The sequence below is a fragment of the Pasteurella sp. P03HT genome, from assembly GCF_054052285.1.
Genome location: NZ_JBSIUM010000002.1, coordinates 1 through 115,343, shown reverse-complemented (window position 1 = coordinate 115,343; position 115,343 = coordinate 1). Strand labels below are relative to the sequence as shown.

The following is a 115,343-nucleotide window of genomic DNA, read 5'->3' as shown; positions in this document are numbered from 1 at the left end:
CCTTTTCGTGCCATTGTGTCAGATCTTGATGGGACGCTATTAAATACCAATCATGTTATTGGTGACTTTACGATTGATACCTTACAAAAACTCGCGGCTAAAGGGATAGACGTGATGTTGGCAACGGGCCGTAATCATGTTGATCTATTGCCTATTTTACAAAAAGTGAATATTGAACATGCGGTCATGATTACGTCAAATGGTGCAAGAGCACAAGATTTACAAGGTAACTTATTAGTACGTAATTATTTACCTGAATCCACCGCATTTGAGATTATGAATCTACCTTTTGATCGTCAGCGTGTTTGCGTGAATACTTATCAAGGCGATGACTGGTTTATTAACGTTGATGTCCCGCAGTTACGTAAATATCATCAAGATTCAGGATTCATGTACGAAGTAGTGGATTTTGCTCAACATCATGGACGTGATACTGAGAAAGTGTTTTTTATTGGACGTGAGCCGCAGGATTTAGTCGAATTAGAACTGCATTTAAGAGCGGTTTATGGCGATTGTACTAGCATTACGTATTCTACTCCTGTTTGCTTGGAAGTGATGAATCAAAATGTTTCTAAGGCCAGTGCGTTAGAACGTGTTTTGGCCAGTCGTGATTATGATATGCAACACTGCCTTGCTTTTGGCGATGGCATGAATGATGTGCAGTTGTTAAGCCAAGTCGGGAAAGGCTGTGTAATGGAGAACGCTGATCCACGTTTGAAAGCAGCATGTCCGCATTTGGAAGTGATCGGATTGAATGCACAGGAATCCGTTGCCAATTATCTTCGTCATCTATTTGACCTTTGAGGAATTGATAATCTCCAGTGAGATCGTTGTGCGATGAATCTATTACAAAATTGTCTACTCATTAGTCTTGGTGCAGCATTGGGGGCACTGTGTCGATATGGATTGAGTATATTGCTCAATCCGTTGTTGGCGTGTTTCTCGGTAGGGACGTTAGTCGCCAATTATCTTGGCTGTTTACTCATTGGAGTGGCATTAGCCGTGTTTTGGCAATTCCCCACCTTGTCACCCGAATGGCGTTTATTTTTAGTCACTGGTTTTTTGGGAAGCCTGACGACCTTTTCTGCTTTCAGTGCGGAAGTGATCGAAAATGTGTTGCAACAGAAGTGGCTCGAAGCCATGGCTGTTGTATCATTACATGTGGTGGGTTGTCTCGTGTTTACCGCATTGGGTGTGTTGATTTGGCGCGGTTTTCATTAAAAAATTGATAAATTTGCTTTAAGGCCGCATCTCGAATCGGGTCACGTTCAAATAAAATTTCGTGTTTACTGTGTGCAATTTGTACGAGCTTGCCTTGTGGTAAAAGTGCAGTCAATTTTTCTAAATATTGATTATCGACAATCTTTTCTTTTTCTGACTGTAAAATTAAAACTGGAATTTCAATACGTGGCAAAATGTTTGGCAGTTTTTTAATCGCATTGAAACATAAATGCACCCAACGGAAAGTCGGTCCGCCTAAATGGATTTGTGGGTGACGGCGATTGATGCGGTTCATCCATTTCATTCTGGTACGACAGCAACTGAGATCATTTTTATCTAAATCCGCAGGTTTATATCGCCCTTTACCAAAGACATAACGTGTGCCTTGTCCGAATAACATCATCAAGTTAATGATCAGTTCATCGCGTAAGGAATGCTGTAGCGGAATGCCATAAAATGGTGCAGAAAATACAGCACGGTTTACTTGATGATCATAATTCGCCAGATAGTAAGTGCTAATCAGTGCCCCCAGTGAATGCGCGAGGAGGTGTTGACATTGATAGGAATATAACGAGGTGATTTTTGCTAATAAAATGGCTAAATCATCCGCATAAAAGCGAAACTCATCGATATAGCCTTTGTCATGATCTTTGAGTAAACGTTGTGAATATCCCTGACCACGATGGTCAAAGACTAATACATCGTATCCCTGTTGATAAAAGTCATACGCCAGCTCTGTCCATTTTAGTAAATTTTCTGCACGTCCATTTACCAAAATCATTAATTTACGTTCGGTTGGCGTATCTTGAACGAAGTGGCGATAAGTAATGCGTACCCCTTTTTTCCCTTTTACATCTTGCAGTGGGAACTGTGCAGCAAAAGGATGCAATTCAGCTAAAGCAAAGTGGGTAAAATGAGGTTCGCGTTCGATCATAGGCTACTCTAAATGAAAACTCAGCATAGATGCCATCATAGCATATTTCAACGAAACGGGGGGTGAAATATCAAGGGCGGGTAAGCGGACAGTGCATGACTGGAGAAAAAATAGAAAAAGTGCGGTCAGTTTCCACAGGCGTTTGTGACTGACCGCACGTTTGCGATGATTTAAAGTCTGACCATTAAGCCACTAATTGTTTCAAGATACGACGAAGTGGCTCTGCGGCTCCCCATAATAATTGGTCACCGACAGTGAATGCCGCTAAATATTCAGGTCCCATTTTGAGTTTGCGTAAGCGACCAACTGGGACAGAAAGGGTGCCCGTGACTTTGGTTGGTGTGAGTTCACGTAATGTGGTTTCTTTATCATTTGGAATGACTTTTACCCATTCGTTGTGGCTTGCAAGAATTTGCTCGATTTCTTCTAGCGGTAAATCTTTTTTCATTTTGATCGTGAAGGCTTGGCTGTGGCAACGCAATGCACCGATACGCACACACAAACCGTCCACTGGAATTGGGCTGTCATCTAAACCAAGAATTTTGTTGGTTTCAGCATAACCTTTCCATTCTTCTTTGGTTTGACCGTCTTCCCAAAGTTTGTCGATCCAAGGAATTAAGCTGCCCGCTAATGGCGCACCGAAGTTATCGATTGGTAAATCACCACGCATTTTTGCAGTCACTTTGCGTTCAATGTCTAAAATTGATGATGCAGGGTTTTCAAGGTCCGCTTTTACGCTCTCTTCAAGTTGACCCATTTGCACTAACAATTCACGCATATTTTTCGCACCTGCACCACTTGCCGCTTGGTAAGTTGCTACCGATACCCATTCCACTAAATCACGCTCAAATAAACCACCTAATGCCATTAACATTAAGCTCACGGTACAGTTACCGCCAACGTAAGTTTTAATGCCGTTTTTCAAGCCTTCGCTGATAACATTTTGGTTCACAGGGTCAAGCACGATAATCGCCTCTTTTTCCATACGCAGTGCAGACGCTGCGTCAATCCAATAACCGTTCCAGCCTGCTGCGCGTAATTTTGGATACACATCATTGGTATAATCACCACCTTGGCAAGTCACGATAATATCTAATTTTTGTAGTTCTGCGATATCAAATGCATCTTTCAACTCACCCGCTTCTTTGCCCGCGAATGTTGGTGCTTTTTGACCTGCTTGTGATGTGGTAAAAAAGACGGGATTGATGTTCACGAAGTCATTTTCTTCTTGCATACGATCCATTAATACGGATCCCACCATTCCACGCCAACCGATAAAACCAACGTTTTGCATAACCTGTTCCTTATATAAAAAAGTGAATAATATTGTGTTTGAATAAGGTTACTTAATTACAAGATCAGTTGGACAAAAGCAAGTGTTTTTGTTTAAAAAACAACAAAAGTTAAAAATCATGTGGTACTGCCTAATAAAACAGCAAAAGGCTTGGACGTTTTTTAGTTTTTAGAATAGAAAATGTGGTGTTGAAATAAAAAATCAGCGTACAAAGGTGAAGAGAGTGCATTGAATGATGAAAGGCGTGATCATGTTTAGCCACTTGCTTAAATCAAGCATAAAAAACTCTGCACGTTAATCAAATAACGTGCAGAGTTAGTTTTAGCTAAAATTCAGATTAAAGAATTTCTTTTGCTTTCGCCACAACGTTTTCTACGGTGAAGCCGAAGAGCTTGAATAATTGATCCGCTGGTGCTGATTCACCGAAGCTATTCATCCCCACGACGCGACCGTTAAAGCCAACATATTTGTACCAGAAGTCAGCAATCCCCGCTTCGATCGCCACACGTTTAGTCACGTTGCTTGGTAATACGCTTTCACGATATGCCGCATCTTGTTTGTCGAACACGTTTGTGCTTGGCATAGAAACAACGCGTACTTTCACGCCTTCTGCATCTAACACATCCGCTGCTTTCATCGCTAATTCGACTTCAGAACCCGTTGCGATTAAGATTAGATCTGGGCAGTCACCTTTTTCACAGCAGTTACGTAATACATAACCACCACGTGCAACATTGGCTAATTGCTCAGAAGTGCGGTCCATTTGTGCCAAGTTTTGACGAGTAAAGATTAATGCACTTGGGCCATCTTTACGTTCAACTGCCGCTTTCCACGCTACTGCAGATTCCACTTGGTCACAAGGACGCCATGTTTCAAGATTTGGAATTAAGCGTAATGCTGAAGTTTGCTCAACGGGTTGGTGTGTTGGACCGTCTTCACCAAGACCGATAGAGTCGTGGGTGTAAACGAATAATGAACGTTGTTTCATTAATGCTGCCATACGCACTGCGTTGTGTGCATATTCCATAAACATTAAGAACGTTGCACCGTAAGGAATGAAACCACCGTGTAATGCAATACCGTTCATAATGGCAGACATACCGAATTCACGTACACCGTAGTTGATGTAGTTACCGTCTGCGTTTTCAACTGCACGAATTGGTTTTGAACCTGACCATAAGGTTAAGTTTGAGCTTGCTAAGTCAGCTGAACCACCTAAAAATTCAGGTAATAATTTTGCGTAAGCTTCGATTGCATTTTGAGATGCTTTACGGCTTGCAATGCTTGCTGGGTTAGCTTGTAATTTTTCGATGAATGCTTGTGATTCTGCTGCCCAGTTTGCTGGTAATTCCGCGTTTACACGACGAGTGAACTCTGCCGCTAATTCAGGATACGCTTTCGCATAAGCTGCGAATTTTTCGCTCCACGCTTTTTCTGCTTTATCACCTTTTGCTTTTGCATCCCATTCCGCATAGATATCTGCTGGGATTTCAAATGGTGCGTGATCCCAATTTAATGCTTTACGGGTTAATGCGATTTCTTCATCACCTAATGGCGCACCGTGACAGTCGTGTGAGTTTGATTTATTTGGTGAACCGAAACCAATGATCGTTTTACAAATGATCAATGTTGGTTTGTTGGTTTCTGCTTGTGCTTTTTTCACTGCATCAATGATTTGATCTGGGTTATGACCATCAATTGCAGGAATTACGTGCCAGCCATAAGCTTCGAAGCGTTTTTGTGTATCATCAGTGAACCAACCGTCAACGTGACCATCAATAGAGATGTTGTTGTCATCGTAAAATGCGATTAATTTGCCTAAACCTAAAGTCCCCGCTAATGAACACGCTTCGTGTGAGATACCTTCCATTAAGCAACCGTCACCTAAGAATACGTAAGTATAGTGGTCAACGATGTCGTGGCCTGGGCGGTTAAATTGGTGGGCAAAGGTTTTTTCAGCAATCGCAAAACCTACAGCGTTGGTGATACCTTGACCTAAAGGACCCGTGGTAGTTTCAACACCTGGTGCATAACCATATTCAGGGTGACCTGGTGTTTTAGAATGTAATTGACGGAATTGTTTTAAATCATCAATAGACAAATCATAACCTGTTAAATGCAATAGGCTATAAATTAACATTGAACCGTGACCATTCGACAGAATGAAACGGTCGCGATCGAACCATTTTGGATTCGTTGGATTGTGTTTTAAGAAGTCACGCCATAATACTTCTGCAATATCTGCCATGCCCATTGGCGCACCAGGGTGACCAGATTTTGCTTTTTGCACTGCATCCATACTTAAAAAACGGATCGCATTTGCCAGTTCTTTACGAGTTGCCATAATGATTTACTCCTCAGTGAATTAAGACTTATAGTTACGCATTATTCTACTCTATTTTGCTTTTAAAGGATAATCAATATTTGGCACAATTGTACTGACCATATGAGATGAAAACGAGGTTATGACGTGTAGTCTGAGTCGTTTATTGTTTGATCGTTTTTGAGGTAACCCAACCTAGAGAAAAAAGAAAACCTTCAATCTGCAGCGCAAATTGAAGGTCGGTGTATTATGTCACGAGTAAGGAGTTAATGCCCTTTATGATTGGTGCTATAAAGAATTTTATCTGTGTATGCCATAGCAACCGCAGAGACTAAGAAACCTAAGTGGAGCAATAATTGCCACATCATGGTTTTTTCCTCCATATTGGCAGCATTCACAAAAGTTTGTAACAAGTGAATAGAGGAAATACTGATAATTGACATTGATAATTTCACTTTTAACACAGAGGCATTCACATGGCTTAACCATTCAGGCTCATCTGGGTGATCTTTTGTACGTAGTTTGGAGACAAAGATTTCATATCCTCCGACAATGACCATCACCAATAGATTGGCAATCATGACCACATCAATTAAATTGAGTACGGCAAGCATGATCATGTTGGCATCCATTGTTTGTAGGTTAGTCATTAATTCCCACAAGGATTTCATAAATTTATAGGCATAGATACCTTGTACAACAATTAATCCTAAGTAAATTGGGAGCTGTAACCAACGGCTAGCAAAAATAATTTGGCTGATGATATTTGGGGCATGACGTGGGCGCGACTTATAGCGCGCAGATTTGTGTTTAGTGTTAGCAGGTTGCTGTTGAGTATGTTGTTCCATGTTGTTAGATCAGAATAGAGTGAAAAGAGGGGTGAAAATTACCTGTTTTTTTCGGAAAATTCAATTTATTTTTCTGCCAGTAGATAACGGCGTGTGATCGGCTTTAGGTGTGCAATCACACGCCATGTTGTCTCAAATATTTTGCAGATCACATTGTTTTGTTTCAGTAATTTGCGTGACCGCAATCAACGAAATCAACGCATTTGCAGCAAGGTACAAGCCTACGCCAATTAAACCAAAGTTCGCATTAATTTTCATCGCGACAATGGTGGCGACACTTGCCCCTAAAATTCCAGCAAAATTGTAAGCGATGGATGCCCCAGAATAACGGACTTCTGTTGGAAATAATTCGGGCAACAACACGGCCATCGGACCAAAAGACATTCCCATAATCATGAATCCAATGGCTAAAAATGCAAATACGCTAGCAGGGGTACCTTCACTTAAAAAGATCGGTAAGGTAAGCCCAAAAATCAGTGTCGCGATGCTGACATATTGCATTAAACGACGCCGCCCAATTTTGTCAGCGTAAATGCCAGAAAAAGCAATTGAGCACCCGAAAATGACTGAGGTGATCAATAAAAAAGCAGTAAAGGTACTCGCCTGTAAGCCTAGACCCATGGGGTGCCCAGCAGCAGAAAGGGTCGTTGGGCTTTTCGCGTAGATTTGAGCAAATGCCGCCAAAATATAGAACAGCACATAACCCGCGGTCGCTAGAAAGATACTGGTCATAAAGGGCTTAAGGTGTTGAGTAAAGACCGCTTTGATTGGGAACCTGTGGGTTTTACCTTGTTTTTCTACTTCAGAAAAGACCGCACTTTCATGGATTTTAGCACGGACATACCAACCGATGATCACTAACACAGCAGAGGCAATAAATGGAATACGCCACGCCCATTCGACTAACGCATCTTGCCCAAAAATGTTCCCTACTGCGAAAAATGCGCCATTTGCTAAGAGCAAGCCAACTGGCGCCCCCAGTTGTGGAAATATACCGTACCAGGCTCGTTTTTCTGCTGGGGCATTTTCTATGGCAACTAAAGCAGCGCCGCCCCATTCTCCCCCTAAGCCAATGCCTTGACCAACACGGCAGAGACAAAGCAGCACCGTTGCCCAAATGCCAATGTCGGCATAGTTCGGTAATAAACCAATAGAGACAGTGGAAACGCCCATTAATAATAATGACGCGATCAGGGATTTTTTACGTCCAATTTTATCACCGAAGTGTCCGAATAGCATGGCACCAAAAGGACGGGCAAAAAATGCAAGTGCTAAAGTAGACAAGGAAGCAAGTTCATTGCTAACAGGATCAGCACTGTGGAAAAATTGATGGTTAAAAACCAATACCGCTGCCATGGCATAAATATAATTATCAAAATACTCAATTGCTGTGCCAACCATTGTCGCAACGGCAACTTGGCGAGGATGATTACGCATTCCCTAGCAACTCCTGAACGGTTTTTGCGATGTTGGTGGATTGTGCGATAGCGGAAATAACAGCTATGCCATTGGCGCCACGTTGACGTAGTTCACTTGCGCTTTGAGCAGTGACTCCACCAATTGCCACGATTGGCTTATCGATCCCATTTTGGCGAATCGTAGAAACGAATTCGACCCCCACAACAGGTTTGGGATCTTCTTTCGATTGGGTTGGGAAAATCGGGCCAGTGCCGAAATAATCAATAAGCGGGTTCGCTTGTGCGGCAAGCCCTTGCTCAAGGGTATTGACGGAGGTGCCGATAAAACATTTGCTATGACAAAGTGCGGCAACATCAGCGACTGCCATATCTGTTTGCCCAACGTGAATGCCGTCAGCCCCAATTTCAATCGCCAGCTGTACATCATCATTCACCACAAAAGGCACGTTATATTGACGACAAAGATCGCGACATTTCATCGCAAGTTCTTTCACTTTTGCGGGATCTTGTAAGGACTTTTTGCCTTTTTCGCGAAATTGATAACAGGTGATCCCTGCTTTTAACGCCTGTTCTAAAATCCCTAATAGATTTTCAGCAGGATCTCCCCCTGTATTCGGGCAGTCTTGTGTGCCTGCGATAAAATACAATCGCATTGCTTGTTCAATGTTGTTCATATCCATCCTTTCAAAATGTTGTGTTTTTTGACCGCACTTTTGTGCAAATGAGACTTATTTTTCCACTTTGGAATAGGCCCAATGGTTTGTCGGACCGTGTCCGTGACCAATATTTAACGGGTCACTAATTGCTGCTGTAATGAAAGCCTTCGCAGTTTTCACTGCATCAACAACAGAATTGCCTTTCGCTAATTCCGCCGCTAGACAAGCCGAGAACGTACAACCTGTACCGTGCGTATGTTTCGTTGGGAAACGAGGGCTGTCTAAGAAAAATGTTTCGGTTGGGGTGAAAATCCAGTCACGACAAACGGTACTTTGTGAATCTTCAGTGTGACCACCTTTAATCACGATATTTTTTGCGCCCATTTGTTGTAATAAGGTTGCTGCCTCAAGTGCGGTCTTATCGTCCACAATTTTAATGCCGGTTAACGCTTCCGCTTCGGGTAAGTTTGGCGTAATCACTTCTGCTATGGGCACTAAATGCTGTTTCAACGCATTCACGGCATTTTGTTGTAATAATGGTGCACCACCTTTTGCGATCATTACTGGGTCTAACACCATTTTACCAAAGTGGTATTTTTTCAATGCATTCGCCACACATTCGATAATTTCTGCTGTGCCTAACATACCGATTTTAAACGCTGAAATGTGGAAATCGTCCGCAATCGCCTTCAACTGCGCTTCAATCGTCGTTAATGGAATCGGGTGAATGTCAAATACGCCCAACGTGTTTTGTGCAGTAATTGCGGTAATTGCCGAAGTACCAAACACGCCACGCATTTGGAAGGTTTTTAAGTCCGCTTGGATACCCGCACCGCCACCGCTATCAGAGCCCGCGATGGTTAAGGCTTGTGCAATATTACTCATAAGACACTCTCGCTAATTGTGAAACTTGTTCTGGGGAAATGTTGGCTAATTGATCTAATAAGCCCACATAAAATTGTCCGTGTTGTGTATCACTTAACTGTTCAGCAGCTAATTCGCCAGCTAGGGCATAAGTGGTGCAACCTTCAACCATGGCATCAAAATATTCTTCAGGCTTAGCCACTGCTAAGAATGCGCCACAAACCGCACTTAATAAGCAACCTGATGCCGTAATTTTCGGAAATAATGGTGTGCCATTGTGAATTTGCGCGTGGCGTTTGCCGTCACTTAAATAATCCGTTGCACCGCTGATCATCGCGACACAATGATATTTTTCAGCCACAATACGTGCGATTTCTGCAACGTTCGCATTGCCTTTGCCAGCGTCCACGCCTTTCGCTTGCCAGTCCACGTCTGCAATTGTTGCTAACTCCCCCGCATTGCCACGAATTGCCGCAAACTTCACTGCTTTTAATAACGTTGCGACCGTTTGTTTACGGAAACTGGTTGCACCGACACCCACAGGATCTAACACCACTGGAATACCCACTTGGTTAGCTGTTTGTCCCGCTAACACCATCGCCGCCACTTCTTTTCCCATTAAGGTGCCGATATTAATCACCAGTGCATTGCTAATGCGTGGTACTTCGTCCATTTCTTCAATCGCAGCAGACATTAACGGCGAAGCCCCAATCGCAAGCAATCCATTTGCAGAGAAGTTAGCCGCCACTACGTTGGTGATGTTGTGGATGAGAGGGTTTTGGGATTTGATTTTTTGTAGGTATTTTGGTTTTAGCATGTTGGTTGTACTTCTGTTTTGTGATGTTTTAGTTTTATCAGTTTAGTTCTATCGGGTTTCGCACGATGTGCGACCTACTTTTTCTTTTGCATTGATTGTCACTTTTCTTTGCTTCGCCAAAGAAAAGTAACCAAAAGAAAGGCGACCCTGCTTTGCCTTGAATCCTTTGTTCTATTGAATTTGCTTTACTGAAAATTTTGAACTCGCTACGCTCAAACAGGCAAAATTTTCCTACAAATTCAACTTCACAAAGGCGGCAAAGAAGGGAGCTCAAAGTGCGTTATTCAAATATTTTTTTCTATAAAAAACACCGCACTTTTATTTCCCTTCGTAATAAAATGGGGTCCCCGTGTAAGTTGCCCGAATGAAAAAGAAATTTTTAGGAAAATAAGGTTGCGTAGCAAAGCGAAGACAACTTATTTTTCGTTTAAAAAATTTCTTTGGAATGAGGTTAAGCAACTTAGTCGGGGTGTGCTTTCTTTTTGCCTACTTTTACTTTGCACAAGCAAAGAAAAAGTAGGTCGCACATCGGGCGAAACCCGATATCGAATAAAAATTATTTCACTTCTACCGCGTAATCACTCAACGGTTTAACCACTTTCGTTAAGCCATTTTCTTTCAAAAATTCCGCCATTCTTTCATAACGGTGACCATCCAATGCTCTTGGGCGTAATGCTAAACGAGGTAAGGTATCTTTCCACGCTAAACGGTTGAGGTCGTTGTCTAATTCTTTTGGTTTGTATGCCACGAATGATTTCCACGCATCGTCAGGGTGGTTCATGGTGTAAATGGTGGCTTGCTCAAGTGCGGTTAAAAATTTGCTAATTTTCTCTTTTGGCATTGAGGTTTTGTTTGCCACTAAAATTAACTCATCATATACCGGCACACCGTTTTCTTCTGGATAGAACGCGCGACCTGGTTGTTTTTCTAATTGCATTTGGTTTAATTCAAAGTTACGGAAACCGCCGACTACAGCGTCCACTTGACCGCTAATCACAGACGGTGAAAGTGACCAGTTTACGTTCACCATTTCCACATCTTTGCCCGTCAAACCTGCTGATTTCAACATGGCTTTTAACAATGAATCTTCAAAGCCACTCACTGAATAACCAATTTTTTTGCCTTTTAAATCTGCGAGGGTTTTGATGTCGCTTTTTTCTAATACAATCAACGTGTTTAATGGAGTTGCCACTAACGTACCAACACGAGTGAGTGGTAAATCTTCCGCCACTTGGATTTGTAATTGTGGTTGGTAATCAACGGCTAAATCCGCTTTACCTGCTGCCACTAATTTTGGCGGTAGAGAAGGATCGGCAGGTTCAACAATTTCAACCTCTAAGCCGTTTTTCTCAAAATAACCTTTTTGTTGTGCCACGATAATGGCGGCGTGATCTGGGTTTACAAACCAATCGAGCAATAACGTTAATTTTTCTTTTGCCGATACAGAAAGGCTGACGCCCATTGCGAGCGCAACTGTAAGCGTATTTTTCACGAAGTTTTGCATTTATTTGTCTCCTTTTTTCTTGTTAGCTTAAATCTAATCCCATTTGCCAAAATGCAGATTCCATACGGGTTGCGGTATTAAAAATCTGTTGTAATTTGGCGATTTGTGTTTCAGTTAAACCGGCACATAACGCATCTAATGCTTCAATTGCGTTTTGTGCCGCAGTTTGAAATTCCTCACCTGAATAAGCATCAATCCACGCTTGATACGGGTTGTTTTCAGGACTTACGCCACTTTCTACGATGTGTTTTGCAATCACCGCATAACCAATAGCGCAAGGTGCGATAGCGGTATAAAGCTCTGCTAAACCACCTGTCATTCCAGCGTCTAACACATAGCGTGTGTAAGCCACGCAAGCAGCAGATTCTTCGGTGCTGAATAAGGTTTTTTCATCAATTCCCCAGCTTTCGCAGAACTGAATATGTAATTGAATTTCGTGCAACAATGCGCCAATTGCCTCGTGTGCCGTTTTCATTTGAGCAAAATTTTCGGCTTTATAAATGCCCAATGAGAGCGCTCGGTTGTATTGAAACAGGAATAAATAATCTTGTTTCAAATAATGTTGGAAGCAGGCTTTCGGCAAAGTGCCATTTGCCATTTTTTGCACAAATGGGTGGTGGACATAATCCTGCCAATATTGCCCTGCATTGTTGATAAGTTGTTGTGTTGTTGACATTGTTGTGTTCCTTCTCGATTTTTTTAGGCGTTATTTTAGGAATCTCACCCAAGGTAGCCATTTGTTCAGTAAATAATCCACGCTGAAATATAGACACAAGCTCATTAGCATTAAAACGAATAACGCCGAGAACATTAAATCCACTTGCATTCGTGCGTTAGCGTGGAGCATTAAATAACCGAGTCCCTGTGATGAACCGACCCACTCGCCGACAATCGCCCCGATGGGTGCAACGGATACCGCTATGCGTAAACCTGATGCAAAAGAAGGCAATGCAGCGGGTAATCTCACTTTAAATAACATCGAAAGTGGTGGCACTTTCATTGTTTTTGCGAGCTCTAGCCATTGATTTGGCGTGTTGCGTAAGCCGTCATAACAAGCGGCGGTAACAGGGAAATAAATAATCAGCACCGTCATGACGATTTTGGAGGCTAACCCATAGCCAAACCACAACACCAATAACGGCGCGATCGCAAAAACAGGAATGGCTTGCGAGATGACTAATAACGGTAATAAAAATGCGGATAAATGGCGTGATAAACTCAAAAGTAGAGCAGAAATAAGCCCTAATGTAACGCCTAAAAATAGTCCTAGCCCGATTTCTAATAGGGTTACTTGTGCGTGCTCCCACAATAAATCATAACGGCTAGCGAGTTGGTCGAAAACTTCGGTGGGTGGTGGCAACATATAGCGCGGAACATCAAAAAAACTGACCGCACTTTGCCATAATCCAAGCAATAATAATGAAAGTAGCGTGACTTTAAGGAGCGTTTTAATTTTCATTATTCCGCACCTTTCATCAGCTGGGCGAGTAAATGCTGCTGCAATTGCCACAAATCATCTTGCACTAATTCGCGTGGCGCTATGCCTGTGGGCGTGATTTTTTCTGAAAGTGTCGCTGGATAATTTTGTAACACATAGATTTCATCACTTAATCGAATCGCCTCTTGCGGATCGTGGGTGATCAATAAAACGGTCTTGTGTTTCAGCAACTCACAAGCGAGATTTTGCAATTGCAAACGGGTGACGGCGTCCAATGCCGAAAAAGGTTCATCCATTAAAACGATGTCCGCCTCTTGCATTAACGTGCGAGCAAGGGCGACGCGCTGTCTTTGTCCACCAGATAAATGATAACAAGCCTTGTGTTGATGCATATCCATTTTGACCGCAGCTAACAACTGCTGTGCTTTGGCTTGTGTTTCTGGTGTTTTTGAATGGGTTAAATGTTGAGCTAATTGAACGTTATCGATGACAGACAACCAAGGATACAACGCATCTTGTTGTGCCATATAACTAATTTTTTCATTATGCGGAAAGCAAATTTCCCCTTGTGTTTTCGCTTCATTCTCAAGCCCTGCAATCGCGCGCAACAAGGTGGATTTCCCCACACCAGATGCGCCCAAAATACTCGTCCACTTTCCTTTAGGTAACGCAAAATCAAACCCTAAGAACAAAGGTTCTTGGTTATAGGTCAATGTGAGTGAACGAATTTCAACCGCATTCATTGTATTAACAACAAATTAATTAGCGTTGAAATAGGAATAAGCGAGATAAGGAAGTTGAAAAAATCAAAGAAAATGAAAGTGTTCGCATAATTAGTTTCCTACGTCAGTATTAGCTGTATCAGGTTCACGGGTATCATCTCAGCCATACGTTTTATTGATACGTAAAGCACCCCGACTAAAACGCGATAAGACTACATTACTCTACTAAAAAAAGAAGATTTTTGTTAAAGAAATGTGATCTTCGTCACGTTATTAATTTATGTTATGGTTGTGGCTTGTCGATTTTTTCTTCAATTTTAACCACTTGCAAGCGTTCGACTTCTACATCATTGTGCAGTAATTCCACGTTTGGCATTGTTTTGTTGGCTTTGGCGGACAGGTCTTTGAAGCGTTCGACTTTGCCTACCAAGCCTTGTTGACCAACAAGTGCGGTGACGGTGTTGTTGTAGTGAGAGCTCACCGTAGACAGCGTGCTACCGAGCTTGCTAAGACGTTCTGCCACCACGCAAATTTGGTTGTAAATTTCCCCTGCGCGAGCACTGATTTCTTTTGCTTCTTCATTGCCTCGTTCGATACGCCACAAGTTTGCGACGGTACGTAAAATCGGCATTAATGTGGTGTGAGAAACGATAATGACGTTCTTCTCATAGCCATAATTAAACAGGCTTGGATCCATTTTCATTGCTTCAATATAAGCTGGCTCAACCGCAATAAACATAAGCACAAAATTCGGGCTACGCATTCCAATTAAGTTGCTGTAATCCTTGCGTGACAAGTCGTCAATGTGGTTTTTAATCGCTTTGATATGCTCACGCAATTTGCTTTGACGAAGCATTTCATCATCAGAATTGACCGCACTTTCATACGCCACCAACGACATTTTGCTGTCGATAATCAAATGTTTTTTATCAGGCAAATTCAAAATGAAATCAGGGTAATTGTGTTTGCCTTCGCTGTCTTTAAAATGCGCTTGTGCTTCGTAATGTTCGCCTTCAATCAAGCCCGCTGATTGCAACGCACGTGCTAATTGCACCTCACCCCAGTTACCTAAGGTTTTCTTTTCCCCTTTTAGTGCGGAAGCCAAATTATCCGCCTGTTGCGACATATTTAAGCCGATATCCAACACTTTTTTGATTTCCGCTTCTAAACCCGCATTGCCTTTTACTGACTCGGAATGGATTTCATTCACTCGTTTTTGAAAGCCTTCAATTTGCTCACGAAATGGCTTGAGTAGGCTGTCCAATGCGGTTTGGTTACTTTGGCTAAAGCTACGGCTTTTTTCTTCTAAAATGCGATTGGCTAGATTTTGAAATTCGGTGCTTAATTGTTGCTTACTTTGCTCAATATTTTGTTGCTGCTCGGCAAAGTTTTTCTCTTTTTCCGCAAGCGTGGTTTTTAGCTCAGTAAACTCTTGCGAAAGTGCGGTCAATTTTTCCACTAATTCACGATTTTCCTGCTCTTTGCGATAGAAATTGCTTTGGCTATGTTCAAGTTGCTTTTCTAAACTTTCCGCTTGTGCAGAGGCAATCCCAAAGCGTTCTTTCAGTGCGGTGATTTTTTCTGAAATTTCGTTATGGCGAGCTTGTTCTTCGTCTAATTCTTTTTGTAAGTAGCCTAATTTTTCATCACGCTCAAGCAAACGCACTTGCAACCCCTCTGCATTGGTTTGATATTTCACCACAGCTTGTTCAAGCTGGCTTTTGGCGAGTTGAGAAGCTTCAAATTTGCTTAATAATTGATTGAAATCTTCGATGGTTTTATTGAGATCTTGTTGCAATTCTTGGCTGTCACGTTTACGACGCGCGCTGATAAAAAATAACACGACACAGCAAAAAATAAGCGCGCCAATAATCAAAAGGTATTGTGATGAAGTCAATTCAGATAGCATAACGATTTTCCATAAATTTAACCGAGGGTTAAAGTATAAAGGAAAGTGGCGGATTTATCCTAACAGGTTATAATCTTTTTTATTTATCAGGTTGGATTATGTCTCATTCCCAATTTTACCTTGCTTCAAGCAGCCCACGTCGTTCACAAATTTTGCAAAATTTAGGTTTTAAATTTGACGTGTTTTGTTGCGAAATTGATGAAACTCCGTTGCCGAATGAAAAGGGGGCGGATTATGTGTTGCGTATGGCGATTGAGAAAAATCACGCGGCACGCAAAAAATGGCAACAAGAAAAATTTGCGAAAAATACACCGCACTTGCCCTGTCTTTCTGCGGATACTTCAGTGATTTTAGACGATAACATTTTAGGCAAGCCACAGAATGAGGCTGATGCAGCACAGATGCTGCGTGCGTTATCAGGCAGAGAACATCAAGTGATTACGGCAGTTTGTGTTGCCGATAATCAACAAATGAAAACGGCAGTACAAATCAGTAAAGTACACTTCAAACCCTTAACAGAGCAAGAAATTCAAGCCTATATCGCAACGGGTGAACCGATGGATAAAGCGGGTGCTTATGGTATCCAACAATTAGGCGGTGCGTTTATTGAGCATATCGACGGCAGCTTTACTGGCGTAATGGGCTTGCCTGTGTTTGAAAGCGTGGCATTATTGAAGGCGTTTGGGGTAGAATTGTTTTAATTTAACTGAGGAACACCAATCAATGAGCGAACGCCTTTTTCAACATACAAAACAAGAAGAACATTGCCCTGTTTGCAACGCCTTATTGCAAGTCAAACAGGGCAAAAAAGGCTTGTTTTTAGGTTGTAGCGCGTATCCTGATTGCGATTATTTGCGCCCTTTACAGCCACAATCTGAAAGCAAAATCCTAAAAGTGTTAGAACAGCAATGCCCCGAATGTCAGCACCCGTTGGTATTAAAACAAGGGCATTTTGGCATGTTTATTGGGTGTAGCAATTATCCAGAATGCCATTTTGTGGTCCACGATGAACCTGAGGAACAGGCGGAAGAAACCGTCCCTTGCCCTGAATGTCGAAAAGGTGAATTAGTGGCACGTCGTGGGCGGCAAGGCAAAGTATTTTATGGCTGTAATCGCTATCCTCAATGCAGATTTACGTTACCTAGCAAGCCGTATTTAGTGGCTTGTCCTGCGTGCGAAAGCCCAGTTTGTACCTTGAAAAAAGAAACGGAAACTCACCGCACTTTTCAATGTGTGAACAAAAGCTGTCGCCATATTTTTGACTCGGAAATCTAATTTAATGAATATTCAACAAATCGTCGCACAACTTAAACAAAACGAAGTGGTCGCTTACCCAACAGAAGCCGTATTTGGCTTGGGTTGTAATCCAAACAGTGAAAGTGCGGTGCAAAAATTATTAATTTTGAAACAACGGCCAATTGAAAAAGGGCTGATTTTAGTCGCCCCGAGCTTGGATTATTTACTGCCATTTATTGATACTTCAAATTTTGAAGATGAACACTGGCAACGTTTGCAAGGGCAATATGATCGCCCAACCACTTGGGTCGTGCCAGCAAAAAGCACTACGCCGAAATTTTTAACCGGACAATTCGACAGCATTGCGGTGCGTTTATGTCAGCACGATGCAGTGAAGCAACTCTGTGAGCAAGCGGGTTTTGCGTTAACTTCAACCAGTGCCAATCTCACCACTTTGCCGCCTTGCCGCACTGCGCAAGAAGTTCGCGCACAATTTGGCGATGATTTCCCTGTGTTAGATTTACCCGTTGGCAGTGCGACGAATCCGTCTGAAATTCGAGATCTTTTTACTCATCAACTGTTTAGACAAGGTTAAGCTATGGATAAATATGCGGTGTGGGGCAACCCAATTGCACAAAGTAAATCGCCACAAATTCACAAAATTTTTGCTGAGCAAACTCAACAGCAAATGGAATATGTGGCAATGCTCGGTGATGAACAAGATTTTGAACAACAATTGCGTGTCTTTTTTGATAAAGGTGCGCAAGGTTGCAACATTACTGCACCCTTTAAAGAACGTGCTTTTCAGTTAGCAGACATTCACAGCGAACGTTGTCTAACCGCTGAAGCCTGTAACACCTTGAAAAAGTTAGAAGACGGGCGTTTATATGCTGACAATACCGATGGTGCAGGCTTGGTCAGCGATTTACAACGTTTAGACTGGCTTAAACCAGAACAACGGATTTTGATTTTAGGGGCAGGCGGCGCAACAAAAGGCGTGTTATTGCCTTTATTACAAGCGAAGCAACATATTGTGTTAGCCAACCGCACCTTGAGCAAAGCAGAAGATTTAGCGCAAAAATTTGCCCAATATGGCAGCATTGAAGCTGTCGAATTAGCCAATATCCCAGTGCAAAAATTTGATTTAATCATTAATGCAACTTCTTCAGGCTTACACGGACAAACCGTCAACATCAATCCAGAAATTTTGCAAAAAGCCACCGCACTTTACGATATGCAATACGCTAAAGACAGCGACACGCCATTTATTGCCCTCTGTAAACAATCAGGCAATCACAATGTGAGTGATGGCTTCGGCATGCTCGTCGCACAAGCCGCCCACGCCTTTGAATTGTGGCGTGGGGTAATGCCAGAGTTTGAACCGTTATTGGAAGAAAAAGTACTTTAATGAGTCCTTGCTCATACAAATTAGGATAAAAAATACCGCATTCAAGTGCGGTATTTTTTAGCTTATTTATAACGCCGTTTCAATCTAATCAAGCCCTCTCCCATAAAGAGTAACATTGAGAGAATGAGGCAGATGAAGAGTGGATAGGTGGCGCTGTCGAGTTGTTCGCCAATTAAGAAAGAGACGAAGAGCATCATGATTGGTTCTGCGTAGCCGAGTAAGCCGAGTACGTTAATTGGCAATAAGCTACTGGCGAGGATGTAGGTGTTAAGTGCCACACCACTGATTAGACCTAATAATAGAAGTAACCATAAAATATTCGGATTGACTTGTTGTACTGCGCTCAGATCAACTTGTAATGCAAAGTAGATACAAACGGGTAATAACAATGTCATTTCAATGCAGAAGCCAGCAAGATCGTTTATTTTTAGGATCTTACGGGTGGCGAAATAAGTGCTGTAACCAACGCTTACTAAAAGTGCTTCCCACGAAAGTCCGCCTTTCAACAGGATATTCGAGAATACGCCAATTGCGGCAATGACGACGGCAAAGAATTTGAGGCGCGAGATATGTTCTTTGAAAATCAGTCTTCCTGTTAGCACCATGACTAAAGGCAATAATAAGTAACCAAAAGACACGCTGAGAGCGCTACCATTGTTAGGTGCCCACAAGAATAACCAAATTTGAATCCCCATCATTGCCGAATTAAACAGGAAACCGAGAATAAGCAAAGGATGTTGTTTTACTCGTTCAAAATAATGCAATAAGGCGGGTTTTTGTTTGAACAAGAAGACTGCGGTAATGACAAACGGTAAGGTAAAAATAATGCGAAAACCGAAAATATCTTCGCCACCTAGAGGCAATAACAGAGTAGAAAAATAATACAAATAACCAAATAAGACAGAAGCCGATAACGATAAAATTATCCCTTTTAACATAAACTTATTCTCAAAAATTTGCCGAAAAATACAACATTCTGCTCACTTTACTCTAAGGCTTGCCAAAATGCACGCACTAATGGTTGCGTTAAGCATTTTTTCTGGACACAAATCCCCAGCTCGAAAGGGGCGATTGGATTACTGACTTGCAAAATGGAGACCTGGCTATTCATTGGGCTATTCTTAATCACCACATCAGGTAACATCGCCACGCCACAGCCCAAAGCAACCATCGGCATAATCGCCTCGTGACCTGCCACCGTGGCGTAAATCTTTGGATGCTTGATTTTCTGTTGTTTAAACCATTGATCAATACGCTGACGAGCAGGGCCTTCCACTGGCAGAATAAAGGGGATTTGTTGCCAATCGATCGTAGGTTGTTGAAGTAATTGCATTGCAGGACAAGCAATACGAGGGGCAATCAGCGATAAACTAATCTCATCAATGTAGTGAAATTCAATGCCATTCGGTAAGTTTTTCGGACGGCCCGCCAGCGCAATATCGGCTTGCTGTGTTTGAATTTGTTGTAACGCAAGGGAGGGATCACCCGTAGTAAGCTGAATTTCTACTTTGGGATAACGTGTACGAAAACGCTCTAAGATTGTCGGTAAATGGCTATAAGCAGCCGTTACTGAACAGAATAATTTCAATTCACCAGTGAGTGCTTGTTTGGGGTTATAGCGTAATTGTTGTTTCATTTGCTGCCATTCCGCCCAACTTTGTTGTGCAAATGGAATAAATTTTTCCCCTGCTTCAGTGAGTGTTACTTGTCGATTATCACGCACGAAAAGTGGTTGCCCTAATTCTTCTTCCATGCGCTGAATTTGACGGGATAAAGTAGAAGGCGACATATGGTTTTGTGTTGCCGTTTTAGCAAAGTTTTTTGTTTCACAAAGATGGAGAAACAGTTTGAGATCGGTGAAGTTCAAAATGATATTCCTGATTTTTCTAAGTCGTTTATCGATTTCTCTCAAGCACAATTTTATAACCGTACAGTATGTTTTTGCGCTTTTTTATAAGCAAGAGAAAGTCAGTCTTCTTTGGCAAAATCTAACATTATTGTTGCAATAACTGCAATATAAAATACCAATAATATCAATTTACGCAATCATAAAAATCACTATAATCCAAATAAAGTACAAATAATATGCAAACACAAACTCAGACAACTATTCATCACAGTTAAGGAAACCGCTATGGCTAACTATTTCAATACATTAAATTTACGCCAACAATTAGACCAATTAGGTCGTTGTCGTTTTATGGACCGCAATGAATTTGCAAATGAAGCGGACTATTTAAAAGGCAAAAAAATTGTCATTGTAGGTTGTGGTGCACAAGGGCTAAACCAAGGCTTGAATATGCGTGATTCTGGTTTGGATATTAGCTATGCACTTCGTCCAGAAGCGATTTCTGAGAAACGTGCTTCATTCCAACGTGCCACTGAAAACGGTTTTAAAGTAGGGACTTATCAAGAGCTCATTCCAACGGCAGATCTCGTTGTGAACTTAACGCCAGATAAACAACACTCAAAAGTGGTGGCGGATGTGATGCCATTGATGAAACAAGGTGCGGCACTTGGTTATTCACACGGTTTGAATATTGTGGAAGTGGGTGAACAAATCCGTAAAGATATCACGGTGGTGATGGTGGCGCCGAAATGCCCAGGTACCGAAGTGCGTGAAGAATATAAACGTGGCTTTGGTGTGCCAACATTGATCGCGGTTCACCCTGAAAACGATCCAAATGGCGATGGTTTAGAAATTGCGAAAGCGTGGGCGGCAGCAACAGGTGGGCATCGCGCGGGTGTGCTTGAATCGTCATTTGTCGCAGAAGTGAAATCAGACTTAATGGGTGAGCAAACTATTCTTTGTGGGATGTTGCAAGCAGGTTCTATCGTTTGTTACGACAAGTTAGTCGCAGACGGTAAAGATCCCGCGTATGCAGGTAAATTGATCCAATACGGTTGGGAAACCATCACTGAGGCGTTAAAACAAGGTGGTATCACCTTAATGATGGATCGTTTATCCAACTCTGCAAAATTGCGAGCATTTGAACTTTCAGAACAAATTAAAGAAAAACTGAGCGCACTTTTTGAAAAGCATATGGATGACATTCTTAGCGGTGAGTTTTCCTCAACGATGATGGCAGATTGGGCAAATGGCGATGCTAACCTGTTAAAATGGCGTGAAGAAACGGGTAAAACCGCGTTTGAAAATGCACCAAAATACGAAGGTAAAATCAGCGAACAAGAATATTTTGATCACGGTGTGTTAATGGTCGCGATGGTGAAAGCGGGCGTTGAATTGGCATTTGATACCATGGTGGCGAGCGGGATTTACGAAGAGTCAGCCTATTATGAATCTTTACATGAATTGCCATTGATTGCGAATACTATTGCACGTAAACGTTTATATGAAATGAATGTGGTAATTTCTGATACTGCAGAATACGGTAACTATTTATTTGCCAATGTGGCAGCGCCAATTCTTGCTAAAGAGATTATTCCAACTTTACAAAAAGGCGATTTAGGTGAGCCAACGCCGACTGTTGAAATCGACAATATCACCTTGCGTGATGTGAATGATGCAATTCGTAACCATCCGATTGAATTGGTGGGGCAGGAGTTGCGTGGTTATATGACCGATATGAAACGCATTTCATTTAACTAAGATAAAAAAACCAGTCGAAAGGCTGGTTTTTTATTTTGTGCAGAGGTGAAAAGGATAAAAATTAACTGTTTGAGTGACGTTTTTCTTCCTGTTTTACTTCATCCCAAAGTAAGTCCATTTCGATGAGTGAACTTTGTTCAAATCCCTTATTGGCTTGTTGTAATTTTTCTTCAACCGCACGAAAACGTTGTTCAAATTTGTGATTTGCTTGGCGTAAACTTTCTTCGGGCTGGCAGCCAAGGTGACGGCTGAGGTTGACGACTGCAAATAATAAATCACCGATCTCTTCTTGAATTTTATCTTGTTGCTGTTCATTTCTTTCAAGTTCTTGTTGAACTTCGTCTAGCTCCTCTTTGACTTTTTCAATCACTTGGCGAGTCTCACTCCAATCGAAACCCACTTTAGCACAGCGCTTTTGCAATTTTTCTGCGCGAATTAGGGCAGGAAAGGCATGGGGAATATTATCTAAAATGGAAGTATACCCTTTTTCTTTGTTTTCTTGCGCTTTGACATCATTCCAATTTTGTAGTGCCTCTTGCTCATTTTCTGCACTTTTTTCACCAAATACATGAGGATGACGACGAATGATCTTTTCAGAGATGGCGTTAACGACGTCGTCAAATGTGAAATGTTTGTCTTCGGTTGCCAATTGACTAAAGAAAATAACTTGTAATAGCAGGTCACCTAATTCTTCCTTAAGATCCTGCATATTACCTTGTTGTATCGCTTCGATCACTTCATAGGTTTCTTCAGTTAGACAAGGGATCATGCTTTGATAGGTTTGTTTGAGGTCCCAAGGACACCCTCCATTTGGATCACGTAATTTTGCGATAAGCTGAACGAAGTGTTGAATTTGGTTTGTCATGTCGTGAGGCCTTTATCAAAAATCTTGAGATTTATCATAGCATAATTCTACGTTAGACGATGAAAATTGGCGCTCATAAGAAAACTTTTTTAAAACGTGATCTAGGGCATACTTTTTTTTAGGCGTGAGTGGTATGATACATTTGAATCGTTACCCCCCTAGATCAGATAAGGAGTTTATTATGTATAAACACGTATTAGTAGCAGTAGATCTTTCTGATGAAAGTGCATTTTTATTAGAAAAAGCCGCTGGCGTCGCAAGACGAAATGACGCTAAACTATCTATTATTCACGTTGATGTAAACTTTTCTGATCTGTACACAGGATTGATTGATGTGAATATGGCATCCATGCAAGATCGTATCTCGACAGAAACGCAACAAACCTTGATGCAATTAGCGGATAACGCCAGCTATCCTGTCACTGAAAAATTAAGTGGAAGTGGTGATTTAGGTCAAGTATTAGCTGATGCAATTGAAAAATACGATATTGATTTACTTGTGACTGGTCATCACCAAGACTTTTGGAGTAAACTAATGTCTTCGACCCGTCAGGTGATGAATAACATTTCTGTAGATATGTTAGTTGTACCATTACGTGATGAATAAGTCGTTTTATTGACAAGTTAACTTTTGTAAAAAGTTTGTAAAATTTTAACCGCACTTTGATTAAGTCATTGAAGTGCGGTTGGTTTTTTTGTAGGCTTGAAGAGGCAAAAAAATCTTTATTTTTAATAGAAAAAGCCTTTTTATAAATGCCAAAAATATGCAAAAATAAGTAGACTAACTTTTAATCGTATTGTTATTCGTTATTTAAAATAATATGAAAAGCAAGGCTTATATATAAATGAAAACAACAGCAGAAATCAGACAATCTTTTCTCGATTTTTTCCATACTAAAGGACATCAAATTGTAGCAAGTAGCTCACTTGTGCCAGAAAATGATCCGACTTTATTATTTACAAATGCGGGAATGAACCAATTTAAAGACGTTTTTTTAGGTATGGATAAACGTCCTTATTCTCGTGCCACGACTGCACAACGTTGTGTGCGTGCAGGCGGTAAACACAATGATTTAGAAAATGTTGGTTATACCGCGCGCCACCATACGTTTTTTGAAATGCTCGGTAATTTTAGTTTTGGTGATTATTTCAAGAAAGATGCGATCCATTTTGGTTGGGAGTTCTTGACGTCACCTCGTTGGTTAGGTTTGCCTAAAGAAAAATTATGGGTAACCGTTTACGAAACTGACGATGAGGCTTACGACATCTGGAATCAGGAAGTGGGCGTACCCGCAGAACGCATTGTTCGCATTGGTGATAATAAAGGGGCACCTTATGCGTCCGACAACTTCTGGGCAATGGGCGATACGGGACCTTGTGGTCCTTGTACTGAGATCTTCTATGATCATGGGGATCACATTTGGGGAGGACCTCCAGGTTCACCAGAAGAGGACGGTGACCGCTATATTGAGATCTGGAATATCGTTTTCATGCAGTTTAATCGTCATATTGATGGTACAATGGAAGCGTTACCAAAACCTTCTGTTGATACAGGTATGGGGCTTGAGCGTATTAGCGCGGTATTACAGCATGTTAATTCAAACTATGAAATCGATATTTTTCAAAAACTTATCGCAAAAGTATCGGAATTAACAGGTGAAAAAGATCTTAACAATAAGTCACTCCGTGTCATTGCCGATCATATTCGCTCTTGCGCTTACTTAATTGCTGACGGTGTGATTCCATCAAATGAAGGCCGTGGTTATGTATTACGCCGCATTATTCGTCGTGCGGTGCGTCATGGTAACTTACTCGGCGCGAAAGAAGCCTTCTTCTATAAATTAGTACCAACGCTCATTGAAGTGATGGCAGAAGCTGGTACTGAAGTGAAAGAAAAACAGGCGACAGTTGAAAAATTATTGCGTTTAGAAGAAGAGCAATTTGCGCGTACCTTAGAGCGTGGCTTGGCGTTATTAGATGAAGCACTCGCTAACGTAGAAAATAACACACTATCTGGTGAAGTTGCATTCAAACTATACGACACTTATGGCTTTCCGCTCGATTTAACCGCAGATGTATGTCGTGAACGTCATATTGCGATTGATGAAGCGGGCTTTGAGCGTGAAATGGAAGCACAGCGTTTACGTGCTCAGTCTGCTAGCCAGTTTGGCATGGATTACAACACGGTAATCCGTGTAGACGGGACGACAACCTTTGAGGGATATACTGAATCTGAATCACTTGCAAAAGTGACCGCGCTTTTCTCAGAAGGCAAGTCAGTAGAACGTATTGAGGCAGGACAAAGCGCCGTTGTTGTATTAGAAAATACGCCATTTTACGCTGAATCAGGCGGTCAAATTGGTGACAGTGGTCGTTTAGAAGGGCAAGGTTTTTCATTTGATGTCAAAGATACCCAAAAATATGGACAAGTATTTGGTCATATTGGTGAGTTAGTCAGCGGTAGTTTAACCGTTGGGCAAGCGGTAAATGCGGTAGTGGACAGTGCGCGTCGTCACCAAACATCACTTAACCATTCGGCGACACACTTATTACATGCAGCATTGCGCCAAGTATTAGGGACGCATGTAGTACAAAAAGGTTCACTTGTTTCTGATGTGGCATTGCGATTTGACTTTGCGCATCCAGAAGCGATTAGCAAGGAGCAATTATTCGAAATTGAACGCCTTGTGAATCAACAAATTCGTGCAAATCACTCGATTCAAACGGATTTGATGGAATTAGATGCCGCGAAAGCAAAAGGCGCAATGGCATTGTTTGGCGAGAAATATGCAGATCACGTCCGTGTATTAACAATGGGCGATTTCTCGATTGAATTATGTGGTGGGATTCATGCGAAACGTACTGGTGATATTGGATTATTCAAAATCACAACAGAAACTGCTGTAGCTGCAGGTGTGCGCCGTATTGAAGCGATCACAGGAGAGAATGCAATTTCTTGGTTGCATCAACAGCAAGTATTGCTAACACAAAGTGCAGATTTATTGAAATCAGATGTGAGTTCGATTGTCGAGAAAATTCAACAGCTGCAAGATAAATCGAAAAAATCAGAAAAAGAGCTACAAGTGTTGAAAGAAAAAACAGCTATGCAAGCGGGTTCTGATTTTGCTAAAAATGCAATTAAAATTAATGATGTGGCTGTCATTATTCAGAAACTTGACGGCGTTGATGCAAAATCGCTACGTGTCATGGTAGATGATCTCAAGAATCAACTTGGTTCAGCAGTAATTGTTTTTGCCTCTGTTGTGGATGGCAAAGTGAATTTAATTGCTGGTGTCACAGCGGATTTAACAAGCAAAGTGAAAGCTGGTGAGCTTGTTAACCTATTAGCACAGCAAGTTGGTGGTAAAGGTGGTGGTCGACCAGATATGGCGATGGCTGGTGGTACACAAGTTGAAAATGTGGACTTAGCGTTATCTGCTGGTTCAGAGTGGTTAAAAACAAACTTGTAGTATGACACTTTCACTTAATCACGCTGTTGTCAATTTAGGCAAGAGCGTGAGATGAGTGATTTTCAAATTTAAGATAGGGATGTTGTAAGCAAATAGGAATTTTGCATAAACTATAAAAAGGTGAGGAGTTCATATGCTAATCTTAACCCGTAAAGTTGGCGAAAGCTTACTCATCGGCGATGATATTTCTATCACGATTCTCAATATACGCGGAAATCAAGTAAAAATTGGAATCAAAGCCCCTAAAGACGTCTCTGTTCATAGGGAGGAAATTTACCAACGCATTAAACAGGCATTAGATGAGCCTCAACAACCCGAGTAAAAGAATATTGAAAGATTTCAATATGCTTTAAAGTTGTTTTAGGTTGAGTTAAATGTAGATGATATCGTATATAGGTGGTAGTTTTAATAACTTTAGAAGCCTAAGAGAATCATTGTTGGTGGGGCATCTGTTTTAAGTGATTATAATTGAGCATTTGTTGTTTTATACGAATTTAGATAACTCAAAGCCGATGAAAAATAGTAATGTGTACAGTGTTTAAAAACTGCGAATACTTACTAAATAACAAGGAAAAAGAATGAAAGCAATTATCCCCGTAGCAGGTCTAGGTACACGTATGTTACCTGCAACAAAAGCGATTCCAAAAGAAATGCTCACATTGGTGGATAAGCCTCTAATTCAATATGTTGTCAATGAATGTGTGGCGGCAGGCATGAAAGAAATTGTGTTGGTCACCCATTCTTCAAAAAATGCCATTGAAAACCATTTTGATACATCATTTGAATTAGAAACCATGCTTGAGAAGCGTGTTAAACGTCAGTTGTTGGATGAAGTGCGGTCGATTTGCCCGAAAGATGTGACCATTATGCACGTTCGCCAAGGTAATGCAAAAGGTTTAGGGCATGCCGTATTGTGTGGTCGTCCATTAGTGGGGAATGAGCCTTTTGCCGTTATTTTGCCTGATGTCTTATTAGCTGATTTTTCAGCAGATCAAACACGTGAGAATTTAGCTGCAATGGTCAAACGTTTTGAACAAACGCAAGTGAGTCAAATTATGGTTGCTCCTGTTGCGCTAAAAGATGTGAGCAGTTATGGTATTGTGGATTGTGCGGGTGCAGACCTAAAAGGTGGTGAAAGTGCAAAAATCAATAGTATTGTTGAAAAACCAAGTATTGAAAAAGCGCCTTCCAATTTAGCTGTTGTGGGACGCTATGTGTTTTCTTCAACAATTTGGGATTTGCTTGAAAAAACCCCTATTGGTGTGGGAGATGAGATTCAATTAACCGATGCGATTGATATGTTAATTGAGAAAGAAACGGTAGAGGCGTTTCATATGACTGGTAAGACATTTGATTGTGGCGATAAAATTGGCTATATGCAAGCGTTTGTAGAATATGGTCTACAGCATGAGCAATTAGGTCAACCATTCAAAGCGTATTTAAAACAGTTACTTCATTCTCTGTAACATCTTTCTTTTTCTTATAAGAGGCATCCTTGTGATGCCTTTTCTTTTTCCAATAAAATGTGACAGATATCTAGCTATCTTAACGTCTAGATTGTCATTTTTCTCGTTTTTCATTAAAATACCATATCATTATTAAGCATATGCACAATAGGACAATAACATGGCAAATTGGGATGGCAAATATATTAGCCCTTACGCAGAACATGGTAAGAAAAGCGAGCAAGTCAAAAAAATAACCGTATCAATTCCGATTAAAGTATTGGAAATCTTGACTAATGAGCGTACGCGCCGACAAATTCGCAATTTGCGCCATGCGACCAACAGTGAATTGCTGTGTGAGGCCTTTTTGCATGCTTTTACTGGACAACCGTTACCAACAGATGAAGATCTGTTAAAAGAGCGTCATGATGAAATTCCTGAGGAAGCGAAGAAAAGAATGCGTGAATTGGGAATCAATCCAGAAGACTGGGAATACTAAATCACTAATGTGAATGAAGTGCGGTCAGAATCTTGTTATTTTGACCGCACTTTTTGTTATCAATTAGGCTTGATCGCCAATCAAAACGGATTCTAGTGCAATTTCAATCATATCATTGAACGTTAATTGACGTTCTTCTGCTGTAGTTTGTTCGTGAGTACGAATATGGTCAGATACAGTGCAGATCGTCAGTGCTTTTGCACCGAATTCAGCGGCAACACCATAGATGCCTGCGGCTTCCATTTCAACACCTAAAATGCCATATTTTTCCATCACATCAAACATCTCGCCATCTGGGCTGTAGAATAAGTCCGCTGAGAATAAGTTACCCACACGTACATTCACACCTTTTGCTTTCGCTGCTTGTACTGCCGCCAATGTCATATCAAAGTCTGCGATCGCTGCAAAGTCATGATCTTTAAAACGAATGCGGTTGACTTTGGAATCTGTACATGCACCTACACCGATAACGACATCACGTAGTTTGACATCCATACGGACTGCACCACAAGAACCGACACGAATGATTTTTTTCACACCATACTCTGTAATCAGTTCTTTTGTATAAATTGAGCAAGATGGAATCCCCATCCCATGCCCCATCACCGAAATTTTACGACCTTTATAAGTACCCGTGTAACCTAACATATTACGTACGTTAGTGACTTCTTTGACATCTTCTAAGAAAGTTTCAGCAATATATTTTGCACGTAGTGGATCGCCTGGCATGAGAACAACATCTGCAAATGCACCTGCTGGCGCGTTAATATGTGGAGTCATATAATTTTCCTCTTAGTTAAGTTGACGATAGCAATGTCGTTGCTTATCGGGGGGAAACGCAAGCGATTTTGCTGTAGTTTGCAACTTGTTCGCTTTCCTATTCTCTGACGAAGACTGTGTTATATAGTCTTCGTGTTGTTGAGTTCGATCACGTATGCAAACGTTTCCGTTTCCCCAAGATGACAACACCACGAACAATGTCGTGGTGTTGATTAAAAAATTCTGCTAAATGATACCGCACTTTTTAGCTTAATGCGACACCACCTAACCCGATGAATAAACCTGCGATTGTTGCACTCATTAAGTTGGCTAATGAACCTGCGATAACTGCTTTGATACCTAAGCGTGCAATATCACCACGGCGATTTGGTGCCATCCCACCTAATCCACCGATTAAGATCGCGATAGAGCTGAAGTTAGCGAAACCACATAATGCGAATGTGATAATTGCTTTGGTTTTTTCACTTAATACTGCTGGTGCTTCACCGCCTAAGTAAGCCGCGAAATCTAAGTATGCGACAAATTCATTGATCGCGAGTTTTGTACCGATCATACGACCAGCAATTTCAGCTTCGCTCCATTCAACTCCAACAACCCAAGCTAATGGTTTGAAGATCCAACCAAGAATTAACCCAAGTGATAATTCTGGCATATCAAATAAGCCACCAATACCACTTAAAATACCATTTAATAATGCGATTAATGCAACGAATGCGATTAACATTGCACCAACATTAAGTGCTAATTGCATACCTGATAATGCACCGCCTGCTGCTGCATCTAAAATATTTGCAGGTTTTTCTTCAGTGATTTGTTCTAAATCATCAGTAAATTTTTCTGTTTGAGGATAAAGAATTTTTGCAAAGAGTAAACCTGCTGGTGCAGCCATAAACGACGCCGCAATTAAGTAAGGTAAAGGTACACCTAATCCTGCATAAGCTGCCATTACTGAACCCGCGATAGACGCTAAACCACCACACATAATGGCAAATAGCTCAGATTCGGTCATTTTACTGATATAAGGTTTAACAATTAACGGTGCTTCAGTTTGACCAACGAAAATATTCGCTGCCGCGGACATCGATTCTGCTTTTGATGTGCCGAGTAATTTTTGTAAGCCTCCACCGATGATTTTGATGATCCATTGCATCACACCGATGTAGTAAAGTAGAGAGATTAAGGCTGAGAAGAATACAATTGTTGGTAAGACTTTGACGGCGAAAATAAAACCGAATTTTGATGGATCTGCTAAGCCACCAAACACAAAGTTAATCCCTTCGTTACCATAGTCAATAACTTTTTGAACGCCACGAGCCAGCCAGTTTAATGCGTCACGGCCGACAGGAACATAAAGAATTAATGCGCCAATAATAAATTGGATAGAAAGTGCACCAAACACAGTGCGGAAATTAATGGCTTTGCGATTATTAGAAAGCAAGAATGCAATGGCTAATAATACAACAATACCGAGAATACTGATTAATGTACCCATAGTTGTAAAGTCCTTTACTAAGTTAGAATAAAAAGAATGGTTGGCAATTTTACTGCGTTTTGAGGAAAAAAGCTTGTTTTATTGATTTATAAATAGTCAAATCAACTTAAATTTTCATCAAAGTGTGATATGCCTCTCAATTTAAGTGGCTATAAGATATGTTGGAATAGTATTAGTGCCGTCACGCTTTTATGTTATATGATAGCATGCAATCACCCTCTTTATTTTTATTTTGTATGCAAAAAAAGTTTCATGTTTTGCCTAAAACGCCTTGGATGGCGTCATCGTTTTGGGCTATTGAAGTAAAAACGCTGCTTGTGCTGTTGTTTTCCTTGGCTACGTTTGGTATTGGCGAAGGGCTTATTTTACTTTCTGATCTGGGGTCAGCACCTTGGACCGTGCTTTCTCAAGGGATTGCATTACAAGGCGAATTTAGTGTGGGCTGGGCTTCTTTTTTTGTCAGTTGTGCAGTGATGCTGCTGTGGATACCATTAAAATTACGTCTTGGCTTAGGGACCGTATTAAACGTTGTGGTGATTGCCTTATTTCTCGGGCTAACGGTCGATTTATTGCCAACATTTACAGCACTTGGGGGGCGTTTAGCCTATCTTTTTTGCGGTATTGCTCTGATTGGTATTGGATCGGCGTTCTATTTAACATGTCATCAAGGTGCGGGACCTCGCGATGGCTTAATGGTAGGAGTATGCCAACGTTTTCACCTAAAAGTTGGTGTGGTGCGAACGTCAATGGAAATTGCCGTTTGCACTCTAGGTTTTTTTCTTGGTGGCACCGTGGGGATCGGCACAGTGCTCTTTGCGGTTTCAATTGGCTGGGTGGTACAATTTATTTTGATGTTATTCTTCCGCTTGCCAAATGCGCGCGATGAAAGGTCGCACCTCCGCTAAAACATCCTTAATAGCAATTAACCCTAAGTCCATTTGACGTGCTTTGTCTTGTGTTTGTGGTGAAAAAGCAAGATGTTTTTGTGGATCGTTAATCGGTTTCCAACGCAATGGCGTTGCGGATCGCCGACTTGGGTAAAAACCGATCGTTGCGACATTTAATGCAGCGCTAAGATGTAAAGGCCCCGTTGATCCTGCAATAAATAAATCGGCACAGGCAAGTGAGCGAGCAAAATCCACTAATCCGTTATTTTTATCATAAATGACCACTCGTGTATCGTGAATGAGCTGCGCCAATTGTTGTGCTTTCTCGCTTTCATTGGGCCCCGCTGTTAACACAACATGGCAGTCAAATCGTTGCAATATACCAGTAATTAATTCAGCGTATTGTGGTAACGTTAAATTGGTCGCAGAACCACCAGAACCAGGGTGGACAAAAAGCCATTTTTTGTGTGGGTCTAAACCCAATTGTTGCGCAAGCATCTGCTTCTGATGCTGGATTTCATTTACTGGAAACGTGAAATAAGGTGGGGTAGGTTCCACAATCGGCATACCGTTTTTTTGTAAAAAAGCACGTGCAAGATCTAAGTTATATTCAAACTCAGGCTTTAAAGATTGGGAGCGGCGTTGTGTAACCCGATGATTGTATAAAAATTGAATCAGCTTGGTCGCAGGTGCTAAACGAAAGGGAATTTTCGCTTTCCACACTAGCAACGCATTGTATTTATCTGAGAAAAAGTTAATTGACGCATCAAACTTTGCTGCTTTAATGGCTTCTAACGTCACTTGTTGGGCTGACTTTTCTGCGTGTTTACCGGCATCAATAATCACATCATCAAGATAAGGGCAATGTTGTGCTAGCTCCGCCGTATATTTTGGTACAAGTGCGGTCAATTTTAGTGTGGGATTAGAGCGTTTGAGCATGGCAAAAGCGGGCCACGCCAACATGAAATCGCCTAATTTATCGTTACGAATGACTAACAGTTTTTGCATCGTGTTTTCCAAAGTATGTGTAGATTGAGGGCTATTCTACCCTTTTTCCTGATAAAATTTAATTGAAAAATCCACTCGCCTTCCCTTGTTAGAATCATGCGGAATTTGAATGTACAAGCCGCTTATTTCTTGCTTTTTCTGAAAAAAAGAGTATGATCCACAGGCTTTTTGTCTATATATACAGAGAAAAAAGTAAGTTTAACTCTCAAGATAGCTTCGATAATTGAGGGTTTTCTTTTTGTAATCAAACATTTAGAGGAAGGTTATGGTAACCATTCGTTTATCTCGTGGCGGAGCTAAAAAACGCCCATTCTATCAAATCGTTGTCGCTGACAGCCGCTCACCACGTGACGGTCGTTTCATTGAGCGCGTAGGTTTTTTCAACCCATTAGCAACAGGTAACGCTGAGCGTTTACGCTTAGATTTAGATCGTGTTAATGCTTGGTTAGAAAAAGGTGCATCATTATCTGACCGCGTTTCTGTGTTAGTGAAAGAAGCGAAAAAAGCAGCATAATTTGTTCTAATTTTATTAGACAGTAGAACGAGATAGGTGATGAATATGGAACAACAAAGAATTGAAGTTGTAGGCAAATTAGGCTCGACTTATGGTATTCGTGGTTGGTTGCGTATTTATTCATCAACAGAATATGCCGAAAGCATTTTTGATTACCAACCTTGGTTTTTAAAAATTAAAGGGCAATGGCAACCAACAGAATTAGAGAGCTGGCGTTATCACAATAACGATTTGATCGTTAAATTAAAAGGTGTAGACGACAGAGAAGCAGCGCAAACACTGGCGAATATTGAAATCGGTGTGGATCTTGCTGTTTTCCCAGCGTTAGAAGAAGGGGATTATTACTGGCACGATTTGATCGGCTGTCATGTAGTAAACCTTGAAGGCTATGCCATGGGGACCGTGACAGAAATGATGGAAACGGGATCTAATGATGTATTGGTTGTACGTGCAAACAGCAAAGATGCTTTTGGAAAACAAGAACGGTTAATTCCGTTTTTGTATGAACAAGTAGTTAAAAGAGTAGATCTCACCACAAAGACTATTGAAGTGGATTGGGACGCTGGTTTCTAACCTCAGGTATGCTGGTTAGCTTGAGCGGTAACATTTTGATGCTAGGATAAATTATGCATATTGGGATTATTAGTCTATTCCCCGAAATGTTTCAAGCGATTACAGAATTTGGGGTAACAGGTAGAGCTGTAAAACAACATCTCTTACAAGTACAGTGTTGGAATCCGCGTGATTTCACACACGACAAGCATAAAACAGTGGATGATCGCCCTTATGGTGGTGGTCCTGGTATGCTGATGATGGTGCAACCGTTACGCGATGCAATTCAAGCGGCAAAAACGGCAGTAGGGGAAGAGGCGAAAGTGATTTATCTTTCGCCGCAAGGACGAAAACTCGATCAAGCTGGTGTAAAAGAGTTAGCAGAAAATCAGAAGTTGATTTTACTCTGCGGACGTTACGAAGGTATTGATGAGCGATTGATCGAAACTGAAGTTGATGAAGAATGGTCAGTCGGTGATTATGTGCTTACGGGGGGGGAATTACCTGCAATGACATTAATTGATGCTGTTGCACGATTTATCCCGGGAGTACTTGGCAAGCAAGCTTCAGCAGAAGAAGATTCTTTTGCTGATGGATTATTAGATTGCCCACATTATACGCGTCCTGAAGTGTTAGACGGTTTATCTGTACCACCTGTGCTGATGTCGGGTAACCATGAAGAAATTCGTAAATGGCGATTGAAACAATCACTTGAACGAACTTGGTTAAGACGCCCTGAGCTATTGGAAAGCCTAGCTCTGACTGACGAACAACGTAAACTGTTGAAGCAAATTAAAGCGGAATACAGTTAAATATCAGTTCAATCTAGGATTAAAAGGTGAATTATTATGAGTAACATCATTAAACAACTTGAACAAGAACAATTAAAACAAAATTTACCAAGCTTCCGCCCTGGTGATACTTTAGAAGTTAAAGTATGGGTAGTTGAAGGTAGCAAACGTCGTTTGCAAGCATTCGAAGGCGTGGTTATTGCAATTCGTAACCGTGGCTTGCATTCTGCATTTACTTTACGCAAAATCTCTAATGGTGTGGGTGTTGAGCGTGTGTTCCAAACACATTCACCTGTTGTAGACAGCATTACGGTTAAACGTAAAGGTGCGGTACGTAAAGCGAAACTTTACTACTTACGTGAGCGTTCAGGTAAATCTGCACGTATCAAAGAACGTTTGGGCGCGTAATTTGCTCATTAAAAAGGCTTGGTTTCAACCAAGCCTTTTTTCTTACTTCTTTCTTTTCCTTTCCTTTCCTTTCCTCACCTCACCTCACTTCTCTCTGTCTATCACATAATAGCGGTCAACATTTGTGTTTTTTATTAATTTTTGTCATGAATAACATTGTATCTTTTGATAAACTCGCTTATGTTATCTTATAAATTGAGCCAATCTAAAAGATGAATAGGGTGAAGTAGCGAGCTGAACCGCATTCGTTTTTATCGTTCATTTCATCATTGTCATCAAAAATGAAGGCATCCCCTCTTTTCTTTTTCTAAATAAGGTGCGCTGCGATGTGTATCGATTTTAACCAACTCGTTGAATGGCGTAGAGAATTTCATCGTTTTCCAGAAAGTGGCTGGACTGAATTCTGGACGACAAGTCGAATTGCAGAATATTTATCGCGTATGGGATTAGAAATTTTATGTGGTACTCAGATGATTCATCCTGACTTTGTACGTGGTCGGCAGCCAGAGCTAGTGAACAAGGGACAACAACGGGCGATAGATTATGGTGCCGATCGTGGATGGCTAGCGAAGATGTCTGGCTATACTGGTTGCGTTGCTGTCTTTGATTCGGGCAAACCTGGTCAGACGGTTGTATTACGTTTTGACATTGATTGTGTGAATGTGACCGAAACGGATAAACCTACACATAAGCCGAATCAATTTCATTTTAGATCGCTTAATGAAGGATTGATGCATGCGTGTGGACATGATGCACATATTGCAATTGGACTCGGTGTCGCAGCATGGCTTGCTCAGCATAAAGCCATGCTCAGTGGGAAAGTAAAGCTGGTTTTTCAGCCCGCTGAGGAGGGTGTGCGTGGTGCAGTCGCGGTAGCAAACAGTGGCGTCATTGACGATGCGAACTATTTTATCAGTTCTCATATTAGTTTTTGTGCCGATTCAGGCGTTCTGATTTCAAATCCACAACACTTTCTTTCTACGACTAAACTGGACATTCGTTATCGTGGTAAACCTGCTCATGCTGGCGCCCAACCCCATTTAGGACGTAATGCGTTACTTGCTGCTGCACATGCGGTCACGCAATTACATGGTATTGCACGTCACGGTGAGGGGATGACACGAATTAATGTTGGCGTTTTGCAGGCGGGAGAGGGGCGCAATGTGATTCCGAGTGAGGCTCATATTCAGCTTGAAGTGCGGGGTGAAAATAAGCAGATTAATGACTATATGGTTGAGCAAGTAGATCGGATTGCCAAAGGCGTTGCCATGAGTTTCGATGTTGAGTATGCAGTGGATATCATGGGGGAAGCCGTTGATATGCAGAATGATGATATGCTAGTACAGCTTGTGGAGCAAGTCGCATTACAGCAACCACAAATTAAGCACGTTCATTCTCTGTATCCATTTAATGCCAGTGAAGATGCGACTGTTTTAGGACGACGAGTCCAATCTCTCGGGGGGCAAGCCCTGTACTTTATTTTAGGGGCAGATCGTACAGCTGGTCATCATCAAGCAGAATTTGACTTTGATGAAAGTCAGCTACTCACTGGTGTGAACATTTATACGGGGTTGTTAACTCATTTATTAGGGGAAAAGAGTCATGACTAAACCAACAGAAATGCGTTTTATGCAAGTATTGATGCAGCGTCATAGTGTGAAAGCGTTTGATCCTGAGGTGAAAATTCCACGTGAGGAAATGGAAGAGTTATTACGTTTGGCTCAACTTGCGCCCTCCAGTATCAATTTGCAACCTTGGCGTTTTGTTGTGGTTGACAGTGAAGCGGGAAAAGCAAAGCTGAAAGGGTTAGTGCGTTTTAATGAAGTGCAACGTGAAACGTCTGCTGCGATGGTCTTAGTATTAGCGGATCAACGTTATTTTGATTTGGCGGATACGATTTTGACACAGAGCGTTGAGGAAGGATTGATGCCTGAAGAGGTAAAAAATCATTACCTTGCCTTTATTCAGCAGGCAAAAAATGCGGTGACAGAGCAATATATTCGTGAGCAGGCGTTGATGGATGCAAGCTTGGCAGCAATGCAATTCATGTTAGTGGCAAAGAGTCAAGGTTATGATACGAATGCAATTGGTGGATTTGAGCGTCAAGCCGTGTTAGACGCATTGCATATTGATGCACAGCGTTATGCCCCCGTGATGTTTATCGCGATTGGTAAAGGTGCTAAACCTCATCATCCAAGTAGTCGTTTGCCACTAGACTACACGGTTTCTTGGAATGATGGATTAGGCTTTAAACAGCCCTAAAGTGCGGTAAAAAAAGAGCTGTTTTTATCCAGCTCTTTTTTATTTTACGATCTATAGACTAGAATTGTACGCTGAATCCTGCGCTGCCACCCCAATAAGTGTGTCCTGATAAACTGCGTCCTACGTAAGGCGTAAAATCAAGGCTGCTCGTTTGGCTCAAGTTATAGCGCAGCGTACTGCTAAGATTACCTTTGGCTCGTTTGAAATCAGCGTTTATTTTTACTTCACCGATGCCTTCCGCAGTTGCTCGGTAAGTTGGGTTGTTTAATGAAAGTGAATATTCCACTTCCGCTTTCGGCTCCCAGAATAATTTGTTGGTCCATGGGATAGAGGCTGTGATGCCGAATACGGCTGTAGTATCGCGGAACTTAACTTGATCATAGGAAACAGGGAAAGTGACACCAGACTCTTGGTAAGCATCTTGCTTCATGCTGGTATGGCGTAATCCTGTATAGATACCTGCTTGTCCACCAGATAAAATATGCGCATTGGCACCTGCGATTAAGGTCACTGATTTGCTTGCGACATGGGTGTCACCCTTAGTTTGCTCAGTGCCTTTTTCTGCATGACGATGAATTTCTGCATCATAGCGATTGAGTGCAGTAGCGGCACGGAGATACCAATGACCGTTTTCAACCGCTTGTTTCCATTGTGCGTATAATCCAATACCTAGATTATCACGAGTGCGTTTGTAGCCATTAACAGTTTTACTGTAAGGCGTATGGAAAAGTGCGGTACCCATTGCAAAGTGGTCATTCACGACATAACCGATATTGAGTTGAGTGAGGAGACTACGATGTTTTTTCTCATTATCTACGGCAGCTTTTGTTCGTACAAATACACGACCAGCTTGTCCTGCAGCATATAATTTGCTTACATCCGTTTGATGAATTGCCTCAGTTGGTAGGGCATTCTGTGGTGCGACAAAGGTATTTCTTAAATCTACATCACGATAGTCTGCACTAGCATAGGCGTTTGAATCCATTGTATCAAACCCATCGAAACCACTTGTTAGCGCATCTAACATACGACTATTTGCAGAGATGCTGGTGAGAGTATGATTACCTAATGTACTGATTGTTTGTCGTGTATCCAAGATAGAAATAGGCTCACTTACTTGAGGTTTCACTTTTGTGTAATCCAGTTTCCAGACTGTTGCTTTTTTGATAGCTCGCCCAAAATCATCGGTAAGATCAGTATCAGAAATTCCCACCGCAGTCGTACCTTCATCATTCAACGCATAAATTGCCCCTTCCCCTGTTCCGTCTGTTTTTAAGGTATTCAGCTCAACAGGGACTTTATGACTGTCGTACCAGACGACTGGACGAGAGACACAATTGTCATCTTGGTGTTCAGGTGTAGCACAGCCTTGTTCAATATTCGCGCTACCTGCAATGATGTTACCTCGTTTATTTAAGGCGTAAGCAAAACTAGAGCCCGCATCATGTTTATCTGCTTCATAACCCGTTAAGGATTTCAAATAAGTAAAGGTCCAATTCTCACTCTTCGCTTTATTTTGACCTTGATGTGTCCAGAGGACAGCTTGGTTTTGTTTAACGTTATTGGAGACTTGAGTGTAACCTACTGCAATCGAGCCATCATGATTGATTGCTTGAACTGCACCGTTGAAATTATGCTCTGGTTTGACGTTTAAGCGAGTGACTTTCCAATCAATTGAACCATCATCGGTCCAGATAGTCGGGCGTTGATCTTTTAATGAACGTTTTTCTAATGATTTACCAATCCAGTCGGCACTTCCAGCAATGACTTGTCCATCATGACTAATCGTACGTGCATCGGCATAAGGCGTATAGTAAGTTTGGTTTTTGAATGGGTTTTCTAAATGAATGGCTTGAGTGCCCTCTTTCCATTCGCTTCCCCCTCGTTTCCAAAGTACCGCTTGTTTAGCACGAGGGTCAAAGGTATAGTCGATCGGTGCGATGCTCTGTCCTACTGCAAACGCGCCATCTGCACTTAGATGGTTTACTTTACCTGATACTTGTGTTGGGTTATCAATTTGGTTATTCACTGCTCCCATTCCTTTGACACCCAATGTTGCTAAACGAATCGGTTTATCACTGCCGTTTTGCCAAATGGCAGGATATTTTGAAATCACTTTCTTATGATCAACTGGACGGAAGTAATGCCCCCGAGCTTCACCCGCATAGGTTTGTCCATCCTGACTGATCGCCCAGACGGCAGCATGTGTGGCACGACCTTCAAAATTCAATAATTCTGTTGCCTTACCATCACGCCAAATTGTTGCCGCACCACCTCGTTCTGTTGTGCTTTCACCAATACCGCCAATAATTTCTCCTTTACCCGATATTGCCATCGCAAAAGAATATCCTGCTTGAGTTGACGTCGGTTTTTCTACAGAACTGACGGTATGAGTCACAGGGGCTTTTGGAGATACGGAAGGTGGCGTCGGTTGACTTTGTGGCGTATCTGGCAGAGAGGGTTTGGGTGCTTCAGGAGTAGCAACTTGTGGGTAAGTGATTTTCCAGATGACTGCTTTTTGTGTGACCGCATAGCCATCTGTTTGATCCGTATCAGCGACGCCGACAGCTAGGGTTCCCTCATTATTGAGCGCATAAACCGCGCCATTGCCAGAACCATCAGCTTTTAACGTGTTTAATTCTAGCGGTTTGGTCGCCGTGTCATACCAGACTACAGGACGTCCGACGCAATTTTCATCGGGTTTTTCCGTTGTGGCACAATCTTGTTCTATGGTCGCCATGCCGCCAACAATCGAACCATCTTTATTTAATGTGTAAGCAAAACTGCTGCCAGCATCATGATCTTCTGCTGAATGTGCGGTCAGTGATTTTAAATAAGTAAAATGCCAATTAGTGCTGAGGGATTTATCTTGACCATTATTTTTCCAGACAACTGCCTGGTTACGTTTGACATTCTCCGTAGTTTGAGTATATCCCGCTAATGTCATACCATCGGCACTGCTTGCATGAGCCGCACCATTAAAGTCATCGTGTTTTTCAACAGGTAAACGGGTGACTTTCCAGGTCGTCAAATCCTCGCTTGTCCAAACACTTGGGCGTTGATCTTTACTAAAGGAGGTTTTTTTTCGTTCAGACTTAATCCAATCAGCACTCCCAGCAATGACATTTCCCTCATCATTAATGGCATTTGCGTGGGAACTTGGTGAATAGTAAGTATTTTTTTCAAATGGTGTGGCTAAGACGAATGGTTTTGTTCCATCCTGCCAGCCAGTTTCTCCTCGTTTCCACAGAACCGCTAATTTTGCGGTTTCATCATAGATATCTTTATCAGGAATGATTTGCCCGATAGCAATGTTTCCGTTTACGTTGAGTGCACTCACTTTGCCAGACACTTCAGTTGAACCGCCAAGACGATTTTGAATTGTACCTAATCCGTCTTTTCTGGTCGTGGCTAAGCGGATAGGAGAAGGGTTCTCTTTCAGCCAAATGACAGGGTATCTTGCTTTAATTGTTCTGCCTCGGTCTTGATATTCATAATAAGCTTCACCACCAAATGTTGAGCCATCGCGACTAATTGCCCACACAGCAGAATGGTTAAATTTGTTTCCTGACTTTCTTAAGTTCGCTAAGTCGGTTGCCTTGCCTTTTTGCCAAATTACTGCCCCACCGCTGCGATCTGTTGAGCCGTCACTGATTCCACCAATGACAGTACCATCGCCAGAAATGGCGTGTGCACTTGAAAAATAAAGATTTTCAGCTGAGGTGCTGTCACTCGCAAGGAGTGTTGGTGAAATAGGGGTGGCATTGACAGTTAAAGGGATAAGGACAGATGAGATTAACAACGAAAGATAAGTTCGTTTAGGTTGTATTTTATTCATGTTTCACTCCAATTAATAACATATCTATGTATATAAATTTATATAGCGATCCTATTTTTTATGCGAGGAATGTCAAGGTAAGTGTTATAGATTTGTTAAATAGATCACAAAATGATCAATAAAAAGGAAAAGCAGCCAATATGGCGGCTGCTTTTATTGGTGAAATTAGAATGTATATTTGATATTGGCGAAATATACACGCCCTTCTTCTGGCATACCATAAGTGTAGTAATAGTTTTTATCAAAGAGATTATTCACGCCAGCATCAATAACGAAATTTGATGTAGCTTGGTAAGTGAATTTCATATTTGTAACACCAAATCCAGCGACTTGAATTGTATTAGCCGAGATTTTTTTATTTGGTATACGGTCTTTGGTATAACGTCCTGTTTCTGCCTCTTGACTGAGATAGAAGGAGACATTCGGCAGGATTTTCCAATCGGCATAAGCGAATACTTTATGTTTTGGAATATCATGAACAATGTAGTGGCGATTTGTTCGGTTTTTAGCACGCAAATACGTATAGTTGACACCGATGGTTAATTCATCTGTGACAAAGGCAGTCATCGCTAATTCAAGTCCTTTACGTACTTCTTTACCGTAGTTTTGATTTTGAGATAATCCATTTTGTCGTTTGACTTCATTAATACTGTCGTGAATATCGGCATAGAATAAAGCACCTTCTAAGCGCAACCAATCATTAACAGTCCGTAAGTAACTGAGTTCATAGTGGTACGCGGTTTCAGGTTTAAGGAATGGATTCGGATCCACCGTGCCAAATTTTCTCGAGTAACGCTCTTTCATTGTCGGTAAATGTGTTTTTTTCGCAAAACTGAGCGCGAGTTCATCGTTACGATCAAAATTATGCGCTAACTTAATTTGATAATTAAACGCGTGTTGATTTCCTACCTCAAATGGATTGACTGATTTTGGCGCATCTTTCTTTTTGGATTTGGCATCAAATTTTTCAGCTTGTGTAGCTTGGCGGTAGTCGTAGCTTATCCCTGTGATGAGGCGTGTATTTGGCGTCATTGTATAGGTATGCTCTAATCCCAAGCTATATGTACGATCTTGTATACGAGTTGTTGGATCGTCATTATCATGTTCTCGGTGAACATCGACTTTGTATAACGTTGCAAGTTTCAAACGGTGTTGGTCATTTAGATCGGCACCGAATTCAAGACCCGCACCGTAGGAATAGTCACGATAGTAGCTGATGTCTGATTGGGTAAACGTGCGATCTGTAAATAACTCGAGATCATTATTAAAAGTGTCATAGAAGACTTTACTGTTGATATAAAACTGGTAAGGCGTAAATTGTGTGTGTGATAAGAAATAAATACTGTCTTTATTCCAGGCATTCCAACGCCAAAAACGATCCGCACTTTTGTGTTCTCCCGCATAAAAAGGTTGTTCTTTTTTGGCTTTTTGTGTGCTTAACACAAGGGCATATTCATCTGTTTGAGTTGGAGTATAAGCTAATTTTAGGCTTAATTTTTTATCTCGTTGTACCGATTCCTCTGCACGTCCGCCATCTTCAATACTCGAACCACGTTGTTGATAATGACGCGAAAGTTGTAGCCCTTGTCGTTCGACGAAGCTTCCGCTGACTTGTGCATAAAATTGCTCTTGTTTGGTTCCTAAATTGAAATACGTTTGATTGGTCGTCGTATCTGCATCACGCCCTTTTTGGATACCGTATCCGAGTACCCCTTCAATTTCTTTGACAGGTTTACGGCTAATTAAGTTAACTGCACCGCCCATTGTATTGGGACCATACAAGACAGAGCTTGAACCTTTAGAAATGTCAATGCGTGATAAATCAAAGGTTGTGAAACGCCCTAAATCCATATTGCCATCATAAGGCACATAAACAGGAATACCGTCAATATAGACAGGGACACGACGAGCATCAAAACCACGAACAAGAATATTTTGTTCATTACGTGGACCAATTCGTTCAAATGTCACTCCAGGCGTCATTTTGGCAATTTTAGCCACATGAGTGACGTGATTGCGCGTTAATTCTTCTTGCTCAATTCGAGTCGTCGACAAATCACCACTGGTGTCGGCAATCACTTCAATCTGACCTAACTCAAAGACCTGAGCATAACTTGCAGTACAAGCGAGAGCAATCGCTGTACAAAGACATGTTTTTTTCATCATTGGATCCTTATTGTTGAGAAGAAAATTTAAGCCGCATCGCAATATCAATAAAAAGGAAAATCTTTTCATCGTTATTATTGCAGGCTTGACGTAAAGTTTGTTGTGTATCCGTGATAGAGAGCCGTCCTTCACGTAATGCATGAAGTAGTGCGGTTTCAGAAAGGTGCAATTCTTCAATGACTTTCTGAACAGTGACAGATTCAAAGGTGTGAATGAGTCGCTCTAAAGTGCAGTAACTTGGGTAGCGGTTTTGGGTTACCAAGTCAAAGAACTGAGTGTTAACCTTTTTCAGTTTACTGCGCCGATTAAACAAGTGTAATAACGCGGCACTGATAAACAGTAAGGCAAAGAGGAGATGAAGTGGCAGTGCCAGTGAAAAATGGATACCTAAATATAAGCTAAGTCCTGATAGTAGTAGCAGAGGTAAGCTGATAACCAGGATTGTAATTAACAGGAATTTATAGATCACACTGAATTTTTCTATCATCTTTCTCACCATTTTGGTTAAATTTTATTAGGATTATAGGGGATCATTATATAAAAATAAATATAACGATTGATAAATTCAATGTGAGTGCGAGTGAAATCTAACTTGTTTGAACAGAGAAGAATAAAAAAGCAGACCCATGAGCCTGCTTATTAAGTCAATCGTGCGGGTGATATTTACAGATCACCATCTGTTAAAAAACCACCGCTTTGATGTGCCCATAGTTTGGCATATAAACCATTTTGTTGCAGCAGTTCGTGGTGTGTGCCTTGTTCTACAATCTGCCCTTTGTCGAGAACGATTAAGCGATCCATAGCCGCAATAGTCGACAAGCGGTGCGCAATAGCAATGACGGTTTTATTTTCCATCATTTTATCAAGACTTTGTTGAATCGCAGCTTCCACTTCAGAGTCTAAGGCGCTGGTTGCCTCATCTAGCAAGAGAATAGGGGCATCTTTTAGCATTACTCGGGCTATTGCAATACGTTGCCGTTGTCCACCTGATAATTTTACGCCACGTTCACCTACATGGGCGTCATAGCCAGTTCGTCCTTTGGCATCTATGAGCTGTGGAATAAATTGTGCGGCTTCTGCTCGTTGAGCAGCATAGTGCATTTCTTCTTCTGTTGCATTTGGGCGACCATACACAATATTTTCTCGTACAGAACGATGCAATAGTGAGGTGTCTTGTGTGACTAACCCAATTTGGCTGCGTAAGCTTTCCTGCTGAACATCACAAATATGTTGACCATCAATGGTGATGGTACCCTGTTGTGCTTCGTAAAAGCGGAGGAGTAAGTTCACAATCGTGGATTTTCCTGCTCCTGAACGCCCAATTAAACCCACTTTTTCACCTGGTTTGATAACTAAATTAAAATCTTGCAAGAGCGGTTTATCTGGGCTATACGAAAAATGAACATGATGGAATCGGATTTCACCTTGTTGAATGTGGATAGGTTGAGCACCTGGTTTATCGATGATCGTATGTGGTTTAGTTAAGGTTTCCATTCCATCATTTACGGTCCCGATATTTTCAAATAAGCGAGCCGATTCCCACATAATCCAATGTGATAATCCATTTACACGTAGTGCCATCGCGACGGCGGTAGCAATGGCGCCGACACCGACGCTGCCTTGCTGCCATAATAAGATACCTAATATGGCGGTGCCTAATGTTAAGCTAATATTGGCAGCATAAGTGAGCACATCTAAGGTCGTGCCTAAGCGCATTTGTGCATGCACCGTCAGCATAAACTCTTCCATTGAACGTTTAGCGTAAGCGGCCTCTCTTGCACCATGAGAAAATAATTTGACGGTAGTGATATTGGAATACGCATCAGTAATACGCCCAGTCATCAGTGATCGGGCATCTGCCTGACGTTCAGCGGTTTTAGCAAGCTTTGGGATGATGAGACGTAAAATCGTGAAAAATACAATTAACCACAGAATAAAGGGGAAGAGTAGCCAACTATCTAAGGTCGCTAAAACAATGCCAGAGGTGATAAAGTACACGGATACATAAACAACCATGTCAGCAAGCGTCAGCACGGTGTCACGTACAGCCAATGCCGTTTGCATCACTTTCGCTGAAACGCGACCTGCAAATTCATCTTGATAAAAACTTAAACTTTGTCCGAGCATTAAACGGTGAAAATTCCACCGCAAACGCATTGGAAAGACCCCCTGCAACGTTTGCAGGCGTACAGCAGATGTCACAAACGCCCATAGGATACTGAAGAGCAAAAGTGCCGCCATTCCAATCAGTAAATGACCTTTATGTTGCCAAAGTGTCGCTGGAGAATAGACGGTGAGCCAATCAACTAAAATGCCCATAAAACGAAAGACAATCCCTTCGACAATCCCAATACCAATATTTAAAAATGCAAGTAAGAGTATCCAGCCTTTCATTCCCGTTAAACTTGACCAGATGAAACGAACAAGACCTTTTTTCGGGGTATCAGGAGTTTCTGGTGGATAAGGGGTTAATCGATTTTCAAACCACGAATAAATTTTATCAAACATATTTATCTCTTAGTCAGTGAAAGCAAACTGCATCGACTGTTTGTTTACAGCATGACGGATTAAAAGAGTTTCAGGGCTTTCATTTGGGCGACCACATCCTCGACCTGAATTTCTGCCATGAGATTTTTACCGCTTAGTTTCGTTGCCCAAGGGAGTGCATGAGATGGTTTCCCAAACTCTTTCTGCACATTGATCTCGTAGACTGAAACCACATTATTTAAGTTGTTGTATGGTCCTGTTCTAAGGGGATTATGGTAAGCATATAAGCCGATAATTTGCGTGCCTTGTACTGTGGCTAAATGCGCTGGTCCCGAGTCTGGAGAAATCACTAAATCAACTTGTTTAATCAAGGCAGCCAGTTGTTTCAAATTGGTTTTCCCAGACAGATCTGTGGGCTGAAAGTCACATTGTGCGATGATTTTTTGAATCATGTCCATTTCACGTTTGGCGGGTGAGGCACACAAAATGACATGCACATTGTGTTGGTGTGCAATATTCGCAATAGCAGCATACCGCTCTACTAACCAATCTTTTTCTGCTTTACTTGAACAGGGAGAAATCAGGAGGTTTTTGCGTGTTGGGTCAATATAACGTTGTACTTGTTGATGGTCCTTTTCACTGATTTCCAGTGTCCATTGTGGTGGCGTGATAGGGACACCGAGATATGCTACAAACACCATAAAACCGTCTAATACATGGGGTGAATCAGGATCAGTAATGTGACGGTTAGTGAAAAATTGTTGTCCTTCTCTTGCACGTTTTTTACCAAAGCCAATTTTATACGTTGCTTTAATCCCTAATGAGATGAGAGACGCGCGGAGTGCGGTTTGCATATTGAGCAGCGCATCAAACTGGCGATCTTTGAGTTGTTTCCAGAGTGCACATACTCCTTTCCATCCCGTTTTTTTATCGTAAACCACGAGCTCGACATTGGCGATTCCTGCTAAGAGTTGTGCTTCTGTTTTGCCAACAATCCAGGTAATGTGGGTATTTGGCCAGTGACGTTGGATTTGCTGTACTGCAGCAAGCGCATGGCAAACATCACCAATGGCAGACAAACGTAGGATACAAAGAGAATGAGGGGGAGCGCTAAAAAGTGCCATAAACTGTCCATGCAAATATCTAGTGTGAATTTTAACTATTTTAAAGTAGAATGGGGCTATTCGCTATCTCTGATTTAGAATGCTCACCATATGCTTGAATTTAAAAATAAAAATACTTTTTTTCTGTTTGATTTTAAACAACCTAAGACAGATCAAGAACATTTTTTTCATGCGTATTTTTGGAAAAAACAAGACCGAGTGATTGGGTCGGCAAAAGGACGTGGGACGACATGGTTTTTAAAAACCGATGACTTATTTGGCGTCAATACCGCATTACGTCATTATTACCGCGGTGGATTGTGGGGGAAAATTAACCGTGATCGATATCGCTTTTCCACCCTTTCTACTGCAAGGAGTTTTGCCGAATTTAATTTATTAAAACAATTACACCAAGCGGGATTGGCGGTGCCTAGGCCTATTGGTGCTCGCGTTGAAAAAACCGCATTTGGTTGTTATCGTGCAGACTTGTTAACCGAAAAGATCGAAAATGCAGAGGATTTGACCGCATATTTACAGCATTCCACATTATCCAGCCAGCAGTGGCAGGCGGTGGGGAAACTGATTCGACAACTCCATGATTTACAAGTGTGTCACAGCGATTTAAATGCACACAATATTCTTGTTCAATATCTTGATGACTCAGCGAAGTTCTGGTTATTAGATTTTGATAAAAGTTATCATCAGTTAGGCGAAAGTTGGAAACAAGAAAACTTACAGCGTTTGCACCGCTCTTTTATGAAAGAAGTCGTTCGCATGAACATTCAATTCACAGAACAAAATTGGCAAGATGTATTACAGGGCTATCATGCAGATGTCGAAAGGGCATCCTAGTTGCCCTTTTTTATTGTGAATGGTCATTTCTTCAATTGTTGTAATGCTTCGAAAACAACGGTAGGTACCAGCTTACTCACATCACCATGGTGCAGGTGAATCTCACGGATCATAGTAGAGGATACGTACGACCAGCGTTCAGAAGGTGGAAAAAAGAGACTTTCCACGCCATCCGTCAATAACCGATTCAAGTGCGCGAGCTGTAATTCATAATCAAAATCACTGGCACTTCGTACTCCACGAATAATTGCCGTAATATTGCGTTCTTTCACCACATCTGCCAGTAGATCCAAGAACCCCACCACTTCCACATTAGGCAAATGCGCTACTGCCTGTTTGACTAACTGGACACGTGTGTCTAAATCAAATAAGGGTTTCTTATTAGGATTGGAGGCGACAGCAACTAATACTGCTGGAAATAAACGCGCGGTGCGTTGAATGATATCGAGGTGACCATTCGTAATCGGATCAAATGTGCCAGGATAAATAACAGTGATCATCATGCTTTACTTAAATAAGGGGCGAGTAAGTCTAACAAGCGTTGTAACGCGCCCCGATTTTCAATCAGGACTTCATAACCTGCGTTACCATAACGCTCACGTAATTCGGGTGAATCTAAAAATTTTTCTACCGCACTTGTCAGTGCTTTTGTGTTTTCATTGACTTCTAATACTCCCTGTACTTGTAGCAGTTTAGTAAACACTTCAGGGAAATTGAACGTGTACTTACCGCTAATGACTGGGCGTTTGAATGCTAGGGGTTCAAGTGGATTGTGTCCACCATGTTTTACTAAACTGCCACCGACAAAGGCAATATCCGAGATGCCATAGAGTAGCATCAATTCCCCCATGGTGTCGCCCAACACGATTTGTGTATGGGGCGCGGGCGCAATGTAGGCACTGCGGCGAACATAATGAAAACGATGTTTTTCGATGAGATCCGCCACGGAATTAAAACGCTCGGGATGACGAGGAACAAGAATGAGCAACAGAGCAGGATATTTATTCAGCAACACGCGATGGCTTGCTAAAATGATCTCTTCTTCCCCTTCGTGTGTACTTGCCGCGATCCACACTGGTCTTTGATGTCCCCATGCAGTTTTTAGTGCATCGATTTTTTCTAACAAGCCATCATTCGTATTTAAGTCATATTTGATATTACCCGTCAGTGTTAAGCGCTGTTTGTCATAACCGAGTTGTAAATAACGTTCACCGCTCACATTATCTTGTGCAGCGATAAGGCTGATGTCATTAAAAACAGGACGTAGCGACTTTTTAAACCAACCGTAACGTGTTGCAGAGCGCTCCGATAAACGTGCATTCGCAATAATGAAAGGGATACCACGTTTTTTAAGTTGTGCAATTAAGTTAGGCCAAATTTCTGTTTCAATCACAATACAGGCTTTGGGCTGCACAAAACGAATAAAGCGATTGACGGCATCTGGCAAATCATAAGGTAAATAAACGTGAGAGACGGTTACACCAAACGCGGCTTTCACGCGATCTGAACCTGTTGGCGTGACTGTGGTGACGGTAATCGGTAATTCAGGATAATCAAGTTGGATCCGTTTAATGAGGGGAGTCGCCGCAATGACCTCGCCTACCGATGCAGCATGTATCACAATACCATGCGCTTGAGGCGGGGTAAGGTCACCATAAAATCCATACCGCTCATTGAGTCGTTTACGATAATTAGGGGCTTTGATACTCCGCCCAACCATAAACAACACGACAATAGGTTGAATAAGATACAATAAAAGAGTGTAGAAAAAACGCAACATAGAATAAATATGGGGTTATGTTAAAATAGCTTATACATTGTTTAGTATAAACGTTTGCACTCAATACATAAAGGATAAAAAGTATGCCAACACTTAGCGTTGCGATGATCGTCAAAAATGAATCAGCACATTTGGCACCCTGTTTAGACACGGTGAAAGGGTGGGTAGATGAAATTGTCATTTTAGACTCAGGAAGTACAGATAATACTCAAGAGATCGCGTTACAGTATGGGGCTAAATTTTATCAGAATACCGATTGGCAAGGTTTCGGTAGACAACGTCAATTAGCACAACAGTATGTCACCAGTGATTATGTACTTTGGTTAGATGCGGATGAGCGTGTTACGCCTAAGTTACGTGAGGCAATTCAACTGGCAGTGAAACAAAATAAAGACAATGTCGTCTATAAAATTCCGCGTTTAAGTGAAGTATTTGGGCGCAAAATTCGTCATTCTGGTTGGTATCCCGATTTTGTGTTGCGTTTATATCCAACAAAACTGACACAATACAATGATGAACCTGTACATGAAAAAGTGTGCCTACCTGCTCATGCTGTCGTAGAAAAGCTGACAGGTGATTTAGAACATTATACCTATCAGGATATGCATCATTATCTGGTTAAATCCGCAGGGTATGCAAAGGCATGGGCAGAAAAGCGAGAGAAAGCGGGTAAAAAAGGCAGCTTATTTTCCGCATTGACTCATGCCATCGGCTGTTTCACTAAAATGTATATTATTAAAGCAGGTTTCCTCGACGGAAAACAAGGGCTACTGCTCGCTATCCTTTCTGCACACTCCACCTTTGTTAAATACGCAGATCTATGGGTGCGCACGGAGACAAAATAGCTAATCTTGATTGAAAAAGTACAACGTGAATGTTGTACTTTTTTTATGCGACATTCTTCACAAAAAAGACGTTTAGTGAGTCTCAGAAAGAGAGAAATGGTTTATTTTTTTCATTATAGCGAATAATATATAGCGAATTTCAAACCCAAAAGGAGTGGCTATGTTGACTAAAATTGTGAAAAAATCGACCGCACTTTTCGTGCTTTCTTTATTCGCGGGGGCAGTGAGCGCGCAGGCGGATACGTTGATTGCGGGGAAATACGGTGAAGTTGCGCCGCAAAATGTGCAAAAAGTATTGAGTGCCGGTAAGGTGGCGGATGTTCTGTTATTGTCTTTAGCACCAGAAAAATTATTAGGGGTATCGAGTGAGTTACCGAAAAAAAGTGCGCCTTATTTGTCTGATCAGGTGAAAGCATTAGAAGTGACGGGACGTTTAGCTGGTCGTGGCTCAACGGCACCGTTAGAAAAATTAGTGGCGATGAAGCCAGATATTATCGTGGACGTAGGTAGCGTCAGTAAAAGTTATTTGGCGACTGCGGAGCGTGTGAATCAACAAACGCAACTGCCTTTTGTGTTGGTGGACGGTAAATTCCCACAAACAGCGGAGCAAATTCGTACGGTTGCGAAATTAATTGGTAGTGATGAAAAAGGCGAGAAATTAGCCAATTATGCGGATAACGTGCTGAAACTCACTCATAATCTGGCAAAAAATGATAAACAGCCTGTGACTGTGTATTTTGGTCGTGGTGCTGATGGTTTAGAAACGGGTTTAGCGGGCTCCATTCACGCCGAAGTGTTGGATTGGGTGGGGGTAAAAAATGTTGCAGATATCGCGGGTGACAAGAAAATTGTGCGTGTTTCAATGGAGCAACTTTTACAATGGCAGCCGAGCATTATTCTTACCCACGATAAAAACTTCTATGAAGTGTTGAAAACGTCTGATGTGTGGAAACAACTAAGTGCGGTGAAAAATAATCAATTTTATTTAGTGCCAGCAGAACCATTCGGTTGGTTAGATCAGCCACCGAGTGTCAACCGTTTATTAGGTGCAGTTTGGTTAGCGCATACTTTGGCAGTAGATAAAGTAGATGCAATGCAATATGCGACATTAATTAAAGAATATTTTGAGCTGTTCTATGGTCATAAATTAAGTGACAAAGAACAAGCAAAATTGGGTATCAAATAATCAACAATGAAATCCCACTTCCGTTTATGGTTACCGCCTGTTTTGTTGGTGGGGGTAGCCATATCTGCTTGCCTGATTGGGCAATATCACATCGCTTTCCAGGATTTTTGGCAGGCGTTGTTGTTTTTTTCTGCAGATCAGCCGCGCACAGATGTGGAGACGGTCTTGTGGAATATTCGCCTGCCACGTGTTCTGACTGCCATTATTGTCGGTGCAGCGTTATCCGTGGCGGGCGCGACTTATCAAGGGATGTTTAAAAACCCGTTAGTCTCGCCCGATATTTTAGGGGTGACGGCTGGGGCGGGCTTGGGGGCAGTAACGGCAATTTATTTTGGTGGCTCATTATTTACGATTCAAATTGTTGCGTTTTTAGGTGGGCTGTTAGCAGTCTTTTTAGTGTATTTAATTTCACGCACTGCCCCACATCATTCACCCACGTTAGCCCTTGTTTTAGCGGGCATTGCAATCGCCTCGTTATTAAGCGCGGGCATTTCTTTACTCAAAATTTTATCCGATCCTTATAGCCAACTCACTACGATTACCTTTTGGTTAATGGGCGGTTTGAATATGGCAACGTTGCAAGATTTAGCTTTAGTCGCACCGTTAGTATTAGCCAGTTTAGTGCCTTTGATTTTATTGCGTTGGCGTATGAACTTGCTCAGTTTAGATGATGAAGAAGCGGAAACTTTGGGCATCAATACAAAACGCACTCGCTTAATTTTTATTTTAGCCGCCACTTTAATGACATCGGCTGCGGTCTCAATTACAGGGATTATTGGCTGGGTTGGCTTAATTATTCCACATATTGCTCGCTTATGGATTGGCGCTGATTTCCGCCGTTTATTGCCGACAAGTTTATTTATTGGTGCGACATTTTTGGTGCTGACCGATACTATTTCCCGTTCGATTTTCTCTATTGAAGTGCCATTGGGCATTATCACCTCGTTGGTTGGTGCGCCGTTTTTCTTGAGTTTATTAATTCAAGGAGGCAAACGATGAGCTTGATCCAACTGAATAATTTGAGCATTGGCTATAAAAAAACAGTGCTGGCATCCGAGATGAATTTACAGCTAGAAGCGAATCAAATCATCTGCCTATTAGGTGCAAATGGCTGCGGCAAAACCACGTTATTGAAAACTATTCTGGGATTGTTGCCCGTCTTGTCTGGGGAAATTCTGTTACAAAATCGACCACACGTTGAGTGGACGCAAAAACAACTGGCACAATTTATTGGCTATGTGCCGCAAGTCCATCACCTCTTTCATTTTACAGTGCAGGAGGTGGTGTTAACGGGGCGCACTGCACACTTATCTTGGTACAGCACACCGAAAAAATCCGATATCGACATTGCAGAACAATGCTTAGACACATTAGGTATTGCCTATTTAAGCCAGCGCTTTTACCACCAAATTAGTGGAGGCGAACGTCAGCTTGTGTTGATTGCCAGAGCGTTGGCACAACAACCCTCTTTTTTAATTATGGACGAACCGACTTCCAACCTCGATTTTGGGAATCAATTACGTGTGTTAGAAAAAATCGAGCAGTTAAAGCAACGGGGTTTGTCGATTTTAATGACCACCCATCAACCCGAACACAGTATGCAAATTGCAGATCGCGCAATTTTGTTTTATCAGGGTAAAATCATTGCCAATGGCGAACCAAAACAAACGCTGACTGCGAAAAATCTCGCCACCATTTATCAATTAGATGAACAATTATTGCGTAAAAATTTAAGGACAATCTATGAATAAAACAGCAGAAACGCTTTGGGACGTGAATTTCGCCGAATTGTATCGAAATCATTACCAACTTGCCTCAAGAGAGCCAAAAACGGCAAAAGATTGGGATCGTAAAGCAGAGAAAATGCAACAGTCCGAATACGATTTACATAATGAATATGTGAGAGCCTTTGTGAGCCGAATGGATCTAAGTAACGCCGACACTTTATTAGATGTGGGCTGCGGTGGTGGTGCGATTTCCCTTGCCGTTGCATCGCATTTAAAGCAAGTGTACGGGCTCGATTACAGCGAAGGAATGTTATCCGTTTTACAACAGCGTGCACAACATTTAGGGCTGGATAACGTACAGCCGATTCGCAAATCTTGGGAGGATAATTGGGACGATGTGCCTGAATGTGATATTTGCGTATCGTCACGTTCTTCAATGGTGGCGGATTTAGATAAAGCATTGGATAAGCTCAATGCAAAAGCGCGAAAAGCAGTTTATATGACGATGATCGTTGAAAAAGATTTTATCGCCCGTGACATTTTGCAGTATATCGGCAGAGATTCCGTAGGTTTCCCGAATTATATGTATGCACTGAATTTGTTACATCAAAAAGGCTACCACGCCTCGGTGGATTTTATTACTGCCGAATGTAGCCTAACTAAGCCTGAAAAAATCGATGAGCAAAGTTTTATCCAGTCAGTGCAATGGTCGATTGGCGAGTTAACCGAACAAGAAATTGCAAAACTCAAAGACTATTACGCCAAACACCCAAATCTCACCTCCGCACGTGGGGATTTTAAAACTTGGGCGTTTGTGAGTTGGAAAAAATAGCAAAACAGACCGCACTTTAGGCAATAAAAAAGCAGATCAAATGATCTGCTTTTTTGTTTTAATTGATTAAATTAGTTTTTTGCTTTTGCTGCTGCTTTTACGATCACGGCAAATGCTGGTGCTTTTAATGATGCGCCGCCAACTAATGCACCGTCGATATCTGGTTGAGTGAATAACTCAGCCGCATTTGCATCATTCACAGAACCACCGTATTGGATAATCACTTGATCAGCAACGGCTTGATCTTTCTTCGCAATGTGGCTACGGATAAAGGCGTGAACTGCTTGTGCTTGTGCTGGAGTGGCTGATTTGCCTGTACCGATTGCCCAAATTGGCTCGTATGCGATAACTGCTCCGTTAAATGCTTCAGCGCCTAATGTGTTTAACACAGCATCAATTTGACGTGCGCACACTTCTTCTGTTTTGCCCGCTTCGTTTTCTGCTTCGCTTTCACCGATACATAATACTGGCACTAAACCTGCTTGTTTTAACGCAGCGAATTTTTTCGCAATAAATTCATCGCTTTCTTTGTGGTAAGTACGACGCTCAGAGTGACCGATAATAATATATTTCGCACCAAAATCTTTTAACATTTCAGTTGAAATATCACCAGTGAATGCGCCTTGTACGTTTACGTCCACGTTTTGTGCACCCAACGCAATTTTATTGCCACAGTGACAACCACATTTAAGTGCGGCTTCTGCTTCGGCTAAATACATGACAGGTGGTGCAATTGCCACATCACAACCTTCAACTCCATCTAATTCTTTTTTTAAACCTTCGATTAATTCTTTAGTGAATGCTTTGCTACCGTTTAATTTCCAGTTACCCATAACTAAAGGACGACGTGCCATAATTTTTCTCCGTATTGAATTAATAAAAAATAACCGTATTACTATATCAAATTTTTGATTCGCTTCTGTTGATTTTGGGCAAATTTGAAAAATTTTTTTGAGAAAAGATGATTATTTTGTTTTAAAAAGATACAATCCACTGTATAAATTTGATAAAAAATATGCGACTTGAACCAAGATGAAAATTTTTAAAGCTGAACAATGGAACTTAGATAGTCTGCACCCCCTCTTCGAGCAATATCGTCTTGCTTGTGGTATGGCAGAGAATCCTGATCGGACATTGGCTTTTCTCACGAATCGTATCCGCTTTGGTGAAAGCATTTTTTTTATTGCCCTCGATGAAAAGCAGCATGCCCTAGGTTTTATTCAGCTTTACCCCCGTCTTTCTTCTCTGCAATTACAGCGCTATTGGCAATTAACGGATATTTTTGTGTTACCCCATTCCAATTATGCAGAAGTTTATGCGGCCCTTGTGGCAAAAGCCAAAGAATTTGTGCGCTACACCCAATCTACACGTTTAGTGGTTGAACAAGGACAACAGCAACAAACGATTTTAGAAGCCGAAGGTTTTAAAATCAATCCAAAGAAACGGATTTTTGAGTTGAGTTTATAATCAGCGTCGAGTTAGAGGGCAAACGTGGTTTGCCCTGAGTCAAGATTATGGTTTGGTTGTGGTGGTTTGAGTTTCATTTTGTTTTTCTGCAAAGAAGACACCACCCCATGTATATGCTATTCCACTGCCAATCATATACTTTTTATCTTTGTTGTCTTTAGCAGAGTTAATTAATTGTATATCAAATATACCTGCGTCGCCCTTTTCAATAAGAGAATTATCCTGTGTTGGAGTGATTACAAACTTTGTTTCTCCTTTTTCAGTGATAGTAAAGAGTGTTTTGTGATTGTTTTGATTTTCAGTTACAGAGCCAGTTATATGTCCATTGTTATAGTTTAAAGTGATGTCAGCATATTGAGCATCATATTTTTTGTCGCCCTCTGAGAAATTAGAATAAATAAAACTATTTTTACCTTTATACTGTGCTTTGAGATCTTTCAATTTATCTTTGTTAAGGTAATCATTATTTATACCATAAATCATTTGGATATCATTTTTTGTATTGTTATCATATCCATAAATCCGATATCCATAATATGCTAGCCCAATATTATTTTCCTGTATTAGCTTGAGTTTAAATTCTTTTTGTTCGTTATTATTTGTGTTCTCTCCAGTCGTTAGAGATATTTCAGTAAGTGCGCTATCTTTAGAGTTATTAGTTATATTATTTTTAGATATACCAATTTTATTTGGTTTTTCTTTATTTTTATAGCAGTAAATATAATTACACTGTTGACCAGTCCAATTGGAGTCATATGTTGAACTATCAATAGGAACTCTTTGTTCTTCAGCCGGATTTTTTTCAGGCGAGTATGCAGATGATTTATGATGACTACAAGCAGTAAATAACGTAGTTAGCCCAATCATGAAGCTAACGTGTAAAATCGATTTTTTCATGTGTTAAAGTCCTTTTTCTTTATCAAACAACACATTATTTCCTTAAATAATGTACCTGTATTTTACCTCTCTTTTTCAGCTTGTATATGCAAAGCGCGTGTGTTTGGTTAAATAGTAGCGGTTAGAAAGTGGATTGATGCTTATTTGTACGTGATGGGAAGTGATGATTGGGTGGAGAAAAACCAGAGGATGTTACTCGTAGTCATCATAGAAGGAATGATGAGGTCCCTCTAAGATTAAAGAGGGACTCCTGTATTTAATCAAAATCGAGCGCTAAACCAATGTCATGTAGTAAGCGTTTTTCTGCTTTAAGTTCGTTGTGTACTAGCGGCGTATGTTCTAAATAACTATCCGCAAAAGTCATATGCCAACGGCTCAAAGCACAGTCATCAATTTGGAGCAAGATGTGATCTGTTTTCTCAGTCGCTTGACGTGACTTATTTAATATCATGGCGAGGCGAAGTAAGCGAACCAGTGTCAAGACATCTTGTTCATGGTAGCGTGTAAATTTGCTTAAATCAGCTAATTTGAATAAATTAATTTGATAACGTACCAGTGTGGCTAATAAGCGTTGCTGCTCTTTATCAAATCCTGGTAATTCGATATTTTGCAGGATATAAGCAGAATGTTTTTGCATCCCTTTGTGATTAATCACAATACCGACTTCATGTAAGCGTGCTGCCCAACGTAAAATGTCACACATTTCTTCAGCGAGTTCAGGTTTTTGCCAGTATGAGTATTGCTTGCAAAGTAGGTTTACGCTTTGATAAACACGTTCCGCTTGCGCATGGTCAATTGCAAATTGCTCAGCAAGACCACAAGCAGTACGTTGACGAATGTTGGAGACTTGGAAATTTTTTTCTAAGCTGTACATGACACCTTCACGTAATGCACCGTCAGAATAGCGCATTTGTTGAATCCCAAAGGTCTCAAATACGGCACTTAAAATCGCTAAGCCAGGAACAAATACATCGGCGCGTTCTTCGATAAGCCCAGAGAGCTTTAATTCATCAAAGTGATGGCTTTGTAGCGTGCGTGCAATTAATTGATTAAGGCGTTCAGGAGTAATGAGTCCATTAGGATCCAGAGTTGACATAATCACTTGATGTACGGTTTTGATCGTACCAGAAGAACCGAGGACGACATCCCAGCCAAGATGGCGATACTCAAACGCTAAATCTTCAATTTTCATGAGCGCGGCATGGCGCGCTTGTTCGAAATGCTGTTTGTTAATTATGCCATCAGGAAAAAATTGTTTCGCAAAGCTGACACATCCCATGTGGCGACTTTCAGCAAGCAATGGCGTAAAATTTTCACCAATGATCATTTCTGTTGAACCACCGCCAATATCGATCACAAACTTTTTCCCCATTTCAGGTTGAGTATGCGATACGCCTGCATAAATGGTTTTTGCTTCTGTTTTCCCTGTAATGATATTGATAGGATAAGGGAAAACTGCTTTAGCTTGGCGTAAAAACTCATCATTGTTCACCGCACGACGTAAAGTATATGTGCCCACCACATTCACATTTTCTGGGTCAAACCCGTGTAACCGTTCTGCGAATAAGGCTAAACAATTTACTCCGCGAGTAATGGCAGCTTGGCTGAGAACATTATTTTCATCCAAGCCTTCCGCGAGTTGTACTTTTTGTTTTAAGCGTGACAGAATTTGGATTGAGCCATTCATAATACGAGCAACAATCATGTGAAAACTGTTTGACCCGAGATCGATGGCGGCAATTTCTCTTACTCCTGTTCGTGGTTGTGTTGAAAGTGCGGTCACTTTTGCCATCAAATTTTCGTTATTCATGTTTTCCCTTAAAATTCAAATTGATAAAGCACATCTACAGCTTGGGTGACACCTGAAACAGATTGTAAATAGAGTTTCGGAAGTAAACGATATCGGACTGTAAATTCGGCAAGTCCATCGAATAACCCTACCCCATATTTAACTTGTAAGCGAGGGGTAATATTACCGCTGACCACCACTTTTGAGCTGTCACCGACCCCTTGTGTGCCTAAATTGAGATCTTGGATACCAAAGGCTTGTCCCAGTCCTCCTACTACTTTTCCACTTTTCGCTAGTCCGAGTCCTAATAAGGCAGCACCAATTGAGCCTCCTGACCCAGCTTCTCCGCTGTTTTCGAGTGAGCGCCCTGTGAGGACATAAGAAAGGGCTTGATCTTGTGACATCGCTGGTTCTGAGAAGACTTTAATTTCAGGACTTTCAGCCAAGCCTAATACTTTAATACCCGCCACAATTCCCGCTGTGTCCATGGATTCTGGATTACGGATAGCTTCAATGTTCAGCATCGGTTGTGATGGTTGACCCGAGAAGCTGATCATGCCTTTACGAATTAATAAATCTTGACCGAAAGAGGCATAACGTCCATTGAGCAGATTAATTTGACCAAATAACCCAAGATTGCCTTTTTCTTGTCTGACACTGAGTAAACCACTGAGATGTGTTTTTAACCCATAAGCATTGAGGTAAACTTCTCTTTCAATATTAATTTTCAAGTCAGAAATAATTTCCATACCTGATTTGGTTTTCGCGGGTAAATTTGCGTTTAATTTAGGATGAGGTTTACCATCTAAAATCACTTCATCACGGCTGACGGATACCGCACTTTCAGGTAGACTTTCAATTTCAATTCTTGCCCATGGGATATCAATATTCCCTGACAATTCGAGACGTTTTGGACTGGCTTTAACTTCAATATTCGGGCTAATTTTCAATTTTGCCATAGACGGAATATCGACTTTAAATTGTTCAGCTTGCGCATGTAAGCGTGAGTTCCAGTTCGTTAAGTTTTGCCAGCTGGCATCGCCTTCTAAATTCAAACGGCTGTCTGGGGTTTGTAAGTACCCGCGTAGCGTTGAACCTGCACCATTGAAATTGAGGGTGAGTTCACCCTGACTAATATCAAAAGGCAGCGCTTTCATTTTGGCGCTTAAATTACTGAGATGGAATTCGCCATTGAGTAATGGTGCAGCTAAGGTTCCTCCAAATTTTAAGTCAGCCACAATATCACCATTCACGTTTTCATTATTCGAGAGCAATTGATTCACTAAATTGAGATTAAGTTGTCGAAGCGTGAGAGTGCCACCTAACTGACGAGTTTTCATTAAATCTTTAATGTTCAGATCAGTATTGATATTGCCTTTATCTTGGAGAGATAACTGGGATTTTAATGCCAAATCATTGTTTTTAAGCGCTGCAGTGACACTCAGTTTTGGTATGGCGAGCTTAAAGGTGCGGTAATCCATTTTATGTGCTAAGTGTAAATTTTCACCATTTAGCTGCAAATTGAGTTCAACAGGTTTATCTGTGAACCAAGCCACATCCCCTTGGCTTTGTAATTGGCCTGTCAGTAACTCTTGCTCAACAAACTGATTGATTAATGCTAAATTGAATTTTTTTAGATGAAATGGAATTGCCCCTGTTTTTCCTGCTTGGAAAGCCTGTGGGAAACAGAGTTCGATATTTGGATTTTGCCAACAATGTGCGCTGATTTCGGCTTGAATTTTGTTGTTGTCATAGGTCAGTGCAATGTTTTGATCTGTACGCCAATTGCCGACTTGTGACTGAATGGCAATTTGATTTAGCGAGCCTTGCCAAATTTGTGTGGCACGATCAAAATGCCCTTGAATATTCAATTTGGGGGCGATTGGTGAGCCTTGTGAGGTGAGCGTCAATTGGTGCGCAGGTTCATTTCCCTGTAAGCGTAACATAGCCTGATCCAGCTTAACGTCGCCATAATTGAATTTATCCAGTTGTAACGTCAACTCCCCCTGACTTTGATTGCTTAGATCGGTATGACCTTTTAACGTGATGTTATTCAAATTTAAGTCGTTAAATTGAATTCGTTCACCCGTAAGATCTACATCAAGAGCGGGTTGACTAATATTCCCTGTCAGTTTTACATTGCCTTGCAGACTCGCAGCTAAATTAGGCACTAAACCTCGTAAATCAGGTGCATTAATCGCTAAGTTAAGTTCAGATTCTTGACCAATAAATCCTTCAGCATGAAGATTGTTACGACCATAACTGAGTAACAATACGGGAGCTTTTAATGATGGGTTGCGTAAGCCAACATCAGCACCCAAACTCAATATGCCTTTCATCGCGAGTGGGCGATTTGATAAGGTGCCAGTTAAGTTTAATTCAGGGATATCAAAGAGAAGTACTTCATCGGTGATAAGTCCTGTTGAGAACACATTCCCTGACAGGATTGTTGGTAAGCCTGCAAGATATTCGCTCAAATTTAGTTGGTTAAGTTGTAAATCACTATACCATTGTACGCCATCTCGCCAACCAATTTTCCCTTGCATATCGGCACTGCCTTGCAGTGTATCAAGATGCAATTGTTCGATATCAACGGATTGTAATTCTCCTTTTGCTTGCAAATTCAACGTTGTTTTAGGAACGTTCATTCCTTCAGCAGAAGTCGCAAGCTGAAGCTGGTAATGAAATAAATCCCCATGTGTGTTGAAATGTAATTGTGGGATTTGAAACGGTTTGGCTTCTTCTTCACTAAAAGGATAGCGGAAGTCTTTGGCATCCAGAGTTAATTCAAAAGGCGTTTTTGCTTGATTTAAACCAACTTGCGCTGTTAAGGTCGCATGCAAAGCACCTGTTGTTTGCAGCGAAAGTGTGGTCTGTTTTTTCAGGTTTCCTGTTATACGTAATTGGATTTCACTCGCAGGTAGGAGAATGTCTTCATTATCCTGCTGTTCATGAATTTGACTATTTAACGTGAAGTCGATTGGGAACGCATCGTTCAGTTGTATTTGTCCGTGACTTTGTATATCCGCCACTGAGCTATTGATCGCTATTTGATGCAAATTAACCTGCTGTCCAATCGCATCAGCTTTCACATTGATATGGCTGATTTCAACTGCTTGTGTGTGTGTCTCATTGCGATGCTGGTAATGCCAACCTTTGCCTTGAATCTGGTTAAGATGAATGTCAAACGGTAAATCCACGCGTTCTAATTTTTCCAATAGTGGTGAGGCTAAACGCTCTTCAATTTTTGTCCAGTCAATAGGCATGCTTGGTTTTGCAGGACTATAAATTTGTTTTTCTTCTGGTTTTGATTGTGTTTTAACCTGTAACCCATCAATGAAAGTGGGATGTAGCGTTAAACCCGTTTCATTATTTAAGGTCGCAGCTGTTTGGAAATGGGCTAAATCAATCGTATTGTCATCAATCACAAGACGCAATTGATCAACGAATACTTGCTCAATGTTGAGTGATACGGGCAAGTGAATACGTTTCATACTTGTGTTGGACACAGGTTTGTCTTTAGCTGGCGGTAAGTTTGCAGTGTTGATTTGGATATGCGGTTTTTGCAGTGTCAAATCATTCAAGCAGAGAGTGATGTGCCATATACAGCCGAGATCGGCTTGTAAACGTGCTTGTTCTAAGTGTGTTTGAACGCCCGCGGATTCAAATCGTACATTTTTGAGAAGGAGTCCCTCTTGTAAGCCGCCTTCAACTTGTTCAATAGATAGATTATCTAAGGTCTTATCTACCAGTTTTATTGCCCAACGTTGTCCCGTATTTGTGGCGAGGATAAAGAATAATAAGGCGAAGACGAGGAAAAGTACCGCTGCCACCGTGTATAACAGCGTACGCCAACGTGTTTTTTTTGCATTGACGGGCTTATCTGGTGTGGTGCTATGTGTTTTCTCGACATCTTGCTGTTCAGTCATACGGCTTATCCATTTAAATCTACTGAATAATATTGGCGTGGGATACAGTTAGAGTTCTGCGCCTAGGCCAATATAAAATTGAATGTTTTTACTGTTATCTTTATCTCGTATCGGTGTGGCAACATCGAATTTTATCGCCCCAACAGGCGATGCCCAGCGTACCCCCATCCCTGCACCGTAACGTAATTCTTTTGTGGTAAATTGATTGGCGGCTAATCCTGTATCCGCAAAAGTCGCAACCCACCAATCTGGATACACTTGATATTGGTATTCCACACTTCCCGTTAATAATCGGGATCCCCCTACTAACTTATGATATTGATTTTTAGGGGCGATTTTTTTATAGCCATAGCCACGTACGCTTCGGTCCCCTCCCGCAAAGAAACGCAATGAAGGGGGAATGAGTTCGATATTTTTTGTATGTAGCCAGCCAAGCTCTAAACGAGTAACAACACGGTGGTTGCCTGAGTAAGTTCGTACCCAAAGGCTAGAACCTTGAATTTTGAAAAAGTCGACATCCGATAGCCACCAACTGCGTCCTAAATCTACGGTTAAATTTTGACTGTCGCCCCAACTTGGGAAAAGCCCACCTTGTAAACGCGTGCGGCGTACTGAGAAAGTTGGGTAAACGAGCATTTTTTTGTTTTTTACATTGGCTTGAATAAATGAATCATAACGTACACGTAAACCCAGTGAATGTTGCCAGCCCATTGCGTGATTCCAATAGCGAATGGCGGAGAAAGTCGATGCAAAGGACTCGGTGTCATTTTTCTTCTCGTTTTCTAACCCTGTTGATAATTCATAATAATAATTTAATGGATTTTTCAACAAGGGCATTTTGTACGTGGCTTCTAGCGTTTGTTTAGGCGCTGAAACATACAGATTGGTGCGGAAACTGTGCCCACGGTTATTGATCCATGGTTTGGTCCAACCAAGCTGTAAACGCGGTCCAACATCGGATGCCCAACCTAACCCTACTTCCATACTATTTTTTTTACGTGGTTGCAGTAAGACATCAATATTTACCACTTTATTGTCTTCATCTAAATTGGGTTGCAGCAATACAGAACTAAACCAGTTTGATGATGTATAGTTATTGGTCAATGTGGAGAGATCGTTAATTAAGTATGGGTCGCCCTGTTTAATATTGATCATATTACGGAGATAATCTTCGCGTATTTGTGCATTTTCAAATGTGACTTCGCCAAAATGGTAGCGTTCTCCACTGTCATACACTAAACGCCACCAAGCCTGTAAAGTCGATGGCATCACTTCAAGACGAGATACGATAAAATCTCCATCAAAGTAACCACGACTCAATGCTAATTTTTGGATACTATTTTTGTAATCATCATAGGTTTCATGATTGAGCACGGTATCTGGTTTCGGGACATTTTGACGTAACTTAGCAAATTCAGGATCTGTTTTGGCTTCCCCTTCAATCTTGATCTCCGTCTCAGCAATTTTGACGGGCTCACCGATTTTGACATGTGCAACTAATCTGTCTTTTTGGGCGGAAGGTTGAGGCGTCAGTTGAAAGGTGATTTGGCTGTTGTAGTAGCCATACGCGCGCAAGCCTTTATCAATGGCTTCTCGTACTAATTGTTTATAACGTTCTGAACCATCGGCTTCTTCAGCATCGATCATGGCGACATAAATACGGACGTTATCATTCAGTTGTGTATTTTTGATGCCCTGTATTTGTAGGTCAACATGTTGTGCAAAAGAAGGGGGGCTGAGAAACAAGGCACTCAATGTGACTAAGTGAGTGATAAGCCGTGCCTTTGTTTTGCTAAATAACTTCATACATTCCTCAAATTAAAAATTACTTTAGTGTACCTTTTAAGCAAAGCTTTTAGCAACGCAAAGTGCATGTGTTTTTTGAAAATTTTAGTAAATTTTTTGCAAAAAAAGCCAATTACAAAATGAACTGGCTTTTTTATCAAGAGACCCGTTATAAGCCTTTATGTTCAAAATAAAGTACCGTAGCGGCAACACGCGAGTGGACATTTAATTTACGTAATAAGTTACGAATATGAACTTTCACGGTTTCCTCTGAAATAAAGAGTTGGTTTGCAATTTGTTTATTAGATAAACCTGTTGCAATTAAACGCAATACATCCATTTCGCGTTCGGTCAAAGAATACATCGGATCGGTTGTGGTTTGGCGTTCAAGCAGTGCATCTTTAATGGAGTCACTTAAAATGACTTCCCCTTGTGCAATGCGCTTGATCTGACTTAATAACGCATCAGGTTCGGTGTCTTTTAATAAGTAACCATCAGCACCAGCATCGATTAATGTGAAAATATCACTTTTTAAATCTGAAACAGTTAAGATTAAAATACGTGCATCAATGCCTTCAGCACGCAATGCTTTTAATGTGTCTAATCCTGATAATCCTTTCATATTGAGATCGAGGATAATGAGATCAGGCTGTGTTTGTAAGGCTAATGTGATCCCTTCGCTGCCATTCCCCGCATCACCTACAACATCAAACTCTTCTGCTAATTCCATCAGTTGTATAATCCCTCGACGCATTAATGGATGATCGTCGATGATCAATACTTTTATTTTTTCTAACATAGTCTCCCCCAAGATGTTTATGACATCGCCAGCCTGCTGTGGAATGGTACAATTTTTACTCCATTCTCTTGTAATAATAGCTGATAAAATTGCGGATAATTAAAATCACGCTGTACGATTTTATACGGATTATTCTTTTCGTCCAAGCCAGAGGACTGATAAATATGATTAATCTCTAAGATCTTCTGTTCTTTTTGACCATCACAATTTCGATAGATTTCGATTCGATTGGCCTCATCTAAAATATAGACGTTATAGGAATGATCAGCATTATCCTCAAAGAAAAATTGTAAAAAGCCTTCACTCGCAAAATGATCAATTTCAGGTGGGTAAGTACGAGAGGGATCAATCAGTGCGATTTCTTTTTCTTCTATTTCCGTTTGAAGCGCGCGATTAAAGTCACTGGTTTCCACCAGTGCACTATTTTGGATTTCTTGTAGGCTAATACCTCGTTCTTCAAAGAAAAATTGCCAGTTTTTTCCTGCAACACGCAATAAATTATTTTGTGGTGGGAGGCTCGTTCCAATTTGAATACTAATACAACGGTTAATCAACGCAGTGACGATATTGCGTAGTGTTTTGCGATAACGTTGGCTGTAACAAAAAACTTGCACAAATTTCGGAGACGGTGCACCACGATGAATTTTATTGGAAAGCACTTTTAGGGCAAGTAAGATGGCATTTGCCCCTTCGAAATGTAACGTGCGTATTTCATTCCAGAAATTACGGTAAGTAATATCAATACTTCCTACTAAGCTTTCTTCTTTGGGACCGAAACTAAATAAATCACTTGGTTGAATGTGCGGTTTGTTTTGCGTAATTTTTTTAGTTGGATCAACGGTCAAATTGACAGCAACAATGAAACTTCGAATCGCACAAGAGTGTGCTAACTCTTCGTTAGTCGCGGACGATACTTGCGTGGTTGGGAAAGACAAACGTAAATCGGCTACAAAATTACGCAATGTGTTGAGCGAAACCGTTTGGCTAATGATATGTAAATCGGTGTTGACAGTTAAAATACGATTAAAATAAGCCCAAGCGACGAGCTTGTTTAGGCTTGTACTGTATTCAATATAACGTTTTTGTAGAAAACCATGTATGTCTGGCGTTTGGTTGACAACGTACCATCCATCTTTGAACTGCTTATTGTTTTTCACTTCAATGAACAGAAGATCTTTTTCTGATAGATTCATTGAGATTTGTGGGTTAAGTAGCGTAATTTTACCTGGGAGTTCTTCAAACGCGGTGTACAGTTTGCGGGTCAACACACTGATATCCTGCGGCATAATACTGGCATTTACTTTATGTTTGCGCGCAAAAGAGACAAGATTACGGTAACTTAACATTAAGAATTTAATTAAGCTATTGTGAGCTTTTTTGACTTGTTTAATTTTCCAATTGGTGCGCTGGTTCAGTTCTTGAGTCAATGTATCAGACCATTCCCATTCTTTCACTAATTTTTGTAAGGACTGTAGGCGCCAATTTTGTTGGTTTTGTGGATTTGCCCAGTTTATTCCTTCAGTGGCTTTTAAATACACGCTACGACGCACAAACCCTAAACGTTTTAATTCATTATGAGAGATTAAATAACGCGTAACGCGTTGTAGCATCGCGAGATAAGGATCGAAGTTATGTGAAGGATTAAGTTTGCCTGTTAATAGTTCTTCTTTAAATTCACGTGCAATGAGATAAGTGTTTGGATATTCTGAAGAATAGGTTTCAAGTAATAGGATTTTAATCACAGATTTATAAGGGGCATCAATACCTTTGTAAAGTTGCCACAAACTTGCCCCAAAATATTCATTCGCAGAGAATTGTCCTAATCCGCCAAAGTCAACCCAGTCTTGCAAATCAATTTGTTGTGTTAAGGCTAAACGCTCAACTTCACTTTCATAGCGTTCTTCTCGTTCAACAAGTAAATGTTGCCAGAGTAATGGTTTGCCAGCGAGTCGAATAGCTGAACGGTAAAACTCATCTAATAACAGCATATATTGTGCGGAGCCGCAGTTTTCTGCTGTTAAGGGTTCAGCGTAACGGAAGCAACGAAAACGCTGTTGATCCATTAAATAGAAGTTGACTTCAATACCAAATTGCATTGCCCAGGCTTCAATTAAGCTGGCTTTTTTCTGTAAAGCGTCTTTTTCTGCCTTACTTAATTCATCTCGGTGACATACCCATGTGTCCAAATCAGATTCCGCAGTTTGCGAAATAGAGGCAATACTGCCCATAACATAAACACCAAGAATCGGATTTCGGGTGCGATATGAAAATAAGGGCGTCAGTGGCGTATTGAGGTTTAAGCTAGGGACGGCTTGAGTCAGATAATGTTTTTGATACGGAGAGAGCACAAAGTCAGCGATGCCAGCGGGTGCGTCAGCAACGTAGCCTGGCACATTCGGATGGTTCACGTGTAACAGTAATGTAATCAGTTGAAAAACATGGCTAAATTCTTTTGAGGAACCTGATAATGCTCGTTCAATGCGCAGATTATCTAAATATTCAACTTTTTTCTTAGCGCTAAAAAGATCGTAATTCAAATAATATCTCACTTATTTATGCTGCGATGTGTTTGACGTGGCTACTCTAACATCTGGTCTAAATTAAAGCAAAAAATTTAAATGGAAACTGACATTTAAGCCGAACAGTGATAGGATATGAGCAAATTATTATGCCAAAAATGGTTGTGATGATGACGAATAAAAGGTTGAAAATCGCTACTCGCCAGAGCCCACTTGCATTGTGGCAAGCGAATTATGTAAAAGCACGTTTACAGCAACTTCATGCGAATTTGCAGGTTGAGCTTGTTCCAATGGTCACAAAAGGCGATGTGATTTTAGATACTCCCTTAGCTAAAATTGGTGGTAAAGGGCTTTTTGTCAAAGAACTTGAAAGTGCATTGCTCAATGGTAATGCCGACATCGCAGTCCATTCTATGAAAGATGTACCTATGCAATTTCCAGAGGGATTAGGTCTCGGGGTGATTTGCCAACGTGAAGATCCAAGGGATGCATTGGTTTCAAATTCTTACCGCACATTAATGGATCTTCCACAAGGCGCAGTAGTGGGTACATCAAGTCTACGCCGTCAATGTCAGTTAAAACAATTACGTCCTGATCTGCAAATCCGTTCATTACGTGGTAATGTAGGGACCCGTTTAAGTAAGCTAGATAAAGGTGAATATGATGCTATTATTCTGGCTTCAGCAGGATTAATTCGTTTAGGGTTGGCAGAGCGAATCACATCATTTATCGAAATCGAACAATTTTTACCCGCAGCAGGTCAAGGGGCGATAGGCATTGAATGTCGCACGGATGATGACATCGTCATGTCTCTACTCGCACCGCTAGCTGATGAAAAAACTACCTATTGTGTGCGTGCAGAGCGCGCGATGAATACACATTTACAGGGAGGGTGTCAGGTGCCGATTGCTGGGTATGCCGTAGTGGAACAAGGGCAACTGTATTTACGAGCGTTAGTTGGTGAGCCAGATGGTTCAACAATCATTCGTGCGGAAGGTAAAAGTGCGGTCAATCAGGCCGAAGTATTAGGGATTCAAATTGCAGAACAGCTTTTACAACAGGGTGCCGATACAATCTTGCAGAAACTTTATTCAGAATAAGGAAAGGAAGAATAAATATGGCTGTATTAGTGACTCGCCCCGATGTACGTGGCGCACAATTAGTTGATATGTTAATACAGGCAGGGGTATTTGCGATTCACTTGCCACTTTTTACGATCGAAACGGGTCGAGAGCTGAATGCATTGCCAAATAAATTTTTGCAGTTAAAAGCGGGTGATTATGTTTTTGCTGTCTCAAAACATGCCGTTGATTATGCTGTGCAAACATTTAAAAATACGGGATTTTCTTGGCGTCCAGAATTAACTTATCTTGCTGTGGGACAGCGGACTGCAGAGTATTTCGCCAGCGAAATTGAACAAGCCGTTTTTTATCCTTCGCAGCAAGAAAGCAGTGAGGGGCTGTTAGAATTGACCATGATGCAGGATTTAACTGACAAGCAAATTTTGATTTTACGTGGTAATTCGGGGCGTGAGTATTTTTCAGAACAAGCACAATTACGCGGCGCGAAGATTGATACAGTAGAGTGCTATCAGCGAGTACCAATCACGTATAATAATGTTGAACAAATTAGTATTTGTAAACGCGCAGGGATTCAAACTATCGTTGTAACTAGCGCAGAAATTTTGCAGTATTTGGTGGATTTTGTACCAGAAAGCGAACATAATTGGCTAAAAAGTTGTCAACTGGTCACAGTAAGTCAGCGCCTTGCCAATTTAGCAAAAAAATTAGGTTGGAGCGATATTGTTGTTTCACCGCGTGCAGATAATCAGCATTTATTACAAACATTATGTTTAAGCTGATTGGCTTGGGATTCTAATTATCATAAGGGAAATAAGTATTATGGCTGAAAATAAAATAACCTCTTCTGACACGAATGATGTACCAAAACATGAAAAAGGTACGTCAGAACAGAAAAAAAATGATGCAAAGATGAATGCGAAAAAAACGGAAAATACAGCGCTTGGGATCAATAATACGACGGCATCATCACATGCTGAAATGAGTTCAGCCATTGCTATTGGTGAAAAAAATGAACCAAAGAAAGCGTCCGAGCAGGCTAGCTCAGAGCCGCCTAAGCAAAAAGAACCCGTTACTCCAACAGAAACTGTCGTTGTGAAAAAAGGGGGAGGGACAGGTATCGCTTTATTGGCATTATTAGTCGCGTTAGGCGTAGGCGGTGCGGGTTATTATTTTGGTTTACAACAGGTCGATCAAATTCAACAAAAATTGACCGCACTTGAAAGCAAGATGGCTCAACAGTCTGTTGTGTCAGCGAGTGATATTCCCTCTTTTGACCAAGAGCGTCAGCAAATTGGACAACTTATTGAAGCAGATAAAGCAATAGCGGAAAAACTGGTGTTATTGCAACAAGATGTTACGGTTAAAGAACATGCGATTTCGACATTGCAAAATCAAATTAATCGTCTTAGCGCAGCCGCTAAAACCCAACAACCAAATGATTGGCTATTATCTGAGGCGGACTTTTTGTTAAACAATGCACTGCGCAAGTTAGTCTTGGATAATGATGTGGACACCAGTATTTCTTTACTTAAAGTGGCAGATGAAGCGTTAGAAAAAGTTTCTGATCCTCGCGTAGTGAGTGTACGAGCAGCGATTAATAATGATTTAAAACAATTGCTTGCAGTCAATAACGTGGACCAAAATGCGATCATGCAGCGTTTATCTCAGTTAGCGAATAATTTAGATGAATTAACTGTGTTAGATGTGAATTTTGGTGAGAGCAATACCACCAATCAGAAACTGACAGATTCACTTGAAGATTGGAAAGAAAATGCCGAGAAAAGTGCGACTTCTTTCTTGAATCACTTTATTCGTATTACACCACGTAATACCGACGACAAAGCATTATTGGCACCAAATCAAGACATTTATTTACGTGAAAATATCCGTTTACGTTTACAAATCGCAATTTTAGCGGTGCCACGTCAACAAGATGAATTATATAAGCAGTCTTTAGAAGCAGTAGCCTCATGGATTAGAAGTTATTTTGATACGCAAGCAGAAGTGGCGCAGAATTTCTTGAAAACCTTGGATGAACTCGCAGAACAATCTATTTATGTTGATGTTCCAACACAATTATCGAGTTTGAATGTGTTAGATCAATTATTGAATAAGCAATCTCAAGGTGTGCAAAAAATAGAAATTTCAGCAGATAAAGCCTTGACCGCACCACAACCAGAAAATCAATCTGGTGAGACGTCCACTCGTGAACAACAGTAGGGGAAATAGATTATGTTTAGAGTACTATTTTTAATGCTGGTGTTATTGGCGGGATTGATTGCAGGCCCTTATTTGTCGGGTAAGCAAGGTTATGTCTTAATTGAAACGGGCCACTATAACATTGAAATGTCAATTACCATGTTGGTCGTGTTCTTTGTGATTGCCATGGCGATTATTTACGGTATTGAATTAGTGATTACGCGTTTCTGCCGTTTGAGTAGCGATACGTATCACTGGTTTTCACGCCGTAAACGTGCAAAAGCACAAAAACAAACGATTGAAGGTTTGATGCGGATGAATGAGGGGGATTATTCTAAAGCAGAGAAATTAATTGGTAAAAATGCAAAACACTCTGATGAACCCGTATTAAACTTTATTAAAGCAGCTGAAGCTGCCCAACAACATGGTGATGAATTTACGGCAAATCGTTATTTGATTGAAGCCACTGAGATTGCGGGAACAGACAGTTTAATTGTAGAACTGGCACGTACTCGCATTTTATTACAACAAGGTAAATTACCTGCTGCACGTAGTTCGGTAGACAGTTTGTTAGTGATGACTAATCGTAATAAAGAAGTGTTAAAACTGGCCGTTGAAATTTACCTGAAATCAAAAGCTTATGGCGCATTAGATAACATCTTAGATCAAGTTGAAAACTCGGGATTGTATTCTGCAGAAGAATTTATGGCATTGCAGCGCCAAGTGGAAGCGGGCTTGCTTGATGAGAAAATGAATGAAGAAGGCGTCGATGGTTTATTGGCGTGGTGGAATGATCAACCACGTAAACGTCGCCATGATTTAGGGGTGAAAATTGGTTTAATTCAACGTTTAATTGATTGTAATGATCATGAGACGGCTTATGAACTCACGCTTGAAGTGCTGAAGAAAGTTGATGAACAGCGTCCAGAAAATCAACTCATTTGTGCTCAGATTGCACGTTTACAACCAGAAGATAACAGCAAGTTGATTAAGCTGATGGAGAAACGAGCAAGTAAAGCAACGGAACACACACAATGTTGTATTAATCGTGCATTAGGTTATTTATACGTGCGTAATAATGATTTTACCAATGCAAGTGAGGCATTTAAGAAAGTGATTGCGAATAAATCACAGCTGGAAGTGACTGATGTCAATATTGCTACTTATGTGTTTGAACAAGTCGGTGAATTCGGTTTAGCACAGCAGGTTCGTGAAGAAAGTCTAAAAGATACGATGGCGGTTTCCAGTTTAAAACCTGAAACAGAGAAACTAGAACAGCCAGCTACTGTTTTTTTAGAAAATAAATAACAAAAAACAACATTTAAAATACCCTGCATTGAGCAGGGTATTTTTGTTTATGCGTATTTATTCATCCTCGAGGGTATGCCCAATATGATCAGCAAATTCATCGGGACTAAATCCATGTGACAACATATAACGCCAAACTTTCTGTTTCATTTTTGCTTCTTTGATTTCCGCAAACTGTGGGAATTTTTTGGTTAGCGTTGCTAAAGCAAGCGTATGCCAGTCTATTTCCACTTCCTGTAACGCCGCTTGAATTACTTCAGATTGAATTCCTTTTAACTGCTGTAACTCTTGTTTAATCCGATTTAATCCATAACCACGTTGAGAACGAAAGATTAAGTAATTTTCAGCAAAGCGTTTATCACTCTGCCAATTTCTTTGCTGGCAATAACTGAGAACATCATCAATTTGTTGTTCGGAGATATGTTTTTCCTGCATTTTACAGCGGAGTTCAAACTCACTGTATTCACGGCGAGCTAGTAAGCTCATGACATAGCTAAGTGCAGAAGATGACATGTTCTTTCCTTATCATGATAGATAATAGCAATGAAAAAGTGCGGTTAGTTTTTGTAATCTCTTCACCGCACTTGAGTCGTCTATTTAATTCAGCTTGATTTTAATAGTCTGAATCTAAAGCGTCATTATTTTGTTCTGCAATATCTGCCGCAAGGACTTTTTCTGGATTCGCTAATAACTCATTGCGTAATTTTGTTTCTAAGGCTAGGGCTTCTTCTGGATGCTCTTCTAACCATTTCATTGCATTTGCTTTACCTTGACCGATTTTTTCGCCATTGTAAGCATACCAAGCACCAGATTTATCTACTAATTTATGTTTCACGCCTAACTCAATGAGCTCGCCCGTTTTTGAGATACCTTGACCATACAGAATTTGGAAGTCGACTTGGCGGAATGGCGCTGCAACCTTATTTTTCACGACTTTAACACGTGTTTCGTTACCAATGACTTCTTCGCCTTCTTTGATTGAACCTGTACGACGAATATCCAAACGAACTGAGGCATAGAATTTTAATGCGTTACCACCAGTTGTGGTTTCTGGGTTACCAAACATTACCCCTATCTTCATACGAATTTGGTTGATGAAGACGACTAAACAGTTTGAATTTTTAATTTGTCCAGTGAGTTTACGTAAGGCTTGTGACATGAGTCGTGCTTGTAAGCCCATATGTGAGTCACCCATCTCGCCTTCGATTTCTGCTTTAGGGGTTAATGCGGCGACTGAGTCCACAATAATGACATCAACCGCACCTGAACGCACGAGTGCATCACAGATTTCTAATGCCTGTTCACCGTTGTCGGGTTGTGAGACCAACAGTTCATTGACATCTACGCCTAATTTTGCAGCGTAAATCGGGTCAAGCGCATGTTCAGCATCAATAAATGCACAAGTTTTTCCTTCTTTTTGCGCTTGGGCGATAACGGATAACGTTAGTGTTGTTTTTCCTGAAGATTCTGGTCCAAAAATTTCAACAATACGCCCCATCGGTAACCCGCCAATGCCTAATGCAACGTCTAAACTGAGCGAGCCAGTTGATACTGCTTCAACATCTAAAGCTTGTGTATCACCCAATTTCATGATTGAGCCTTTACCAAATTGTTTTTCAATTTGACCTAATGCGGCTGCCAGTGCTTTGTTTTTTTCTTCTTTTGTTGCCATGGTTGAATCCTCAATAAGAATAAACTTTCAGAATTTTCCCTGTATATTACCTGTATGAATAAACAGTATCAAGTGCTTTTTGTCGAATTTGTGAAATTTATAGAGAAAGAGGAATTTTTTATTGTGTGAAAATTAATTCACTCACATTTTATCTTTGTATAAAGCTATAGGGTGTCCAGTAATTTTATGCGAAAATAGACCACACTTTTGTTACAGATTTATAGAGAACGGCAATGGATAATTTAGACTTGCACACGCCCATGATGCGCCAATATTTAGCACTAAAAGCAGAAAATCCTGATATTTTGCTCTTTTATCGCATGGGGGATTTTTACGAGCTTTTTTATGATGATGCAAAGAAAGCCGCTGCGTTACTTGATATTTCCTTGACGAAAAGGGGGCAGTCTGCGGGGCAACCTATTCCAATGGCGGGGGTGCCTTACCATGCGGTTGAAGGCTATTTAGCCAAGTTAGTGCAACTTGGTGAATCTGTGGCAATTTGTGAACAGGTGGGCGATCCTGCAACGTCAAAGGGGCCCGTTGAACGCCAAGTGGTACGTATTGTGACTCCTGGTACTGTTAGTGATGAGAGCTTATTACCAGAACGCCAAGACAACTTAATTGCCGCGCTTTATCAAGAAAAATCTCGTTTTGGTTTAGCGATGTTAGACATGACTTCTGGGCGTTTTCAAATCAGTGAACCAGAAGATTGCGAAAGTTTGCAAGCTGAATTGCAGCGTATTGCACCTGTTGAGCTGTTGTATTGTGAAGAATTGGCAGCATTTTCCGCAATTGAGCATTTCAAAGGATTGCGTCGTCGTCCTATTTGGGAATTTGAACTCAGCACCGCAGTACAATTATTGAATCGCCAATTTAATACTAAAGATTTACGAGGTTTTGGGGTCGAAAATGCTATATTGGGTTTGTGTGCCGCAGGTTGCTTGTTACAATATGCAAAAGACACACAACGTACCGCATTGCCTCATATTCAAAGCATTACCTTACTACGACATTCTGAAAATATTCAATTGGATGCGGCGACACGTCGCAATTTGGAATTAACTCAAAATTTAGCAGGCGGGACGGAAAATACGCTTGCTTCCGTATTGGATAAATGTGTGACGGCAATGGGCAGTCGTTTGTTAAAACGCTGGATTCATCAGCCCATTCGCGATCGTCAAAAATTGCAGCAACGTCAACTTATTATTCGTGCGTTATTAGAACAGGATTTAGTGGCAGAATTGCAACCCTATTTGCACCAAATTGGTGATATGGAGCGGATTTTAGCGCGCGTTGCTTTGCGTTCTGCACGCCCACGTGATTTAACCCGTTTACGTACCGCATTAGCTCAGCTTCCTGCAATTCGCCAAGTTCTAGAAAATCAGACTTCGCCGAATTTAACCGCACTTTTACAGCCACTTGGCGAGTTTTCAGCGCAACTCGACTTATTACAACGTGCATTGATTGATAATCCTCCAATGCTAATTCGTGATGGGGGCGTAATTGCAGCAGGGTACCATGCTGAGCTGGATGAGTGGCGTAGTTTGTCTGATGGGGCGACACGTTATTTAGACGATTTAGAGCGTCGAGAACGTGAAAGTACGGGGATTGATACGCTCAAAATCGGCTTTAATGCGGTGCATGGTTATTATATTCAAATCAGTCAAGGGCAAGCCCATAAAGCACCAATACATTATGTTCGTCGTCAAACGCTAAAAAATGCGGAACGTTATATTATTCCTGAGCTGAAAACTTATGAAGATAAAGTGCTGAAAGCGAAAGGCGCCTCACTGGCTTTAGAAAAACAGCTTTACGAGGAGCTTTTTGATCAACTACTACCGCACTTAGCCGCATTACAGCTTTCTAGTTTAACCTTAGCAGAATTGGATGTATTAACCAATTTAGCGGAACGTGCAGAAACCCTTAACTATGTTGCGCCACATTTTAGTGATGAAATTGGTATCAATATTCAGCATGGACGTCACCCTGTCGTAGAACAAGTATTAAAAGAGCCGTTTATTGCGAATCCCGTCCAACTAAATTCACAGCGTCATCTGTTGATTATTACGGGACCAAATATGGGGGGAAAAAGTACTTATATGCGCCAAACTGCCTTGATCACATTGATGGCGTATATGGGGAGTTTTGTCCCAGCAGAAAGTGCGGTGATTGGTCCAATCGATCGTATTTTTACTCGGATCGGTGCATCGGATGACCTGGCTTCAGGTCGCTCAACCTTTATGGTGGAAATGACCGAAATGGCGAATATTTTGCATCAAGCGACAGCCAATAGTTTGGTATTAATTGATGAAATTGGGCGCGGGACCTCTACTTATGACGGCTTATCTTTAGCTTGGGCATGTGCGGAATGGTTAGCGAAAAAATTACGTTCATTAACTTTATTCGCCACCCATTATTTTGAATTGACGGTCTTACCAGAGCAACTGGCGGGTACTGCAAATGTGCATTTGGATGCGTTAGAACATCATGACACTATCGCGTTTATGCATTCGGTACAAGAAGGGGCAGCAAGTAAGAGTTACGGTTTAGCCGTAGCCGCTTTGGCAGGTGTACCCCAATCGGTCATTAAGCTGGCAAAACTGAAATTAGCACAATTAGAAAAGCTATCACTGCAAAATGCCGACCAACGTATTCAAGATTTACGCCAGCTTAATCAAACGCAAGGTGAATTAGCACTGATGGAAGAAGATGATGGCAAACAGGCTATTTGGGAAATGTTAGAAAAATTGGATCCTGATGAATTGAGTCCGAAACAAGCACTGGCGTATTTGTATCAGTTGAAGAAGTTAGTTTGAGTTTATTTGAAATTGCGATAGACTTATTGGACCGCTGAAAAAGTGGCTTAGAAAGTTGTTAATCACATATTTTCTTTGAATGTTCACCGCCGTTTAGGCGGTTCTTTTATATGTTATTTATTATAGTTGCAATAAATATTATATCATCTGTTGTAAATCAAATATTTTGTTTTTTTAATTTTATTTGACATGCTGTGTTGGGTAGTTCATTATGTAATCAATTTGATTACCAAAAATGAGGTATAAAATGACACCTGACAAAATTAAATATGAACTTATGAGTTTTGTTCAGTCAGTAAAATTAGAAAAACTAGAAACAGAGGAAAAGCTGTTATTAAAAACAGTTGACGAAGATAAAAAGCAACAAATTTTGCAGAAAATTGCGGAACTTCATCAAAAATATTCCTTTTCTAACTGGATCGACTATGCTGCTAATTTTATGGCTAAACAAATTAAGTTTGGCTCTCATCATCCTAAAGGGATTCATTCGAGTGCTAAAATAGAATGCGATAATATCTATTTTGATCTTAAAACTCCTATACCTGCATATCTTTGTGCTTCTCAGCATATAAGGCATTTTAAACTTGATGCAAGTGGAAATGCTGCAGCATTACCATTAGTAAAATTTTTTGATATTTATGTGGATGATGAGAAAACAACTCGTTTAGTAGATCTGTTATTGCAAGACCACCATGTATTAGAACAGTGTTTTTCAGACGATTTGGAACTTTCAAGATATTACAAACAACAGTTTCAGAAAGCATTAATTAATGATTTTAAGAAACCAATTTCTTACGAAAAATGCAAACAGTTACTATGGGTTAATTCAGATTATTCTATTGAAAACAATGATTATACTTGTTTAATACCTTTGTACCCCTCTTCTCTTATCTATGATTTTTATAAGAAAGTACAGTTTGTTAAATACGATTCAGAGGAAAATAAACTGAATAGGGACAATAGAAAAAAAGTAGGTGTCGTTCAATTACCATATAAAAATTTAGTCAATTTAGCCATTTTTAAAGTGGGAGGGGCAAACCCACAAGGTGTTGGACAATTAGCGAGTGAACAAGGTGGAAAAAATTATTTACTCCCCTCTCTCCCCCCTATTTTCAAATCTAGTAAAGTGATGCGGCTGAATCTTGCGAGTACAACAATTTTTAATGATGAGTTAGCGTATGTCTGCAGAGCAGGATTTTACACTTTGTATCATGTTGTTGAGGCAAAGAAAAATGTGTATACCGTACGAGATGATCGAATCAAAGCATTAAATATGATTTTAGAAGGCGTTTTACGTACTGCAAGTGTGTTACAAAAACAGTCACCAGGGTGGTCGAAAGAATATCAATTAAATATGCATGAAAAGTACTGGCTCGACCCCAAACGAGCAGAATTAACAGATGAAGAGGCATTTCGTGCAGAACGAGAAAAAGGGGATTGGGTAGCAGAAGTAGAACGTGGTTTTGCGTTATGGGTGAACCGATGCTTAAAACGGCGTTTCCCTAAATTAGCACATGACTTTGATGATGCAGAATACAATGAATGGCGTCGTAATATTCGTCGTTCACTACGTTACCGCTTACGTCATCCTTAGGAGGAGATATGTTTCAAACTGATTACTATATTTTATTCGATCACATTAAACTCCAGGGGGCGAATGCGATTTCTGGTCCGTTAAGTTACGGTTTTCCAGCATTGACAGGGTTTACTGGCGCTATTCATGCACTGAGTCGTAAGTTGACTCATCATAATGTGCAATTAGGTGGCGTGATAGTGGCGTGTCATGATTATGAACTCCAGACTTATCAAAGTTCGCAATTTTCTGACCGCACTTTTAAGCAAACTCGTAATCCAATCAAACGAGATGGTAAATCTGCTTCTATTATTGAAGAAGGGAAAATCCATTTAGATGTTTCGTTAGTCGTAGAAGTGAGAGTGCCTGAGCAACAGTTATATAATGCATTAGGTGATAAACAAAGTGAAACGACACAACAATTTTTACAAGAATGTAAAGAATTGTTATGGAAGCAACGTATTGCTGGCGGTTCAGTATTGGAGATCGGTGAAGTACAGTTATTTCATTTAGCAGAAGAACGGGATATTCCGTTTGCGTTAATGCCTGCGTTTGTATTGATGCAAGCAACGAATGAGTTAGTCAATATTACAGAAGAATTAAAAACAGGGTTACGGGCGGGGTTATTGGATGAAGATGGTCATGTACCACACTCCAAGCTGCAAGCGCAGCCAGATGCTACCGCATTGGATGCATTATTAGAAATGGCAACGTTACATCATATTCCTGCTCACCCGAACGCATCATCGGTCGATTGGCAAACCTACAGTGTAAAACAGGATCGAGGCTGGTTAGTGCCTATTCCTGTGGGTTATCAGGCCATTTCCCCTTTGTTTGATGCGGGGCAGTTACAACACTGCCGTACGACAGTGTATCCAAGTCAATATGTTGAAACGATTTATAGTTTAGGTAAGTGGGTTTTCCCATTTAGTTTACCAGATGATCTTTCCCAATGCTTTTGGCGCTATCGCGCACCACAACATAACCTTTATCTGATTTCACAAGGAGAACCATAATGAGTAAGTTATCAACCCCAAGCGTATTAGCATTTGAACGTAATTTAGATATTTCAGATGCGATCTTTAGTCAAAAAGACAGTAAAAATGACAAGGACGAGCCTATTGCTCTGCGTATTCGTGAAAAGTCAGTACGCGGGACGATTTCTAACCGTCTTAAAAATGCGATCAAGAATGATCCGACGAAATTGGATGCGGAAACGGAAAAACCCAATTTACAGCGTGTTGATGTAGCGATGTTAGATAATGATAAAGACACTTTAGTCGCTAGCTTTAGTATGAAAGTTCTTGCGTTTACGGGACAACCGAATGTCTGTAATGATCAGACCTACCAACAGCAGGTCATGGCGACAGTACAGCAATATTTAAGCAACGCAGGCGTTGATGAGCTGGCGAAACGTTATGCGATGAATATCATCAATGCACGTTGGTTATGGCGTAATCGTATGGGCGCTGAACATATTCGGATTGAAGTGAAATGTGGTGAGAAAAGCATTCATTTTGATGATGCGAAACAATTTTCATTAAATAGCTTTGCGTATGACGATAGCAAGATCCAATGGATTGCAGATGAAATCAAAGCGGGCTTGCTTGGTGAGAAATTTGTGATTTTATATGTCACGGCTTACGCGAATATGGGTTATGGACAAGAAGTATACCCATCACAAGAGCTGGTATTAGATAGTTCAACGACAAATCGTAAAAGTAAAATTCTGTATGAAATCAATCAAAAAGCAGGTATGCACTCACAAAAAGTGGGGAATGCGATTCGTACGATTGATACTTGGTATGCGGATGACGTTGCTTTTCCGATTGCAGCAGAACCTTATGGTGCTGTGACAACATTGGGTACGGCATTCCGTCAGCCTAAAGCGAAAGCAGATTTTTATACGTTGTTTGATAATTGGGTGCTAAAAGGTGAAGCGCCAAGTATTGAACAACAGCATTATGTGATGAGTGTTTTAATCCGCGGTGGTGTCTTTGGGGAAAGCGGTAAGGAATAAGCATGACAAGCCATTACATTGAACTGAAAGCGATTCCGCAAATGGATATGCTACAAAGTGAAGTGGTGGGACATTGTATGCAAATTTTGCATAAGTTTCTACCGCACTTTAACGGGCGTATTGGGGTAGCTTTTCCTGCTTATGGTTTAGGGCGGACTCTTGGCGGTATCTTGCGTATTTTTGGGAGTGAAGATGATTGTCAACAGATTTATCAACACTTATTGCAAGCAGGATTACAGGATTATGCCTTGATCAGTGGTGTGAATGAAACGCCTTTTGTGACCGAATATCGTTGTTATAGTCGTGTTCACCGCAAGGGACAAAGTGCGATTCGTCGTACGGAACAGTTTTTAAAACGTATTAATAAATGGCATGAGGGCGTTCGTGATGAAATGATACAACATCAACAAAATACCCCTTACTTTCCACATGTTCATTTAAAAAGTGCTAGCACGAATCAACGTTTTATCTTAGCGGTAAAAGTCAATAAAACGGTTACTCCTTATATTGCACCATTTAACAGCTATGGGCTAAGCAATACCGCTACAGTGCCACACTTCTAACCCTATTTATAACCCTTTTTTCTGACTGGTAGAATTTACTAATAAGATCAAAGGGTTGTAAAGGTCTTAGAAAAAAGGGGTTTTCTTGTATATGTTCTTTAACAAATTGAAGAATAAGCTTATTTTGATTATGTTATTTAGTTAACCATCGTATAGATGGCTTAGAAAATTTATGGTAAGCAGCCATTATATTTCCAAGAGTTAACCATCGTATAGATGGCTTAGAAAACCTTCTTCTTCTGGCTTATCCAACATATCTTGTTAACCATCGTATAGATGGCTTAGAAATCCTAATACTTCGTTATTCCAGGAAATTAAATGTTAACCATCGTATAGATGGCTTAGAAAAACACACTGCGTTACGCAATAAATAGGGACGTGTTAACCATCGTATAGATGGCTTAGAAATCTTGATGATCGTGAGGCAGAAGCCTTGCAATGTTAACCATCGTATAGATGGCTTAGAAATTTCATTTTTTGATCAAGCAGAAGCAAAAGACGTTAACCATCGTATAGATGGCTTAGAAATTTTCCTGCTGGGTACAAGCTATTTGCTAATGGTTAACCATCGTATAGATGGCTTAGAAAAATGCTATTAAATTAATTTTAGGGGAATAAGTGTTAACCATCGTATAGATGGCTTAGAAAAATCGTCATTCCGAAACAACTTCTTGAAAAAGGTTAACCATCGTATAGATGGCTTAGAAAGCTAGCGGAGGCTCAACAATGACGGAAGGTAAGTTAACCATCGTATAGATGGCTTAGAAAGTCAGATATGCGGACGTGTCTTGCGCCCACGCGTTAACCATCGTATAGATGGCTTAGAAATTTAAAAACTCCAGAATTGGCTATGATATGTCGTTAACTATCGTATAGATGGCTTAGAAAGCAATTTCTAACGTCATTAAAAGCTTTGAAAGGTTAACCATCGTATAGATGGCTTAGAAATAACAGATGAGATTGCGCTGGTTTCTGGCGGGGTTAACCATCGTATAGATGGCTTAGAAAGCAGTGGTCACACCAATAACCCGCGTCTTTAGGTTAACCATCGTATAGATGGTAGTGTTATTAAGTTGAGATACACTCTTGTCTTATCAATACTTTAAATAAAATGCGCTTGTGAGTTGAATGAAGCTTGGATGATATTGATTATTTTTGTCATAAATAATCACCTGACTTTGTTTTAATGGTTGGGGTTGTTGTGCAAACGTCAAGAGTAACCGTTGTGGCGCTTTATCGATTTTAGTCATGATATCACAACGTTCAATACAAGGAAGTGCGGTTTGTTTTAATAAGGTTTCACCTGCATTAAATGGAAGTACTATACTAATTTTACCCAATGGGCTCACACAGTTAGCCGCGAAGTTGAGCCAATCTAAATGGCTATGTAATGTTGTATAACGTGCTAAATTACGTTGTTGGCTGCCACAATCGACGCCAGGTATAAAATAAGGTGGATTTGCCACAATTAAGTCAAATTTTTCCACAGTGTGAGTGCAAAAATGGGCAATGTCTTGTTGGTGTAGGTGAATTTTAGTTGCCCATTTGGATTGTTGAATATTCTCTTGAGCTTGTAAAAACGCGGCTGGGTCTAATTCTACGGCATGGATTACACTTTTTTCAGTGCTACGCTGTGCGAGCATTAGCGCAATGAGTCCTGTGCCAGTGCCTAAGTCTAAAATACGTTGAGCCTGACTGATATCAGCCCAAGCGCCTAATAACACACCGTCTGTGCCGACTTTCATGGCGCACCGATCGTGGTTAATGTGAAATTGTTTAAACGTGAACCCCGTTTGTTTTACTGACATAGATTCCCTTAACATGAAGCAGATGATTGTGCATTTTGCCTGGATTTCGCAACGCGTGCAAAGTGCGGTATAATCTGCCACAATTTTTTAATGATAGAAACCCATACTTATGACATCAGCAACTTTTGACGACCTTGATCTTGATCCCGCTCTTTTAAATGCACTAGCAAAAAAAGGCTATACCCGACCGACCGCTATTCAGCAAGAAACCATTCCTGCCGCGATGGAGGCGCGTGATGTGCTTGGGTCTGCGCCAACAGGAACGGGCAAGACTGCCGCTTTTTTGTTACCTGCGATTCAGCATTTATTAGATTATCCACGCCGTAAACCAGGCGCCCCTCGCGTGTTAGTCTTAACACCGACACGTGAGCTCGCGATGCAGGTCGCAGAGCAAGCGGAAGCCTTAGCAGAATTTACACATTTGAGTATCACTACAATAACGGGCGGTGTGGCATATCAGAACCATGGGGAAGTCTTTAATAAAAACCAAGATATTGTTGTCGCTACCCCAGGACGTTTATTGCAATACATCAAAGAAGAAAATTTTGATTGTCGTTCTGTTGAGATTTTGATTTTTGATGAAGCGGATCGTATGTTACAGATGGGGTTCGGTCAGGATGCAGAAAAAATTGCGGCAGAAACACGTTGGCGTAAACAAACCTTGTTGTTCTCTGCCACGTTAGAAGGCGAGTTATTGGCGGATTTTGCTGGGCGGTTATTAACAGATCCAGTGAAAATTGAAGCTGAACCAAGTCGACGTGAACGTAAAAAAATCCAACAATGGTTTTACCATGCTGATAGTAATGAACATAAAGTTAAATTATTAGCGCGTTTCATTGATACGGAGCAGGTGACTCGAGGCATTGTTTTTGTTCGTCGCCGTGAAGATGTGCGAGCGCTTTCGGAAACCTTGCGTAAACGTGGTATCCGTTCTACATATTTAGAAGGCGAAATGGCACAAACGCAACGTAATAATGCGATTGATAAGTTGAAAAAGGGCATTGTGACAGTACTTGTTGCAACAGATGTCGCGGCACGCGGAATTGATATTGACGATGTCAGCCATGTCATGAATTTTGATTTGCCATATAGTGCGGATACATATTTACACCGTATTGGACGTACCGCGCGTGCAGGTAAAAAAGGCGTGGCAGTTTCTTTTGTGGAGGCTCATGACTATAAATTACTTGGTAAAATCAAACGTTATACAGAAGAATTATTAAAAGCACGTGTGATTGATGGCTTGGAGCCTCGCACTAAGGCACCTAAAGATGGCGAAGTCAAAACAGTAAGTAAAAAACAAAAAGCACGTATTAAAGCGAAACGTGAAGAGAAACAAAAGCAAACTCAGCAGAAAAAAGTCAAATTACGTCATAAAGATACGAAAAATATTGGTAAGCGACGTCAACCCAGCGGACAAGTTCATCAACTTGAGTCCTAATTTCTATTAAAATAACCCTTTTTCTTAGCGTCTTTTTAAGTCAATAAGATCAAAGGGTTATGTTTATCTCTGAAAAAAAGAGTTTTGTCGGTAAAATAAGCTAAAACGTGATAGATTAAGGGAGGAGAGTGACACTGCTTTACATCACTGCCGTATAGGCAGCTTAGAAAAGATAAATTCAAAACACAATAAAAAACGACCGCATCACTGCCGTATAGGCAGCTTAGAAATACAACAAGGGACAACATACAATCGATGGAATCATCACTGCCGTATAGGCAGCTTAGAAATTTAACCAATTGCCGTTGGGTGCTTTTACGTCCATCACTGCCGTATAGGCAGCTTAGAAATTTAATTAAAAGGCTATCATCATGCTCATCCCCATCACTGCCGTATAGGCAGCTTAGAAACATTGGAGAATTAAACCAGATGGTAGTTTCTGCATCACTGCCGTATAGATGGCTTAGAAAGACTATCATTTACCGCTAATGCACTTTAGTTTGTTAACCATCGTATAGGCAGCTTAGAAATGATAATGCTCGCTTTGAACGAGATGCCATTGCATCACTGCCGTATAGGCAGCTTAGAAAAACAATTATTCCCGTTGCAAGAAGCTGTTGAACATCACTGCCGTATAGGCAGCTTAGAAAATCAGGTCTAATCATTCAATGGGGATATGTGACATCACTGCCGTATAGGCAGCTTAGAAATGAACCGCAAGAAACGAAGCTTGATGGCTCAACATCACTGCCGTATAGGCAGCTTAGAAAGATAAGTCTCGCCCAGAGCACCAAATTAATAGCATCGCTAGCGGTGTTCAGTGAAATACTGTGCAGTGTGTTGCAGGTGTTTTCCCCCTTATGTAATAAGAGGGGGAAATGGGGATTTTATTGAGATATAGTGCTTTCTTTTGGATAAATTGCTCCCAAACTCACCGCACTTTTTGCGCCAGTGACACTTGGCAAATTGGCTGGAAGGTCGTTGAGGCGTTGGTAGGCGAGCCATGCAAAAGCGGCGGCCTCGACATAGTCAGCATCTAAGCCGTAGTCATTCGTAGTTTGGACTTGCCATTGAGGTAATAAAGCCGCAAGGCGTTCCATTAATAAGCTGTTTTTCACGCCACCACCGCACACTAATAAGTGACGAGCTAAATCTGTTTCAATCTGATTAAGCTGATCCACAATGCTTTGCGCTGTGAGTTCTACAAGGGTGGCTTGCACGTCTTGCGGTAAAAGTGCGGTGTGTTTTTCTAATTTTTTATGTAGCCAAGCGAGATTAAATAATTCTCGCCCTGTGCTTTTGGGTGGTGGAAGGGCAAAGAAGGGGTCATCGAGTAAATCCGCTAGTAAGTCAGTATTCACGTTACCAGATTTTGCCCATTCTGCATTTTTATCATAGGCTTTACCTTGATGTTTTTCGATCCACGCATCTAACAAGGTATTGCCGGGGCCGGTGTCATAACCAATCACTTCTTCATTCGGTAAAAGACGAGAAATATTGCTGATACCGCCTACATTTAACACCACTGTGGCTTGCTCAGGTTTGAGGAATAGTGCCTGATGAAACGCTGGCACTAATGGCGCACCTTGTCCACCAAATGCCATATCTTTACGGCGGAAATCCGCCACTGTTGTGATGCCTGTTTTTGCTGCGATTAAGTTGGCATCGCCAATTTGCATGGTGAACGGGTATTGGCTATTTGGCGAGTGCCAAACGGTTTGTCCATGGCAACCAATTGCGGTGATCTGTTCTGGTGAAAGCTGATATTTTTGTAAAAACTGTTTTATGCAGTCAGTGTAGAGTAAGCCAAGCTGATGATCTAGCTCGCCTAAGGCTTGCAACGTCGTTTCGCCCGAATTGCATAATGCTGAAATTTGTTGTCGTATTGCGCGAGGCATAGGGTAAAAATCAGAATGGATCAGTTGTGGTTGCTCGTAGGAAAAATCCATTAGCGCCAAATCCACTCCATCTAAACTTGTGCCAGACATTACACCGATATAGTACATAATCACTCCTTATTTCAGCTTGCGTGAATTTCATTATAGGGTAAGGGGAAAAAATAGCCAAAGTTTAGTTTTCAGAACAAATAAAAATAGACGCACTATGCGCCTATTTTCATCTTTTAAATCCAGTTGGGAGAATTATTTCACCCATTCCACTACATCATCAAAAGCTTGGCGTGTTTTAGCTTTGGGGTCATTTAAACGATATCCAAAGGCGATCATGACGCTTAGTTTATAGCTTTTTGGATCGTAAAGTCCCTGTTCAACAAAGGCACGATCCATTTTTTCTAATGGAAAACCTTCGATTGGGGTGGAGTCCACACCGATCATCGCAGCGCTAGTGAGCATATTTGCCATTGCGATATAGCTTTGACGGCACGCCCAGTCGTAGAATGCCTTTGGATCTTGCGTTAATGCGAAATCTTGTTCACTAAAAGTGCGGTAGAAATTTTGGCGCATTTTGAGCATATCTTCGGGGATATGGTGCACATCTCGCATAATATGTTGAACATATTCACCATCAGCAAGTAAGGTTTCTGGCTGGCGGACTAACACCACTACAAAATGGCTACAATTCATCACTTTGTCTTTTGCACCCCAAGCAGTATCGCGGATCAGTTCTTTGATCTTTTGATTTTCAATCACCAAAAATTTCCAAGGTTCAAAGCCGAAAGAACTTGGCGAAAGGCGACCCGTTTCTAAGATAAAACGAAAATCCTCATCACTGATTTTCTTTGTTGGATCATACGCCTTACACGCATGGCGGTAATGGAAAGCATTGAGAATATCTGTTTTTGTTATCGACATATTGTTCTCTCCTGATTGTTCTTTCTTGGTTTTCGGAAAAAGTGCGGTGATTTTTTCAAACTTTTTGTTAGATGATTCGCGAGAACTGTTGGCGTTTCGCTTGTTCTCTCGAATAAGTATCAAAACACAAACAAATATTGCGAATCAATAAGCGACCTTTGGCTGACACTTGGATTTTATCTTCGCCAATTTCGAGCAAACCGTCTTTGGCTAATGGCTCAAGTAATTTTAAATCTTCTGCAAAATGGGTTTTAAATTGAATGCCATATTGTTGTTCAATCGGTTCAAAGTCCAATTTAAAGTTACAAATTAATTGCTTGATCACATCGCGACGTAGGCAGTCTTCTTGGCTCATTACAAAGCCTTTGTGTAATGCAATACCCGAGTTGTCCACATCCGCATAATAATGTTTTAACTCTTTTTGATTTTGTGCGTAAGTGTCGCCTAACAAGCTGATGGCGGACACGCCTAAACCCAATAAATCACATTCTTCCTGCGTGGTGTAGCCTTGGAAATTGCGGTGTAAAACGCCGTTTTGTTGGGCGATAGCCAGTTCATCATCTGGTTTGGCAAAGTGATCCATACCAATAAATTTATAGCCAGCATTGCCCAGCTTTTCGATCATTTTTTGCAAGATCGTTAATTTCGTTTCGGGGGCAGGCAGTTGTTCATTTTTGATTTTCGCTTGTCCCGCAAAGCGGCTTGGTAAGTGGGCGTAATTAAACACACTTAAGCGATCAGGATTGAGGGCAATCACTTTTTCTAACGTGAACATAAAGCTTTCCACATTTTGTAGTGGCAAGCCATAAATCAAATCTAAGTTAGTGGATTGGAAACCGAGTTCTCTCGCACGCTTTAACAAAGCCTCAATAAATTGTTCATCTTGCTCACGATTCACCGCTCTTTGCACGTCTTTATTGAAATCTTGTACGCCCATACTCATTCGGTTAAAACCGAGATGACGTAAATGATCAAGCATTGGCAACTCAATTTCACGTGGATCCATTTCAATGCTGATTTCCGCATCAGGCGCAATGGTGAAATGCTTGCGTAGCATTGCCATTAAACGTGAAGATTGTGCTTCGGTAAGATAGGTTGGCGTACCACCGCCCCAGTGAACTTGTGTTGCAATACGATCTTTAAAGAGCGGTGCACGTGTTTCGATTTCTTTTTCTAAAAAGTCGAGGTAAATATCTGCTTTGTGTTGGTGGCGTGTGATGACTTTGTTGCAAGCGCAGAAATAGCAAAGTTTGTGACAGAAGGGGATATGCACATAAAGGGAAAGAGGGCGGTTTGGATAACGTTGCGCCGCCTGAATAAAATCCGCATTGGTATAATTCTCATTGAATTCAAGTGCGGTCGGATAGGACGTATAACGTGGGCCAGAGTAGTTATACTTTTGAATTAGCGCTAAGTCCCAAATAATTTCGGACATTCTCCCCCCTCAATCTCAAGATTAGATTTTTTCAATATCAGTTAATAACTGATGAATCTCCAACAAGATTTTCTTTTCTAAATCCGCTTCGGCACTTTCACGTTGTAAATCTAAACGCATACGTTCATTTTTCTTTAATTCACGACGTTTTTCGTGCGTTGGCATATCCATAACGACTTCATAAAGTTGGTACATCGCTTGATAAGTTTTCAATTTATGACCCAAAGGATCAAGCAACATTTTCAAGCGAATCACCCCTTCAGAATGGTTACAATCCCCATTTTGCATTGCTTTAGCGATGATCACGACACTTTCTTTAATGCGTTTTGAACGTGCAGAACGTGCGTTTTCAATGGCTTTGCGTTGTTTTTGCAATGCGAGTAATAAATAACCCGCATACACTGCCATTGCCACCACAATGACCATCGCCAGAATGAATAAAATCGTTGTCCACATAACAATTATCTAAATTGGTTAATATCGATTTTTTCAAAAGTGCGGTATAAATCTTCTTCCGCGTCTTCTTCGTCAGAAATGCCTAACTCATCCATTAATTGTGCGATGCGATCTAAGTACTCATCAACGAATTTCTGATCGTCTGCGCTTAAGGTTTTGCCCGCATCTAATTCATCTAATAATTGGTTTAAGCATTCATTATTTTCAAGTTGTTCTAATTCCAACATTGGATCTAATTTCGGTGCTTTTTCTTCCAATTTCATTGGTGGAATGGTCATTCCTTTTTCAGGCTTATTCACAAATTCCACAATTAAAGGCACTTTTTTACGGCTACCAATGCGCGGATCTTTTTTCTCTAACGCTTGGTTATTTGCATTATTTTCAGTTGCGCTATGACGAGAACCTGATGCTAAACCTTTGTGTTTACGTTTCTTTTTATCTTCGCGAGCTTTTGCATCTAATTCATAGCGAGTTAATTTTTTGCCTGGTTTGCCTTTTGGCAATTCCACTTTTTTATCTACCTTGCGCGCAGGCATAATATCGGTAATTCGGCGTGTTTTCTTCTTACGAGCCATATTCTTTTCTCTTAATTAATCATGGGTGCAGATTGTACCATTTAAAATGGGTTTTTACTTCATCAAAACGTGGGTTCAACGTGAAATTGCAGTCGCTTTTGTGTAATAGGATGGCTAAATTCTAAACTTTCTGCGTGCAAGCATAAGCGAGGTGAAAGGGCTTTTGCTTGTGGGTGAGCGTAGAATTTATCGCCTAAAATGGGGTGTCCTAACGCGAGCATATGTAATCTAAGCTGATGCGAACGCCCTGTAATTGGGGTTAATTTTACTCTTGTCGTGTTGTTAGGGTAGCGTTCTAAAACTTCATATAATGTGACCGCACTTTTACCACGTTCAAAACAAATCTTTTGGCGAGGGCGATTTTCCCAGTCACAAATGAGGGGCAGATTGACTTCCCCTTGGTCTTCTTCCAAATGTCCCCAAACGAGCGCTTGATAATGCTTTTTCGGTTCACGTTCGCGGAATTGGCGTTTTAATTCACGATCTGCTGCTTTGCTTAACGCAAACAAAATCAAGCCACTGGTTGACATATCTAAGCGGTGTGCTGGTTCACAGAAACCATATTTTTCTTTCACTCTCGACATTGCGCTGTCGTAATACTGAGGTTGATTGCCGGGTACTGAGAGCAAGCCGCTCGGTTTGTTCACCACGACAAAATGATCATCGTAATGGACGATATCGAGATAAGGTTCTGTGGGTGGGTTGTAAATAATTAGCGCCATTTTAATTTCTGTTTCTAGTTTGTTACTTTCTTTGCTTGTACAAAGAAAGTCACCAAAGAAAGTCACCCCGACTAAACCGCGTTTCCCTCATACACCCTCATTTTCTTCACGGTAAATAAGGTGTTTTCGCTTTGCTACGCAACCTTATTTCCCTAAAAAATGGTGTTGTTCTCGGGCGGTTTACACGGGGACGTTTACTTTTTTGTTTTTTTTGTTATTGTCGCACATTTACTCATATAAACACTGATTTTGTCTCGGTAAAAGTGCGATGCTTTTTTTAACGTTTTATTCTTTATTACTCACAATTACGCGTAAGCTGTCTAAACGCCAAGTGGCTTGTTGTAGCTGTGCGAGAGATTGTGTTCTGATGTTTTCCAGCGCATCGACTTCATCTTGGCGAATATTTTTATTCACCGCTTGTAATGCGGTTAAGCGATTGAGTTCTGCGCTGAGAGTTTGATCCGCAAGCTGTTGTGCATTGTGGATAATTTGTTCAGCTTGTGCAACGATTTTTTGTTCGCTTGTTTTGATAAGCTGTTCAATATTCGGGCGCACCATTTTCACCACTTTGTTCGCCATATTTTTACCAATGGGTTTTAATTGCTTTTGTAGTGCATTAAAAGATACTTGGTCTGCCAAGTTATTGCCTTTTTGATCAAGCAATAAGCGGATTGGCGTTGGTGGCAAGAAACGTGTGAGCTGTAAGCCTTTTGGTGCTTGTGCTTCGACCACATAAATCATTTCAAGTAAGAGTGTACCAGCGGGTAATGCTTTATTAATCAATAAACTGACCGCACTTTTGCCGATATCACCTGACGTAATCAAATCAATACCGTTGCGGATAAGCGGGTGATCCCAACTGATAAATTCAAGATCTTCACGCGCAAGAGAAAGTTGACGATCGAAAGTCACCGTTGAGCCATCTTCTTTTAAGCCAGGAAAATCAGGCACAAGCATCGTCCCTGTTGGACTAATGACAATAGATTTTTCACCTAAATCTTCTTGTTCCACACCGATAATATCAAACAGATTTAACGCAAAATTCACTAATTCTGTTGAACCATCTTGTTCGGCAATATCACCAGCCAGTTGTTGTGCTGCTTCACCGCCGTTTGAGTTGAGCTCTAATAAACGGTCACGCCCTTTTTCTAACGCTTGTTTCAGTTCGATTTGTTGTTTACGGGTTTGCGCAATGAAGTCATCAAAGCCTTCAAGTGCGGTCGGTTTTTGTAACATTTCATCTAACTGTGCTTGATGTTTTTCAAACAATGTCATCCCCATTGGGCAGGTTTCTTCAAAGGCATTTAAACCTTCGTGATACCAACGCGCCAGCACTACTTGCGCAGTGTCAGCAAAACAAGGCACGTGAATTTGAATGTCGCGGGTTTGACCGATACGATCCAAACGTCCGATACATTGTTCTAATAAATCTGGGTTATCTGGCAGATTGAATAGCACTAAATGGCTAGCAAATTGGAAGTTGCGACCTTCCGAACCAATGCTCGAGCTTAATAACACTTGTGCGCCTTCTTCTTGTTGGGCAAAGTAGGCAGCCGCACGGTCACGTTCGACAATGGTCATTTTCTCGTGGAACACTGCAGCACGAATTGCTTCTTTTTCACGTAACGCTTGTTCTAATTGAATCGCCGTATTGGCTTGACGACAAATGACGAGCACTTTTTCATCACGGTGATTTTTCAAGAATGTGATTAACCATTCTAAACGTGGATCAAATTCCCACCAGCGAGCATCTGGATTCAGTTTTTGGAACATTTGCTCTGGATAGAACGAATCTTTCTCGCCTTTTTCGCCTAACATTGACAGTACATTTGCCGCATTGTTGTATTGTTTTGGCAATTCCAACGTGATTTGGTTATAAGTACGACGTGGGAAACCTTTCACCCCTTGACGTGTGTTACGGAATAACACGCGGCTCGTGCCGTGACGGTCAATCAGGTTATTGATAAGCTCTTGGCGTGCTAAGGCTTTGTGTTCTTCATCGGCATCAGAATCAATCACTTTTAACATTGGCTCAATGTCTTGTTCAGAAAGAAGTTCTGAAATGTGATTTTTTTCAACCGCACTTAATGGCTTATCCGCAAGCAAACTTTGCACCGCATCAGCTACGGGTTGATATTGTTGCTGTTCTTTGACGAACGCTTGGTAGTCATAGAAGCGGTCTGGGTCAAGCAAACTTAAACGTGCAAAGTGGCTTTCTTGTCCAAGTTGTTCTGGCGTTGCAGTCAGTAATAATACCGCTGGGATTTGGCGTGCAAGCTGTTCCACTAATTGATATTCCAAGCTTGGATTGTCTTCTGACCAAGCAAGATGATGCGCTTCGTCCACAATCAACATATCAAAGCCAGCTTCGAGTAATTGTTCTACACGTTTTGGTTTTTCACGTAACCAATCTAATGCGCAGATAATTTGGGATTCTGTTGTGAATGGATTGATCCACAAAGCAGATGTAGGATCTTCAAAATCTGCACAACGTTCTTCATCAAACAATGAGAAATGTAAGTTAAAACGGCGCAACATTTCCACTAACCATTGGTGTTGCAGCGTTTCTGGCACAATGATTAACACACGTTCCACTTTTTCCGCAAACAACTGTTGTTGCAAAATCATTCCCGCCTCAATGGTTTTCCCTAAGCCCACTTCATCCGCTAATAACACACGTGGTGCGGTACGTTGTCCCACTTCTTTTGCAATATGTAATTGGTGTGGAATTAAGCCCGCACGAATGCCACGTAAGCCACGCAATGGCGATTGGAATTGTGCTTGTTGGTGTGTTAATGCCTGATAACGTAGCGCATAATGTTCATTACGGTCTATTTGTGCAGTAAAAAGACGATCTTGTGGTTTACTGAAGGTGATTTGGTGAGCCAAGTCCAGTTCTGGTATGGTGATTTCCTCAGCGTTATCACGACGTTTGAGCAAATAAAACGCCACGCCGTTATTTTCTAATACATCCAACACAATACCTTTCCAACCTTCGTGATGCGTTACTTCATCCCCCACTTGAAATAACACGCGAGTTAAAGGGGCTGAGTCGAGTGCATAAATCCGTTGTTCCTCTGATGCTGGGAAAAAAATGGTGACGGTGCGTCTATCCACACCGACAATTAAACCTAAACCCAGATTATTTTCACTTTCACTAATCCAACGTTGACCTACTGCAAATGTCATAACATCCTTTCTCTAATCATTGTTTTTATAAAAAATAGCCGGCTATTTTAGCGATCTTGTTTTGAAAAATAAAATGAAATCTTGATGGTATCCTTCTGGTGATTTAATACCCTTGTTTTTAGTGTATATATTACAAAATTCATATCGAGTTTTATTTTTGCAATTAAAATGTAGCCTATGGTTGACAATTGTTTTTTTAGGGTGTAAAAAAGCACCACTGTTTATTTTTCAGAGGAAAGGATGATGAATCTCACCACAATTAAAAATGAATTTTTAGGCGGATGGAAACCATTTGAGGCAATCTGGCTGTTTATTTTCTTAGCGGCTCAAATTATCGCATATAGTATCGAACCTGATTCGATTATTGCCATGATTTCTGGGATTGCGGGTATTTTGTGCGTGGTGTTTGTGAGTAAGGGGAAAATCAGTAATTATTTCTTTGGATTAATTTTTGCCTATACTTATTTTTATGTCGCCTGGGGAGCAAATTATCTCGGTGAAATCAATACCGTACTGTATGTATATATTCCCGCTCAGTTTATTGGGTATTTCTTATGGAAAAATAATTTACATAAAGATGCCAACAACAGTGAAAGCGTCATGACCAAATCTTTAACGTTGACAGGTTGGGTCATCACATTAGGTGCGATTGCCGTGGGCACACTATTATTAGTACAGGCGTTGAATGCCGCGGGCGGTAGTTCAACGGGCTTAGATGGTTTAACAACAGTAATTGTGGTGGTGGCTCAACTCTTAATGATTTTGCGTTATCGTGAGCAATGGTTGTTATGGATTACGTTAAACGTGATTTCTATTGTGTTATGGACACAAGCTTCGGAAGGGTCTTTATCCATGGTGATGATGTATGTTGCTTATTTATTAAACTCTCTTTACGGTTATTATAACTGGCGTAAATTAGAAAAAGCATAGAGATTGTTTTTACGTTCAGTCTACTGCAGCATGTTGATGCTATAAGGATGGAAAGCAAGCCATTTAATCATTGAGCGTATGCTGAAATTAGATCGTTTATCCCCATACGATTGTTGTGGGGATTTTTTATGTCAGTGTGGTAGGCATATGATTGTTTTTGAACACTAGTCTAGGTTAGTATTTGAACATGTTCAATTATCGTTTAACTTCTTGCTCTTCTTAGTTAAGGAGGTGCTGTGCCTAATACACCTTATATTGCTTCTTCCGATTTGAAGACCATTCTGCATTCTAAACGCGCGAATCTTTATTATTTAGAACATTGCCGTGTGTTGTTAAATGGCGGGCGGGTAGAGTATGTGACCGACGAAGGAAAAGCCTCACTTTATTGGAATATTCCGATTGCAAATACAACTTGTTTGTTGCTAGGCAGTGGGACATCGATTACACAAGCTGCGATGCGGGAATTGTCGAAAGCGGGAGTGATGGTTGGATTTTGTAGTGGTGGCGGCACACCGTTGTTTAATGGAACAGAACCTGAGATCGGGTGTGATTTTTTTAGCCCACAGAGTGAATATCGCCCTGTTATCTATCTGCAACAATGGTGTCGATTTTGGTTTGATGATGAAAAACGTTTAGTTATCGCTAAAGCGTTACAACAACGCCGACTGTCTTTGCTGGAAGTGATTTGGTCAAAATTAGATTGGACTTATCCTACTGAAAAGCTGAGTGCATTGGTGCAACAGTATCAACAGGAATTTGAGCAAGCGGCGCACAGCCAAGCGTTACTGGCTGCCGAAGGGCGTTTAACCACGAAACTCTATGCTTTGGCAAATCAAGCAACTATAAATGATCCCATTTTTAAACGGAGTGAGCGTGGTCAGAGTGTAGATAGTGTGAACCAGTTTTTAGATCACGGTAACTATTTAGCCTATGGTTTGGGAGCAACAGCTTGTTGGGTATTAGGCTTACCTCATGGTTTGTCTGTGTTGCATGGTAAAACCCGACGAGGTGGATTAGTGTTTGATACGGCGGATATTATTAAAGACAGTATGATTTTGCCGCAAGCGTTTATTTCGGCACAAAAAGGCGAATCAGAAAAGGAATTTCGCCAAGCCTGTATTGAAAACCTGCTGCATTTTGGTGCACTTGATATCATGATTGATACCTTGAAACAACTTGCTCAACAAGGAGAGTCGGATGAATATTTTGTTAGTTAGCCAATGCCAGAAAAATGCACTGACAGAAACTCGGCGAATTTTGGATCAATTTGCGGAACGTTGTGGCGATCGCGTCTGGCAGACGGCGATAACCCAAGCAGGTTTAGAGACGTTGTATCGGATGTTGCGTCAAACGGCGCGTAAAAATACGGCGGTAGCGTGTTATTGGACACATCAAAAAAATGTGACCGAGTTGCTATGGATTGTCGGCGATAAACGTCAATTTAATGATCAGGGCCGTGTACCGACGAACTGCACTACGCGTAATATTTTACGTGCCGAAGAGGAGGTGTCATGGAAAAACGCCTATTCAATTCAAATTTTGACCGCACTTGCGGCCTTGTTACATGATATTGGAAAATCGAGTGTCGGTTTTCAGAACAAGCTCTTGAAAGGACGTACGGCACCGCCTGTTGCAGATCCGTATCGACATGAATGGATCTCTGCACGCTTATTTGAAGCGATGATTTCAGGGTGTCATACGGATCAGGAGTGGTTAGAGCGATTAGCCAATTGGGAGGAATTTGAACAGCAACATCCCCACTGGTTTAATGGTATTATTCAAGATGATGGGAAAAAGGCTTTTTCTGGCTTTGATCACTTACCGCCAATTGCGAAAGTCATGATTTGGTTAATTACCTCTCATCATCGTCTTCCATTTAGTGAAAATTTTTTCGTACCAAATCGCAATTACCTGAAAGACTTACGCCGATATTGTCAGCGTGATTTTAAGACTTTTTTTAGTGATTACCGTCCAATTGTCCGTTGGGTAGTGAATGATTCGTCTCATCCTACGCCTCATCACTTTTGGCAATTTAAGCATATTGTGACACAAAGTCGAGCTTGGCAAAAAGTGATGGCGCGATGGGCAAAAAAAGCGCTCAATCACCCTGCATTATTTTCTTCCTCTTACATGGAAGATCCTTTTGTCCTTTTACTTACTCGTTTATCTTTAGTCGCGGGCGATCATTACTATTCGTCACAAGGCAGCAATACTGCATTAGGCGATAAAACACGTGTGTTGTATGCCAATACAGATGAGAAAGGTGATGTCAAACAAGCATTGGATGAGCATTTATTAGGTGTTTGTCAAATGGCAAATCGCTTTGCTCGTTTATTACCTAAATTCAGTGGCGAGTTACCGCGTATCGCGCGACATAAACCGTTTGCGAAACCTGCGGAAGGGCGTTTTGCTTGGCAAAATCGCGTGGTTAATCTGGCAAAAAGTATACAGAAAACCAGCGAAACGCATGGATTCTTTGGGGTAAATATGGCGAGTACGGGCTGTGGGAAAACCTTTGCCAATGCGAAAATGATGTATGCGTTAAGTGATCAAAAGAAAGGGGCGAGATTGACAATCGCGCTCGGGTTACGCGTGCTAACGTTACAAACAGGCACTGCATTAAGCCAACGTTTAGCCTTAACACATGCTAAAGAACAAGATTATTTAGCGGTGTTGGTTGGAAGCAGTGCGGTCAGAAAACTGTATGAATTACAGCAAGAACGGGCAGCGCAGTTAGCGAACATGGGGAGTGAAAGTGTCGAATCGTGGTTCGAGAATATGGCAGTTGAAGGGGCAGCCTATCTTGAAAGTGCGGTCGAAGATGAAGAGATTTCAGACTTTTTAACCCAAAAAGATCCTGCAATGAAGAAACTGCTGTATGCCCCGTTGGTGAGTTGTACATTGGATCATATTATTGCGGCATCAGAAAGTGTTCGTGGTGGGCATCATATCGTCCCTACATTGCGTTTATTGACCTCTGATTTAATTCTGGATGAACCCGATGATTTTGGGCAAGAGGATCTTCCTGCCTTGAGCCGTTTGGTGCATTTAGCGGGGTTGTTTGGTAGCCGTGTATTGTTGTCTTCTGCTACGTTGACGCCAGACTTTATCACAGGATTATTTCGTGCTTATCAAGCGGGGCGTCAAATTTATAATCAACAACAAGGCATTGCCACGGATTTGCCAGTCTGCTGTGCTTGGGTTGATGAGTTTGAGCAGCAACACTTAGCCTGTCATGATGAACACATGTTTATGACGACACATCAAAAATTTGTTTTGCAGCGTGCGGCTCATTTAGCTAAAAGCCCAGTGCGTCGTAAAGCGGAAATTTTGAGCTTACCGCCGTTAAAAGCGAAGGAAAACCAGCCAATTGATTATCATATGCTGGCGGAACAATTATTGAAATATGCCGCAAAATTGCATGAATTTCATGGTGAAATTGACCCGAAAACACAGAAAAAAGTCAGTATCGGGTTGATTCGTTTTTCGAATATCACACCGATGGTGCCTCTTGCACAAGCACTTTTACAGCTCCCTGAGCAAGATGAGTTATCTGATTATTGTTTCCACTTGTGTTGTTATCATTCTAGACAGCTATTGTTATTGCGTTCGAGTTTAGAAGAAAAACTCGACCGTTTGCTCGATCGCCATCAACCGCAGGCATTATATCAACAACCTGAAATTATCACCGCGCTTGCCAGTCATTCCGCTAAACATCATGTGTTTATTGTATTGGGGAGTCCCGTTACTGAAGTAGGACGCGATCACGATTATGACTGGGCAATTGTTGACCCTTCTTCTATGCGTTCGATTATTCAGCTTGCGGGGCGAGTGTGGCGACATCGTGCAGAAAAAATAGCAGAACAACCTAATATTTATTTATTGCCGACTCATTGGCGAGGATTGGCGCCTAATCGCGATCATACTAAACCGATTTATTGGCGTCCTGGTTTTGAAAGTGAGCGTAATACGTTGACAACCCATCAATTAGCGAAATTGATTTCAGAGCAGGAGTTAGCACATATTCAAGCCACACCACGTATTGTGAAACCTGAAAATTTACGCCCAAAAGAGAAATTAGCCGATTTAGAGCACGCGGTTATCGCTGAGTTGTTGAATGCTTCTCAGGCAAACCATGTCAATTTATATTGGGATAAAGACTATACTAATCGCTTGTCAGCCAACTTACCTTTGATGACTCGTTTTAGACAAAGCGTGCCAGAGCAAAATGTGGTGTGTCAATACGATGAACAGTCAGATTGGGGCTTCTCGTTTTATGATGTGGATAGCTTGAAGCGAGATCAATACAGTATGTTGTCTACTATTCGTTATAAAACGATTCCGCCTTGTCCAAAAGGTCTTGTTAAACCTTGGTTGCACGCCTCTTTGTCAGACGTGGCGCTACAATTAGCCGAAGCGTTGGGTCTTGAGGATATCCAATCTTTGCCTGCGGCTTATTTAAGTGTTTCACTTCAGCGAGAGGTACATGACTGGTATTACCATGAAATGTTTGGTTTTTGGGATAAAAATAAGACACTTCAGATGTAAGGATTGGCTCTCACGTTTACACAATGTAGCTTAGCATCATGACTCATGAGTATCACAGTAATAGCACGCGTCATGTTCGTTGGGTTGTACCAGAAGTGCGGTCAGTTTTTGCAAAATTTCATCGGCTTGAATTCTGTCCATGCTTTCCGCCACTAAATAATGCTGGTTTTTACCATAAGCACCGATTAATTTTGGATCTGTCGCACCATATAAGGTAATGTTGTATTTATCTAATGCTGCCGTTAAATGTGCGAGCCCTGTATCGACTGAGACGACTGCTCGCGCATTGACAATCTGTTGGGCAAGTTCTGTTAGGCTAGATTTGGGCAGAATTTTTACTAACGCCAGATCTTGTGCGATCATTTCTGCACGCTGTTTTTCCGATTCATTTGACCAAGGTAAGCGAATTTCCAAACCAAGTGCGGTCAATTTTTCTGCTAATTTTCGCCATTGTTCGTCTGGCAAGAATTTATCTTGGCGTGTCGTGCCGTGGAAAAATATTACATAAGGGGTTTCGCTTGCTTGGGTTGGAAAGTGACGTGCAATGCCATAATCGCCTTGTGTTTGTGGTAAGGCATAATGAAGACTTTGTGCAAATAACTGGCGAATACGCTCTACGGCGTGTTGTTGGTAACTAATTGCATACTTTTTGTCATAGAAAAACGACGCAATCGGTTCACGAATAGAATGGCGATCATAACCGTGTTTGGTGCCAGTGGCTAAACGGGTGGCAAAAAAAGCACTTTTGAATAACCCTTGTGCATCAATCACTGCATCATATTGCTCGGTTTGCAATAAAGTGCGGTAGTTTTTCCATTGATTTCGAGTGTCAGTGGCAAAAGGGGATTTTCGCCAACGACGTAACGCAATCGGAATAACACGATTGACCGCACTGTGCCAGCGTGGAATTTCTGCAAAATTTTCCTCGACCACCCAATCTACGTGTAGATTAGGAATTGCCCGTTGAGCATCAGTTAAGGCAGGCAGCGTGTGTAAAATGTCCCCCATTGATGAGGTTTTTACTAAACAAATTTTCATTAGCGTGTCAGTAATCCTGTGAGTTTTTCCAATACCATTTCTGGCTGGATATCAATTAAACTTTGATGATAACCTTCCGAGCTGTCTTTGCCTTTACGCACTTTGATTAACCCGCCTTCAATTAAACGAATGATGATCGCTTTATCGGATAGGGGCGGTGTGTAGGTTGGGCTAGTTGGACCATAAAGCGCAACTAATGGGCGTTGTACAGCGGCAGCAATATGCATTAACCCGCTGTCGTTGCTCACAACAGCTGTACAATCTGCAATTAAATCCACCGCCTCGTTCAACGACGTTTGTCCCGCTAAATTGACACAAAAATGACGTAAATTTTCTGGTAAAGCTTGGCAAATTTCTTCACCCACATCGCTATCTTTTGCCGAGCCAAATAAACGAATGGCATAGCCTTGTTGAATTAACAATTCAGCGAGTTTTGCGTAATGATAATGCGGCCAACGTTTTGCTGGTCCAAATTCAGCGCCTGGACAGAAACCAATACTTGGGCGCTGTTCTGTAAGTGCGGTCTGTTTTTCGAATTTTTTTAATGTTTCTGCTTGTTCTTCAGGATTGATCGTCAGATACGGTACTGGGCGAGGTAAATCTGCTGCTTTGGGGACAGCACCTTTTTCAAACCCTAACGCAATATAGCGTTGCACCATCATCGGATACTCTTTTTTATTACTGCGAATATCATTTAAGAAAATATAACGACTTTCGCCTTTCCAACCTCGACGGCGTGGAATTTTGGCAAAAAATGGAATGAAAGCAGATTTTAATGAGTTAGGTAGGACAATTGCCATATCATATTGATTGCGCAGCGCTTTACCTAATCGATAACGGTCGCCTAGGGCAAAAGCACCATGTCCTAGTGGCATAGTCATGGCTTGGCGGACTTCGGGCATGCGTGCTAATAATGGTTTACACCAATTAGGTGCCATCACATCAATGTCACAACCAGGGTATTGTTGTTTGAGTGTCTGATATAAGCTGTGCGACATCATCATGTCGCCGACCCAAGAAGGCCCAATCACTAAGATACGCATTATTATTCCATTAAGTTAGTTAGAAAGAGTCAAGCTATTTTAATCTGCATTTTAGCAGAGCAAAAGTTTACTGCTGAATTTATTATCGTTAAGGGGATATTACCTTTGCATTGACGTTAATGACTTCACCATTATCAAAAAATAAATGAAGTGGATAGCTATCGCCTACAGCAAGAGACTGTTCCAGATCAAATACCATGATATGCCACCCTCCACGTGTTAGTTCTGTTGTGCGTTGTGCTGGAATCGGAATCCCTGTCACATCAAGCATTTTTCCCTGTTGTGTACCATGAAGCGCTAAACGAGATGGAACAGGGCTTTGTACAATGGCGAGGTTGACCTCTTGGTCACCATGATTATGTAATTGCATAAAAATGGCTGTCGGCTCCCCTTTTTTTGCGCTAAAAATCACAGGGTGGTCAACCGTGATTTGTGCAAATAACATGGTGGGGATCAGTGCCGTACATACGACGACAAGTTTGCCTAAGTATGTCATGTTGCTCTCCTGTAAAGCAGAATTCATGTCAATATTATACGCTTTAAGAATAAAAAATGCCGTGATAACCGCAGGGGATAGCACAAACCAATTCGCTAGCGATATGCCACGGGCTTTTAATTCTGTGTGAAGCCCGCGTGGGTATTTTTTACATGAATGAAGTTCTTTAACCACATTCTTTCAATGACAGAGTAAGGAAACCTTCGTTACTCTGGTTGTGCAAGAAATTGTTCTAGTTCTGTACGGGTTGGTAACGCAGACATGGCACCTTTTGCTGTTGTCGCGAGTGCGCCACAGGCATTCGCTTGACGAATAATTGGAGTCAGTGCGGTTGGATTTTTCCAATTTTTTACTTGAGACAGTCCCGCTAATAGCCCACTGACAAAGGCATCGCCTGCACCTGTCGTATCTACAGGCTGTAAAGGTCGGCTTGCGACACCTTGACTTTCACCGCGTAAATAATAGATGGCACCCGCTTTTCCACGTGTCACGATAATCAGTTTTTCTGGATAAGATGACGTCAGTTTTTGTATCGCTTGATCAAGATGGTTACTTTCTGTGAGTAAAAGGAGTTCTTCTTCTGAGAATTTGAGTACATCCGCTTGTGCAATGACTTGGTTGACCACACTTTTCATCTCTGTTTGATCACGCCAAAGTGATTCGCGTAAGTTAGGGTCAAAGGAGAAAAATCCACCTTGTGCTTTAATTCGTTTAATCGCTTCTAATGTCGTTTGGCGAGAGGGTGAATTGATCAAGGCAATAGAACAGCAGTGTAACCAGTCATGAGGATGAAACGTGGGTAAATCTGAGAATTCGAGAAATTGATCCGCACTGGGATTGACCATAAATGTAAAACTCCGCTCCCCTTGTGCTAAAGAGACGATGACTGTTGAAGTGCGGTGTGCTGGATCTAATCGCATGTGGCTTGTACAGACCTGTTCTTGTTGTAACTTGTCTTTCATAAAGCGTCCAAAAGGATCATCGCCTACACAGCCAATAAAACCTGTCTTTCCACCTAAACGCGCAATCCCGACGGCAACATTAGCTGGTGCGCCGCCTGGACAGCGTAAATAATGATTTTCACCATCGGGAATTAAATCCACAACAGCATCACCTAGCACCCAAATTGTACTCATCGTTATTGCCCTCTTTTTCAGTGATGATAGAGAATCGTAACGAAAACATGTTCGTTTTTCAAATAAGTGTTCAAAATTTGAGAACCAAATCAAATTTCCAAACACAAGACGTAACTTTAAAAAACAGTGAAAAAGTGCTATATTGTCCGCCGATTTTTTAATCCTAGTTTAGCGAACAGTATGGCAAATTATTACGAGATTACTTTAGCCCTTGCGGGTGTGTGTCAAGCTGCAAAATTAGTACAACAGTTTGCGCATAAAGGGCAAGCGGATGAAGCAGCACTGGAAACCAGCTTGAACACATTATTGCAAATGAATCCAGAAGATACATTGGCAGTATTTGGTGGCAAAGCGCAGCATTTAAAATTGGGGCTAGAAACCTTGCTTGAGCAAATGAATGGTAGTGGATCTGATCTCAGTCGATATTGGATCAGCTTATTAGCCTTAGAAAGCAAGTTAAACAAAAATGCCATGGCAAAAGCCGAGCTTGCTCGCCGTATTCAATATTTGCCGACTCAACTTGAGCATTACGAGTTCCTAGATGAGCAAATGCTTGCTACATTAGCCAGCATTTATGTTGATGTGATTAGTCCGTTAGGGCGTAAGATTCAAGTTACGGGCTCAACACTGTATTTACAACAACCTGCAATGCACCATCGTATCCGAGCTTGTTTATTAGCGGGTATTCGTTCTGCTGTGTTATGGCGCCAAGTGGGTGGCACAAAATGGCAAATTTTATTCTCACGCCGTAAAATTACCGCGATGGCAAAACAAATTTATTCTTCACTTTAATTATTTTTACTTTATGGAGCACACCTCTATGCAACTTAACGCATTAACTGCACTTTCCCCAATTGATGGTCGCTATCAAGATAAAGCAAGTTCACTACGTAGTATTTTCAGTGAATTTGGTTTATTAAAATTCCGTGTCACCGTCGAAGTACGTTGGTTACAAAAATTAGCCGCGACCACACAAATTCAAGAAGTGTCTTCTTTGTCACAAGAAGCAAACGATTACCTCAATCAAATCGTTGAAAACTTCAGTTTGCAGGATGCAGAGCGTATTAAGGAAATTGAACGTACCACTAACCACGATGTGAAAGCGGTCGAGTATTTTCTAAAAGAAAAAAGTGAAGCATTGCCAGAATTGGCAAACGTGAGCGAGTTTATTCACTTTGCTTGTACATCAGAAGATATTAACAACCTTTCTCACGCATTAATGTTAAAAACCGCGCGTGAAGACGTGATTCTTCCTGAATGGCAGAAATTAATCGCAGACATTACCGCACTTGCGAATGAATATAAAACCATTCCATTGCTTTCACGTACACATGGTCAGCCAGCATCACCATCAACAATGGGTAAAGAAATGGCGAACGTGGTGTATCGTTTACAACGCCAATTTAAACAATTACAACACATTGAAATCCTAGGGAAAATCAATGGTGCAGTAGGTAACTATAACGCACATTTATCTGCTTATCCTGACATTGATTGGCATAAATTCAGTGAAGAATTTGTGACTTCATTAGGTTTAACGTGGAACCCGTACACCACTCAAATCGAACCACACGACTATATCGCCGAGTTTTTCGATAACGTAGCACGTTTCAATACGATTATTATCGACTTTGACCGCGATTTATGGGGTTACATTGCATTAAATCACTTCAAACAACGTACCATCGCAGGTGAAATTGGTTCATCAACAATGCCACACAAAGTGAACCCAATCGACTTCGAAAACTCTGAAGGTAACCTAGGATTAGCGAACGCAGTGATGGCTCACTTAGGCGCGAAATTACCGATTTCTCGTTGGCAACGTGACTTAACAGACTCAACCGTACTACGTAACTTAGGTGTGGGTCTTGGCTATTGTTTAATTGCTTATGCAGCAACGCGCAAAGGGATCAGCAAGTTAGAAGTGAATGAACAACATTTACGTGATGAACTTGATCAAAACTGGGAAGTGTTAGCAGAGCCAATTCAAACCGTAATGCGTCGTTATGGCATCGAAAAACCTTATGAGAAATTAAAAGAGTTAACACGTGGTAAACGTGTTGATGCAGTCGCAATGCGTGAATTTATCGAAAAATTAGAAATTCCAGCGGAAGAAAAAGCTCGCTTACAACAAATGACACCAGCAACGTATATTGGTGCTGCCGTAACACTAGTGGAAAAATTATAATTTAGATTAAATATTAATCTTATTCTTAATAAGCATTAGGTTTTAAAGGGATTTAATTTTAATCAATATTAAAAAAGGCGATGTAAATAATACATTGCCTTTTTTATTTTTTAAATTTATCAAAATGAATATGAGAAAATATAAATAAAATAATAAGTTAAATTTTGTCCAATAATTGATTAAAAATAATATAATTCGTTTTATTTATGAATTAAATTGCGTAAAAAGACATATTTTTGAGGTATTTTTTTGAAATTACTTTAATATAACATCCTATTAACATTTATGGAAAGTTAAGTATATTATTTGTACATTTAAATTGCTTTATGAATAATATACTCAGAAATAATTATTTACTTTCTCTTTTATTTTAATTAAGGAAAGTATTAATTTAAATAAGGTATTTTATGGTGTTCTTTTTAAGTATCCTTCCTATTGGGTTATTGATTTATTTCATGGTTAAGCGTAATAGCTTACCTTCTTATATTGCCCTTCCTCTTATTGCGCTGTTAACGTATTTTTTACAGGCATTTTACTTTGAAACAGACTTTACTCGTTTAAATGCACATGTGATTGCAGGATTCATTGCAACGCAAACGCCAATTACGATTATTTTTGGGGCGATTTTATTTAATCGTATGATGGAAGTCTCTGGAAGTACGGACATCCTGCGGAAATGGTTAGCCAATATTAATCCTAATCCTGTTGCTCAAATCATGATCATCGGTTGGGCATTTACATTTATGATTGAGGGGGCAAGTGGATTTGGTACGCCAGCTGCGATTGCGGCACCAATCCTGATGGGACTCGGTTTTAAACCTTTACAAGTTGCGATGTTAGCTTTAGTCATGAACTCGGTGCCTGTTTCTTTTGGTGCAGTAGGCACACCCACTTGGTTTGGCTTTGGTGCATTAGGATTAAGTGATGATGTGGTACTTGAATTGGGACAGAAAAGTGCGTTCATTCATTTTGTTGCGGCATGGATTATCCCTTTATTCGCACTGCGTTTTTTAGTGACATGGAAACAGATTAAGCAAAATTTAGTGTTTATTTATCTGAGTATCCTGTCTTGTACGATTCCTTATTTCCTGTTGGCGCAAATTAACTATGAATTCCCTGCATTAGTAGGTGGTGCGGTTGGTTTGTTGATTTCCATTGTCTCTGCGAATAAGGGGCTAGGGATCCACCAAGAAGGAAATCTGGCTTCATCGTCAGAAAATGTTACCTCCCATCATGTGATGAAAGCCCTTTCCCCAACAATGATGTTAATTATGATTTTGATTGTGACCCGTATCCATCAGCTTGGCATCAAACAGTTATTAAATGAAGCGACAACTTGGTTCTCTGTATCGCTCGGTGGGTTAGGGGAATTTAATGTCAGCCAGGCACTGATCTTGTCACTCAATAATATTTTGGGACAAGGCATTAATGAGAGCTATAAAACCCTGTATGTACCGTCGCTTATTCCTTTTATTGTGACAGTTCTTGTCTCTATTATTGTCTTTAAATTAACGTGGCACCAAACTAAGACAATCGTGTCGACAACGTACCATCAAACGAAGAAACCTTTTTTTGCCCTATTAGGTGCACTAGTGATGGTAAAACTAATGTTAGTTGGTAACGATAACTATGATGCTATGGTGATCACTATCGGTAAAACATTTGCTGATGTGACAGGTGATAAATGGATTTATTTTTCTTCTTATCTTGGCGCAATTGGTGCTTTCTTCTCTGGTTCAAATACGGTTTCCAACTTAACGTTTGGTGGTATTCAACTCTCTATTGCAGAAACAACAGGGATGTCCATTCCTCTTATTCTTGCCTTGCAATCAGTCGGTGGCGCAATGGGGAATATGGTGTGTTTAAACAACATTATTGCGGTATGTACAGTATTAAATGTGAGTCGTCAAGAAGGTTCAATTCTTAAACGTACTGTTCTGCCAATGTTTTTGTACGGTGTCATTGCGGCACTGGTCGCGGTTGTTATTTATTAACTTCCTCCCTTTTTTATAACTTCATACATAGCGAATTGAGCGACTAACTATGTGTGCTTTATTGGAGTGATAAACATGAATGTGAATTTTTATGTTACTTGTATTGCGGATGCCTTGAAATCAAATGTGGCAAAGCAAACAGTGCTTTTACTTGAACAACTTGGTTGTCAAATTACTTTCCTTGAACAGCAAAGTTGCTGTGGGCAACCAGCAATTAACAGTGGTTATGTGACACAAGCTATTCCTGCGATGAAAAAACTTATCGAAACGTTTGAAGTCAATGATTATCCTATCGTTGCTCCCGCGGGATCTTGTGTTTATGCCATTACCACTTATCCAGAATATTTAAAAGATGAGCCCGAATGGGCTGAGCGTGCGCAAAAAATCGCAGATCGTTTTTATGATTTAACGGATTTCATCGTGAATAAATTAGGCGTTGAAAATGTGGGGGCAAAATTAGAGGGTAATGCTGTTTACCACCCATCTTGCAGTTTATTCCGTAAACTTGGCGTGAAAGAAGAACCCGTTAAGTTATTACAACATGTAGAAGGTTTAACCTTATTACCGATTCACAATCAAGAAACCTGTTGTGGTTTCGGGGGAACGTTCTCTGTCAAAATGGCTGAAATTTCAGGTGAAATGGTAAAAGAGAAAGTACAGCATATTATGGCAGTGAAGCCGTTGTATCTGATTGGTGCGGATGTGAGCTGTTTAATGAATATCGGTGGGCGCCTCAAGCGAGAGGGGCATCATGTAAAAGTCATGCATATCGCTGAAGTGTTAATGAGTCGCTAAGGAGAGAAATGATGTCAATTAAAACCAGCCAGCTTCAGTTTAAACCACGTATTCATGAAGAAATTCAAAACGACATTATGCGCAAAGCGGTGGTGATGGCTCAAGAACGTATCGGCGCTAACCGTCAAAAAATGGTAGAAGAATTAGGACATTGGGAAGAATGGCGAGAATTAGCCAAAGTTATTCGTCAGCATGTGATTGAAAACCTTGATGCCTATTTATATCAGTTATCTGAAAAAGTGACGGAAAACGGTGGTCACGTTTATTTCGCAGCAACTGCAGAAGACGCCACAAACTACATTAAAAACGTCGCAAAAGCGAAACATGCAAAGAAAATTGTCAAATCAAAATCGATGGTCACTGAAGAAATCGGAATGAACCACGTGCTTGAAGCGGAAGGCATCAAGGTGATTGAAACTGACCTTGGTGAATATATTTTACAAGTCGCAGAAGATAAGCCATCACATATTGTTGTCCCCGCGATTCACAAAGACCGTCATCAAATTCGCAAGGTGTTAGCAGAAAAATTAGGTTATACCGGTTCTGAAACGCCAGAAGAAATGACATTATTCATTCGTGAAACGATCCGTAAAGATTTCTTAGAAGCAGATATCGGCGTAAGTGGTTGTAACTTTGCGGTGGCGGAAACAGGTAGTGTGTGTTTAGTGACGAATGAAGGTAACTTGCGTTTAGCGACTTCATTACCCAAAACGCATATCGCTGTAATGGGTATGGAACGTTTAGCGCCAACTTTTAAAGAAGTTGATGTGTTAATTACATTGCTTGCACGTAGTGCGGTAGGTGCACGTTTAACGGGTTATAACACTTGGTTAACGGGTCCTCGTCTTCTGGGTGAAACAGACGGTCCTGAGGAATTTCACTTAGTGATTGTGGATAACGGTCGTTCGAAAATGTTGGGGTCCGAATTCCGCGAGGTATTGCGTTGTATTCGTTGTGGTGCGTGCTTAAATACTTGCCCTGCATACCGTCAAATTGGTGGTCATGGTTATGGTTCGATATATCCAGGTCCGATCGGCTCTGTAATTTCACCAATTTTAGGGGGGTATGAGGAATTTAAAGATCTGCCGTCTGCGTGTTCGTTATGTACTGCGTGTAACCAAGTTTGTCCAGTAAAAATTCCATTAGCACATTTATTATTGAAACACCGTCGCAATATCGCAGAAATGAGCATGACCCCATTAGCAGAGCGTCTTTCCGTGAAAGCGTTTACGCTTGCAAATAGTAATCCAGCGTTATGGAAAATTGGTGTGAGTGTGGGGGCAAAAGTGGCGAAATTGGCGATCCGTAATGGGAAAATGCCTTTACAAGTTGGTGCCGTAGCAGAGTGGACTAAAGCGCGTGACTTACCTGAGGCGGAAGGCGAAAGTTTCCGTTCTTGGTTCAAAAATCGTTAATAGTGAGGAATTTCTATGTTAGATCAACAAAATAGACAACAGTTTTTAGATAACCTTGCGAAGCAACTAGGGCGTGAATGTCGTACGACTGTGACGAAAAGCTATCCTCAATTGAATCATTATCCAACAACGCGTTTAACCGATTTAGATTGTGATGCACGTTGCGAAGCTTTTGTGGAATTTGCTTCTCAAACGATGTTAGTGAATTGTAAGGTGACCACACCAGCCAATGCCGTCGCAGATTTATTAACACTATGTGAGCAGTATGGTGGTGGTCCAGTTATTGTTAATGATGATGTACGTCTCGTTGAAAGCGGGATGACTCTTGCGGTACAAAAACAATATGAAACACATATTTGGTCAACTCATACCGCAGAAATGAACCGCACTTTTGCCAGTACAGCAAATATTGGGATTGTTTTTGCTGAGTATGGTTTAACGGAATCTGGTGGAATTGTATTATTTTCGAATGCACAATCAGGACGTTCGGTCAGTCTGTTGCCAAACGTTTCTATTGTCGTATTGAAAAAAAGTACAATTTTGCCACGCGTCGCACAGCTTGCAGAGATTTTGCACCAAAAAGCACAACGTGGTGAGCGTATGCCATCTTGTGTGAATTTGATTGCAGGTCCGAGTTCGACTGCAGATATTGAGTTGATTAAAGTCGTCGGGGTTCATGGTCCAATTGCGAAAGCTTACTTGATCATTGATGATACAAAATAACGTAAAAAAAGACCGCACTTGTGCGGTCTTTTGGAATCCGTTTTTTATCCCGTAAAACGATGTGACACACGAATCATCGCGCGTATTATAGAATCATTTTCACTAATTTGTCGGCTTTTACTCGTGCAAATTTTTTCAACAGTTTTTGGACGGGTGCAGGATATTGCTTCATTTCTTCTAACTCAGAATAATGTTGTAATACTGTAGTATGCTCACGGATGCGAGTTAACTCTTGCTCCACTTGTGGACGCAGTTGTTTTTGCGGATCATGAATCAATAGGCCATTCTCTGCATCAAGACGCCATGCGCGAGGATTCAAGTTATTTCCTGTCAGCAATATATAGTGTTGATCAACCCAAACCCCTTTTAAATGATAAGAGTTTTCTCCGTCTTTCCAAGTACGAATTGTCAACAAGCCTTGATTAATTTCATATTCAAATTTTTTACTAAAACGGCGTAAGTTACTTTCATACAAATAAGGTAATGCCCCAGCCATTTTAAAGGGTTCTGAAGGTGGAATATAAAAGTCATTTGCAGTTTTATCGCCAACGATAATTTCGACTTTTTTCCCTTTATTCAGTAAACGACGAATTTTTTGTTGTAATGTGCGTGGGAAATTAAAATAAGGTGTACAAATAATTAACTCATGCTCAACGATTTGAAAGAGATCTTCGATAGTTTGGTTTAAATGATTATTGTATTTGCTTAAGCCAAAGAGTGTAGCAATGCTTAATTGCTCTGGATGCTCTTCTAGTAATGTGGCCCCTTTTAATGCATAGTTGGCTTCAAAAGCCAAGGTTTTTCGGAAAGCTTTAATGGCTGGGCGGATCTCTTTTGTGCTCGGTCGGTTGACCGTATCTAATGGGTATACTGCATTAGGATCTAATAAATAATGTTGAATAAAATTCACCATGGCATCCGCTAATTCAGGATGCGTAATTTTATGGTAGCGGTCATAGCGATATTTATTGAATTGTTGGAGATAGACATTATTAATGCTGGCACCGCTATAAAGTACGGTGTCATCAAAGACAAACCCTTTAATGTGTAATACCCCAAATACTTCGCGTGTGTTGACGGGGACACCAAAAAATACATTGGGATCCTGTGCTAACTGATATTTAGTTCGTTCTGCACAATACCAATCTGCATTGGTGGCACTTTTTTCAGCACCTAATAAGTTACGTTGTGCGCGATGCCAGTCGATGAAAATTTTCACATCAAGCGCAGGATTGTTCTGTTTTGCTCGATAAATTTCATCTAAAATTTCTTGCCCCGCTTCATCGTGTTGCCAGTAAAGTGCGGTAACATAAATACGTGATTTCGCGTGTTTAATCAGCTGAATAATTTGGGTCTTAAATTCTGTTGGATGATACAGAAACTCCACTTGTTCAGCCTGCAACGGTAAACAGAATAAACGATTGATATTTTGTTTTGCTCGTTTGGTTTTGTTTATCAACATAAAAAAATCATTCTCTTTAAGTTTGATTAGCTGAGTAGTTTACAATATTTACGACGGAACTTGGTAGAAAAATACGGTTTTTTCGTTATAATGCTCACACTTTATCGCAAAGCGAGGTGATTTTTCACCCAGCTTCGCGCGCTCTTATAATCGAATTGGCATATCAATATGAACAACAAAGCAAAAACCCCTGTCTTTCAACAAGCAACCGCAAAAAAATTTAACGAACGAGTCGTCGGAGACAAAGCAGAGAAAACGAAACCGCACTTTAAGAGCAAATCAGCACAACCTTTTGAACGTGCAGTCAGTGATACGGCGGCTAAATCCGCACGTTTTGTCAAAAAAGACAAGTCACCACAGGCTGAAAAAATCAGTCAACGTCTTGTTGAAACGACTATGCGTACTGCGAGTGGTGAAGAAGGCAAAGTGAAAGTGCTTGTGAAAAGTACGGGAGTGAGCGAATCTGTTCGTGAGAAAAAAACGGGCCCGTTATCTCCTCGCGCACCAGAGAAAATCAAGAAAAATCGTGCAGAAGAAATGAAGGTTTATGGCGAAAATGCCTGTGCCGCACTTTTTTCACAACGTCCAGAAAGTATTGTGCGTATTTGGGCAACTGTTGAAATGGCGAAAAAGAGCGGTGAATTATTCCGTTATTTAGCCGCTAATAAAAAAGTTTATCATGTTGTTGATAATGACGAATTAACCTTGGTGAGTGGTACAGAACATCATGGCGGAATCTGTATGTTGGTCAAAAAAACGCGACCATTTACGTTATCAGGCTATTTAGATATTCCTCGTAAACAAGATTGTCTTGTGATGATCGATGCAGTACACAACGCACATAATTTGGGTGGAGTGCTCCGTACTTGTGCCGTATTTGGTATCAAAGGCGTGATTGTTGAAAGTCAATTTACCGATAATTTGAACTCATCGGCCGCTATGCGTGTAGCAGAAGGTGGAATGGAATATATTCGAGTATTAGAGACTGAGCAAATTGATCGTGCCTTGAGACAGTTACGTCAAATGGATTATCAAATTGTTCATCTTTCTCACAGTAAACAAGCCACCCCCCTCAATCAAGTACAGTTTGCGAAGAAAGTCGTTTTCGTGGTGAGTGAAAATAATCAAGCGACCTTCGCAGAAAAAGGTGATGAACATGTTGTCTTGTCTTTAGCCAATCCCTTGAAAGCCGAATTGAATATTGCAGTTGCAACGGGTATTTTATTAGCGCAATGGGATTATCACTTGAACTAATGCAAGTCGATTGATGTTGACGGGTTAAAAAAATCCCCAGCCGATAAGACTGGGGATTTTTGATCCTCGTTTGCTTTGAAAAAGATTACCAACCTTTTACAACACCATCATTAAAGTGCTTAACTGCTTCTTGATAGACTTCTTCACTTTGGAACGCTTTAATGAAGTCTTTGATGACTGCACTGTCTTTGTTATCTTCACGTGCAACCACTAAGTTAACGTATGGTGAGTCTTTATCTTCAACAAAGATACCATCTTTTTCACGTGTTAAGCCATGTTGACCTGCATAAGTGTTATTGATTACAGCAAAATCCACATCATCTAATGCACGAGGTAAAAGTGAGGTTTCTACTTCTTGAATAGTGATATTTTTTGGGTTTTCTACTACATCAATTGATGTTGAGAATAAGTTGTTTGAATCTTTTAACTTGATTACACCTTGTTTTTCTAATAGTAATAATGCACGACCTAAGTTACTTGGATTGTTTGGTACAGCAACAATCGCCCCTTCTCTTAACTCAGAAACATGTTTAATTTTTTTAGAATAAGCTGCGATTGGGAATACAAAAGTATTACCTACAACCGCTAATTTATAGCCACGTTGTTCCACTTCTTTGTCTAAATATGGCTTGTGTTGGAAAGCGTTGATGTCTAAATCACCTTTCGAAAGTGCTTCATTGGGTTGAGTATATTCAGTAAACTCAACCAGTTTTACATCAATATTGTATTTTTCTTTTGCAATACGAGCCGCGACTTCTGCCACTTGTGCTTCTGCACCTGACATTACACCAAGCGTTAATTTACGTGCGGGTTCTTGAGTTGCTGCGCTGGTAGCGGGTTTATCATCTTTACAACCTGCTAATGCGACTGCCGAGAAAATGGTCGCGAGACCTAAAAGTTTTGTTAATTTCATAAGTAATCCTCTAAAGAAAGATGTTGTGTAAGTTGTATTTTTTAATTAGCGATGATCAAAACGTTCAGCTAAATGGTCACCCAATTTTTGACTTAACATGACGATCAGAACGATAATAATTGTTGCGATCCATTTTACATAGATCATATTACGGTGTTCACCATAAGTAATCGCTAGATTACCTAAGCCACCGCCACCGACAGCTCCCGCCATTGCAGAGTAGCCAATTAAAGCAACTAAGGTTAGCGTGATACCGTTGATTAAAATAGGGATCGACTCTGGTAAATAGTATTTGGTCACAATTTGCCAGTTTGTCGCGCCCATTGATTTTGCCGCCTCTGTCAGTCCACTAGGGATCTCAAGTAGCGCATTCGACGTTAATCGTGCAAAAAAAGGAATCGCTGAGACACTTAAAGGCACGATTGCGGCAGTAGTCCCTAGCGTTGTTCCCACGACTAAGCGTGTAAAAGGGAGCAAAATAATTAACAAGATAATAAAAGGAACAGAACGCCCAATATTAATAATGACATTAAGTACTTGGTGGGCACGACGATGTGCCAAAATTTCCCCTTTCCCTGTTAAGAACGCCAGAAACCCGATTGGAAGACCGACAACAATCGCGAAAAGTGTTGCAACAAAGCCCATATAAAGTGTCTCTAATGTTGAAAGACCAACGAGCTCCCAAATTCTTGGCGTCATTTCTCGGGTAAAATCTGCCCATACTTGATCAAACATAGCCTAACACCTCAACTTTTACATTATGTTCCATTAAATAGGTTTTGGTTTTTGTAATGGCATCATCGTCCCCTTCCATTTCAGCGATAACGAAACCAAATTTTACCCCACCCGCGTAATCAATTTGCGAGGTCAAAATACTCAGATCCACGCCAAACATTTTCGATGCTTGAGATAAAACAGGGGCATCAACAGTGCGACCCGTAAACTCAAATTTTACAATTGGCCAAGACTGTGAATGTTTTGGTGTCTCAGATAATTTTTCCATATATTCTTCTGGTAAGTTGATATGGAATGTTGAGCGAATAAATTCTTTCGCTAGCTGAGTCTGCGGGTTAGAAAAAATCTCACTCACTGAGCCTTGCTCAATTAAACGACCTTTATCAATAACAGCTACTTTATCGCAAATACGCTTAACAACTTCCATTTCATGCGTAATCAAAAGAATTGTGATTCCTAAAGTGCGGTTGATTTCTTTCAATAATGTCAAAATAGATTGTGTCGTGGCAGGATCCAATGCACTGGTTGCTTCATCGCATAACAATACTTTCGGCTCACTTGCTAAGGCACGTGCGATCGCAACACGCTGCTTTTGTCCACCAGATAAGTTCGAAGGGTAAGCATCTTTTTTATCTGCTAATCCTACTAACGCCAAAAGTTCATTCACTTTTTGGTGGATTTTTTCCTTTGGCGTATTTTCTAACTCTAATGGCAATGCCACATTGCCAAATACTGTACGTGATGTCAGTAAGTTAAAGTGTTGGAAAATCATACCAATGTTGCGACGTTCATGGACTAATTCTGCATTTTTTAATTGCGTTAAATCTTTCCCGTCCACAATCACAGCACCAGAAGAAGGGACTTCCAGTAAATTTACACAACGAATCAGTGTACTTTTCCCCGCACCTGATGCACCGATGACACCACAAATTTGTCCCTTAGGAACTTGCAAGGACACGTTATCAAGCGCAGTTAATTTCTTGCCAGAGACATCAAAAATTTTACTAATATTTTCTAGCTTAATCATATAAGCCCTTTTTATTTTATAGTCGAAATTAAATCATATTGGATTTGTATTTTAGACGTCTAGATTTCCATGTCAATATGTAATCAAAATATTTTTATGATAATTGGTTATAAAATAGAAAGAATTAAACGTTTATTTGCGTAGCACGTTAAGAAGAGAGATAATTTGTCTTATCTCTTTGATAGAAGGATGTTTATATGAAAAAAGCCGTTTTTTTAGATCGAGATGGCACATTAAATATTGATCATGGTTATGTGCATGATATTGATCAGTTTGAATTTATCGAAGGCAGTATAGAAGCATTAAAAACACTTAAAGCGATGGGATACCTACTTGTCTTAGTCACGAATCAATCTGGGATTGCTCGAGGATATTTCTCTGAGGCACAATTTTTACAATTAACAGAATGGATGGATTGGTCATTAGCTGATCGCGGAGTGGATTTGGACGGTATTTATTATTGTCCTCACCACATAGAAGGAATTGGTGAATATCGACAAGCTTGTGATTGTCGTAAACCTAAAGCGGGCATGCTACTGCAAGGCATCAAAGAATTAGGCATCGATCCTAGCCAATCTGTCATGATCGGAGATACTGTCCAAGACATGTTGGCGGGTAAGGCCGCACATATCCAATTAAATGTGTTAGTCAAAACAGGCAAGCCGATTACTAAAGAGGGGGAAAATCTCGCAGATTATGTATTAGATTCAATAGCAGAGCTTCCTGCATTATTGAAGCGGTTAAAAAACTAACAACTGATCAAGGAAAGATCCTATCAAAGTATAAAAAATAATCTTTTGC

Annotated in this window: 98 protein-coding genes, 2 CRISPR repeat arrays and 1 riboswitch (1 of these 101 running past the window's edge); of the genes, 47 read left to right on the top strand and 51 right to left on the bottom strand. The window is 40.9% G+C overall.

Features of this window, described 5'->3' with window-relative positions; all coding sequences use genetic code 11:
- Positions 1–804, top strand: partial view of a Cof-type HAD-IIB family hydrolase gene (locus ACWIT3_RS02730; protein ID WP_457161280.1) — the 3' portion only. 12 nt of this gene lie to the left of the window's left edge; only the last 804 of its 816 coding nucleotides appear in the window; its start codon lies off the left edge, out of view; it ends in the stop codon at positions 802–804.
- 33 nt (positions 805–837) lie between these two features.
- The gene (gene crcB, locus ACWIT3_RS02725) at positions 838–1,221 is read left to right on the top strand and encodes a fluoride efflux transporter CrcB (protein WP_457161279.1); all 384 of its coding nucleotides are present in this window, start codon (positions 838–840) and stop codon (positions 1,219–1,221) included.
- On the opposite strand, the gene ACWIT3_RS02720 is transcribed toward crcB, so the two are convergent.
- The 13 genes from ACWIT3_RS02720 to rmuC form a co-directional block, all read right to left on the bottom strand.
- Positions 1,181–2,152 (bottom strand): alpha/beta fold hydrolase, encoded by a 972-nt coding sequence (locus tag ACWIT3_RS02720; protein ID WP_457161396.1) that lies wholly within the window; start codon positions 2,150–2,152, stop codon positions 1,181–1,183. The two genes, crcB and ACWIT3_RS02720, sit on opposite strands and share 41 nt — an antisense overlap.
- A gap of 187 nt (positions 2,153–2,339) precedes the next feature.
- Entirely contained in the window at positions 2,340–3,449 is a 1,110-nt protein-coding gene (gene asd, locus ACWIT3_RS02715; protein WP_457161278.1) for an aspartate-semialdehyde dehydrogenase, read from the bottom strand.
- A gap of 337 nt (positions 3,450–3,786) precedes the next feature.
- Positions 3,787–5,793: a transketolase gene (gene tkt / locus ACWIT3_RS02710; protein WP_457161277.1), complete on the bottom strand. Its 2,007-nt coding sequence runs from the start codon at positions 5,791–5,793 to the stop codon at positions 3,787–3,789.
- Positions 5,794–6,038: 245 nt separating this feature from the next.
- The gene (locus ACWIT3_RS02705; protein WP_457161276.1) at positions 6,039–6,620 is read right to left on the bottom strand and encodes a TIGR00645 family protein; all 582 of its coding nucleotides are present in this window, start codon (positions 6,618–6,620) and stop codon (positions 6,039–6,041) included.
- A gap of 132 nt (positions 6,621–6,752) precedes the next feature.
- The gene (locus ACWIT3_RS02700; protein WP_457161275.1) at positions 6,753–8,057 is read right to left on the bottom strand and encodes an MFS transporter; all 1,305 of its coding nucleotides are present in this window, start codon (positions 8,055–8,057) and stop codon (positions 6,753–6,755) included.
- On the bottom strand, positions 8,050–8,712 hold the full coding sequence (thiE, locus tag ACWIT3_RS02695; protein WP_457161274.1) for a thiamine phosphate synthase: 663 nt from the start codon (positions 8,710–8,712) through the stop codon (positions 8,050–8,052). Before thiE ends, ACWIT3_RS02700 begins: the two co-directional genes overlap by 8 nt.
- Positions 8,713–8,766: 54 nt before the next feature.
- Positions 8,767–9,579, bottom strand: a complete 813-nt coding sequence (gene thiD / locus ACWIT3_RS02690; protein ID WP_457161273.1) for a bifunctional hydroxymethylpyrimidine kinase/phosphomethylpyrimidine kinase — start codon at positions 9,577–9,579, stop codon at positions 8,767–8,769.
- On the bottom strand, positions 9,572–10,375 hold the full coding sequence (gene thiM, locus ACWIT3_RS02685; protein ID WP_457161272.1) for a hydroxyethylthiazole kinase: 804 nt from the start codon (positions 10,373–10,375) through the stop codon (positions 9,572–9,574). Before thiM ends, thiD begins: the two co-directional genes overlap by 8 nt.
- Positions 10,376–10,931: 556 nt before the next feature.
- The gene (locus ACWIT3_RS02680; RefSeq protein WP_457161271.1) at positions 10,932–11,879 is read right to left on the bottom strand and encodes an ABC transporter substrate-binding protein; all 948 of its coding nucleotides are present in this window, start codon (positions 11,877–11,879) and stop codon (positions 10,932–10,934) included.
- Positions 11,880–11,901: 22 nt separating this feature from the next.
- Positions 11,902–12,555, bottom strand: a complete 654-nt coding sequence (gene tenA / locus ACWIT3_RS02675; protein ID WP_457161270.1) for a thiaminase II — start codon at positions 12,553–12,555, stop codon at positions 11,902–11,904.
- Between the two features lie 30 nt (positions 12,556–12,585).
- The gene (locus ACWIT3_RS02670; RefSeq protein WP_457161269.1) at positions 12,586–13,338 is read right to left on the bottom strand and encodes an ABC transporter permease; all 753 of its coding nucleotides are present in this window, start codon (positions 13,336–13,338) and stop codon (positions 12,586–12,588) included.
- Entirely contained in the window at positions 13,338–14,060 is a 723-nt protein-coding gene (locus tag ACWIT3_RS02665; protein WP_457161268.1) for an ABC transporter ATP-binding protein, read from the bottom strand. Before ACWIT3_RS02665 ends, ACWIT3_RS02670 begins: the two co-directional genes overlap by 1 nt.
- 78 nt (positions 14,061–14,138) lie before the next feature.
- Positions 14,139–14,244: riboswitch (TPP riboswitch) on the bottom strand.
- A gap of 78 nt (positions 14,245–14,322) precedes the next feature.
- A complete protein-coding gene (gene rmuC, locus ACWIT3_RS02660) occupies positions 14,323–15,948 on the bottom strand; it encodes a DNA recombination protein RmuC (RefSeq protein WP_457161267.1) in 1,626 nt (541 codons plus the stop codon).
- A gap of 98 nt (positions 15,949–16,046) precedes the next feature.
- Between rmuC and ACWIT3_RS02655 the strand changes: the two genes are divergently transcribed.
- The 4 genes from ACWIT3_RS02655 to aroE are packed head-to-tail and all read left to right on the top strand — an operon-like array spanning position 16,047 to position 18,592.
- The gene (locus tag ACWIT3_RS02655; protein WP_457161266.1) at positions 16,047–16,649 is read left to right on the top strand and encodes a Maf family protein; all 603 of its coding nucleotides are present in this window, start codon (positions 16,047–16,049) and stop codon (positions 16,647–16,649) included.
- Positions 16,650–16,671: 22 nt separating this feature from the next.
- The gene (locus ACWIT3_RS02650; protein ID WP_457161265.1) at positions 16,672–17,223 is read left to right on the top strand and encodes a topoisomerase DNA-binding C4 zinc finger domain-containing protein; all 552 of its coding nucleotides are present in this window, start codon (positions 16,672–16,674) and stop codon (positions 17,221–17,223) included.
- 4 nt (positions 17,224–17,227) lie between these two features.
- On the top strand, positions 17,228–17,779 hold the full coding sequence (locus ACWIT3_RS02645; protein ID WP_457161264.1) for a Sua5/YciO/YrdC/YwlC family protein: 552 nt from the start codon (positions 17,228–17,230) through the stop codon (positions 17,777–17,779).
- Positions 17,780–17,782: 3 nt separating this feature from the next.
- Positions 17,783–18,592: a shikimate dehydrogenase gene (aroE, locus tag ACWIT3_RS02640; protein ID WP_457161263.1), complete on the top strand. Its 810-nt coding sequence runs from the start codon at positions 17,783–17,785 to the stop codon at positions 18,590–18,592.
- A 62-nt stretch (positions 18,593–18,654) separates the two neighbouring features.
- Here aroE and rarD read toward each other — a convergent pair whose 3' ends face one another.
- Both rarD and ilvY read right to left on the bottom strand, forming a co-directional pair.
- Positions 18,655–19,530, bottom strand: a complete 876-nt coding sequence (rarD, locus tag ACWIT3_RS02635) for an EamA family transporter RarD (RefSeq protein ID WP_457161262.1) — start codon at positions 19,528–19,530, stop codon at positions 18,655–18,657.
- Positions 19,531–19,577: 47 nt separating this feature from the next.
- Positions 19,578–20,459, bottom strand: coding sequence for an HTH-type transcriptional activator IlvY (ilvY, locus tag ACWIT3_RS02630; RefSeq protein WP_457161261.1), 882 nt, complete (start codon positions 20,457–20,459; stop codon positions 19,578–19,580).
- Positions 20,460–20,726: 267 nt separating this feature from the next.
- Here ilvY and ilvC point away from each other — a divergent pair, with 267 nt between their 5' ends.
- On the top strand, positions 20,727–22,202 hold the full coding sequence (ilvC, locus tag ACWIT3_RS02625) for a ketol-acid reductoisomerase (protein WP_457161260.1): 1,476 nt from the start codon (positions 20,727–20,729) through the stop codon (positions 22,200–22,202).
- 61 nt (positions 22,203–22,263) lie between these two features.
- On the opposite strand, the gene mazG is transcribed toward ilvC, so the two are convergent.
- Positions 22,264–23,067 carry a nucleoside triphosphate pyrophosphohydrolase gene (mazG, locus tag ACWIT3_RS02620; protein ID WP_457161259.1) on the bottom strand — a complete coding sequence of 268 codons (804 nt, stop codon included), beginning with the start codon at positions 23,065–23,067 and terminating at the stop codon, positions 22,264–22,266.
- 181 nt (positions 23,068–23,248) lie between these two features.
- Between mazG and uspA the strand changes: the two genes are divergently transcribed.
- From uspA to metJ, 5 genes are all read left to right on the top strand, one after another.
- Positions 23,249–23,674 (top strand): universal stress protein UspA, encoded by a 426-nt coding sequence (gene uspA, locus ACWIT3_RS02615; RefSeq protein ID WP_046339758.1) that lies wholly within the window; start codon positions 23,249–23,251, stop codon positions 23,672–23,674.
- Positions 23,675–23,912: 238 nt separating this feature from the next.
- Complete coding sequence (alaS, locus tag ACWIT3_RS02610; protein WP_457161258.1) at positions 23,913–26,537, top strand: alanine--tRNA ligase; 2,625 nt, start codon at positions 23,913–23,915, stop codon at positions 26,535–26,537.
- Positions 26,538–26,670: 133 nt separating this feature from the next.
- Positions 26,671–26,859, top strand: a complete 189-nt coding sequence (gene csrA, locus ACWIT3_RS02605; protein ID WP_049214812.1) for a carbon storage regulator CsrA — start codon at positions 26,671–26,673, stop codon at positions 26,857–26,859.
- A gap of 256 nt (positions 26,860–27,115) precedes the next feature.
- The gene (gene galU, locus ACWIT3_RS02600) at positions 27,116–28,003 is read left to right on the top strand and encodes a UTP--glucose-1-phosphate uridylyltransferase GalU (RefSeq protein WP_457161257.1); all 888 of its coding nucleotides are present in this window, start codon (positions 27,116–27,118) and stop codon (positions 28,001–28,003) included.
- 160 nt (positions 28,004–28,163) lie between these two features.
- A complete protein-coding gene (gene metJ / locus ACWIT3_RS02595) occupies positions 28,164–28,481 on the top strand; it encodes a met regulon transcriptional regulator MetJ (protein ID WP_046339754.1) in 318 nt (105 codons plus the stop codon).
- 63 nt (positions 28,482–28,544) lie between these two features.
- On the opposite strand, the gene deoD is transcribed toward metJ, so the two are convergent.
- Entirely contained in the window at positions 28,545–29,261 is a 717-nt protein-coding gene (gene deoD / locus ACWIT3_RS02590; protein WP_457161256.1) for a purine-nucleoside phosphorylase, read from the bottom strand.
- A gap of 244 nt (positions 29,262–29,505) precedes the next feature.
- On the bottom strand, positions 29,506–30,753 hold the full coding sequence (locus tag ACWIT3_RS02585; protein ID WP_457161255.1) for a NupC/NupG family nucleoside CNT transporter: 1,248 nt from the start codon (positions 30,751–30,753) through the stop codon (positions 29,506–29,508).
- Positions 30,754–30,989: 236 nt separating this feature from the next.
- Between ACWIT3_RS02585 and yczE the strand changes: the two genes are divergently transcribed.
- On the top strand, positions 30,990–31,658 hold the full coding sequence (gene yczE / locus ACWIT3_RS02580; protein WP_457161254.1) for a membrane protein YczE: 669 nt from the start codon (positions 30,990–30,992) through the stop codon (positions 31,656–31,658).
- Here the strand turns inward: yczE and ACWIT3_RS02575 are convergent.
- Positions 31,608–32,648, bottom strand: a complete 1,041-nt coding sequence (locus ACWIT3_RS02575) for a glycosyltransferase family 9 protein (RefSeq protein WP_457161253.1) — start codon at positions 32,646–32,648, stop codon at positions 31,608–31,610. The genes yczE and ACWIT3_RS02575 overlap by 51 nt on opposite strands.
- A 265-nt stretch (positions 32,649–32,913) precedes the next feature.
- Here ACWIT3_RS02575 and rpsP point away from each other — a divergent pair, with 265 nt between their 5' ends.
- The 6 genes from rpsP (at position 32,914) to ACWIT3_RS02545 (ending at position 37,175) form a co-directional block, all read left to right on the top strand.
- Positions 32,914–33,162: a 30S ribosomal protein S16 gene (rpsP, locus tag ACWIT3_RS02570; RefSeq protein WP_046339750.1), complete on the top strand. Its 249-nt coding sequence runs from the start codon at positions 32,914–32,916 to the stop codon at positions 33,160–33,162.
- A 45-nt stretch (positions 33,163–33,207) separates the two neighbouring features.
- Positions 33,208–33,735 (top strand): ribosome maturation factor RimM, encoded by a 528-nt coding sequence (gene rimM, locus ACWIT3_RS02565; protein ID WP_457161252.1) that lies wholly within the window; start codon positions 33,208–33,210, stop codon positions 33,733–33,735.
- A gap of 53 nt (positions 33,736–33,788) precedes the next feature.
- A complete protein-coding gene (gene trmD, locus ACWIT3_RS02560) occupies positions 33,789–34,526 on the top strand; it encodes a tRNA (guanosine(37)-N1)-methyltransferase TrmD (protein ID WP_457161251.1) in 738 nt (245 codons plus the stop codon).
- A 36-nt stretch (positions 34,527–34,562) separates the two neighbouring features.
- On the top strand, positions 34,563–34,913 hold the full coding sequence (rplS, locus tag ACWIT3_RS02555) for a 50S ribosomal protein L19 (RefSeq protein ID WP_046339747.1): 351 nt from the start codon (positions 34,563–34,565) through the stop codon (positions 34,911–34,913).
- Positions 34,914–35,239: 326 nt separating this feature from the next.
- Positions 35,240–36,523 carry an amidohydrolase gene (locus ACWIT3_RS02550; RefSeq protein WP_457161250.1) on the top strand — a complete coding sequence of 428 codons (1,284 nt, stop codon included), beginning with the start codon at positions 35,240–35,242 and terminating at the stop codon, positions 36,521–36,523.
- Between the two features lie 10 nt (positions 36,524–36,533).
- Positions 36,534–37,175 carry a nitroreductase family protein gene (locus ACWIT3_RS02545; protein ID WP_457161395.1) on the top strand — a complete coding sequence of 214 codons (642 nt, stop codon included), beginning with the start codon at positions 36,534–36,536 and terminating at the stop codon, positions 37,173–37,175.
- A 58-nt stretch (positions 37,176–37,233) separates the two neighbouring features.
- Here the strand turns inward: ACWIT3_RS02545 and ACWIT3_RS02540 are convergent, their stop codons facing one another.
- The 5 genes from ACWIT3_RS02540 to ACWIT3_RS02520 all read right to left on the bottom strand — a co-directional run bounded on the left by ACWIT3_RS02540 (position 37,234) and on the right by ACWIT3_RS02520 (position 46,790).
- The gene (locus ACWIT3_RS02540; protein WP_457161249.1) at positions 37,234–41,013 is read right to left on the bottom strand and encodes an autotransporter domain-containing protein; all 3,780 of its coding nucleotides are present in this window, start codon (positions 41,011–41,013) and stop codon (positions 37,234–37,236) included.
- A gap of 165 nt (positions 41,014–41,178) precedes the next feature.
- The gene (locus ACWIT3_RS02535; protein ID WP_457161394.1) at positions 41,179–43,176 is read right to left on the bottom strand and encodes a TonB-dependent receptor plug domain-containing protein; all 1,998 of its coding nucleotides are present in this window, start codon (positions 43,174–43,176) and stop codon (positions 41,179–41,181) included.
- Positions 43,177–43,186: 10 nt separating this feature from the next.
- A complete protein-coding gene (locus tag ACWIT3_RS02530) occupies positions 43,187–43,666 on the bottom strand; it encodes a hypothetical protein (protein WP_457161248.1) in 480 nt (159 codons plus the stop codon).
- A 176-nt stretch (positions 43,667–43,842) separates the two neighbouring features.
- Entirely contained in the window at positions 43,843–45,687 is a 1,845-nt protein-coding gene (locus tag ACWIT3_RS02525; protein WP_457161247.1) for an ABC transporter ATP-binding protein, read from the bottom strand.
- 59 nt (positions 45,688–45,746) lie between these two features.
- The gene (locus ACWIT3_RS02520; RefSeq protein WP_457161246.1) at positions 45,747–46,790 is read right to left on the bottom strand and encodes a glycosyltransferase family 9 protein; all 1,044 of its coding nucleotides are present in this window, start codon (positions 46,788–46,790) and stop codon (positions 45,747–45,749) included.
- A gap of 90 nt (positions 46,791–46,880) precedes the next feature.
- On the opposite strand from ACWIT3_RS02520, the gene ACWIT3_RS02515 reads away from it, so the two are divergent.
- Positions 46,881–47,621 (top strand): 3-deoxy-D-manno-octulosonic acid kinase, encoded by a 741-nt coding sequence (locus ACWIT3_RS02515; protein WP_457161245.1) that lies wholly within the window; start codon positions 46,881–46,883, stop codon positions 47,619–47,621.
- 23 nt (positions 47,622–47,644) lie between these two features.
- On the opposite strand, the gene coaD is transcribed toward ACWIT3_RS02515, so the two are convergent.
- Both coaD and waaA read right to left on the bottom strand, forming a co-directional pair.
- Positions 47,645–48,121, bottom strand: a complete 477-nt coding sequence (gene coaD, locus ACWIT3_RS02510) for a pantetheine-phosphate adenylyltransferase (protein WP_457161393.1) — start codon at positions 48,119–48,121, stop codon at positions 47,645–47,647.
- Positions 48,121–49,401, bottom strand: a complete 1,281-nt coding sequence (gene waaA, locus ACWIT3_RS02505) for a lipid IV(A) 3-deoxy-D-manno-octulosonic acid transferase (protein WP_457161244.1) — start codon at positions 49,399–49,401, stop codon at positions 48,121–48,123. The genes coaD and waaA overlap by 1 nt, the downstream gene beginning before the upstream one ends.
- Before the next feature lie 83 nt (positions 49,402–49,484).
- Here waaA and ACWIT3_RS02500 point away from each other — a divergent pair, with 83 nt between their 5' ends.
- The 5 genes from ACWIT3_RS02500 (at position 49,485) to ACWIT3_RS02480 (ending at position 53,991) form a co-directional block, all read left to right on the top strand.
- Positions 49,485–50,246, top strand: coding sequence for a glycosyltransferase family 2 protein (locus ACWIT3_RS02500; protein WP_457161243.1), 762 nt, complete (start codon positions 49,485–49,487; stop codon positions 50,244–50,246).
- A gap of 160 nt (positions 50,247–50,406) precedes the next feature.
- On the top strand, positions 50,407–51,432 hold the full coding sequence (locus ACWIT3_RS02495; protein ID WP_457161242.1) for an iron ABC transporter substrate-binding protein: 1,026 nt from the start codon (positions 50,407–50,409) through the stop codon (positions 51,430–51,432).
- A gap of 6 nt (positions 51,433–51,438) precedes the next feature.
- Positions 51,439–52,431 (top strand): FecCD family ABC transporter permease, encoded by a 993-nt coding sequence (locus tag ACWIT3_RS02490; RefSeq protein ID WP_457161241.1) that lies wholly within the window; start codon positions 51,439–51,441, stop codon positions 52,429–52,431.
- On the top strand, positions 52,428–53,183 hold the full coding sequence (locus tag ACWIT3_RS02485; RefSeq protein WP_457161240.1) for an ABC transporter ATP-binding protein: 756 nt from the start codon (positions 52,428–52,430) through the stop codon (positions 53,181–53,183). Before ACWIT3_RS02490 ends, ACWIT3_RS02485 begins: the two co-directional genes overlap by 4 nt.
- The gene (locus ACWIT3_RS02480; protein WP_457161239.1) at positions 53,176–53,991 is read left to right on the top strand and encodes a class I SAM-dependent methyltransferase; all 816 of its coding nucleotides are present in this window, start codon (positions 53,176–53,178) and stop codon (positions 53,989–53,991) included. The genes ACWIT3_RS02485 and ACWIT3_RS02480 overlap by 8 nt, the downstream gene beginning before the upstream one ends.
- 71 nt (positions 53,992–54,062) lie before the next feature.
- Here the strand turns inward: ACWIT3_RS02480 and tpiA are convergent, their stop codons facing one another.
- The gene (gene tpiA, locus ACWIT3_RS02475) at positions 54,063–54,845 is read right to left on the bottom strand and encodes a triose-phosphate isomerase (RefSeq protein WP_457161238.1); all 783 of its coding nucleotides are present in this window, start codon (positions 54,843–54,845) and stop codon (positions 54,063–54,065) included.
- Positions 54,846–55,023: 178 nt separating this feature from the next.
- On the opposite strand from tpiA, the gene ACWIT3_RS02470 reads away from it, so the two are divergent.
- Entirely contained in the window at positions 55,024–55,458 is a 435-nt protein-coding gene (locus tag ACWIT3_RS02470; RefSeq protein ID WP_457161237.1) for a GNAT family N-acetyltransferase, read from the top strand.
- Between the two features lie 45 nt (positions 55,459–55,503).
- Here ACWIT3_RS02470 and ACWIT3_RS02465 read toward each other — a convergent pair whose 3' ends face one another.
- The 6 genes from ACWIT3_RS02465 to ACWIT3_RS02440 all read right to left on the bottom strand — a co-directional run bounded on the left by ACWIT3_RS02465 (position 55,504) and on the right by ACWIT3_RS02440 (position 67,194).
- A complete protein-coding gene (locus ACWIT3_RS02465; RefSeq protein ID WP_457161236.1) occupies positions 55,504–56,355 on the bottom strand; it encodes a hypothetical protein in 852 nt (283 codons plus the stop codon).
- Positions 56,356–56,611: 256 nt separating this feature from the next.
- Positions 56,612–58,165, bottom strand: a complete 1,554-nt coding sequence (ppx, locus tag ACWIT3_RS02460; RefSeq protein ID WP_457161235.1) for an exopolyphosphatase — start codon at positions 58,163–58,165, stop codon at positions 56,612–56,614.
- An 8-nt stretch (positions 58,166–58,173) separates the two neighbouring features.
- Positions 58,174–62,073, bottom strand: coding sequence for an autotransporter assembly complex protein TamB (gene tamB / locus ACWIT3_RS02455; RefSeq protein ID WP_457161234.1), 3,900 nt, complete (start codon positions 62,071–62,073; stop codon positions 58,174–58,176).
- A 48-nt stretch (positions 62,074–62,121) separates the two neighbouring features.
- Positions 62,122–63,879 carry an autotransporter assembly complex protein TamA gene (gene tamA / locus ACWIT3_RS02450; RefSeq protein WP_457161233.1) on the bottom strand — a complete coding sequence of 586 codons (1,758 nt, stop codon included), beginning with the start codon at positions 63,877–63,879 and terminating at the stop codon, positions 62,122–62,124.
- Positions 63,880–64,027: 148 nt separating this feature from the next.
- On the bottom strand, positions 64,028–64,657 hold the full coding sequence (locus ACWIT3_RS02445; protein WP_457161232.1) for a response regulator: 630 nt from the start codon (positions 64,655–64,657) through the stop codon (positions 64,028–64,030).
- Positions 64,658–64,674: 17 nt separating this feature from the next.
- Positions 64,675–67,194: a class I adenylate cyclase gene (locus ACWIT3_RS02440; protein WP_457161231.1), complete on the bottom strand. Its 2,520-nt coding sequence runs from the start codon at positions 67,192–67,194 to the stop codon at positions 64,675–64,677.
- A 152-nt stretch (positions 67,195–67,346) separates the two neighbouring features.
- On the opposite strand from ACWIT3_RS02440, the gene hemC reads away from it, so the two are divergent.
- The 4 genes from hemC to ACWIT3_RS02420 all read left to right on the top strand — a co-directional run bounded on the left by hemC (position 67,347) and on the right by ACWIT3_RS02420 (position 71,765).
- Positions 67,347–68,276: a hydroxymethylbilane synthase gene (hemC, locus tag ACWIT3_RS02435; RefSeq protein ID WP_457161392.1), complete on the top strand. Its 930-nt coding sequence runs from the start codon at positions 67,347–67,349 to the stop codon at positions 68,274–68,276.
- A 17-nt stretch (positions 68,277–68,293) separates the two neighbouring features.
- Complete coding sequence (locus ACWIT3_RS02430) at positions 68,294–69,037, top strand: uroporphyrinogen-III synthase (RefSeq protein WP_457161230.1); 744 nt, start codon at positions 68,294–68,296, stop codon at positions 69,035–69,037.
- 130 nt (positions 69,038–69,167) lie between these two features.
- Complete coding sequence (locus tag ACWIT3_RS02425) at positions 69,168–70,478, top strand: uroporphyrinogen-III C-methyltransferase (protein WP_457161391.1); 1,311 nt, start codon at positions 69,168–69,170, stop codon at positions 70,476–70,478.
- 12 nt (positions 70,479–70,490) lie between these two features.
- Positions 70,491–71,765, top strand: coding sequence for a heme biosynthesis HemY N-terminal domain-containing protein (locus ACWIT3_RS02420; protein ID WP_457161229.1), 1,275 nt, complete (start codon positions 70,491–70,493; stop codon positions 71,763–71,765).
- Positions 71,766–71,822: 57 nt separating this feature from the next.
- On the opposite strand, the gene recX is transcribed toward ACWIT3_RS02420, so the two are convergent.
- Positions 71,823–72,278, bottom strand: a complete 456-nt coding sequence (gene recX / locus ACWIT3_RS02415; protein ID WP_457161228.1) for a recombination regulator RecX — start codon at positions 72,276–72,278, stop codon at positions 71,823–71,825.
- Between the two features lie 100 nt (positions 72,279–72,378).
- Positions 72,379–73,437, bottom strand: coding sequence for a recombinase RecA (recA, locus tag ACWIT3_RS02410; RefSeq protein WP_457161227.1), 1,059 nt, complete (start codon positions 73,435–73,437; stop codon positions 72,379–72,381).
- Positions 73,438–73,670: 233 nt separating this feature from the next.
- Between recA and mutS the strand changes: the two genes are divergently transcribed.
- From mutS to cas6f, 5 genes are all read left to right on the top strand, one after another.
- Complete coding sequence (gene mutS / locus ACWIT3_RS02405) at positions 73,671–76,253, top strand: DNA mismatch repair protein MutS (protein WP_457161226.1); 2,583 nt, start codon at positions 73,671–73,673, stop codon at positions 76,251–76,253.
- A 247-nt stretch (positions 76,254–76,500) separates the two neighbouring features.
- Complete coding sequence (gene csy1 / locus ACWIT3_RS02400) at positions 76,501–77,847, top strand: type I-F CRISPR-associated protein Csy1 (protein ID WP_457161225.1); 1,347 nt, start codon at positions 76,501–76,503, stop codon at positions 77,845–77,847.
- A gap of 8 nt (positions 77,848–77,855) precedes the next feature.
- Positions 77,856–78,842 (top strand): type I-F CRISPR-associated protein Csy2, encoded by a 987-nt coding sequence (gene csy2, locus ACWIT3_RS02395; RefSeq protein WP_457161224.1) that lies wholly within the window; start codon positions 77,856–77,858, stop codon positions 78,840–78,842.
- Complete coding sequence (gene csy3 / locus ACWIT3_RS02390; RefSeq protein WP_457161223.1) at positions 78,842–79,846, top strand: type I-F CRISPR-associated protein Csy3; 1,005 nt, start codon at positions 78,842–78,844, stop codon at positions 79,844–79,846. Before csy2 ends, csy3 begins: the two co-directional genes overlap by 1 nt.
- Before the next feature lie 2 nt (positions 79,847–79,848).
- Positions 79,849–80,409 carry a type I-F CRISPR-associated endoribonuclease Cas6/Csy4 gene (gene cas6f, locus ACWIT3_RS02385; protein ID WP_457161222.1) on the top strand — a complete coding sequence of 187 codons (561 nt, stop codon included), beginning with the start codon at positions 79,849–79,851 and terminating at the stop codon, positions 80,407–80,409.
- Between the two features lie 140 nt (positions 80,410–80,549).
- Positions 80,550–81,417: a CRISPR direct-repeat array (repeat unit 28 nt; unit sequence GTTAACCATCGTATAGATGGCTTAGAAA).
- Between the two features lie 86 nt (positions 81,418–81,503).
- On the opposite strand, the gene ACWIT3_RS02380 is transcribed toward cas6f, so the two are convergent.
- Positions 81,504–82,217 (bottom strand): tRNA1(Val) (adenine(37)-N6)-methyltransferase, encoded by a 714-nt coding sequence (locus ACWIT3_RS02380; protein WP_457161221.1) that lies wholly within the window; start codon positions 82,215–82,217, stop codon positions 81,504–81,506.
- 109 nt (positions 82,218–82,326) lie between these two features.
- Here ACWIT3_RS02380 and srmB point away from each other — a divergent pair, with 109 nt between their 5' ends.
- The gene (gene srmB / locus ACWIT3_RS02375) at positions 82,327–83,658 is read left to right on the top strand and encodes an ATP-dependent RNA helicase SrmB (RefSeq protein WP_457161220.1); all 1,332 of its coding nucleotides are present in this window, start codon (positions 82,327–82,329) and stop codon (positions 83,656–83,658) included.
- A gap of 141 nt (positions 83,659–83,799) precedes the next feature.
- Positions 83,800–84,128: a CRISPR direct-repeat array (repeat unit 29 nt; unit sequence ACATCACTGCCGTATAGGCAGCTTAGAAA).
- 417 nt (positions 84,129–84,545) lie between these two features.
- Here srmB and ACWIT3_RS02370 read toward each other — a convergent pair.
- The 7 genes from ACWIT3_RS02370 to rapA form a co-directional block, all read right to left on the bottom strand.
- Positions 84,546–85,664 carry an anhydro-N-acetylmuramic acid kinase gene (locus tag ACWIT3_RS02370; protein ID WP_457161219.1) on the bottom strand — a complete coding sequence of 373 codons (1,119 nt, stop codon included), beginning with the start codon at positions 85,662–85,664 and terminating at the stop codon, positions 84,546–84,548.
- Positions 85,665–85,799: 135 nt separating this feature from the next.
- Positions 85,800–86,468, bottom strand: coding sequence for an NAD(P)H-dependent oxidoreductase (locus ACWIT3_RS02365; RefSeq protein WP_457161218.1), 669 nt, complete (start codon positions 86,466–86,468; stop codon positions 85,800–85,802).
- A 67-nt stretch (positions 86,469–86,535) separates the two neighbouring features.
- The gene (gene hemN, locus ACWIT3_RS02360) at positions 86,536–87,903 is read right to left on the bottom strand and encodes an oxygen-independent coproporphyrinogen III oxidase (protein WP_457161217.1); all 1,368 of its coding nucleotides are present in this window, start codon (positions 87,901–87,903) and stop codon (positions 86,536–86,538) included.
- A 21-nt stretch (positions 87,904–87,924) separates the two neighbouring features.
- On the bottom strand, positions 87,925–88,359 hold the full coding sequence (locus ACWIT3_RS02355) for a DUF2489 domain-containing protein (RefSeq protein WP_457161216.1): 435 nt from the start codon (positions 88,357–88,359) through the stop codon (positions 87,925–87,927).
- 5 nt (positions 88,360–88,364) lie between these two features.
- Entirely contained in the window at positions 88,365–88,934 is a 570-nt protein-coding gene (gene yihI / locus ACWIT3_RS02350) for a Der GTPase-activating protein YihI (RefSeq protein WP_457161215.1), read from the bottom strand.
- A gap of 62 nt (positions 88,935–88,996) precedes the next feature.
- Positions 88,997–89,656: a bifunctional tRNA pseudouridine(32) synthase/23S rRNA pseudouridine(746) synthase RluA gene (gene rluA, locus ACWIT3_RS02345; RefSeq protein ID WP_457161214.1), complete on the bottom strand. Its 660-nt coding sequence runs from the start codon at positions 89,654–89,656 to the stop codon at positions 88,997–88,999.
- A 285-nt stretch (positions 89,657–89,941) separates the two neighbouring features.
- Positions 89,942–92,845 carry an RNA polymerase-associated protein RapA gene (gene rapA / locus ACWIT3_RS02340; protein ID WP_457161213.1) on the bottom strand — a complete coding sequence of 968 codons (2,904 nt, stop codon included), beginning with the start codon at positions 92,843–92,845 and terminating at the stop codon, positions 89,942–89,944.
- A 243-nt stretch (positions 92,846–93,088) separates the two neighbouring features.
- On the opposite strand from rapA, the gene pnuC reads away from it, so the two are divergent.
- The 3 genes from pnuC (at position 93,089) to cas3f (ending at position 98,323) form a co-directional block, all read left to right on the top strand.
- Complete coding sequence (pnuC, locus tag ACWIT3_RS02335; protein ID WP_457161390.1) at positions 93,089–93,775, top strand: nicotinamide riboside transporter PnuC; 687 nt, start codon at positions 93,089–93,091, stop codon at positions 93,773–93,775.
- A 236-nt stretch (positions 93,776–94,011) separates the two neighbouring features.
- Positions 94,012–94,992 (top strand): type I-F CRISPR-associated endonuclease Cas1f, encoded by a 981-nt coding sequence (gene cas1f, locus ACWIT3_RS02330; protein ID WP_457161212.1) that lies wholly within the window; start codon positions 94,012–94,014, stop codon positions 94,990–94,992.
- A complete protein-coding gene (gene cas3f / locus ACWIT3_RS02325; RefSeq protein WP_457161211.1) occupies positions 94,973–98,323 on the top strand; it encodes a type I-F CRISPR-associated helicase Cas3f in 3,351 nt (1,116 codons plus the stop codon). Before cas1f ends, cas3f begins: the two co-directional genes overlap by 20 nt.
- Positions 98,324–98,359: 36 nt before the next feature.
- Here the strand turns inward: cas3f and rfaC are convergent, their stop codons facing one another.
- The 4 genes from rfaC to ACWIT3_RS02305 form a co-directional block, all read right to left on the bottom strand.
- Positions 98,360–99,361, bottom strand: coding sequence for a lipopolysaccharide heptosyltransferase RfaC (gene rfaC, locus ACWIT3_RS02320; protein ID WP_457161210.1), 1,002 nt, complete (start codon positions 99,359–99,361; stop codon positions 98,360–98,362).
- Complete coding sequence (gene waaF, locus ACWIT3_RS02315) at positions 99,361–100,404, bottom strand: lipopolysaccharide heptosyltransferase II (RefSeq protein WP_457161209.1); 1,044 nt, start codon at positions 100,402–100,404, stop codon at positions 99,361–99,363. Before waaF ends, rfaC begins: the two co-directional genes overlap by 1 nt.
- A gap of 88 nt (positions 100,405–100,492) precedes the next feature.
- A complete protein-coding gene (locus ACWIT3_RS02310) occupies positions 100,493–100,900 on the bottom strand; it encodes a copper chaperone PCu(A)C (RefSeq protein ID WP_457161208.1) in 408 nt (135 codons plus the stop codon).
- Positions 100,901–101,106: 206 nt separating this feature from the next.
- Positions 101,107–102,036: an aminoimidazole riboside kinase gene (locus tag ACWIT3_RS02305; protein WP_457161207.1), complete on the bottom strand. Its 930-nt coding sequence runs from the start codon at positions 102,034–102,036 to the stop codon at positions 101,107–101,109.
- A 180-nt stretch (positions 102,037–102,216) separates the two neighbouring features.
- On the opposite strand from ACWIT3_RS02305, the gene hflD reads away from it, so the two are divergent.
- The 6 genes from hflD to ACWIT3_RS02275 all read left to right on the top strand — a co-directional run bounded on the left by hflD (position 102,217) and on the right by ACWIT3_RS02275 (position 109,151).
- Positions 102,217–102,828 (top strand): high frequency lysogenization protein HflD, encoded by a 612-nt coding sequence (gene hflD, locus ACWIT3_RS02300; RefSeq protein ID WP_457161206.1) that lies wholly within the window; start codon positions 102,217–102,219, stop codon positions 102,826–102,828.
- Between the two features lie 28 nt (positions 102,829–102,856).
- The gene (purB, locus tag ACWIT3_RS02295) at positions 102,857–104,224 is read left to right on the top strand and encodes an adenylosuccinate lyase (RefSeq protein WP_457161205.1); all 1,368 of its coding nucleotides are present in this window, start codon (positions 102,857–102,859) and stop codon (positions 104,222–104,224) included.
- Positions 104,225–104,631: 407 nt separating this feature from the next.
- Entirely contained in the window at positions 104,632–106,218 is a 1,587-nt protein-coding gene (locus tag ACWIT3_RS02290) for an L-lactate permease (RefSeq protein ID WP_457161204.1), read from the top strand.
- Between the two features lie 75 nt (positions 106,219–106,293).
- On the top strand, positions 106,294–107,013 hold the full coding sequence (locus ACWIT3_RS02285) for a (Fe-S)-binding protein (RefSeq protein ID WP_046339691.1): 720 nt from the start codon (positions 106,294–106,296) through the stop codon (positions 107,011–107,013).
- An 11-nt stretch (positions 107,014–107,024) separates the two neighbouring features.
- Positions 107,025–108,428 (top strand): LutB/LldF family L-lactate oxidation iron-sulfur protein, encoded by a 1,404-nt coding sequence (locus ACWIT3_RS02280; protein WP_457161389.1) that lies wholly within the window; start codon positions 107,025–107,027, stop codon positions 108,426–108,428.
- A gap of 15 nt (positions 108,429–108,443) precedes the next feature.
- On the top strand, positions 108,444–109,151 hold the full coding sequence (locus tag ACWIT3_RS02275; RefSeq protein ID WP_457161203.1) for a LutC/YkgG family protein: 708 nt from the start codon (positions 108,444–108,446) through the stop codon (positions 109,149–109,151).
- Positions 109,152–109,236: 85 nt separating this feature from the next.
- On the opposite strand, the gene pssA is transcribed toward ACWIT3_RS02275, so the two are convergent.
- The gene (gene pssA / locus ACWIT3_RS02270) at positions 109,237–110,613 is read right to left on the bottom strand and encodes a CDP-diacylglycerol--serine O-phosphatidyltransferase (protein ID WP_457161202.1); all 1,377 of its coding nucleotides are present in this window, start codon (positions 110,611–110,613) and stop codon (positions 109,237–109,239) included.
- A 168-nt stretch (positions 110,614–110,781) separates the two neighbouring features.
- Here pssA and ACWIT3_RS02265 point away from each other — a divergent pair, with 168 nt between their 5' ends.
- Positions 110,782–111,867, top strand: coding sequence for a TrmH family RNA methyltransferase (locus tag ACWIT3_RS02265; protein WP_457161201.1), 1,086 nt, complete (start codon positions 110,782–110,784; stop codon positions 111,865–111,867).
- A gap of 85 nt (positions 111,868–111,952) precedes the next feature.
- Here the strand turns inward: ACWIT3_RS02265 and ACWIT3_RS02260 are convergent, their stop codons facing one another.
- Genes ACWIT3_RS02260 through metN form a run of 3 tightly spaced genes read right to left on the bottom strand, consistent with a single transcriptional unit; the run spans position 111,953 to position 114,542 of the window.
- On the bottom strand, positions 111,953–112,780 hold the full coding sequence (locus ACWIT3_RS02260; protein ID WP_457161200.1) for a MetQ/NlpA family lipoprotein: 828 nt from the start codon (positions 112,778–112,780) through the stop codon (positions 111,953–111,955).
- A gap of 45 nt (positions 112,781–112,825) precedes the next feature.
- Positions 112,826–113,515, bottom strand: a complete 690-nt coding sequence (locus tag ACWIT3_RS02255) for a methionine ABC transporter permease (RefSeq protein WP_457161199.1) — start codon at positions 113,513–113,515, stop codon at positions 112,826–112,828.
- Complete coding sequence (gene metN, locus ACWIT3_RS02250) at positions 113,508–114,542, bottom strand: methionine ABC transporter ATP-binding protein MetN (protein WP_457161198.1); 1,035 nt, start codon at positions 114,540–114,542, stop codon at positions 113,508–113,510. The genes ACWIT3_RS02255 and metN overlap by 8 nt, the downstream gene beginning before the upstream one ends.
- 197 nt (positions 114,543–114,739) lie before the next feature.
- On the opposite strand from metN, the gene gmhB reads away from it, so the two are divergent.
- The gene (gene gmhB, locus ACWIT3_RS02245) at positions 114,740–115,294 is read left to right on the top strand and encodes a D-glycero-beta-D-manno-heptose 1,7-bisphosphate 7-phosphatase (RefSeq protein WP_457161197.1); all 555 of its coding nucleotides are present in this window, start codon (positions 114,740–114,742) and stop codon (positions 115,292–115,294) included.
- Positions 115,295–115,343 lie beyond the last annotated feature (49 nt).

Excerpts from the sequence above, each read along its gene's own strand:
- rpsP (WP_046339750.1), top strand. The coding sequence starts at position 32,914 with ATGGTAACCATTCGTTTATCTCGTGGCGGAGCTAAAAAACGCCCATTC.
- recX (WP_457161228.1), bottom strand. The coding sequence starts at position 72,278 with ATGTCATCTTCTGCACTTAGCTATGTCATGAGCTTACTAGCTCGCCGT.
- ACWIT3_RS02280 (WP_457161389.1), top strand. The coding sequence starts at position 107,025 with ATGTCAATTAAAACCAGCCAGCTTCAGTTTAAACCACGTATTCATGAA.
- rluA (WP_457161214.1), bottom strand. The coding sequence starts at position 89,656 with ATGGCGCTAATTATTTACAACCCACCCACAGAACCTTATCTCGATATC.
- ACWIT3_RS02425 (WP_457161391.1), top strand. The coding sequence starts at position 69,168 with ATGAATGCGAAAAAAACGGAAAATACAGCGCTTGGGATCAATAATACG.
- hemC (WP_457161392.1), top strand. The coding sequence starts at position 67,347 with ATGACGAATAAAAGGTTGAAAATCGCTACTCGCCAGAGCCCACTTGCA.
- ACWIT3_RS02430 (WP_457161230.1), top strand. The coding sequence starts at position 68,294 with ATGGCTGTATTAGTGACTCGCCCCGATGTACGTGGCGCACAATTAGTT.
- galU (WP_457161257.1), top strand. The coding sequence starts at position 27,116 with ATGAAAGCAATTATCCCCGTAGCAGGTCTAGGTACACGTATGTTACCT.
- recA (WP_457161227.1), bottom strand. The coding sequence starts at position 73,437 with ATGGCAACAAAAGAAGAAAAAAACAAAGCACTGGCAGCCGCATTAGGT.
- asd (WP_457161278.1), bottom strand. The coding sequence starts at position 3,449 with ATGCAAAACGTTGGTTTTATCGGTTGGCGTGGAATGGTGGGATCCGTA.
- ACWIT3_RS02520 (WP_457161246.1), bottom strand. The coding sequence starts at position 46,790 with ATGGCACTTTTTAGCGCTCCCCCTCATTCTCTTTGTATCCTACGTTTG.
- pssA (WP_457161202.1), bottom strand. The coding sequence starts at position 110,613 with ATGTTGATAAACAAAACCAAACGAGCAAAACAAAATATCAATCGTTTA.
- ACWIT3_RS02670 (WP_457161269.1), bottom strand. The coding sequence starts at position 13,338 with ATGAAAATTAAAACGCTCCTTAAAGTCACGCTACTTTCATTATTATTG.
- ACWIT3_RS02700 (WP_457161275.1), bottom strand. The coding sequence starts at position 8,057 with ATGCGTAATCATCCTCGCCAAGTTGCCGTTGCGACAATGGTTGGCACA.
- deoD (WP_457161256.1), bottom strand. The coding sequence starts at position 29,261 with ATGACTCCACATATTAACGCGCCAGCAGGTGCATTTGCAGATGTTGTT.
- ACWIT3_RS02525 (WP_457161247.1), bottom strand. The coding sequence starts at position 45,687 with ATGTTTGATAAAATTTATTCGTGGTTTGAAAATCGATTAACCCCTTAT.
- rmuC (WP_457161267.1), bottom strand. The coding sequence starts at position 15,948 with ATGCTATCTGAATTGACTTCATCACAATACCTTTTGATTATTGGCGCG.
- mazG (WP_457161259.1), bottom strand. The coding sequence starts at position 23,067 with ATGACAAACCAAATTCAACACTTCGTTCAGCTTATCGCAAAATTACGT.
- tkt (WP_457161277.1), bottom strand. The coding sequence starts at position 5,793 with ATGGCAACTCGTAAAGAACTGGCAAATGCGATCCGTTTTTTAAGTATG.
- ACWIT3_RS02575 (WP_457161253.1), bottom strand. The coding sequence starts at position 32,648 with ATGCAAAAACTGTTAGTCATTCGTAACGATAAATTAGGCGATTTCATG.
- ACWIT3_RS02655 (WP_457161266.1), top strand. The coding sequence starts at position 16,047 with ATGTCTCATTCCCAATTTTACCTTGCTTCAAGCAGCCCACGTCGTTCA.
- ACWIT3_RS02545 (WP_457161395.1), top strand. The coding sequence starts at position 36,534 with ATGCGTTTTATGCAAGTATTGATGCAGCGTCATAGTGTGAAAGCGTTT.
- ACWIT3_RS02465 (WP_457161236.1), bottom strand. The coding sequence starts at position 56,355 with ATGAAAAAATCGATTTTACACGTTAGCTTCATGATTGGGCTAACTACG.
- ppx (WP_457161235.1), bottom strand. The coding sequence starts at position 58,165 with ATGAATAACGAAAATTTGATGGCAAAAGTGACCGCACTTTCAACACAA.
- coaD (WP_457161393.1), bottom strand. The coding sequence starts at position 48,121 with ATGATCACTGTTATTTATCCTGGCACATTTGATCCGATTACGAATGGT.
- pnuC (WP_457161390.1), top strand. The coding sequence starts at position 93,089 with ATGAATCTCACCACAATTAAAAATGAATTTTTAGGCGGATGGAAACCA.
- rplS (WP_046339747.1), top strand. The coding sequence starts at position 34,563 with ATGAGTAACATCATTAAACAACTTGAACAAGAACAATTAAAACAAAAT.
- cas3f (WP_457161211.1), top strand. The coding sequence starts at position 94,973 with ATGAATATTTTGTTAGTTAGCCAATGCCAGAAAAATGCACTGACAGAA.
- tamB (WP_457161234.1), bottom strand. The coding sequence starts at position 62,073 with ATGACTGAACAGCAAGATGTCGAGAAAACACATAGCACCACACCAGAT.
- ACWIT3_RS02535 (WP_457161394.1), bottom strand. The coding sequence starts at position 43,176 with ATGAAAAAAACATGTCTTTGTACAGCGATTGCTCTCGCTTGTACTGCA.
- srmB (WP_457161220.1), top strand. The coding sequence starts at position 82,327 with ATGACATCAGCAACTTTTGACGACCTTGATCTTGATCCCGCTCTTTTA.
- gmhB (WP_457161197.1), top strand. The coding sequence starts at position 114,740 with ATGAAAAAAGCCGTTTTTTTAGATCGAGATGGCACATTAAATATTGAT.
- rimM (WP_457161252.1), top strand. The coding sequence starts at position 33,208 with ATGGAACAACAAAGAATTGAAGTTGTAGGCAAATTAGGCTCGACTTAT.
- alaS (WP_457161258.1), top strand. The coding sequence starts at position 23,913 with ATGAAAACAACAGCAGAAATCAGACAATCTTTTCTCGATTTTTTCCAT.
- ACWIT3_RS02485 (WP_457161240.1), top strand. The coding sequence starts at position 52,428 with ATGAGCTTGATCCAACTGAATAATTTGAGCATTGGCTATAAAAAAACA.
- ACWIT3_RS02665 (WP_457161268.1), bottom strand. The coding sequence starts at position 14,060 with ATGAATGCGGTTGAAATTCGTTCACTCACATTGACCTATAACCAAGAA.
- hflD (WP_457161206.1), top strand. The coding sequence starts at position 102,217 with ATGGCAAATTATTACGAGATTACTTTAGCCCTTGCGGGTGTGTGTCAA.
- rarD (WP_457161262.1), bottom strand. The coding sequence starts at position 19,530 with ATGTTAAAAGGGATAATTTTATCGTTATCGGCTTCTGTCTTATTTGGT.
- ACWIT3_RS02285 (WP_046339691.1), top strand. The coding sequence starts at position 106,294 with ATGAATGTGAATTTTTATGTTACTTGTATTGCGGATGCCTTGAAATCA.
- ACWIT3_RS02500 (WP_457161243.1), top strand. The coding sequence starts at position 49,485 with ATGCCAACACTTAGCGTTGCGATGATCGTCAAAAATGAATCAGCACAT.
- ACWIT3_RS02705 (WP_457161276.1), bottom strand. The coding sequence starts at position 6,620 with ATGGAACAACATACTCAACAGCAACCTGCTAACACTAAACACAAATCT.
- cas6f (WP_457161222.1), top strand. The coding sequence starts at position 79,849 with ATGACAAGCCATTACATTGAACTGAAAGCGATTCCGCAAATGGATATG.
- aroE (WP_457161263.1), top strand. The coding sequence starts at position 17,783 with ATGGATAAATATGCGGTGTGGGGCAACCCAATTGCACAAAGTAAATCG.
- crcB (WP_457161279.1), top strand. The coding sequence starts at position 838 with ATGAATCTATTACAAAATTGTCTACTCATTAGTCTTGGTGCAGCATTG.
- ACWIT3_RS02645 (WP_457161264.1), top strand. The coding sequence starts at position 17,228 with ATGAATATTCAACAAATCGTCGCACAACTTAAACAAAACGAAGTGGTC.
- mutS (WP_457161226.1), top strand. The coding sequence starts at position 73,671 with ATGGATAATTTAGACTTGCACACGCCCATGATGCGCCAATATTTAGCA.
- thiD (WP_457161273.1), bottom strand. The coding sequence starts at position 9,579 with ATGAGTAATATTGCACAAGCCTTAACCATCGCGGGCTCTGATAGCGGT.
- thiM (WP_457161272.1), bottom strand. The coding sequence starts at position 10,375 with ATGCTAAAACCAAAATACCTACAAAAAATCAAATCCCAAAACCCTCTC.
- thiE (WP_457161274.1), bottom strand. The coding sequence starts at position 8,712 with ATGAACAACATTGAACAAGCAATGCGATTGTATTTTATCGCAGGCACA.
- ilvC (WP_457161260.1), top strand. The coding sequence starts at position 20,727 with ATGGCTAACTATTTCAATACATTAAATTTACGCCAACAATTAGACCAA.
- ACWIT3_RS02380 (WP_457161221.1), bottom strand. The coding sequence starts at position 82,217 with ATGTCAGTAAAACAAACGGGGTTCACGTTTAAACAATTTCACATTAAC.
- yczE (WP_457161254.1), top strand. The coding sequence starts at position 30,990 with ATGCAAAAAAAGTTTCATGTTTTGCCTAAAACGCCTTGGATGGCGTCA.
- purB (WP_457161205.1), top strand. The coding sequence starts at position 102,857 with ATGCAACTTAACGCATTAACTGCACTTTCCCCAATTGATGGTCGCTAT.
- ACWIT3_RS02470 (WP_457161237.1), top strand. The coding sequence starts at position 55,024 with ATGAAAATTTTTAAAGCTGAACAATGGAACTTAGATAGTCTGCACCCC.
- ACWIT3_RS02255 (WP_457161199.1), bottom strand. The coding sequence starts at position 113,515 with ATGTTTGATCAAGTATGGGCAGATTTTACCCGAGAAATGACGCCAAGA.
- ACWIT3_RS02355 (WP_457161216.1), bottom strand. The coding sequence starts at position 88,359 with ATGTGGACAACGATTTTATTCATTCTGGCGATGGTCATTGTGGTGGCA.
- ACWIT3_RS02540 (WP_457161249.1), bottom strand. The coding sequence starts at position 41,013 with ATGAATAAAATACAACCTAAACGAACTTATCTTTCGTTGTTAATCTCA.
- csy2 (WP_457161224.1), top strand. The coding sequence starts at position 77,856 with ATGTTTCAAACTGATTACTATATTTTATTCGATCACATTAAACTCCAG.
- ACWIT3_RS02680 (WP_457161271.1), bottom strand. The coding sequence starts at position 11,879 with ATGCAAAACTTCGTGAAAAATACGCTTACAGTTGCGCTCGCAATGGGC.
- yihI (WP_457161215.1), bottom strand. The coding sequence starts at position 88,934 with ATGGCTCGTAAGAAGAAAACACGCCGAATTACCGATATTATGCCTGCG.
- rapA (WP_457161213.1), bottom strand. The coding sequence starts at position 92,845 with ATGACATTTGCAGTAGGTCAACGTTGGATTAGTGAAAGTGAAAATAAT.
- csrA (WP_049214812.1), top strand. The coding sequence starts at position 26,671 with ATGCTAATCTTAACCCGTAAAGTTGGCGAAAGCTTACTCATCGGCGAT.
- ACWIT3_RS02650 (WP_457161265.1), top strand. The coding sequence starts at position 16,672 with ATGAGCGAACGCCTTTTTCAACATACAAAACAAGAAGAACATTGCCCT.
- ACWIT3_RS02310 (WP_457161208.1), bottom strand. The coding sequence starts at position 100,900 with ATGACATACTTAGGCAAACTTGTCGTCGTATGTACGGCACTGATCCCC.
- metJ (WP_046339754.1), top strand. The coding sequence starts at position 28,164 with ATGGCAAATTGGGATGGCAAATATATTAGCCCTTACGCAGAACATGGT.
- hemN (WP_457161217.1), bottom strand. The coding sequence starts at position 87,903 with ATGTCCGAAATTATTTGGGACTTAGCGCTAATTCAAAAGTATAACTAC.
- uspA (WP_046339758.1), top strand. The coding sequence starts at position 23,249 with ATGTATAAACACGTATTAGTAGCAGTAGATCTTTCTGATGAAAGTGCA.
- ACWIT3_RS02365 (WP_457161218.1), bottom strand. The coding sequence starts at position 86,468 with ATGTCGATAACAAAAACAGATATTCTCAATGCTTTCCATTACCGCCAT.
- ACWIT3_RS02480 (WP_457161239.1), top strand. The coding sequence starts at position 53,176 with ATGAATAAAACAGCAGAAACGCTTTGGGACGTGAATTTCGCCGAATTG.
- trmD (WP_457161251.1), top strand. The coding sequence starts at position 33,789 with ATGCATATTGGGATTATTAGTCTATTCCCCGAAATGTTTCAAGCGATT.
- csy1 (WP_457161225.1), top strand. The coding sequence starts at position 76,501 with ATGACACCTGACAAAATTAAATATGAACTTATGAGTTTTGTTCAGTCA.
- waaF (WP_457161209.1), bottom strand. The coding sequence starts at position 100,404 with ATGCGTATCTTAGTGATTGGGCCTTCTTGGGTCGGCGACATGATGATG.
- ACWIT3_RS02495 (WP_457161242.1), top strand. The coding sequence starts at position 50,407 with ATGTTGACTAAAATTGTGAAAAAATCGACCGCACTTTTCGTGCTTTCT.
- ACWIT3_RS02290 (WP_457161204.1), top strand. The coding sequence starts at position 104,632 with ATGGTGTTCTTTTTAAGTATCCTTCCTATTGGGTTATTGATTTATTTC.
- ACWIT3_RS02420 (WP_457161229.1), top strand. The coding sequence starts at position 70,491 with ATGTTTAGAGTACTATTTTTAATGCTGGTGTTATTGGCGGGATTGATT.
- metN (WP_457161198.1), bottom strand. The coding sequence starts at position 114,542 with ATGATTAAGCTAGAAAATATTAGTAAAATTTTTGATGTCTCTGGCAAG.
- ACWIT3_RS02585 (WP_457161255.1), bottom strand. The coding sequence starts at position 30,753 with ATGGGTACATTAATCAGTATTCTCGGTATTGTTGTATTATTAGCCATT.
- ACWIT3_RS02490 (WP_457161241.1), top strand. The coding sequence starts at position 51,439 with ATGAAATCCCACTTCCGTTTATGGTTACCGCCTGTTTTGTTGGTGGGG.
- ACWIT3_RS02550 (WP_457161250.1), top strand. The coding sequence starts at position 35,240 with ATGTGTATCGATTTTAACCAACTCGTTGAATGGCGTAGAGAATTTCAT.
- tenA (WP_457161270.1), bottom strand. The coding sequence starts at position 12,555 with ATGTCAACAACACAACAACTTATCAACAATGCAGGGCAATATTGGCAG.
- ACWIT3_RS02530 (WP_457161248.1), bottom strand. The coding sequence starts at position 43,666 with ATGATAGAAAAATTCAGTGTGATCTATAAATTCCTGTTAATTACAATC.
- waaA (WP_457161244.1), bottom strand. The coding sequence starts at position 49,401 with ATGTTGCGTTTTTTCTACACTCTTTTATTGTATCTTATTCAACCTATT.
- ACWIT3_RS02275 (WP_457161203.1), top strand. The coding sequence starts at position 108,444 with ATGTTAGATCAACAAAATAGACAACAGTTTTTAGATAACCTTGCGAAG.
- csy3 (WP_457161223.1), top strand. The coding sequence starts at position 78,842 with ATGAGTAAGTTATCAACCCCAAGCGTATTAGCATTTGAACGTAATTTA.
- ACWIT3_RS02515 (WP_457161245.1), top strand. The coding sequence starts at position 46,881 with ATGCTTGAATTTAAAAATAAAAATACTTTTTTTCTGTTTGATTTTAAA.
- ACWIT3_RS02370 (WP_457161219.1), bottom strand. The coding sequence starts at position 85,664 with ATGTACTATATCGGTGTAATGTCTGGCACAAGTTTAGATGGAGTGGAT.
- tamA (WP_457161233.1), bottom strand. The coding sequence starts at position 63,879 with ATGAAGTTATTTAGCAAAACAAAGGCACGGCTTATCACTCACTTAGTC.
- rfaC (WP_457161210.1), bottom strand. The coding sequence starts at position 99,361 with ATGAAAATTTGTTTAGTAAAAACCTCATCAATGGGGGACATTTTACAC.
- ACWIT3_RS02260 (WP_457161200.1), bottom strand. The coding sequence starts at position 112,780 with ATGAAATTAACAAAACTTTTAGGTCTCGCGACCATTTTCTCGGCAGTC.
- ACWIT3_RS02265 (WP_457161201.1), top strand. The coding sequence starts at position 110,782 with ATGAACAACAAAGCAAAAACCCCTGTCTTTCAACAAGCAACCGCAAAA.
- ACWIT3_RS02305 (WP_457161207.1), bottom strand. The coding sequence starts at position 102,036 with ATGAGTACAATTTGGGTGCTAGGTGATGCTGTTGTGGATTTAATTCCC.
- ACWIT3_RS02445 (WP_457161232.1), bottom strand. The coding sequence starts at position 64,657 with ATGTTAGAAAAAATAAAAGTATTGATCATCGACGATCATCCATTAATG.
- tpiA (WP_457161238.1), bottom strand. The coding sequence starts at position 54,845 with ATGGCACGTCGTCCTTTAGTTATGGGTAACTGGAAATTAAACGGTAGC.